Here is a 115,343-nt window from a genome sequence, read left to right as displayed (position 1 = left end):
TTATCGAACAAGGCCTCCACCGCGGCAGCAGTCTTCTTGGGTGAGCGGTTGTGGTTGTGCTCGGTAAGGGCTTCAACAAGCTTTACCTTGGCTCCGCTTGCCTTTGCGTACGGTGCAATGGTTGCCACGCAGCGGGTCCACGGGCTGGTAACAATCCGTTGTGGCTTCCACACTTCCAACAGGCGCTGGACGGCCGCGGCTTGGCGTTGCCCAGTAGCAGCCAGAGGACGGTCGCCTTCAGCCTTGGTCCACGAGGAGCGGGGCTTTGCCTTTGCATGGCGGATCAACACGAGCGGCCACGTATCGAGTTCCCCCCGGATGTGGGCCTTCTCCAGGTACTCAAGGGGCTCTACATCCGTGGGGTTGCTCAGGAAAGACGCAGCCCTGTCCGGGCTGCACCACATGACGCTGTCCACTTCCTTGCCATCGGGCCGAAGCTGTTCGCCGTTGACCCGGACCGCCCAATAGTGCACAACTTTCAAGCCGGCGCTGACGTGGTAATGAATGGGTGGCAACGGAACGCCGAGGGAACTGTGAAGTCCGATCTCTTCGCGCACCTCCCGTACGGCGCACTGCGGAACTGTCTCGCCGGCGTCGAGCTTTCCTTTGGGCCAGGACCAATCGTCGTAGCGTGGCCGGTGGATCAGGAGCACCTCAAGGGCGCCCTTCTGAAGTCGCCAAGGAATGGCGCCGGCCGCAACGACGGCCACCCGTTCACCGGGATGGTCCGTCTGATCCGCCACGGGGGTATCGCTTTTCAACTCGTTCCCTACCGCCGGGCCGCTGCACGCTGGCGGGACCGGGAAGCCAGTAGCCAGGACTGCATGTCCAGCAGGGGTGTGCCGTCCTCGTCAAGGTGGTGCCTGGTCCAATGGCCCTGGTTGTCCAAGTGCCAACTAGCGGTGCCGTCGTCCACATAACGGTTCATGAGGTCCACGACCGTAGCGGTGTCTTCCTTGCTGGCCAACTGGACGAGCGCTTCAACACGGCGGTCCAGGTTGCGGTGCATCATGTCTGCGGAGCCGATGTACACCACGGGATCTCCACCGTTGGCAAAAGCAAAGACGCGCGAGTGTTCCAGGAACCGGCCGAGGATGGAGCGGACCGTAATGTTTTCGCTCAGTCCCGGTACACCGGGGCGGAGGGAGCAGATGCCACGGACCACCACGTCCACCTTCACTCCTGCCTGTGAGGCACGGTAAAGGGCGTCGATGATGGCTTCGTCCACCATGGAATTGACTTTTATCTGGACCCGGGCAGGAACGCCAGCGCGGGCGTTGCGGATCTCCGCTTCGATCCTTTCGATCAGGCCGGCACGGACGGAACGCGGCGCCACGAGCAGCCGCTTGAACGTGGACTTCGGCGCGTATCCGGAGAGCTGGTTGAACAGCTTGGACAGGTCTTCGCCCACTTGCTCGTTCGCGGTGAGCAAGCCGAGGTCCTCGTAGTAGCGGGCCGTGCGCGGGTGATAGTTGCCCGTGCCGATGTGGCAATAGCGGCGCAGGCCGTCCACTTCCTGCCGAACCACCAGTGACAGCTTGCAGTGGGTCTTCAGGCCCACAATGCCGTACACGACGTGCACGCCTGCTTGTTCCAGCTTCCGGGCCCACGAGATGTTGGCCTGCTCATCGAATCGTGCCTTGATCTCGACGAGTGCCAGGACCTGCTTGCCGGCCTCGGCAGCATCGATCAAAGCGTCAACGATAGGGGAGTCGCCCGACGTCCTGTACAAGGTTTGTTTGATGGCCTGGACCTTGGGGTCCGCGGCAGCCTGTTCCAGGAACGCCTGAACCGACGTGGAGAACGAGTCGTACGGGTGGTGGAGCAGGATGTCCCGGCGCCGCATGGCGGCGAACACGTTGGCTGCCTTGGACGTTTCGGATTCGTTGAGGTACCGGGACGTGTGCGGAACATGCTTGGGGTAGTGGAGGTCCGGGCGGTCAATGGCGCTGATCGCAGAGAGTCCACGGAGGTCCAGGGGCGCCGGTACGGAGTAAACCTCCGATTCTTCAACGCCAAGCTCCCGGATAAGCAGTGCTTTGATGTTCGGGTTGATGTCCGTAGTGACTTCCAGGCGCACGGGAGGACCGAAGCGCCGACGCAGGAGTTCCTTCTCCAGGGCCTGCAGGAGGTTTTCGGCGTCGTCTTCTTCTACCTCGAGGTCCTCGTTGCGGGTGACGCGGAAGGTGTGGTGCTCAAGGACTTCCATGCCGGGGAAGAGCTTGTCCAAGTGGACGGCGATGACTTCTTCCAAAGCGATGAAGCGGGCAACACGGCCAGGGATGGCACCTGCGCGCGGGCCGTCCACGGAGATCAGGCGGGGCAGCTGGTCCGGAACCTTCACACGGGCAAAGAGTTCCTTGTCGCTGATGGGGTTGCTGACGATCACCGCAAGGTTCAGCGAGAGGCCGGAAATGTACGGGAAGGGGTGCGCGGGATCCACGGCAAGCGGCGTCAGGATTGGGAAGACCTTCTCCTGGAACATGATGCTGATCCGGTGGCGGGCATCTTCGTCCAATTCATTCCAGTGCATGATGTGGATGTGCTCGTAGGCCAGGGCGGGACGGATCTGTTCGGCGAAGACCCGTGCGTGGCGTTCCTGGAGCCTGTGCGCCTCCTCGCCGATCTGCTCAAGCACCTCGATGGGGCTCAAACCGGCAGGGGAGGGAACAGCGAGTCCGGTGGCGATTCGCCGCTTAAGGCCAGCCACGCGGACCATGAAGAATTCGTCGAGGTTGGAGGCAAAGATCGACAGGAAATTCACGCGTTCCAGGAGGAAGAGGTCAGGATCCTCTGCGAGCTCCAAAACGCGGGAGTTGAATGCCAGCCAGCTGAGCTCACGGTCCAGGAAACGGTCGGGCGAGATGTCGCCTTCAGGCTCCAGGCTCGGCGCAAATTCCGGGATGTCAATGCGGTCCTGGGTGGCTCGTGAAGCCGGCACTTCCGATGATCCGAAGCGTGGGGGCAGCGTGGCGCCCTTCGAGGTGGATCCGGCGGTGCCGACGGGGTCCGGCTGCATTGGGGTTCTCCTAAGCTCAGGACTGGGGTTTCCTCCCACATTACAAGCAATTTCAGTGCCCGAATCCAAGAAGTCCCCGGCTTTCCTTGCGGCGGGATGCTGACGTTAATTCTTGGTTAAAGGTGCATACATCACATCGGTGTCCCAGCGGACGAAGCCAAGCTTCTGATATAGGGACACAGCGGCCTGATTGTCTGCGTCGACATAGAGCATGACGGCGTGCAGGTCCTTGTCCTGCAGATACTTGATTCCGGCCACAGTGAGCGCTTTACCCAAGCCAAGGCCCTGCGCTTTGGGCGTCACACCCACAACGTAAACCTCGCCGATCGCGGGATGGGTTCCTTGCCGGGGGTGGACTTTGGTCCAATGGAATCCCAGCAGTTCGCCTTCATCGTTGACGGCCAGAAGGAAACCGGCCGGATCAAACCAATCTTCGGCCTTGCGGGCCTCAAGATCGGCACGCGTCATTGAACCCTGCTCAGGGTGATGCGAGAAAGCCGCGCGGTTGGCCGCCAGCCAGGCCTCCTCGTCCTGTCCAGGCACGAAGGCGCGCAGTGAGACTCCGTCCGGAAGGCCGGCGTCGGGCAGCGCGGAGGTGGAGGACATCAACCGCATCTTCCAGAGTTCGCGCGCGGGACCGTAGCCAAAACGCGTTGCCAGCTCCGCAGCGGCCTCGTGGTTGCCATGGGACCATGCACTCAAGCCGTCAAAACCGCGTTTGCCTTCCAATGCCTCCAGCAGGCGGACCGCCACGCCTTGGTTGCGATAGGTGGGGTGGACGGCGAGCTCCAGGACGCCCGTTGTTCCTGATGGGCCAGGCGCTTCAACGACGACGGCGATCCCCGCCAGATCTTCCGCAGTTGCTGGATCTGAATCCTCGTCCGGGGCGTAAAGGGCGAGCGACAGGACGGAATGGTCGCCAGCATCGGCGCCACGCAACATCACCATTGTCTGTTCGGACAGGGGAGGGTTTCCATCGGATTCCTCGGCAGCCGCAGCGAGGGTCCTGAAGTCCTTGAGGAGTTCGGGATCGAGGGCGCCGGTGACGAGCAGTACTGGCCAGGTCTCGGGGTGCGCGTGACTCATGATGTAAGGCTATACGTCCGGGGCAAGCCGTGTAATTTGAAGTCCCCCCGAAACGGCTGTAGGCTCGTTATCTCGTTCGGCTTTGCGGTTTGCCGCTTGGGTAACGTAGCGCGTTAGTCAACACTGCAAGAGTCAACGCAGGGGGGATCCACCAGTGGGGTGGCCTCGATACGTTCGACCCGTATGTCCTCCACCAGAAATCGGAAGAGGCCAGGATTCGTGTGAATCCTGGCCTCTTCTTTCGTCTGTACACCCGAGTGTTCAGTGGGTACGGAGTTTATGCCTCCGAGAGTTCGTCATCCGGGAGCCTGACCAGTGTCAGGCGGTAACCGACGTTGCGGACCGTGCTGATGAGATTCTCGTGGTCAACGCCGAGCTTGGCGCGAAGCCGCCGAATATGCACGTCTACTGTGCGGGTGCCGCCGTAGTAGTCGTAGCCCCAGACTTCGGTGAGCAGTTGCTGGCGGGTAAACACGCGGCCGGGGTGCTGGGCAAGGTATTTCAGGAGCTCGAATTCCTTGAACGTCAGGTTCAAGGGTTGGCCGCTGACGCGGGCCGTATAGCTCGCTTCGTCGATGACGACGCCGGCAGCGCGGATCTCCGTTTGCGTTTCCTCTTCGCCTGGAACAGCGCGGGCCATGGCCAGACGGATTCTGGCTTCGACCTCGGCAGGGCCTGCTGAATCCAGCACGATGTCATCCACTGACCACGCAGAGGACACGGCAGCCATGCCGCCCTCGGTAAGAATCAGCATGAGCGGGGCGCTGAGTCCGGTGGCCTTCAGGAGCTGCGTCAGCGAGCGTGCCCCCACCAGGTCCTTGCGGGCATCCAGGAAGACGATGTCCGTGGGATCGGTTTCAAGCAGCGCGGTTGGTTCTGCCGGGAGGATGTGAACGCGGTGGTTGAGCAGCTCAAGGGCAGGCAGAATGTCCACCGAAGAGCCGGTGCTGTTCGTCAGGAGCAGGATGTGCGACATAGTTCCTCCAATGGGCTGTACGCGCATCATCGGGCGTCGAAACCGGAGTTTCACCGGCCGGTCACGGCAGCTGGCAAGCCTCTGCCCGTTGTAACGGGATCAAGGCAAATACTGTGCGCCGTTGAAGTCCGAGTATACCCACCCAGACCCCGCCAGTCAGGGATTCGTGACGGGCCACCACCGGAATTACGACATATTCGTCCGCCATAAGGCAGGATTGTCGGGAGGTCGTAAGGCGCATCGAATTGAGGTCGGGCACACAGTGAAGTCTTGGAGCATCGGGGTATTCGGACTCGTGGCGCTCGCAGCCATCGTGGCCAGCACCTTCGTTTCCCGGGAAGCCATGGTGGGCGTAGGCATTGCCGCGTCGGCGGCTGTGGGGCTTGGGTGGCCCCATTTCCTTGCAGTCCCCGCCAAGAAAACGCTGGCCTCCGTTATCGCCTTGGCCGGTGCCGGGTCCGCCGTTACGGCCGCCTATATACCGGCCCCTGGATTCCTGGATGGTACCCCCGCCTTTATTGCCTTGGGCGTGATGGCGGTGTTCATCATCCAACTGGTTAGGGGCACGGGGCAGGCCCAGCGCCTGGAATCGACACTCGGCTGTTGTGCGGGTGTCCTGTTGAATTGCCTCGGTGCGGGATGGGTGGCCGGAGCCCGGTTCAACGGGGTCAAGGAAATGGTCCTGGTTGCCGGGTTGAGCGCTGCAGTGGCTCTCCTGGTGGGCATCATCCGATGGCCTGACCGGATTGTGGGTCCCCTCGGCATCGTCATGGCCGGTCTCATGGGCCCCTTGGCCGGACTTGTTTTTTCCGACATCGCAGTGCTGCCCGCTGCGCTGGTGGGCGTCGTGGTTGGCTCAGTCCTTGTGTGTTTCCGGCGTATGACAACTCTCAGGCGCGGGCGGCTTAACATTGCCGCCGCTGTGGGAATGGGCGTCGCGCCGGTGTGGGCTGTAGGAGCCTTGGCCTACTTCATAGACAAACTACTCATCTACTAACGGTTAGGATTGCATCATGTCTGTACTCGCATTTGAAATCTTCTTCCTCGTTCTCCTTGGCCTGGCAAGCATTGCCATGGCGTGGTTTGCGGGTTTCGTTGTTTACCGCCTTTTCAAGGGCCAGAAGTAAAGCCTTCTGATCCTGCAGTCCAAAAGAGGTAGTCGTTGTGCCTATTGAGATCCCAACAGACCTGACGCCTGAACTCGTCCCGCTTTCCTGGCTCATTGGTGAGTGGGAAGGCCGCGGCCGGCTTGGCACCGGTGATGAGGATTCGGAGCATTTCGTCCAGCACGTTTCCTTCACCCATAACGGTCTGCCGTACCTGCAATACAGGGCCGAGACCTGGATCAGCGACGACGCCGGCGCAAAGTTGCGCCCGCTGACCGTTGAAACCGGGTTCTGGGCCTTGGAGCGGAAGCTGCAGGAAGGCGACGGTGGTCCCGGGCTTATCCCGGCGGACATCGTTCCTGTGCTCAAGACCGCCGATGAGGTTGAGGAACGCCGCAACAAAGAAGGCGGCTTCGATATCTCGGTGTCAATTGCCCATCCTGGCGGAATCACGGAGCTCTACTACGGCCAGATCAAGGGTCCGCAAATCCAGCTCAGCACGGATATGGTGATGCGGGGCAGCCACTCCAAGGAGTACACCGCCGCAACCCGGATCTTCGGCCTGGTGGACGGCAACCTCCTGTGGCGCTGGGATGTTGCGGCCAACGGCAAGGCTTTGGAAGCTCACGCTTCGGCGTTCCTTCACAAGGTTTCCTGACGCCCGGCACGGGGTCTCACTGAACGTTCCACACGCAAACCAGCAAAGGAGCAGCTAGTGAATAACCACCTCAAACCGGGAGGCTACGAGGGACTCAAAGCCGTGTTCTTCAACGGCACCTTGAAACCTTCCCCGCAGGTCAGCAACACCGATGGGTTGATCCGGATCAGTCGCGGCATCATGGAAAAGCAGGGCGTCACTACCCGCCTCATCCGGACCGTCGACCACGATATCGCCAGCGGCGTCTATCCGGATATGCGGGAGCACGGCTGGAAGGCCGATGAATGGCCGGAGATCTATCCCTTGGTTGCTGAGGCCGACATCGTCGTGGTTGCCGGTCCCATCTGGCTGGGCGACAACTCTTCGCAGACCAAGAAGCTCATTGAGCGTCTGTACGCCCACTCCGGTGAACTGACTGACAAGGGCCAGTGGGCGTTCTACCCGAAGGTGGGCGGATGCCTCATCACGGGCAATGAAGACGGCATCAAGCACTGTTCCATGAACGTGCTTTACAGCCTCCAACATATCGGCTTCACTATCCCTCCCCAGGCAGATGCCGGATGGATCGGTCCCGTGGGCCCGGGACCCAGCTACCTGGATGAAGGGTCCGGCGGTCCGGAGAGTGATTTTACTAACAGGAACACCACTTTCATGTCCTGGAACCTTATGCACATGGCCCGCCTTCTCAAGGAGGCCGGGGGCATTCCCGCCTACGGCAACCTGCCGGAGGAATGGAAGGCCGGCACCCGATTCGACTTCGAAAACCCGGAATACCGCTGATTTCGGAATACCCCCGAGCCTCAAGGACTTCTACTACATATGACTTACAAGAGCCCTCTGTTGTCGCGCCCTGGCGCTGTCGAGGATACTGGCCTGGATGCCGGCGTCGCGGCCCACTACGGCGAGCCCCTGCGGGAGCAACGCGCCCTGGCAACCGGTACCGCCGTCGTCGATCTTTCGCATCGCGGCGTGGTGACAGTGTCCGGGCCGGATCGGCTCAGCTGGCTCAACACGCTTTCATCACAGCAGGTAACCAACCTCCAGCCGCGCGTTGCCAGCGAACTGCTGCTGCTTAGTGTCCAGGGCCGCATCGAGTTCGATGCACGGGTCATTGACGACGGTGAAACCACGTGGTTGATCGTCGAGGCCGAAGAAGCGGCACCGTTGGCAGAGTGGTTGAACAAGATGAAGTTTATGCTGCGCGTGGAGATCACCGATGTCTCCGGGGAATGGGCAGTCCTTGGCTCCACGAAGCCCGTGGAGAAGCTGGCCGGTTACTTGGTGTGGGAAGATCCGTGGCCGCACGTAGGACCTGGCGGTTATTCCTACAGCACCGTGCCGGAGGAATCGCATCCCGGGCTCGAACGCCCGTGGTTCGAATACCTCGTCCCGGCTCAAGAGCTGGAAACAGCCGTCGAAGGCTTGCCGCTGGCTGGCGCCAGTTCTGCCGATGCCCTGCGGATCGCCGCGTGGCGGCCGCGCCTCGGCGCCGAGACGGATGATAAGACCATTCCCCATGAGCTGGACCTTATTCGCACCTCCGTTCACTTGAACAAGGGCTGCTACAAAGGCCAGGAGACCATCGCACGCGTGCACAATCTGGGCCACCCGCCGCGGCGCCTTGTTTTCCTGCAGCTGGACGGCTCGCAGCATACGCTTCCGGCTGTTGGCAGTGTTGTATTTGCGGGGGAGCGCAAGGTGGGTACTCTGACATCTGTGGCGCAGCACTTCGAGATGGGCCCAGTGGCTTTGGCTGTCATCAAGCGCTCCGTTCCGGCGGATGAAACCTTGACGGTCATGGACGGCGAGGAGCCTTACATCGCAGCCCAGGAAGTGATCGTCGCCCCCGACGCCGGCCAGGTCGTCGGGCGCCAAACCGGATTCCTGAAGGGACCCCACCGATGAGCCAACCGAGTCACAGCACTGGATCCGAAGCCGACTCTGCCAACGGCGAATTGGGCGCCGACGACGAAACAGTTGCCTTGGCCCATGCGCTCTTCGACGCCGCCCGCGAAGGCAACACCGACATGCTTCGAAGCTACCTGAACGCCGGTGCCCCTGCCACGCTCACCAACGCTTCCGGGGATTCCCTCCTGATGCTCGCTGCCTACCACGGGCACGAGGAAACGGTGCAGCTGATTCTGCATCACGGCGCCGACGTGAATACCCCCAACGACCGGGGACAGACGCCTCTTGCCGGCGCGGTATTCAAGGGATACACCGGCGTCGCCCGGGCGCTGCTGGACGCAGGAGCAGACCCCGACGCCGGAACCCCCACCGCTCGCGAGGCGGCCAAGATGTTTGCCCGGGCCGAAATACTGGCCCTCCTGGACTAAGAGCCATGCCGTGGGCCGTTTGGAGGAAAACGGGCTGGTTGAAGCACACACCAGAAGGAATCCCTTGGAAAACGTAGCCAAGCCCTGGCCGGCGCTGTGGTCACTGGTCATAGGCTTTTTCATGATCCTCATCGACACCACCATTGTGTCGGTCGCGAATCCGCGGATCATGGAGGGCCTTAACACGGATATCAACTCCGTCATCTGGGTTACCAGCGCCTACCTTCTGGCCTACGCAGTGCCTCTCCTCATCACTGGCAGGCTGGGTGACCGTTTCGGGCCGAAGAACCTGTACCTGATCGGCCTGGTGGTCTTCACTTTGGCTTCGCTGTGGTGCGGCCTCTCCGGCGAGGTCACTTTGCTGATCGCCGCGCGTGCGGTTCAAGGATTCGGCGCGGCCATGATGACGCCCCAGACCATGGCAGTCATCACGCGTATCTTCCCTCCGGACCGCCGTGGCGCCGCCATGGGACTCTGGGGAGCCACAGCCGGCATGGCGGTCCTGGTGGGTCCTATTCTCGGCGGTGTCCTGGTGGACGGCCTGGGGTGGGAATGGATCTTCTTCGTCAACATCCCTATTGGCATTGTCGCCTTCGTCATGGTTACGCGTTTCGTTCCGAAGCTGACTACACACAGCCATACGTTCGATGTGATGGGCGTGGTGCTGTCCGCCGTCGGGATGTTTCTTTTGGTCTTTGGCATCCAGGAAGGCCAAACGTACAAGTGGGGAACGGTCACGGGTGCCGTTACCGTGTGGGGCTTGATCACCGCGGGTCTTTTCGTCCTGGTTCTCTTTGTCCTCTGGCAGTGGCTCCTTGGCCGTCGCGGCGGGGAACCGCTGCTGCCGCTCGGTTTGTTCAAGGACCGTAATTTCTCCCTGGGCAACACCACCATCATGGTTGTCGGCTTCACAGTGACAGCGTTCCCTCTGCCCACCATCTTCTACTACCAAGTGGTGCGCGGCCTGACCCCCACCCAATCAGCGCTGCTCATGATTCCCATGGCAGTGATCTCCGGCGGCTTGGCACCCCTGGTAGGCAAGCTGATCGACCGTGCCAACCCGCGCTGGTTCGCATCCTTCGGCCTGGTTTGCCTTTCAGGAGCTCTCTTCTGGACGGCTTCACTTCTTCGCCCGGATACTCCCATTTGGATGTTCCTGCTTCCCAGTGCCCTGCAGGGTGTTGCCAACGGCTTCATTTGGGGGCCGGTATCCAACGCAACCACGCGAAACCTCGAACCACGCCAGGCCGGGGCCGGTTCTGGCGTTTTCAACACCACCCGCCAGATCGGCGCAGTCCTTGGATCGGCGGCCATTGCCGCCCTGATTCAGGCCAGGCTTGCGGCCGGATTGCCCGCTGCGCCAGCCGGAACTCCGGCCAATGAAGCGTCCATGAACGGTGTCCTGCCAGAGGCCCTGCACGCAGGATTCTCGACGGCGATGAGCCAGTCGATCGTGCTGCCCGCCTGTGCGATCCTCCTCGGAGCTGTGGCGGCCTTGTTCTTCGCCAAGCCTAAGTCCGTTGAAGGCTGGGGCGACGCTGCTGCAAAGGGGGCTCCTCAGGAAACTGTCCGGAAGTAGCGTGGCAAACGGCGGGGACCAGCCCACTTTTGGCTGGTCCTGACCCGGACATATGGGCAGGACTAGTGCTAGCCAAGACCAAAGCTGGGCCGGTTCGGTTCTTGTCAGCCGAGCAGCACGCTCGCATGGAGTCCGCCAGTGGCGAATCCCAAGCTACGCGCCATTGCCAGCGCGCCGCTGTTGCTGACATCGGCCTTCCACTGGAGCGTCAGTCCCGCGGCCAGGGCTTCGTGGGCAGCGATCGATGCAGCCAGTGTTCCCAGGCCCCTCCGACGCCATGGGGGTGCTACCAGGACGCCCATATTGGCCAGGATTCCCTCCCACTCGGAGTAGGCGCCGCACGCCACGGGAGTGGGTTTCTCTTCTTCGGGATGCATGATGGTGAAGCGGTGCTCAAGGGCTTGCAGGCCCACTTCATTGACGTCATCCGGAGGGCACAGCCCTTCCAACGCGATCGCCTCCGGGTTTCCTCGCGAGACAGTGAGGTCTTCGGAGGGTTGATTGAGCGGGAGATCGTCGGCGAAAAACAGGGCTGAGGACCCAAGGCCATGTCCACCATGCGACCGCGTGAGGGTCAGCAGCGTGACGTGCTGGGCAAGTTCGGTGTCAGGAATTTCAGCGGCTGCATCGAGGACCCATTGGGGCCCAACCAGCGCTGAGGCACCAAAAAGGCGCAGGAAAACAACCGCCCGCGCCGACTCATCGGCGCGGGTGATGCGGTTTGAGGGGTCGCTGGGGTCCGCCGATGAAGTGGTGACCCGGGCGGCAGCGGTGGAGAAAGCATGGTCTTCGAACCCCAAATGGCGAGCCCACGCCAGCTGGACAATGGCAGCGGACGTGGGCTCAAGAGTCATGGATTCAGCCTAGCCGAACAGCACCGACGCTTCGTCGTAGCGGTGCTGTGGAACGGTCTTGAGCTTGCCAAGCGCTTCTTCAAAGCCAACGTGGGAGATATCTGTCCCCTTGAGGGCCACCATGGTGCCCCAACGGCCCTCCACCACTGAATCGATGGCCGCCATGCCCAGACGGGTGGCCAGGACGCGGTCATAGGCAGTCGGTACGCCACCGCGCTGGATGTGGCCAAGAATAGTGGCGCGGGTCTCGATGCCTGTGCGTGCTTCGATTTCCGGTGCGAGCTGGTCTGCGATTCCACCCAGGCGAGGCCGCCCAAACGTGTCCAGCCCGCGTTCGGAGTGGGGAGATTCCATGTGGTCCGGAACGAAGCCCTCAGCTACCACTACCAGCGGCGCGCGGCCACGGTCGTGGGCTTCCTGGACCCATTCAGTGATCTGCTCGATGCTGACGGTCTGTTCGGGGATAAGGATGGCGTGTGCGCCAGCGGCCATTCCGGCATGCAGGGCGATCCATCCGACGTGGCGGCCCATGACCTCGGCGATCATGCAGCGGTGGTGGGACTCACCCGTGGTGCGGAGGCGGTCGATTGCCTCGGTGGCGATTTCTACTGCCGTATCGAAGCCGAAGGTGTAGTCCGTTGCGTCGAGGTCGTTGTCCACGGTCTTGGGAACCCCGACAATTTTCAGACCGGCATCGGTGAGCCGTTTTGCCGCCGCCAGCGTGCCTTCGCCACCAATTGCGATGATGGCGTCAATGCCCAGGCGTTCCATGTGGGCCTTGATGACATCCGGGCCGCCACCGTTTTCAAACGGGTTGGTGCGTGAGGTGCCCAGGATGGTGCCGCCCTGCTTGGCGATACCGCGGACCAAGGTGCGGGGGATGTCGATGACATCACCTTCCACAACGCCGCGCCAGCCGTCCTTGAAACCCACGAACTCCTGGCCGTGGATTGCGATCCCCTTGAGGACGGCTCCCCGGATTACTGCGTTGAGTCCGGGGCAGTCGCCACCGCTGGTAAGAATGCCAATTTTCATGTTTGCTCACTCATGGCTTGGAGGAATACGTGTGGAGCGCCACGCTGAGCTCCCAACGATTGTAGACGTGGATGTGGGGTGGGACACAAATGGTTACCTTCGAACCTGGCGTGCGGTATTGGAAATATCTCCGAAAACAACGAAAGCGCCCCGCTGCGGCGGGGCGCTTTGTGTCGCTGGCGTCGAAGTCGCCAATCGGTATGGGACTACCGGGAACGCTGGTTGATGAACGATTCCAGCGCTATCTTGTTGTTCTGATCCGGCAGGATGAGCCAGGCGAGGATATAGAACACCAAGGCTGGCCCGGGCAACAGGCAGAAAAGCAGGAAAGCTACCCGGACATATGCCACGTCCACGTTGAGCTTCGCTGCGATACCACCGCAGACGCCACCCAACCAGCGCTGTGGTCCACGCTTCAGGCCGAAGCCCCTGACGATGCTGAAGAACTTGTCCATGGCTACAGACTTCCTTGTTGTGGTTGCTTTGTCACGTGGCGGCACCCTTGCGGGCGGCGAGCAGCCCTCCGATGACCAGGGCCGCGCCCGCACCGATCATGAGGCCGATCAGCACATACGTTCCGTCCAGGACCACCCAACCAAGGGTGGAGATGATCAACAAGGCGGACAGGGCAATCACAATCAAGCCCCAAACAACGGTGCCGATCCGCGCGTTCTGTGGTTCGTCGTCGCCGATGTTCCGTTCGCCTTGGTAGCTGGGTTCCAGCGGCGGCGTGAGGGGTATTGGCTGCAGCCTCGGTGTAGGAGCAGGCTCCTGCGGCCTAGCTTCCCGTGGCAGGGCTTCGGTTGGCTTGTTGTTGTTTTCCTTGGTGAGCGGACCGGTGTCCAGTGGATTCTTGGCGTCACTGCCGGTTGCCGCTGCTTCGCGTGCGTTGCTTGGCTCGTTCGTGCTCATGTCAGTTTCCTTCCCGGACGGTCACGTTGCTGAAAGTGCCATCGATCTTCACCACGAGGTTGGCCCCGGGCTTGTCGGCGTTATAGACCGTCCGCTCGTCCTGGAGCCGACCGCCGCGGTCCGTGCCGTGTTCGTTGAGGTTGCCGAATGTCATATCCGCCCTGACCTCGACAGGGACGTCGTCAGGGATGATGACCGTGACGTTGCTGAAGGTGGCGTCCACGGGGACCACGATCTCGGTGATCAGCGGAGGCGTCAGGTCCAGGTCGCCCAGATTCACTGTGCCCTGGCCGCCGGTGACGTCGACGCCTTGCCGCGCCTGGTCGATGCTTACGGGTGCCCAGTTCACGTCATGGAACGCGAAGCGATCGCCATTCCTTGGGACAACGTTGAAGATTCCACCGATGATCAAAGCCACTACTGCCAGGAAACCGAGGAAACCGGCGGTCCGTCCCCGCAATCCTGCGATGAGGATGCCCAAGCCCAGTACGGCTGCGCCCGTAGCCCACACCACGGCATTGGCTGCGTTGCCGAGATCGATGATGTTGCCGGTGTCCAACGCTTTCAGTGTGCCCCCGGCCAGCAGTGCCACACCCGCAGTGACCGCTACTATCGCTGGCCCGGGACCCTTGCGTCTGGCGCGGGGAGGCTTGGGTCCACCGTTGTGAGGCTGGCCGCCAAATGGCTGGCCGCCCTGGGGCGGAGTGGGGCCGTAGGGCGGCCGCGTGCCTGATGGCCCATAGGAACCAGCCACAGGCTTGGTGCCTGGCTGGCCTGGGCCGTACACCGGAACGCCGCTATTGGTCCCGGGAGCAGTGTTGGTCGCGGTAGCGGCGGGGGTTCCGCCAGCTGTGGGGGCTCCGTAAGCCGTGGCCGTTCCGTAGGAGGTGGAAGCAAAGTTCTGCTGGTTCATGGGTTGGGCGATCTTGGGGCCTTTGTTTCGTTGCACCAGGAAGTAGATGAGGTAGGCGACGGCGCCCATCCAGAAGAGCGTCCACAACAGGCCGGGAAGGCCGTTCCAGCCCCAACCCCAGAATCCGCGGCCCAGGCCGGGCAAGCCGATAATCGTGGTGATCAACGCACCGGTCATGCCACCCGACCAACGCCCTGCCGCTGCTTCCTGAACGTGGATGCGGCCGTCAGGTTCAGGCAGCAAGGCCCACGCCAGGCCGTAGAGGAGGACGCCAATGCCTGCGAAGAGTGCCAGGACGATGAAGATGCCCCGAACAATGAGGGGGTCGATGCCGAACCGGTGGGCCACTCCGCTGGAGACGCCACCAATCCAGCGGTCCGGCCCGCGGCGGATGCCCTGGCTGCGGATCCAGTCGAAGAAGTTCTGCTGGGGTGCAGTAGGGAGTACATCGGGACCGGCATCGGAAGAAGGATAAGAGCGAGGGGAAGGTTCCCCGGGGGCGCCGGCGGAGGCACCAGCGTTGGCGCTGGAATCAGGCGTGCCGGCGTTGCCAGGCGTTCCCGATCCCTCTGGGTTCATGCTGTTCGCGTTCATACTTCGATCCTGCCGTCCGGGATCCCTTGCCCTCTACTGGGGGATACCCTGAATGATCCCTGAGGGACCCCCCAAGAAGGCTGGTTTCAGGTCCGGGCAACCCTGATCCGTGTTTGGATTGGTACATGACAACCGCTGTACAACGCCCGCCGCTGGTCCGCAGCAGCGACCGCATGATCGCCGGCGTGTGCAGTGGACTGGCCGACCATTTGGGCTGGCCAGTGAAGTATGTGCGGCTGGGCATGGTCCTTGCCTGCTTCGCCGGGGGAGCAGGACTGGCCTTCTATGCCTGGCTGTGGACCATGGTTCCCACCGCTGATGAGAGCGCGCGGCGCAATGCACGCCGCCCGGCGTCGCCCATTGCTCCCGCGGTCAGCCTTGTGCCGCCCCCGAACGCTGTTCTTAAAGCGCCCGACGCCGGACCCATGGCTTTGGGGGGCGGCGCTCCTGCGGTGGGTGGAAACCCGCTGTCAGCCGATAGCACAGGGGCCGGCAGCATAGGGGCTGGCATGACAGCGGCCAGCACTCCAGGGGCCGGTATCCCACCGGCGGGTAACACGGGGGCCGGTAGCCCAGCTGCTGCTGCAGGCGAATGGCCCGCAGCAGGTAGCGCCGCGCTACCGACTTCCCGCTTCAGCTTCCGGCGTATCCAGTACGGCAAGGAGATCCTGCTCGGTGCCGGCCTGCTCCTGGTCGCTGTGATTTTGATCGCGCGCCAGTTCGGGGTCGATGTCCCCTTGGGAACGTTGATTCCGGCTGCGGCCATCCTGGGCGGGGCTGCGATCGCGTGGATGCAACTAGACGAGACCCGCAGGGCGGGGTTGGTGGACAAAACCAAGGCTGACCAGGCCGGTGGATGGGTGCGGCTGGCCGCTGGCCTTGCGTTGGTGGTGGCCGGTGTCCTGGTGATGGTGTCAGGATCGGGATCCTGGGAACAGACGTGGCTGGCGCTCCTGGCATCCGTTGCTGTCCTGGGCGGCGTTGCGTTGGTCCTTCTGCCCTGGGGGCTGAAATTCTGGAAGGACCTCGAAACCGAACGTGCAGGGCGTGTCAGGGAAACGGAGCGCGCAGAGATCGCAGCCCACCTGCACGATTCGGTGTTGCAGACCCTTGCACTGATCCAGCGCAGGGCAGGCTCGGAGCAGGACGTTGTTCGGCTGGCGAGGGCCCAGGAACGTGAATTGCGATCCTGGCTCTTCACTGACCCTGCCAAGGATGCCGGATTGCTGGCTGAGCGAATCAAGGCCGTAGCCGCCGAAGTCGAGGATGCCCTGGGCCATGCCGTAGAGGTGGTTACCGTAGGCGACGCCGACATGACGGACAGGCACGAGGCCCTGGTCCAGGCGGCCAGGGAAGCGATGCTCAACGCTGCCCGCCACGGCGGCGGAACCGTCTCCGTCTACATGGAGAGCGCCGGAGGCGGCACCGAGGTCTTCATCAAGGATCGCGGTCCCGGTTTCGACCCCGATACCGTCCCCCATGACAGGCTGGGCGTCAAGGAATCAATCATCGGCCGCATGAAACGGCATGGAGGCACGGCAACCATCAGCAGCAGCAGTGACGGGACCGAAGTCCGCCTGGCCCTGCCCGCGATAAGTGCTGATGGCGGCGACGTGCGCGCTAGTGACGTCCGCAGCGGCGACGTACGGAATGGAGAACCCGGGCCATGAACAACACCACCCATAGCAGCGAGCCACGCAGGGTGCGAGTGGTGATCGTCGATGACCATACGATCTTCCGTTCCGGACTAAAAGCTGATCTCGACCACCGCATGGACGTCGTGGGCGAGGCAGGCACCGTGGAGCAGGCTATCTCCGTCATCGCCGAGACCCGCCCCGAGGTTGTCCTCCTGGATGTCCACCTTCCCGGTGGCCTTGGCGGTGGGGGCCGCGAGGTCATCGCTGGGTCTTCCACGCTGTTGGGCACCACCAGCTTCCTGGCCCTGAGCGTTTCAGACGCAGCTGAGGACGTGGTGGCAGTGATCCGGGCGGGTGCGCGTGGCTATGTCACCAAGACGATTTCCGGTGCCGAGATTTCCGATGCCGTGATCCGCGTGGCCGATGGTGACGCCGTCTTCTCGCCGCGCCTCGCCGGCTTCGTGCTGGACGCCTTCGGGACGGCACCGGCTGACATCGCGGACGACGAACTGGACCGCCTCTCGGCCCGTGAACTGGAAGTGATGCGACTCATCGCGCGCGGGTACAGCTACAAGGAAGTGGCCAAGGAGTTGTTCATTTCCATCAAGACAGTGGAAACCCATGTGTCTGCCGTCCTCCGGAAACTGCAGCTGTCCAGCCGCCACGAACTCACCAAGTGGGCCGCCGAGCGCCGCCTCCTCTGATCCGCTATCACTTCCAGGGCCGTTTTCCTCAACGCTCTCTCACATATCGCGGCTTAAAGGGAAACGCTCCCTCACCTAACGAGGTGAGGGAGCGTTTTGCATTGCCGTTTATTTTGCCTTGCCCAGGAATTCCTGGATCCGGCGGACGCCTTCAGCCAGGTCTTCGTCACCGAGTGCGTAGGACAGGCGAACGTAGCCGGACGGGCCGAATGCCTCGCCGGGAACGACAGCTACCTCAACCTCGTCCAGGATCAACGTGGCGAGTTCTGCGGATGTCGTGGGGCGGACCGGACCGTTGGAGGTCTCGAATTCCTTACCCAGCAGTCCACGGACGTCCGCGTAGACGTAGAAGGCGCCTGTCGGCGTCGGGCATTCCACGCCTTCGATCGCGTTCAGGCCGGCAACGATCGCCTTCCGGCGGCGGTCGAAGGCAACCTTCATCTCGTCGACGGCGGTCAGCGGGCCTGTGAGGGCAGCCGCAGCGGCGACCTGCATGATGTTGGAGACGTTGGAGGTCGCGTGCGACTGCAGGTTGGTGGCGGCCTTGATGACGTCGGCCGGGCCGATCATCCAGCCGACGCGCCATCCGGTCATGGCATAGGTCTTGGCCACACCGTTGAGGATGACAACTTTGTCGCCCAGCTCCGGGGCGGCCGTGGCGATGGATGTGAACTCAACGCCGTCATAGGTCAGGTGCTCGTAGATTTCATCCGTGACCACCCACAGGCCCTTGGAAGCGGCCCACTTGCCGATCTCCGCAACCTGCTCCGGGCTGTATACGGCGCCGGTGGGGTTGGACGGGGAGACGAAAAGCAGGATCTTGGTCTTGTCCGTAACAGCGGCTTCAAGTTGCTCGATGGTCACCAGGTAGCCCTGTTCAGGTCCGGCGAAGACCTCCACGGGAACGCCACCGGCCAAGCGGATGGCTTCCGGATAAGTAGTCCAGAACGGAGTGGGGATGATGACTTCGTCGCCCGGATCCACCAGCGTAGCGAAGGTGTTATAGACGGCCTGCTTGCCGCCATTGGTTACCAGGACCTGGGACGGGTCTACCTTGTAGCCGGAGTCCCGGAAGGTCTTCTCGGCGATGGCCTTCTTCAGCTCGGGAAGGCCGGCAGCAGGGGAGTAGCGGTGGTATTTCGGCTGCCCAGCGGCTTCGATGGCAGCTTTGACGATGTAATCGGGGGTCGGGAAATCAGGTTCTCCGGCACCGAAACCAATCACGGGGCGCCCCGCGGCCTTCAGTGCCTTGGCCTTGGCGTCAACGGCAAGGGTGGCGGACTCGGCAATAGCGGAGATTCGTTGTGAAATGCGGGCGGCAGGTGTTCCGGCAGACATCTATGTACCGTTCTTCGCAGGCAGCTCGTGGGCTGGATGATGGGATTCGACGTAAACTACCTTATGCTGTTCTGCGGAGCTCCCGGGCGCCTGCTGGACAATGTGACTGATAATGCTGCTCACATTGATTCATCAGCGGCCTGAAGCCCCGGAATTAGTCCGGTTCGACTATCGCGAAGTTCTTGCGTAGACTGGTTCACCGGTGTTGAAAAGCACCACAGGCTGAAGTGCGGCCTGAAACATGGATTCGATCCATAGGGTAGTGGCGCAATTGGTAGCGCAGCGGTCTCCAAAACCGCAGGTTGCAGGTTCGAGTCCTGTCTGCCCTGCGCAAGCTGTTCCGGCGGAAACGCCGGGGCAAGCGCAGCAACCATGGCTCTGATCAGAGTCGGGTCAAACGACTTTGCAAGGTGAGTGAGGACCAGGTGACCGAAACGGCTGCTAGCAGCTCAAAGGGCCGTCCTGCCAAGAAAGCCGATGCTGGCTTCTTTGCCCGAATTGCACTCTTCGTCCGCCAGGTTATCGGCGAACTGAAGAAGGTCGTCGCGCCGACCCGCAAGGAACTGATCAATTACACGCTCGTGGTGCTGGTGTTCGTAGCCATCATGATGCTCATCGTCACCCTGCTGGACATTGCCTTCGGTACGGGAGTCAGCTGGGTCTTCGGTGGGTCAGGCGCTACGGACCGCTAAGCGGATCTGTCCGCAAACTGCGTGAAATTCCTTGGTACTTCAGGAATTTTGTGGGGTTTGCGGAATTGAGCCATTTAAATAGGCATGTTAGGCAATGAGGAAGCAGGAGACCAAGTGTCTGAGCAGGAGCTTGAGGTAAACGAGGCTGAGCTGGATGGGCCCGCTGAAAGCACGGACGACGCCGCGGCTGAGGCTGCGGAAGAGTCGGAGGCTGACTCTGCTGCGCCCGAATCTGCCGACGTCGACGATTCCGAAGAGGATTTCGAGTCCGACGTAGACGCTGAGTCCGACGACGCTGCGGACGTCTCGCTGGAAGCGGCTGCTGCTGCAGCGCCCGCCGATCCGGCTGAGGAATTCAAGGCCAAGTTGCGCCGCCAGGAGGGTGACTGGTACGTCATTCACTCCTACGCCGGTTACGAAAACCGCGTGAAGGCCAACCTTGAGACCCGCATCCAGACGCTGGACATGGAAGATTACATCTTCGAAATCCAGGTCCCGATGGAAGAAGTCGTCGAGATCAAGAACGCGCAGCGCAAGGTGATCAACCGCGTCCGCATCCCCGGCTACGTCCTGGTCCGCATGGACCTGACCGACGCCTCCTGGGGCGCCGTTCGCCACACCCCCGGCGTCACTGGCTTCGTGGGCAACGCCCACAACCCGGTCCCACTGCGCCTTGACGAAGTCTTCTCCATGCTCGCCCCCGTCTTCGAAGAAGAGCAGGCTGAGAAGGGCAAGCCGGTCAACAAGCAGAACCAGGCTCCCGTGGCCGTCGACTTCGAGGTCGGCGAGTCCGTCATCGTCAAGGAAGGTCCGTTCGAGACCCTTCCGGCAACGATCTCCGAGATCAAGCCCGAGTCCCAGACCCTCGTGGTCCTGGTCTCGATCTTCGAGCGCGAAACCCCGGTTACGCTCGCATTCAACCAGGTCACCAAGATCTAGCTGATTCCAAGATTTCGCTCCCGTTCCGCCTGCTTTGCGGTGTGGGAAGCGGCCGGTCGCCTTGCCATGGCGGCCACCAACCTGGGACGCGCTCCTGTGTCCCAGGAAGCTATTGAGAGAAGGACCCTACATTGGCTCCCAAGAAGAAGGTCACCGGCCTCATCAAGCTGCAGATCCAGGCAGGTGCCGCTAACCCGGCTCCGCCGATCGGTCCTGCGCTTGGCCAGCACGGTGTCAACATCATGGAATTCTGCAAGGCGTACAACGCTGCAACGGAATCCCAGCGCGGAAACGTTATCCCGGTTGAAATCACGGTCTACGAAGACCGTTCCTTCACCTTCATCACCAAGACCCCGCCGGCTGCAGAGCTCATCAAGAAGGCTGCAGGCGTTGCCAAGGGTTCGGCTACCCCGCACACCGTCAAGGTTGCCAAGCTGACCCAGGCCCAGGTCGAAGAGATCGCTTCCACCAAGATGGAAGACCTCAACGCCAACGACATCGCGGCAGCTGCCAAGATCATCGCAGGCACCGCCCGTTCCATGGGCATCACGGTCGAAGGCTAAATACAGCCTTCCACCCGCCGGGCAACCGGCATCTGAAACATTAAAATGTCGCAGGATCCTTGCCGGATCCGCGACTTGTGGCAGGGCCCAGCGCGGTCCGCAGACCACAACTGCACAAGGAGAAATAAGCAGCATGGCAAAGCGCAGCAAAGCATATGAGGCAGCCGTAGCCAAGATCGAGGCAGACAAGGTCTACGCCCCGTTCGAGGCCATCACCCTCGCGAAGGACACCAACCCTTCCAAGTTCGACGCAACCGTTGAGGTCGCTTTCCGTCTGGGCGTTGACCCGCGTAAGGCTGACCAGATGGTCCGTGGCACCGTCAACCTGCCTCACGGCACCGGTAAGACCGCCCGCGTCCTGGTTTTCGCAACGGGCGACAAGGCTGAAGCAGCAATCGCTGCCGGCGCCGACTTCGTTGGTTCCGATGACCTGATCGAAAAGATCGCAGCCGGCTGGACCGACTTCGATGCCGCCGTGGCAACCCCTGACCTCATGGGCAAGGTTGGCCGCCTCGGTAAGGTCCTGGGCCCGCGTAACCTCATGCCGAACCCGAAGACCGGTACGGTTACCCCGGATGTCACCAAGGCTGTCAACGACATCAAGGGCGGCAAGATCGACTTCCGCGTCGACAAGCACTCGAACCTGCACTTCATCATCGGCAAGGTGTCCTTCGACGCCCAGAAGCTGGCCGAGAACTACGCAGCTGCACTGGAAGAGGTGCTTCGCTTGAAGCCGTCCGCTTCCAAGGGCCGCTACATCCAGAAGGCAACTGTTGCCACCACGTTCGGTCCGGGCATCACTGTTGACCCGAACGTCACCAAGGTTCTCACCGAGGCGTAAGCTCCGGGAGTATTACCTCTGAAAGGGACCGTCCGGCATCGCCGGGCGGTCCCTTTTCGTGCATGCGTCCCGGCTGGTAGCGACTTGTCTGCCACCTGCGGCAGCCGTAGGCTGTGGGGCGTGGCGTCGTCGTCGAACTTTTCCGCCAACGGCGGGCTTACCATCGAGCGGTGTCCGGTTCCGCAGGGTGCGGAGGCCACGGCGTCGCCGGACTTCAAGGCCTTTCATGCGTTACGCATAGCCCACGAGCTTGTCTTGTGGGGGAACCTGGACCATTCGGCCACGCTGGCCGAATCGCTCATGTTCTGGCAGGGCAACGAATACGAGGAGCGGCAGGTCTTCCTGGCCCATTTGGATGGCGTTGTGGTGGGCACCGGTTCGCTGACCCTGCCGTTGAGCGAGAACACGACGACGGCGGGTGTGGACGTCGTCGTGGACGCAGCTTTCCGGCGGCGCGGCATCGGGACGAGGATCCTCGAAGTTCTCGAGAAAGCGGCAGTGGAGCGGAACCGCACTTCCCTTGACGGATACTGCGGCGAGCCAATCGGCCCGGTCCTTGCGGGCGAAGCGCTGCTGGCGGCAAAGTCGGGCACAGGTGGGGTGCCGCTGAATGCGGCGTCGACCCGCTTTGCGTTGCGCCATGGCTATTCCTTGGAACAGGTCGAAACCAGCAGTACATTGGGCCTGCCGGTAGACCATGGCCATCTGGTTGAACTCGAAGTCGAGGCAATGCGTCGGGCAACGGAGTACGACGTCATCGGGTGGAATGACGAATGCCCGGAGGAACTGGTGGACGGTTTTGCCAGGCTCAAGAGCCTCATGAGCACGGAAGTCCCCCTTGCCGGACTGGGGTGGGAGGGCGAAGAGTGGGATGCGGCCCGGGTTCGGCGGGAGGAATCGACGTGGCGGGCAAGCGGCGTTGATTCCGTGGTGGCTGCTGCGCAGCATCACTCGAGCCGGGAGTTGGCTGCCTATACGGTCTTGACCCACAGGGAGGCACTGCCGGCTGTGGTCAGCCAGGAGGACACGCTTGTGGCTCCCGGTCACCGGGGACACGGCCTTGGCATGCTGGTCAAAATCGCCAATCTACGGCGGGCAGCAACGCTCTGGCCGGACGCCACGTGCGTCATGACGTGGAACGCCAATGAAAACCGGCATATGCTGGCCATTAATATCGCCCTTGGATTCAAGCCTTCCGGTTTTGAAGGCGAATGGCAGAAACGGCTGGGATGACTGTAGACGAGGCGAAGACCGTTCAAGTCGAGCAGCTTTGGGTGCCGGACAATTTGGACAGCCCCAAAGCAAGGGATTTCCTGGACGCTGTGGAAGTAGCGCGGCGGGTCCGGATGCAGACGTGGGGGAGTGATGACCTGGCGTACACCCCCCTGGAGAAGATGCTTGAGTTCTCGGACCCCTATGAACGCCAGATCATCCTGGTTGCCAAGGTTGACGGGGTCATCGTAGGAACGGTGGATATTGCCCTGCCCCTCGCCGACAACATGGATCTCGCGGAGTTCACCCTGGATATCCTGCCGGAATACCAGCGACAAGGCGTCGGCCGCCAGCTCCTGGAAGCCGCGGAGCAGCTGGCACGGGCAGAGGGCCGGACCATGGTTTTGGTGGACACGAACCACCCGGCTACGTCGCTGACCGAGATACCCGAAGACCAGTTGATTCCCGGAAGTGGTCCCGGCTTCGTTCCTGTCAGCAGCAGGGAAGTGGATTTCGCCCAGCGGGCTGGCTACACCCTCCAGCACATCGAGCAATTCAGTTCCTGCGTATTGCCGCTGGACTCCAAACTGGTTGCGGACCTTCAGGCCGAGGCCGAGGAAGCGAACGCTGGCCGCTATAGGCTGCACCACTGGACTGATCGATGCCCCGAGGCGTGGTTGGAGGCTGTAGCGGAGCTGGAGAACGCTGCCGGTGAAGTTGTCCATGGTGAGGATGGCGAGGAAGAAGACTCCGCCGTCGAGGTGACCGGTATGGTCTTCGATGCCGCGGTGTTGCGCGAAACTGAAGACGCCGCGTTGGCGCAGGGACGGCGGACGGTGGTTACCGCCGTCGAGCATATTGAGAGTGGCCGGCTGGCTGGCTTGACCACCATCAGCGTCCTCGCCCACCGTCAGGACGTCGTTTTCCAGGACGATACTTTGGTCCTTCAGGAACACCGGGGCAACAAGCTGGGCTTGCTGATCAAAGTGGCCAATATGGAAAGGCTCAGCGAGCAATTTCCGGATGCCCGCGTAATTTACACGTGGAACGCACCGGAGAACCGATACCTTCTGACGGTGAACAGGCAATTGGGATTTACGACGGCGGGAGTCACCGGACTCTGGCAAAAGGAGCTTCCGGACCGGGGGTCGAAGGCCACGTCCTCGGAGTAGCCAGCCTGGCGGCCCACCCGGTGTGCAGCGGCGTCGATTTGGTTTGCAGATCACTCTCCCGTAACCTTGAAGTACCAAAGACCGTCGGTTGATGGGAATCCACTCTTTCGAGCGCAGCTCAATTCCGTAGCGACGCCCCTGAGAACAAAGTGCATTCCTTGACGAAGGACCCTGAACATAGGGCGGCCGGCGCAGGTGAACGAAGCAAGTCTCCACAGTGCAAACTGTGTTGAGCCAAGCCCCGTGCATCTGCGCGGGGCGTTTTTAGTTTTAGCTCTCGTGAGCGGGGACCCGGAAGACCGGCTTTATTCCCCGGAAGGAGGGTTATGACAACGCCTAGCAAGGTCTCCGCAGTTGCAGAGATCACCAACGATTTCAAGGAATCGAACGCGGCTGTCCTGACCGAATACCGCGGGCTCACTGTTGCACAGCTCAAGGAACTGCGTGTTGCACTCGGCCAGGACACCAAGTTCTCGGTCGTCAAGAACACCCTGAGTGCCATTGCGGCCAAGGAAGCCGGAGTTGAAGCATTCAACGACCAGCTTGCAGGCCCCACTGCAATCGCCTTTATCAAGGGTGACGCTGTTGCTGCTGCCAAGAGCCTGACGGACTTTGCCAAGGCCAACAAGCAGCTGGTTATCAAGACCGGTTACTTCGAAGGCAAGGCATTGGATGCACAGGGTGTTGCCGCACTGGCGGCCCTCGAGTCCCGCGAACTGCAGCTTGCACGTGTTGCTGGTGTCCTTAAGGCTCCTGCTTCCGCTGCTGCACGCATCATTGACGCTCTGCGCCTCAAGCTTGAAGAAGAGGGCGGCGCACCTGCACCGGCCGCTGAAGAAGCTCCGGCCGAAGAGGCTGCTGCTGAAGAGGTTGCGGCTCCGGCCGAAGCCGCTGAAGCTGCAACCGAAGAGAACTAAGTTCTCCCCCCAATCAAACTCAGGTGCATGGATCGGCTTTGCCCGGATCTGCACCAACTAATGGAAGGACGCCACCATGGCGAAGCTCAGCAACGAAGAGCTCATTGAAGCTTTCAAGGAACTGACCATCATCGAGCTCTCCGAGTTCGTCAAGCTCTTCGAAGAGACCTTCGAAGTTACGGCTGCTGCTGTTGCAGTTGCTGGCCCCGCCGCTGGCGGTGCTGCTGAAGCTGCTGAAGAGAAGACTGACTTCGACGTCATCCTCGAAGCTGCTGGCGACAAGAAGATCGCAGTGATCAAGGAAGTTCGCGCCATCACCTCCCTCGGCCTCAAGGAAGCCAAGGACCTGGTTGACAGCGCACCGAAGGCTGTTCTCGAAGGCGCCACCAAGGAAGCTGCAGAGAAGGCAAAGGCTCAGCTCGAAGAAGCTGGCGCAACGGTTACCCTCAAGTAACTCGTCTTGCTTGTGGAAGCCCCGTCCGGTTCGCCGGGCGGGGCTTCCTGCGTTAACCCAGGTAGGTAGCAGCTGAGCGCGTTTTGAGCCTTCAAAACGCGCTCAGCTGCGATTCAGTTGGGTTCGCTGATGTCCGCCACTACGGCCCCGAGCGCTGCCGTGAGCTGATCGGCGTCCACGAATGCACTCCGGCCATGTGCCCCGGCGCCCATGGAAATACGGCGGCCCGTGATCGTGGAGTCCGCGTACACCGGCCAAGGCGTGGTGCTTCCCAGAGGAGTGATGGTTCCGCGCTCGTAGCCCGTCGCGGCCAAAGCAACGTCGGCGTGGGGGAGCGAGAGCTTGTTGACGCCCACCAAAGCACGCAACTTCGGCCAGGAGATCTGGCGGTCCCCGGGAATGAGCGCGAACAGGAAGCTTCCGTCGCGGTGTTTGACCACCAGCGACTTCACGATGTCCGCCGGGCTGATGCCCAGGATGCCTGCTGCTTCTTCGAGGCTGCGGGCAGCAGGACGCTCGACGACGTCCACGGCCAGTCCGCGCGCGGCGGCGTCGGACAGGAACCGTTCGGCCCCGTTCATCTCCGGATCATCCATGCCAGGTCACACCCGTCAGTCGCGGTACAGCAGGAGGGCTTCACCCTGGCCGCCGCCGCCGCAAAGGGACACTGCGGCCTTGCCGGTTCCCCTGCGCCTGAGTTCGTGGGCCGCATGCAGGGCCAACCGGGCTCCGGAGGCGCCGATGGGGTGGCCGAGCGCGATCGCGCCGCCGTGGATGTTGCACTTCTCCAGCGGGTACCTCAGGTCCTTGAGTGATTGCACGGCAACGGAGCCGAAGGCCTCGTTGATCTCGATGAAGTCCAGGTCTTCGGCAGTCCATCCGGCCCGCTTCAATGCTTGCGAAATGGCGTTTGACGGCTGGGAGTGGAGCGAGTTGTCCGGGCCTGCGACTTGGCCGGCCTTGCCCACCACGGCCAGGTATTCCAAGCCGTTGTCTCTGGCAAAGCGGCGACTGGTCAGTACAAGTGCGGAGGCGCCGTCGGACAGGGGAGAGGAGTTGCCTGCGGTAATGGTGCCGTCGGTGGCGAAGGCGGCCTTCAAGGGGGCGAGGGTTTCCAAGGTCGTGTTCGGCCGGACGCCCTCGTCAGAGGTGAGGATGACCGGATCGCCCTTGCGCTGCTTCACGCTCACCGGAGCGATTTCGACGTCGAAAATTCCCTCGGCAATAGCGGCAGCGGCGCGCTGATGGGAAGCGGCAGCAACCTCGTCCTGCGCACGGCGGTCAATGCCAAGGGTCACGTTCTTGGTTTCCGTGGACAAGCCCATGGATTGGCCATCGAACGCATCCGTGAGTCCATCATGCGCAGCAACGTCCAACGCCTGGATTGCGCCGTACGTCCAACCCTGGCGCGAGCCGGGGAGGAGGTGTGGGGCACGGGTCATGGATTCCTGGCCGCCGGCCACAACCACGGTGGCGTCGCCGCTGCGGATCATCCGGGCGGCGTCGATTACGGCAGTCAGGCCGGAGAGGCAAACCTTGTTGATGGTGACGGCAGGGATGTTCCATCCAACACCTGCCGCGATGGCACTTTGCCGGGCAGGGTTCTGGCCAGCGCCTGCTTGCAGCACCTGTCCCATGATGACGGCGTCCACCTGTTCGGCTTTCACGCCGCTGGCAGCCAGGGCTGCTGCAATGGCATGGGCGCCAAGGTCGACGGCGGTGAACCCGGCAAGCTGCCCATTGAGCCGACCCTGTGGGGTACGGGAAGCAGCAAGGATGACAACGTCATTGTCGTCAGCGGAGTTGTTCATGGTCTCTCTTCCGATCCGTGGTGGTGTACCCAAGGCTACCGCGCGGCGTGCGCCAGCCTATTCTTTCCAACGCTCGTACGCATCGCTGGATTCCACGGCGGGGATTCCACATCGGATCTGGTCCCCTCGCCGGTCCATTGGCTCTGCATAGGTGCCTACAGCAACAGTGCTTGCATTCACGGACGATCTGGGGTAGACAGGAAGGCTACTTTGCCGTATCGTAGATATTTGCGTCTTCCCTGTTAACCTTCAGCCTTCATATAGCGGTGGGCTTTACCTCTCAGCTGCAACATTGACGTGCCGTTCACAACGTGCACTGCCTTTTGCAGACTGGGTCCGGGTCATATAGCGGAACCGGAATAAGTATGCTGCGGAGCACTCTGCATCATGCAAACGGGGGAGATCTGAAAACGCCTGAAGGTCTGTGGAAGGATCCCTCTTGGTCGCCTCGAGCACCTCTAATAACGAAACCGCTAACACGGCAAGCACCGATGGTGCCACTCGCCGCCTCTCATTCGCAAAGATTCACGAACCCCTTGATGTTCCGAATCTTCTCGCCCTGCAGACAGACAGCTTTGACTGGCTGGTCGGAAACGAACGCTGGCAGGCGCGGGTAGCGAAGGCTGTCGAGGAGGGCGACCTCAGCGTCGCCACCACCTCCGGACTTGCCGACATCTTCGAAGAGATCTCCCCCATCGAGGACTTCCAGGGCACTATGTCCCTGAGCTTCTCCGAGCCGGAGTTCGCTGATCCGAAGTACACCATGGCCGAATGCAAAGACCGTGACGCCACCTACTCGGCACCGCTGTATGTCAAGGCCGAGTTCATGAACAACAACACGGGCGAAATCAAGCAGCAGACCGTGTTCATGGGCGACTTCCCGCTGATGACTGAAAAGGGAACGTTCGTCGTCAACGGCACCGAGCGTGTCGTTGTCTCCCAGCTGGTCCGCTCTCCGGGCGCCTACTTCGAGCGCACCGCAGACAAGACCAGTGACAAGGACATCTTCACTGCGAAGATCATCCCGTCCCGCGGTGCATGGTTCGAACTCGAAATCGACAAGCGCGACCAGGTCGGCGTTCGCCTCGACCGCAAGCGCAAGCAGTCGGTCACCGTTCTGCTGAAGGCCCTCGGTTGGACCGAAGGCCAGATCCTGGAAGAGTTCGGCCAGTACGACTCCATGCGTGCAACGCTGGAGAAGGACGCCACCGAAACCCGCGAAGACGCGCTTCTGGACATCTACCGCAAGCTGCGTCCGGGCGAGCCGCCCACAGTCGAGGCTGCCCAGTCCCTGCTGGACAACCTGTACTTCAACGCCAAGCGCTATGACCTCGCCAAGGTTGGCCGTTACAAGATCAACCGCAAGCTCGGCATCGACCGCTCCCTTGGTGACAAGGAAGCTTCGGTCCTGCACGTTGAAGACATCGTGGCCATGATCAAGTTCCTCGTTGCGCTGCACGCCGGCGAGAAGACACTCATGGGCAAGCGCGATGGCGAAGACCACGAGCTCCGCGTCGAGATCGACGACATCGACCACTTCGGCAACCGTCGCATCCGCGCCGTTGGTGAACTGATCGAGAACCAGGTCCGCACCGGCCTTTCCCGCATGGAGCGTGTTGTTCGCGAACGCATGACCACGCAGGACGTCGAGGCCATCACGCCGCAGACACTGATCAACATCCGTCCCGTTGTGGCTGCGATCAAGGAGTTCTTCGGAACGTCCCAGCTCTCGCAGTTCATGGACCAGAACAACCCGCTTTCGGGCCTTACCCACAAGCGCCGCCTGTCGGCCCTTGGCCCGGGTGGTCTTTCCCGCGACCGCGCAGGCATGGAAGTTCGAGACGTCCACCCGTCCCACTACGGACGTATGTGCCCCATCGAAACGCCTGAAGGCCCGAACATTGGTCTGATCGGTTCGCTGGCTTCCTACGGCCGCATCAACCCGTTCGGTTTCATCGAGACGCCTTACCGCCTCGTTTCCAACGGTGTGGTCTCGGACGAGGTCCAGTACCTCACTGCCGACGACGAAGCTGAGGTCCTGATCGCCCAGGCCAACGCTCCGCTGGACGCTGACAAGAAGTTCTCGGAACAAACCGTCCTTGTCCGTGCCCGTGGTGGTGGAGGCGAGCCGGTCCTGGTTCCCGCTGCCGAAGTTCAGTTCATGGACGTTTCCCCGCGCCAGATGGTGTCCGTGGCAACTGCCCTGATCCCGTTCCTTGAGCATGACGATGCCAACCGTGCACTCATGGGTGCCAACATGCAGCGCCAGGCCGTGCCGCTGGTCCGTTCCGAGGCTCCTTTCGTGGGCACCGGCATGGAGCGCGCAGCAGCTGTCGACGCCGGTGACGTTGTCATCGCGAAGAAGGCAGGTGTGGTCACCGAGGTTTCAGCCGAACTGGTTGTCATGATCAACGACGACGGCACCGAGACCAACTACCGCATCAACAAGTTCGCCCGTTCCAACCAGGGCAACTGCTACAACCACCGCGTTCTGGTCAACGAAGGCCAGCGCCTGGAAGTCGGTGGCATCATTGCCGACGGTCCCGCAACGGACCAGGGTGAACTGGCCCTCGGTAAGAACCTCCTCGTGGCATTCATGTCCTGGGAAGGCCACAACTTTGAGGACGCCATCATCCTGTCCCAGCGCATTGTTGCTGAGGACGTTCTTTCCTCCATCCACATCGAGGAGCACGAGATCGATGCCCGCGACACCAAGCTTGGTGCCGAGGAAATCACCCGTGACATCCCCAACGTGTCCGAGGAAGTCCTGGCAGGCCTGGACGAGCGCGGCATCATCCACATCGGTGCCGAGGTTGAAGCCGGCGACATCCTGGTCGGAAAGGTCACCCCTAAGGGTGAAACCGAACTGACCCCGGAAGAGCGCCTTCTCCGCGCGATCTTCGGTGAGAAGTCCCGCGAAGTCCGCGACACCTCCCTGAAGGTGCCCCACGGCGAGTCCGGTACGGTCATCGGCGTCCGCGTCTTCGACCGCGACAACGACGACGAACTGCCCCCGGGCGTGAACCAGCTGGTCCGCGTCTACGTGGCTGCCAAGCGCAAGATCACCGACGGCGACAAGCTCGCCGGCCGTCACGGCAACAAGGGTGTTATCTCCAAGATCCTCCCGATCGAGGACATGCCCTTCCTTGCAGACGGTACCCCGGTTGATATCGTCCTGAACCCGCTTGGTGTTCCGGGTCGAATGAACGTTGGCCAGGTCCTGGAGACCCACCTCGGTTGGGTTGCCAAGACCGGTTGGAAGATCGAAGGCGAGCCGGAGTGGGTCAAGAACCTGCCGAACCTGCCCCGTGAAACCGGCCAGACCACCGTTGCCACACCGGTGTTCGATGGCGCCCGCGAAGAAGAAATCACGGGCCTGCTTGACTCCACCAACGTGACCCGCGACGGCGACCGCCTGATCGACTCCTCCGGCAAGACCCGTCTGTTCGATGGCCGCTCCGGCGAGCCGTTCCCGGACCCGATCTCCGTCGGTTACATGTACATCCTGAAGCTCCACCACCTGGTGGACGACAAGATCCACGCGCGTTCCACCGGCCCGTACTCCATGATCACGCAGCAGCCGCTGGGTGGTAAGGCACAGTTCGGTGGCCAGCGCTTCGGTGAAATGGAAGTGTGGGCGCTCGAAGCTTACGGTGCCGCTTACACGCTTCAGGAACTCCTCACGATCAAGTCGGATGACATCCATGGTCGCGTGAAGGTCTACGAAGCCATCGTCAAGGGCGAGAACATCCCTGAGCCTGGCGTTCCCGAGTCCTTCAAGGTCTTGATCAAGGAAATGCAGTCGTTGTGCCTGAACGTGGAAGTTCTTTCCACCGATGGAACCACGATCGAAATGCGTGACTCTGATGACGCAGTCTTCACGGCTGCGGAAGAACTGGGCATCGATCTGTCTCGTGCAGAGCCCAGTTCCGTAGAAGAGGTCTAGTAGCCGTTCCGGTGGGCAGCAGTACCTAACTGCCCACCGGGACAGCTCCCTCTTCCCGTAACCAAGACTTCAGAATTTAGAGAACAAGAGAGAACAGGGACCATATGTCCAGCGAATCCTCCTTCGGCCTCATGCAGATCGGCCTCGCCACCGCGGAAGACATCCGTGGCTGGTCTTACGGTGAGGTCAAGAAGCCGGAAACCATCAACTACCGCACCCTCAAGCCTGAGAAGGACGGTCTTTTCTGCGAGAAGATCTTCGGTCCTTCCCGCGACTGGGAATGCTACTGCGGCAAGTACAAGCGCGTCCGCTTCAAGGGCATCATCTGTGAGCGTTGTGGCGTTGAAGTCACCCGCGCCAAGGTGCGCCGTGAGCGCATGGGCCACATCGAACTGGCTGCGCCTGTAACCCACATCTGGTACTTCAAGGGCGTTCCCTCGCGCTTGGGCTACCTGTTGGACCTGGCTCCGAAGGACCTTGAGAAGGTCATCTACTTCGCTGCCTACATGATCACCAGCGTTGACACGGAAAACCGCCACGCTGAACTGCCGAACCTCCAGGTCGAGCACGACCTCGAGAAGAAGCAGCTCGTGGACAACCGCGACAGCGACATCGCCACGATCGCCCGCGACCTTGAAGACGAGCTTGCCCGCCTTGAAGGTGAAGGTGCCAAGGCTGCCGACAAGAAGAAGGCCCGCGACTCCGCAGACCGCCAGATGGCGAACGTCCGCAAGCGTGCCGACGCCGATATCGAGCGCCTTGAGCAGGTCTGGGACCGCTTCAAGAACCTCAAGGTCGCTGACCTCGAGGGTGATGAGGGCCTTTACCGCGAACTGCGTGACCGTTACGGCATGTACTTCGAAGGTTCCATGGGTGCCGAGGCCATCAAGAAGCGTCTTGAGACCTTTGACATGCAGGCTGAGGCCGAATCACTGCGCGACACCATCCAGAACGGCAAGGGCCAGCGCAAGACGCGTGCCCTGAAGCGCCTGAAGGTTGTCAACGCATTCCTGACCACCAACAACAGCCCGCTCGGCATGGTTCTGGACGCCGTCCCGGTGATCCCGCCGGAACTGCGCCCGATGGTCCAGCTGGATGGTGGCCGCTTCGCGACCTCCGACCTCAACGACCTCTACCGCCGTGTGATCAACCGCAACAACCGACTCAAGCGACTGCTTGACCTCGGTGCACCGGAGATCATCGTCAACAATGAGAAGCGCATGCTTCAGGAAGCTGTTGACAGCCTCTTCGACAACGGCCGTCGTGGCCGCCCCGTCACGGGTCCGGGCAACCGTCCGCTGAAGTCCCTGAGCGACATGCTCAAGGGCAAGCAGGGTCGTTTCCGCCAGAACCTGCTCGGCAAGCGCGTCGACTACTCCGGCCGTTCGGTCATCGTCGTTGGCCCGCAGCTGAAGCTGCACCAGTGTGGTCTGCCCAAGCAGATGGCCCTGGAGCTCTTCAAGCCGTTCGTGATGAAGCGCCTGGTTGACCTCAACCACGCCCAGAACATCAAGTCGGCAAAGCGCATGGTCGAGCGCTACCGTCCGCAGGTTTGGGACGTGCTGGAAGAGATCATCACCGAACACCCGGTGCTGCTCAACCGTGCACCTACCCTTCACCGCCTCGGCATCCAGGCCTTCGAACCGCAGCTTGTGGAAGGCAAGGCAATCCAGCTTCACCCGCTGGTTTGTGGCGCCTTCAACGCTGACTTCGACGGCGACCAGATGGCAGTGCACCTGCCGCTGAGCCCGGAAGCCCAGGCCGAAGCCCGCATCCTGATGCTGTCCTCGAACAACATCCTGAAGCCGTCCGATGGCCGCCCGGTCACCCTGCCTTCGCAGGATATGATCATCGGCCTGTACCACCTGACCACCAAGCGCGTCGGCTCTGCCGGCGAAGGCCGTATCTTCTCCTCGGTTTCGGAAGCCATCATGGCGTACGACGCCCGTGATCTGCACCTGAATTCCCAGGTCAAGATCCGTCTGGACAACTTCGTGCCTTATGCCGGTTGGGAAGCTCCGGAAGGTTGGGAGCCGGGCCAGCCGGCCCTCGTCCAGACCTCCCTGGGCCAGGTCATCTTCAACCAGACGCTGCCCGAGGATTACCCGTGGGTTGAGGCTGTTGCCGACAAGGGCGAGCTGTCCCGGATCGTCAACGACCTCGCCGAGCGCTACCCGAAGGTTGTCACGGCTGCCACGCTGGACAACCTGAAGGATGCCGGTTTCTACTGGGCAACCCGCTCGGGTGTCACGGTGGCTATCTCCGACATCGAGGTGCCTACGTCCAAGCCCGCCATCCTGGCTGGTTACGAGAATATGGCTGCCAAGATCCAGGGCCAGTACGACAAGGGCCTGATCGACGACGACGAGCGTCGCCAGGAACTGATCGAGATCTGGAACAAGGCCACCAACGAGATCGCCCAGGCGATGCGCGACAGCCTGTCCCCGATGAACACCATCAACCGCATGGTGTCCTCCGGTGCACGTGGTAACTGGATGCAGGTCCGCCAGATCGCGGGTATCCGTGGTCTTGTGGCCAACCCGAAGGGTGAGATCATCCCTCGCCCGATCAAGTCCTCCTACCGCGAGGGCCTGTCGGTGTTGGAATACTTCATCGCCACGCACGGTGCCCGTAAGGGTCTGGCCGATACCGCTCTTCGTACCGCCAACTCGGGTTACCTGACCCGTCGTCTGGTGGACGTTTCGCAGGACGTCATCGTCCGCGAAGAGGACTGTGGTACCGAGCGCGGCCTGGTCACCCCGATCGCCGTGCCGGATTCCAACGGTGAGCTCGTCCTGGACGAGAACGTCGAGAACAGCGCCTACGCACGTACGCTGGCTGTCGACGTCGTCGACGCCCAGGGCAACGTCCTGGCTGCCGGCGGAACCGACTGCGGCGACGTCGTCATCGACCAGTTGCTGGCTGCTGGTATCACTGAGGTCAAGGTCCGTTCCGTACTCACCTGTGAGTCCAAGGTCGGCACTTGTGCGCTCTGCTATGGCCGTTCGCTGGCCACCGGCAAGACCGTTGACATCGGCGAGGCCGTGGGCATCATCGCCGCACAGTCCATCGGTGAGCCCGGTACCCAGCTGACCATGCGTACGTTCCACACCGGTGGTGCTGTTTCTGCCGGTGGTGGCGACGACATCACCCAGGGTCTGCCCCGTATCCAGGAGCTCTTCGAAGCCCGTACTCCGAAGGGTGTTGCACCGATTGCTGAAGCAGCCGGCCGCATCACCATCGAAGAGTCCGAGCGCCAGATGCGCCTGGTCATCACTCCGGACGATGGTTCCGAAGAGATTGCCTACCCGGTGCTGCGCCGTTCACGTCTCCTCATCGAGGATGGCGAGCACGTCAGCGTCGGCCAGAAACTGATCAACGGTCCGGTGGACCCGAAGCAGGTTCTGCGCATCATGGGTCCCCGTGCCGCACAGAAGTTCCTTGTGGACGAGGTCCAGGGCGTTTACCGCAGCCAGGGTATTGGTATCCACGACAAGCACGTCGAGGTTATCGTCCGCCAGATGCTGCGCCGCGTGACCGTCATCGAATCCGGCGACTCCGACCTGCTCCCTGGTGAGCTTGCAGAGCGCTCCCGCTTCGAAGACGAGAACCGCCGCGTGGTGTCTGAGGGCAAGGCCCCGGCCTCGGGCCGCCCGGAACTCATGGGTATCACCAAGGCGTCCCTGGCAACCGAGTCCTGGCTGTCGGCCGCTTCCTTCCAGGAAACCACCCGCGTCCTCACGCAGGCGGCCATGGAAGGCAAGAGCGATCCCCTGCTCGGCCTCAAGGAGAACGTCATCATCGGTAAGCTCATCCCGGCCGGTACGGGTCTGCCCCGTTACACGGAGGTCACGGTTGAGCCGACTGAGGAAGCAAAGGCAAGCCTGTTCACGGGCCCCAGCGCTTTCACCGATTTCTCCTATGACGCCCTGGGCGGCGACGGTGCTCCCGAGTTCCACGCCATCCCGCTGGACGACTACGATCTCGGCAACGACTTCCGCTGAAACCAGCAGTAGTCAATAGTTGACGGACTGGCCCCGCACTCTTGAGTGCGGGGCCAGTCCCGTTAACCGCACCGCCATACACCCGATTAAGGCCTTAGATCAAGCCGTGCTAGAATTTTGGTAATTGTTCTGTGTGGCAGTGGATGAAGGCCGCCGCAGCATCATTTTGGTTTTGTTCTCATGGTGCTGGGTGGAGCCTGTTTCCGGGTTGCGGGCAACATGCGCAACGAATGCCGCACTTTTGCACGCCTACCGGATGTTTCGGCCGGCCGCATGAGCAACGCCAAAGTTTCCACGTTTACACTGGCTGGCGCCTGTGTGTGGGGGCAGAGATCAAACAACGGAGAACACGAAAGTGCCTACGATTAACCAGCTGGTCCGCAAGGGCCGCACGCCTAAGGTCTCCAAGACCAAGGCTCCCGCGCTGAAGGGTAGCCCGATGCGCCGCGGTGTTTGCACCCGCGTTTACACCACCACCCCCAAGAAGCCGAACTCGGCTCTGCGTAAGGTGGCACGTGTGCGCCTCAACGGTGGCGTTGAAGTTACCGCTTACATCCCCGGCGTTGGCCACAACCTCCAGGAGCACTCCATCGTGCTCGTCCGTGGTGGTCGTGTGAAGGACCTTCCGGGTGTCCGCTACAAGATCGTCCGCGGCGCACTCGACACCCAGGGTGTCAAGAACCGCAAGCAGGCCCGCAGCCGTTACGGCGCAAAGATGGAGAAGAAGTAATATGCCTCGCAAGGGTCCGGCCCCGAAGCGGCCGCTAGTTTCCGATCCCGTTTACGGCTCCCCGTTGGTCACGCAGCTGATCAACAAGGTCCTGGTTGACGGCAAGAAGTCCACCGCAGAGCGCATCGTTTACGGTGCCCTCGAAGGTGCACGCGCCAAGTCCGGCGGCGACCCCGTTGCCGCCCTCAAGAAGGCCATGGACAACGTCAAGCCTTCCCTCGAGGTGCGTTCCCGCCGTGTTGGTGGCGCCACCTACCAGGTTCCGGTTGAGGTCAAGCCGGGTCGTTCCACCGCCCTCGCCCTGCGTTGGCTGGTGGGCTACTCCAAGGCCCGCCGCGAGAAGACCATGACCGAGCGCCTCCAGAACGAAATCCTGGATGCCTCCAACGGTCTGGGTGCCGCTGTCAAGCGTCGCGAAGACACCCACAAGATGGCCGAGTCCAACAAGGCCTTCGCACACTACCGCTGGTAAAACCTCCCGGGCGCCGTCGGCTCAACCGAGCCGGCGGCGAACGTGTAGTCCATCCGAAAGGGAGACCCCGTGGCACAGGACGTGCTTACCGACCTTAACAAGGTCCGCAATATCGGCATCATGGCCCACATCGATGCCGGCAAGACCACCACTACCGAGCGCATCCTGTTCTACACGGGTGTGAACCACAAGATCGGCGAGACGCACGACGGCGCCTCGACGACCGACTGGATGGAACAGGAAAAGGAACGCGGCATCACCATCACGTCTGCCGCCGTGACTTGCTTCTGGAACCAGAACCAGATCAACATCATCGACACCCCGGGCCACGTGGACTTCACGGTTGAGGTTGAGCGTTCCCTGCGCGTCCTCGACGGTGCTGTCGCTGTGTTCGACGGCAAGGAAGGCGTGGAGCCGCAGTCCGAGACTGTTTGGCGCCAGGCTGACAAGTACAACGTTCCGCGTATCTGCTTCGTCAACAAGATGGACAAGCTGGGTGCGGACTTCTACTTCACCGTTGACACCATCATTTCCCGCCTTGGTGCCAAGCCGCTGGTCATGCAGCTGCCGATCGGCGCTGAGAACGACTTCATCGGCGTGGTTGACCTCCTCGAAATGCGTGCCCTGGTTTGGCCTGGCGACGCAAAGGGTGACGTCACCATGGGCGCTTCCTACGAAGTGCAGGCAATTCCGGCGGACCTCCAGGCCAAGGCTGAAGAGTACCGCGCACAGCTCGTAGAGACCGTTGCGGAAGCATCCGAAGAGCTCATGGAGAAGTACCTCGAAGGTGAAGAACTCACCCTGGAGGAACTGAAGGCCGGCATCCGCAAGATGACCATCAACTCCGAGCTCTACCCCGTGTTCTGTGGCTCTGCCTTCAAGAACCGCGGCGTACAGCCGATGCTTGACGCTGTTGTTGACTACCTGCCGAACCCGCTCGACGTCCCGGCGATGATCGGTCACGATCCCCGCGACGAAGAGAAGGAACTCACCCGCAAGCCGTCTGCAGACGAGCCGTTCTCGGCCCTCGCCTTCAAGATTGCTGCGCACCCGTTCTTCGGTCAGCTGACCTTCATCCGCGTGTACTCCGGTCACGTTGAGGCCGGCGCCCAGGTGGTCAATTCCACCAAGGGTAAGAAGGAACGCATCGGCAAGCTGTTCCAGATGCACGCCAACAAGGAAATGCCCGTCGAGGGCGCTACCGCCGGCCACATCTACGCAGCCATCGGTCTGAAGGACACCACCACGGGTGACACCCTGTGTGATGCCAACAACCAGATCGTCCTCGAGTCCATGAGCTTCCCGGAGCCCGTGATCTCGGTTGCCATCGAGCCCAACACCAAGGGTGACCAGGAGAAGCTCTCCACGGCCATCCAGAAGCTCTCGGCTGAGGACCCGACCTTCCAGGTCTCCCTCAACGAAGACACGGGCCAGACCATCATCGCCGGCATGGGCGAGCTCCACCTGGACATCCTGGTGGACCGCATGCGCCGCGAATTCAAGGTTGAGGCAAACGTTGGCAAGCCGCAGGTTGCTTACCGCGAAACCATCAAGCGCGCTGTAGAGCGTCATGACTACACGCACAAGAAGCAGACCGGTGGTTCCGGTCAGTTCGCAAAGATCCAGATCGCGATCGAGCCGATGGACACCTCTTCCGGCGAGCTGTACGAGTTCGAGAACAAGGTCACTGGTGGCCGCGTTCCGCGCGAATACATCCCGTCTGTTGATGCTGGTATCCAGGATGCGCTGAACGACGGCGTCCTGGCCGGCTACCCGGTTGTTGGCATCAAGGCCACGCTGATCGATGGCGCGTCCCACGATGTTGACTCCTCGGAAATGGCGTTCAAGATCGCCGGCCGTATGGCTTTCAAGGAAGCTGCACGCAAGGCGAACCCTGTTCTGCTCGAACCGCTGATGGATGTTGAGGTCCGCACACCTGAGGAATACATGGGTGATGTTATTGGTGACCTGAACGCCCGCCGTGGCCAGATGCAGTCCATGGAGGACGCAGCAGGTGTGAAGGTTATCCGTGCACACGTTCCGCTGTCCGGCATGTTCGGTTACATTGGCGACCTCCGTTCCAAGACGCAGGGTCGTGCCGTGTACTCCATGACGTTCAACAGCTACGCGGAGGTCCCCAAGGCTGTAGCCGACGAGATCATCCAGAAAACCCGCGGCGAGTAATCTCCCGGTAACGGATGCAATTCCGATTCCGGGAAGGCATCTCAGCGTGTGAGGCGGGGCTGCGGCGAAAGCCGCGGCCCGGCCCCCTGCGCGAACAGGCTCTAGGAACTAATATTGGTTCCTGAATCTGCAATTTCACCAAAACCAAGCCCCCAAGTAGACTTGCTAAAGTTTCTGCCGCGAAAAGCGCGGCCGAGGAGCACTTCACTTGAAATCGTTCTAGGAGGAACCTGTGGCAAAGGCAAAGTTCGAGCGGACTAAGCCGCACGTCAACATCGGCACCATTGGTCACGTTGACCACGGTAAGACGACGCTGACTGCCGCCATTTCCAAGGTGCTGTACGACCAGTACCCGGACATCAACGAGCAGCGCGACTTCGCGTCCATCGACTCTGCTCCGGAAGAGCGCCAGCGCGGTATTACCATCAACATCTCCCACGTGGAGTACCAGACCGAGAAGCGTCACTACGCACACGTTGACGCCCCCGGTCACGCTGACTACATCAAGAACATGATCACCGGTGCTGCCCAGATGGACGGCGCAATCCTCGTGGTTGCTGCAACCGATGGTCCGATGGCCCAGACCCGTGAGCACGTTCTGCTCGCCCGCCAGGTTGGTGTTCCCTACCTGCTGGTCGCACTGAACAAGTCGGACATGGTTGATGACGAAGAACTCCTCGACCTCGTCGAAATGGAAGTTCGTGAGCTCCTGAGCTCGCAGGGCTTCGATGGCGATGAAGCTCCGGTTGTTCGCGTTTCCGGTCTGAAGGCACTGGAAGGCGACCCGGTTTGGGTCAAGTCCGTCCAGGACCTGATGGCAGCTGTCGACGAGTCCGTTCCGGACCCCGTACGTGACCGCGACAAGCCGTTCCTGATGCCGATCGAAGACGTCTTCACCATCACCGGTCGTGGCACCGTTGTTACGGGCCGCGCCGAGCGTGGAACCCTCGCCATCAACTCCGAGGTCGAGATCGTCGGCATCCGCCCGATCCAGAAGACCACGGTTACCGGTATCGAGATGTTCCACAAGCAGCTCGACGAAGCATGGGCCGGCGAGAACTGTGGCCTCCTGCTCCGCGGTCTCAAGCGCGACGACGTCGAGCGTGGCCAGGTTGTCGTCAAGCCGGGTTCCATCACCCCGCACACCGACTTCGAGGCCAACGTCTACATCCTTTCCAAGGACGAAGGCGGACGTCACAACCCGTTCTACTCGAACTACCGCCCGCAGTTCTACTTCCGTACCACGGACGTAACCGGCGTTATCACCCTGCCGGAAGGCACGGAAATGGTTATGCCTGGCGACAACACTGAGATGACCGTTGAGCTCATCCAGCCGATCGCTATGGAAGAGGGCCTCGGCTTCGCTATCCGCGAAGGCGGCCGCACCGTTGGTTCGGGACGTGTTACCAAGATCATCAAGTAGTTCCTACTTGTAGATCGGCGAACTTCCGGCATCGCCGGCAGCGAGCCAGGAAGAACCCCATCGCTTCTGCGGTGGGGTTCTTCTTTGCTATCATTAATCTATCGATTGGATTAATGCCGTGCAGGTGCTGCGCCCGGCTTCACCCTAGGAGCTTCCATGCTGGGATTCTTGACGACCGGACTCGTGCTCTTGCTTGTCGGCATTATCGGTTTCACAGGCTACGCCATGGGCCTGGTGCGGGGCCGCAGGGAAGGTGCCCGTTCGAGGCCGGCCGCCGGAATGGACGACGCCGCCACTTACCGTTCCGGTTACCTCGCCGGCCATCTGGCTGGCTGGGGGGACGCACTAGGGCAGAGCAGGCCACCCCTAGCGCCGAAGCGCCCAGCGCCGCAGCGTTCACCTGCAGTAGAGCAGCCGATGCCGGTCCAGTTCGCGGCCATGCCTCCGGACTTTCGGCAGACCATGAGAATCGCACCACCTGGTGTGCCGCCGTCGTATGGTGGCGCGCCTGCTCCGCAGCGGGGTCTGGCTCCCACGCCGCATGGGCGGCAATTCCAGCCGACGCTTCGCCAGCCTGAGAGCCCGGAAGCCGCAGCCGCCCGAAAGGAGAAGCGTGACCGGCAAAACATCAACGTCACCCTCTACGTCGCGAGTCTGTTGCTTGTTGCCGCAGGCGCCCTGTTCGTTGGGACCAGCCTTCCGGAGCTCCTTCGCTTTGTGGCTATCTGGGCCATCACCTTATTGTTCTATGCCTCCGGACTGATCATCCAGCCAAGGGTGCCCCGGCTTCGCCCGGCAGCCATAGCTTTCACCGGAACGGGGCTGGCACTTGTCCCGGTTACAGGTCTGGCCATGTATAACTTTGCCCTTCATCACGGCCCCACGGCATGGCTGGTCACATCCTTGCTGGGAACCGTTGCCTACATCTACGCAGCACTGCGCCTGGACAACAAGGTGCTGGCGCTGCTCTCCCTCACCTTCGTGGTTTCCACGGCATGGTCCGGCGTAGCGGTGCTTGGCGGGGCCTTGGTCTGGTACTTTACGGCGTTGATTGGCGTTGCCATTCTCTTGACACTCGGGGCGCTGGTCCGCCCGCGTTGGCTGCCGCCGCTTTATGTCCGCCCACTGGTGATGCTTCATCCGTTTGTAGTGCCTTTGGTGGGGCTCGCGGTGAGCCTGACGCCGAACTTCCTGGCCAAGGGGGAGTACCCCGTGGTCATGCTGATGTGCGGGCTCTACTTTGCCGTGATGGTGCTGGTGCAGTCACGCCAGCACCTGCAGTCACGCCATCACCTGCAGTCACGCCAACACCGATTGCTCAATTTCTACGGCGCCCGCGTCGCCTTCACCCTGGCGGTGCTGGGGCTCGTGTGGGATACAACCACGGATTTAAGCCTTGTTGTGCTGGCTGGAATCATTTGCCTTGGTGTTCAATCACTTGGAGTCGCGTTCGGCGGGGAACGGCTGCTTCCAGGCACGTGGTGGTACGACGCCGTGTACTGCCTCGGTCTGCAACGTGTGGCCACAGTTGTGCTCACGGTTGTGCTTGGTGTGGGAACCTTCCACCTCCCTGAGTTTGTGCCACTCTTCATCGCGATGCCGACTGCCATGGTGCTGGGCTGGAAGCTGGGCCAGGGGGCGGAGTTTGCACCGGCCGCAGTACTGGTTGTGGCAGCACCGTTCGTTGGGTTGTTGGGCGCTTGGCCCGTGACCGCCCTGCTCGGTGTTGCGGCAATGTATTGGTTCCTTCGGGCTACAACCCAGCTGGGGGAACTTCGATACTTCTACGTTCTGGCTGGGCGGGTGGCTCTTACGCTAACCGTCACGGCGTTGGCCGCGGGCGTCCTCACCGATCATCCGGACAGGTCTTCCTACACGATGTTCGTCTTTGTGGCGGCGTGCACCGTGCAGCAGACGTTGAGTGCCGTGCTTGAGCGTACTGGCGTTCGCACCGTGGCGGGGCAGGCATCCCTGGCCGGGTTCGGCGGGGCGGCAATAGCAGGCCTCTTTGCTTTACCCATTTTCGACGCCGCGCCCGGCCGCCCCACAGTGGCAGTTGCTGTGGGCGTGGTGCTTGCCGCCGGATTGCTCTCCGGTTGGTTGGCGTTTCCACAGCGTGGGGACGGTAGTGATGCCCGTTCCACGGGCGATGGTGCCGCGTTGACGTGGCGGCCGACAATGGGGGAGTTCCTGGTTCCTGCGGCCGCGGCGGCCTCGGGCACGGTGGCTGTGGTTGCTGTGTCGTGGACACTGGGGAACCTGGTTCTCCTGGCCGCCGTCACCTACTTCTGCGCCACAGCCCTCCGGTTGCCTGCTTCCCGGCATAGGCAGTGCTACTGGTGGTTGTCGCGGGCCGTAGGAACGGTGTTGGCTGCCTCTGCGTACGCCGAGGCAACCAGGGACGAACCGGGTCTCTATCTGGCTGGCGAGGAGCTTAGCGTTGGCCTGCTTGTCGTCATCGTTCTTGCCCTGCAGCTGATCCTGCCTCTACGTGCGGGCTACGTTGGGAAGCACCTGCGGGCTGGCATTATCGATGCTGGAGTGGTGCTTGCTGGCATGGCCCTGTGCAGTACGTTCTTCACAATGGACGTGGCGCCCGGCGTTCGCGAGGGCTGGCAACCAGGCGCCGTGGCCACCATAACGGCGGCGGCGGCCGTGGCCGTCAGCGCGCGGCTTCGCGGCCACCGGCTGGCATGGTTGTTCGCTCCGGGGGCACTGGTGCTGTTGCTCGCCCTGCGGAGTGGAAATGCCAGGGATGTGGAGCTCCTGCTGGGCATCTTTGCGGCTTACGGCGGCTTCATGGTTGCTGTGACCAGCCAACGCCTTGCCCGGGGTGGATACCTGATTGCGGTGCGGATTCTGTCGGGGGCGTTCGTCACCCTGGTGGTGGCCGACTTCACGGAGTCGGCTGCGGCTGCGTCTCTTACCGTGGCACTGGTCCTCATCCTGCAGTTGCTACTGCAGTTCCTTGTGCAGTCCTCCCTTCAGCGACGAGGCAGCGACGACCCCTTCCAAAAGGCAATAGTATGGGCGATTCCAGGTGCCCAGCTTCTTCTGCCACTGATCTACTTGCTCGCAGCAGATTACGACGGCGGTGGCCGTTGGGTGGTTCTCGCCGAGTTGGCCCTCGTCCCGGTAGCCGCCGCCATTGCATGGCGCATTTTTGGTGCCCGGAGAGCGCAGTACTTCGGAATCGCCGGTGTCACGGCAGGAGTGATTGCGGCTGGCCCCTCTATGTCCTTCCCGGCACAGACGTGGCTGCAACAGCCGCTGCTGGACAGGTACCAAGTGCCATGCGTGTTTCTGGCACTGGCAGTGGCTGCCATCGTTGCCAGGGCACTTTGGCGGCCCGCGACTGCAGGGGCTGCCATGACTGGCAAGGGTTCAGTCTCGAATGTGGCGGAAAGGTGGCTGTGGTTTGTTTCGGCACTTACCTTCACTGCGACCGGCGGGTTGTTCGCTGCGGACACGTCACTGGCGGGTCCTGGTCTTGCTGTCCTGGGTCTTGCAGTTCTGGTGCTGGCATCGGTGCTGTTCGCTGCCTCGCACTTTGAGGGGATGCCGTCCCTCTATTCCGCCGGGGCGCCCGCCGCGCTGGTTGGTGCTGTGACCGCCGTCGACGGTTTATTTGATGGTCCGGGCCTGGGCGCGTGGAGCGCATTCGTGCCGTGGCTGGTTGGCGGCGTCGGAACGGGCGCGGCCATGTACGCAACCGGACGGATGGGCGGCCGGTCCATCACGTCGCAACCTTGGCGGCGGAACGCCCTGGCGATAACGTCGATCATCGGGTTTGGCATAGCAGCGGCCGTCGGCCTGGGGCGGGACCAGACCTCGTTGATGGGTGCAGCCCTCATCCTCGTTTCCGGAGTGCTGGTGGTCATCGAGGTCACGGGAGGCAAGAGGCTGGCCGGAGAAATCACTGCCCTGGCTACACTCGCAGGGTTCCAGCGGGCGCTGCTGTTTGTGGATGGCGGCGCGCCGGACTGGTTCTGGGCGGCGCAATGGTACGTCGTTGCCGGCGCGGTTATGGCAGGGCTGCGCTACATGGACCGGCAACGTTCCGAGGGACAGCTGCGGCTTGCAGTCACTGCAGGACTCCTCTCCTTGACGGCCGTGGGGACAACGTTCATGGGGACCTCGTCCCAACAGATATACGTCCTCGTGGCTTATGTGGTGCTCCTGGTGACCGGGCTCCTGCTGGCTGGGCGCATGTTCGTGTGGTGGGGCGCCATTGGCGTGGCAGCCAGCGTCATGTGGGCGCTGCGCAGTTACGCATTCGCGATGCTGGCGCTCGTCGCATTGGCCCTCATCGTGATCGCCGTATGGCGGTTGAACCGGAAACCCCCGGCAACCGACGACCACTACCCAGCAGGCGAACGCTCAGCGGCATCCAGCCAGGATGGAATCCGCTAACGTTGAACTCAATGAGAGGAGCAGCATGGAATTCCTGATTTTCCTTGTCATCATCGCGGGGATCGGCGGTGCGGTGCTATGGGGCCGTAAGTACTTCCGCAACGAGATCGACCGGGCAAAGCGCATCAACCGCGCCAACAAGAACAAGTAACCGGGGCGGGAGTTAACCCGCGTGGGCTAGGGATCCTGATGGCGGGCCCGCCCCAAGGCCCGGTACCAGTAAAACGAATCTTTGGGCGTGCGCTCCAACGTGTCGAAGTCCACGTGAACCAAGCCAAATCGTTGCGAGTACCCTGCCGCCCACTCGAAATTGTCCAGGAGCGTCCACACGTAGTAACCGCGGAGTTGGACATCCTCGGCGAGGCCGCCCGGCCCTGTAGCCGTCAGCGCGTGGCCAAGATGCTCCGCCAAGTAGCTGATCCGGTTGTGGTCCTGTATGGGCCCATCCACGTGCGAAGGCTCCGGGAAGCTGGCCCCGCCTTCGGTGATGTAGACCGGAGGAAGGGCATCGCCATACCGGTCCTTCATCTCGCGCAGCAGTAAAGCCAGGTGCTCCGGCGCCACCGGCCAGCCGAATCCCGTTGTTTCGTACTCTTGGTAGGCGGCCAGGTGGAACGGCACCTTCGTCATTTCGACCGCCGTGCCGGTGGGGATCTCGGCGGGCCCACGGCCTGCAGCAACCTTGACCGGGTAGTAATAGTTGAGCCCGTAGAAGTCCAATGGCTGGCTGATCAGTTCAAGGTCACCATCCTTGATGGTTCCCAACGACCGGAACCAGGGTTTCATGGGCAGCGGTGGCTTGGGGTACTGGCCCAGCAGGATGGCGTCAGCATATATGCGGTTGAGGAGCACGTCGAAGGACTGGGCCATCAACCGGTCCGAGAGGCTGTTGCTGGCCGGCCGGACGGGGGAGTGCATATTGGAGATGCCGATCTGCCCTTTCACGCCGGCTTCACGCAGGGCGCGTACGGCCATCCCATGGCCCAGCAGTTGGTGATGGGCCGCCGGCAGGGCATCGAACAACAACTGGCGGCCGGGAGCATGGACGCCCAGGGCATAGCCTTGGAGCGTCACGGAAACAGGTTCGTTCATGGTGACCCAATGCTCCACCCGGTCCCCAAAGCGCTCCGCGGCAGCACTGCAATAGATGGCAAAGCGTTCCGCTGTATCCCGATTCATCCAGCCGCCGGCGTGCTCAAGTTCCAGAGGAGTATCCCAATGGAACAGGGTTGCCATGGGTGAGATACCGGCAGCGAGGAGTTTATCGATCAGGCGATCGTAGAAGTCCAGGCCACGCTGGTTGATTCCGCCCTTGCCGCCGGGCTGGATCCTGGGCCAGGAAAGGGAGAACCGATACGAGTCGATGCCGAGTTCCTGCATCAGGGTGATATCTTCATCAGCGCGGTTGTAGTGATCGCACGCAATGGTGGGGGAGTCGCCGTCGACAATTACTCCCGGCTTCTGCGCGAAGGCATCCCAGCCCGACGGTCCACGCCCATCAGCGGTCACGGAACCTTCAATCTGGAAGGCTGCTGCAGCGACCCCCAGTGTGAATCCTGGACGTAGGCGGGCAGCCAAATCTTCCACGGAACCCGTATCCTGGGCGGTCATTCCACTATCATCCCCAGCAGACGGCAGCTGTGGCAATGGCCGCCCGTCCTCCGATTGGCCTTTGGGTTTTATTTCCGGCATACTGGATGAGTTGTTCAAGCGCTTCTTCGTGTCCCGATCCGGATAATGCCGGGTGTCAGGGTCCAGGCTGAAGCCCAAACATAACCCTGAACCCCATGGAATGCGGTCGAGTCTGCGTGGAAATCGCGACACGCCCGACCGCGGGGGTCGGTGCGCCGGCAGGTTGAGGAACCCGGAATATCCGGATTCAGCTTGTGCGGCGTGTGGTGGTAGAACCTCAAACGCTTCGGCGGCCACATCAACAGGTAAGTAAACAGAGCAGCCCTAACTAGAGCAGCACTAGCTGAAAGAGAGTCAGGCGACATGGCGGGACAAAAAATCCGCATCCGGCTGAAGTCATATGACCACGAGGTCATTGATGTTTCAGCGCGGAAGATCGTTGAGACGGTCACGCGCGCAGGCGCAACGGTAGTCGGCCCGGTGCCGCTGCCCACGGAGAAGAACGTTTACTGCGTTATTCGCTCTCCTCACAAGTACAAGGACAGCCGTGAGCACTTTGAAATGCGTACTCACAAGCGTCTGATCGACATCATCGACCCCACGCCGAAGGCCGTTGACTCGCTTATGCGTCTCGACCTGCCTGCAGACGTGAACATCGAAATCAAGCTCTAGGGAGGTGCTGAGAGACTATGACCGCAACCCGTAACGTAAAGGGCCTGCTGGGCACGAAGCTCGGCATGACCCAGGTCTGGGACGAGAACAACAAGCTCATCCCGGTAACTGTCGTCCAGGCTGACTCCAACGTCATCACGCAGCTGCGCAACGCAGAGGTAGATGGCTACGTCGCCGTCCAGATCGGCTACGGCCAGATCGACCCCCGCAAGGTAACCAAGCCGCTGGCTGGTCACTTTGAAAAGGCTGGCGTTACCCCTCGCCGCCACGTCGTCGAACTGCGTACCGCAGACGCCGCATCCTACGAGCTGGGCCAGGAGCTCTCTGTTGAGATCTTCGAAGCCGGCCAGAAGATCGACGTCGTCGGCACCTCAAAGGGTAAGGGCTTCGCCGGTGTTATGAAGCGTCACGGCTTCCACGGCGTTGGCGCTTCCCACGGTGCCCACAAGAACCACCGTAAGCCTGGCTCCATCGGTGGCGCATCCACCCCGAGCCGCGTCTTCAAGGGCCTGAAAATGGCCGGCCGCATGGGCGCCGAGCGTCACACGACGCTGAACCTCACGGTTCACGCTGTTGACGTTGAGAAGTCGCTGCTCCTTATCAAGGGCGCCGTCCCCGGTGCCCGCGGCCAGGTCGTACTCGTACGCACCGCCGTGAAGGGAGCCTAGTTAGATGACTAGCACTGTCAAGGTAGACCTGCCTGCAGAGATCTTCGACGTCCAGACCAACGTGCCCCTGTTGCACCAGGTCGTCGTCGCACAGCTCGCTGCTGCCCGCCAGGGTACCCACAAGACGAAGACCCGCGCCGAGGTTTCCGGTGCAGGTCGCAAGCCGTTCAAGCAGAAGGGCACCGGCCGCGCCCGTCAGGGTTCCATCCGTGCTCCTCACATGACCGGCGGTGGCGTTGTCCACGGTCCGACCCCTCGTGACTACAGCCAGCGCACCCCCAAGAAGATGAAGGCTGCTGCTCTCCGCGGCGCCCTGTCTGACCGCGCCCGCAACGGTCGCATCCACGTCATCGCTGAACTGGTAGCCGGCACCAAGCCGTCCGCCAAGGAAGCACTGGCTTCGCTGCGTGCAGTCTCCGAGCGCAAGAACCTGCTCGTTGTTATCGAGCGCGCCAACGACGTCGCTGCACTCTCCGTGCGCAACCTCGCAGATGTTCACGTTCTGTACGCAGACCAGCTGAACACCTACGACGTTCTCATCTCCGACGACGTGGTCTTCACCAAGGCTGCTTTCGAGGCGTTCGTCGCTGACAAGGCCAAGAACGAGGAGGCCTCCAAGTGAGCGTAACCACCATCAAGGACCCGCGCGACGTCGTGCTTGCACCCGTCGTATCGGAAAAGAGCTACGGTCTGATCGACGAAGGCAAGTACACCTTCCTGGTGGACCCTCGCTCGAACAAGACCGAGATCAAGTTGGCCGTAGAGAAGATCTTCTCGGTCAAAGTTGACTCGATCAACACCATCAACCGTGCCGGTAAGCGCAAGCGCACCAAATTCGGCTGGGGACAGCGCAAGAGCACCAAGCGTGCAATTGTCACCCTCAAAGAAGGCACAATCGACATCTTCGGCGGTCCGCTCGCGTAGCGGAGACCACTTTAACGAGGAAATAAATTATGGGAATCCGTAAATACAAGCCGACTACCCCGGGCCGTCGTGGCTCGAGCGTAGCCGACTTTGCTGAAATCACGCGATCGACTCCGGAAAAGTCGTTGCTGCGTCCGCTGCACAAGACTGGCGGCCGTAACAACTCCGGTAAGATCACCACCCGTCACAAGGGTGGTGGGCACAAGCGCCAGTACCGTCTGATCGACTTCCGTCGTCACGACAAGGACGGCATCAACGCCCGCGTTGCCGAAATCGAGTACGACCCGAACCGCACGGCTCGCATCGCACTCCTGCACTACGTTGATGGCACCAAGCGTTACATCATCGCTCCTAACAAGCTGGCTCAGGGTGACTTCGTCGAGGCTGGCCCCGACGCTGACATCAAGCCGGGCAACAACCTGCCGCTGCGCAACATCCCGGTTGGTACCGTTATCCACGCAGTTGAACTGCGTCCGGGTGGCGGCGCCAAGATGGCACGTTCCGCAGGTGCTTCGGTACAGCTCGTTGCAAAGGAAGGCCGCTTCGCCCAGCTGCGTCTGCCCTCCGGCGAAATCCGCAACGTTGACGTGCGCTGCCGCGCAACCGTCGGCGAGGTCGGCAACGCCGAGCAGTCGAACATCAACTGGGGCAAGGCCGGCCGTATGCGCTGGAAGGGCGTTCGCCCGACCGTCCGTGGTGTAGCCATGAACCCGGTTGACCACCCGCACGGTGGTGGTGAAGGTAAGACTTCCGGTGGACGTCACCCGGTTAACCCGAACGGCAAGCCCGAGGGCCGTACCCGCCGTCCGAACAAAGAGAGCGACAAGCTTATTGTTCGTCGCCGCCGTACTGGCAAGAACAAGCGATAGGAGCCTGGACACATGCCACGCAGCCTGAAAAAAGGTCCTTTCGTTGACCAGCACCTCTTTGTGAAGGTCGCACGGGAAAACGATAAGGGCACCAAGAACGTCATCAAGACCTGGTCCCGCCGTTCGATGATCATCCCCGACATGCTCGGGCACACGATCGCCGTACACGACGGACGCAAGCACATTCCGGTGTTTGTCACTGAGTCGATGGTCGGGCACAAGCTCGGCGAATTCGCTCCCACGCGGACATTCCGCGGCCATGTTAAGGACGACCGTAAGGGCAAGCGCCGCTAGGCGCCTGGCTTTACGTCTTAGACGAGAGAAGGAAAGCAATGGAAGCCAAGGCTATTGCGCGTCACATCCGCGTAACGCCTATGAAGGCCCGGCGCGTCGTCAACCTTGTTCGTGGTAAGCAAGCGAATGAGGCTCTGGCAATTCTGAAGTTTGCCCCCCAGGCAGCTTCGGAGCCGGTATTCAAGGTACTTCAGTCGGCAATGGCCAACGCACGTGTCCTCGCGGACCGTGATGGCGTTGCATTCGACGACAGCGACCTGTTCATCAGCGAAGCATTCGTTGATGAAGGCCCGACCATGAAGCGGTTCCAGCCGCGTGCCCAAGGCCGCGCCTACCGCATTAGGAAGCGGACCAGCCACATCACCGTGGTCGTCGCAACCCCGGAGAAAGAGGAGGCTCGCTAAGTGGGACAGAAAGTAAACCCGCACGGGTTCCGACTCGGCATCACCACCGACCACGTTTCGCACTGGTTTGCTGACAGCAACAAGGCCGGACAGCGCTACAAGGACTTCGTCCGCGAGGACATCAAGATCCGTCAGCTCATGTCCACTGGCATGGAGCGCGCCGGTATCGCCAAGGTTGAGATCGAGCGCACCCGTGACCGTGTCCGCGTGGATATCCACACGGCACGCCCGGGTATCGTCATCGGTCGCCGTGGCGCCGAGGCAGACCGCATCCGCGGCGAGCTCGAAAAGCTCACTGGCAAGCAGGTTCAGCTGAACATCCTCGAGGTCAAGAACCCCGAGATGGAAGCACAGCTTGTTGCCCAGGGCATCGCTGAGCAGCTGACTTCCCGCGTGGCTTTCCGCCGTGCGATGAAGAAGGCCATGCAGTCCGCACAGCGTGCGGGTGCCAAGGGTATCCGTGTTGCTTGCTCGGGTCGTCTGGGTGGCGCGGAAATGTCCCGCTCGGAGTTCTACCGCGAAGGCCGTGTGCCCCTGCACACCCTCCGTGCGAACATCGACTACGGCTTCTACGAAGCCAAGACCACCTTCGGCCGCATCGGTGTGAAGGTTTGGATCTACAAGGGTGACGTAACCGCCAAGGAACTGGCTCAGCAGGCAGCTGCTGCTCCGTCCCGTGGCCGCGCAGGAGACCGTCCGGGCCGCCCGGGTGGCGACCGCCGTCGTCGTAACGACCGCCCGGCCGCTGACGCAGCACCGGTTGCTGCAGAGGCTCCGGCCGCTGAAGCTGCTGCTCCGGCAGCAGAAGGAGGAGAGGCTTAAATGCTTATCCCACGTCGAGTCAAGCACCGTAAGCAGCACCACCCGGGTCGTTCCGGCGCTGCAACGGGTGGCACCAAGGTCAGTTTCGGTGAGTACGGTATCCAGGCCCTGAGCCCGGCATACGTGACGAACCGTCAGATCGAGTCCGCCCGTATCGCGATGACCCGCCACATCAAGCGTGGCGGTAAGGTCTGGATCAACATCTACCCGGACCGTCCGCTGACGAAGAAGCCTGCTGAAACCCGTATGGGTTCCGGTAAGGGTTCTCCGGAATGGTGGGTCGCAAACGTCAAGCCGGGCCGGGTTCTCTTCGAACTCTCCGGTGTCAATGAAGAGGTAGCTCGCGAGGCCCTGCGCCTGGCAATCCACAAGCTCCCGTTGAAGGCACGCATTGTGCGTCGCGAAGGTGGTGAATAGAAATGGCAGTAGGGTCGAAGGATCTCGCACCCGCACAGCTGGACGGTTTCGACAACGAGCGTCTCGTTGAAGAACTCCGCAAGTCCAAGGAAGAGCTGTTCAACCTGCGTTTCCAGTCCGCCACCGGACAGCTGGAGAACCACGGTCGCCTGCGTGCGGTAAAGAAGGACATCGCACGCATCTACACCGTTCTCCGTGAGCGCGAGCTGGGCATTCGTGCCGAGGTTGCCGCACCGGTTGTGGAAGCCAAGGAAGAAAAGAAGTCCAAGAAGGCTGCCAAGGCTGAAACGGCCGAAGCTGAAGCTGGAGAGGACGCCAAGTGAGCGAGAAGGAAACTGTGACGGAAGCAGCAGCCAGCGCTGAACAGCGCGGTTACCGTAAGACGCGTCGCGGCTACGTTGTCTCTGACAAGATGGAAAAGACCATCGTTGTTCAGGTTGAAGACCGCGTGAAGCACGCTCTGTACGGCAAGGTTATTCGCCGCACCTCGAAGATCAAGGCTCACGACGAAGAGAACACCGCCGGTATCGGCGACCTCGTTCTCATCTCTGAGACCCGCCCGCTGTCCGCTACCAAGCGGTGGCGCCTGGTGGAGATCCTCGAAAAGGCAAAGTAAATCCGACGCCGGGCCTGCCCGGTTTGGATTCATTGGAAGGGTCCGCGTTCTGCATGGAACGCGGGCCCTTCCGCGTTCCTGGCCCGTTTCGGAAAGGGCCGCGAAACATGCTAGGATATTGAGTTTGTATGGCGCCATTTGTGTGTCATCCACTACCTCGTAAACAATCGTGCCGCTGCATACTGCCCCGCGCAGAGTTTTCTGCAAGGGAAGCTGATGCTCGTGGCACGGGCGTTTAGGCCTGTTCTGGCAAAATCCAGCCAGGTCAAGAGACACCCCGATCAACCGTTCCGCAAGGCTCATTCCGTATGCATGATTTCGGTCTGAGAACCGGCGCGACGCAAGGAGTAAAAATTGATTCAGCAGGAGTCGCGACTCAAGGTCGCCGACAACACGGGTGCTAAGGAAATCCTTACCATTCGCGTTCTCGGTGGATCCGGTCGTCGCTACGCAGGCATTGGCGACGTCATCGTCGCTACCGTCAAGGACGCTATTCCCGGCGGAAACGTAAAGAAGGGCGACGTCGTCAAGGCGGTCATCGTCCGTACCAAGAAGGAACGCCGCCGTGCGGATGGTTCCTACATCAAGTTTGACGAAAACGCAGCTGTGATTCTGAAGAACGACGGTGACCCCCGCGGTACCCGTATCTTCGGCCCGGTTGGTCGTGAACTTCGCGACAAGAAGTTCATGAAGATCGTTTCGCTGGCCCCGGAGGTGCTTTAGTCCATGGCTAAGATCAAGAAGGGTGACCTCGTTCAGGTCATCACCGGCGCCAAGCAGGAACGCGGCGGCGACCGCGGCAAGCAGGGCAAGGTCCTGCGCGTATTCCCGGACACCAACCGCGTGCTGGTAGAGGGAATCAACCGCGTCACCAAGCACACCAAGGTCGGTCAGTCGCAGCGCGGCACCAAGACCGGTGGCATTGAGGTCGTTGAGGCCCCGATCCACGTTTCCAACGTTGCTCTGGTTGACCCGTCGACCAAGAAGCCGACCCGTGTTGGTTTCCGTCTCGACACCGTTGAGAAGGATGGCGCTACCAAGACCGTCCGTATCCGCGTGTCCAAGGCCACCGGGAAGGACATCTGATGAGTGAGACACTGTCTGAGACCACCGTCGAAACGAAGATCGTTCCGCGTCTGAAGACCAAGTATGCAGAGACCATCAAGAAGTCCCTGCAGGACGAATTCAGCTATGCGAACGTGAACCAGGTTCCCCGCCTGGTGAAGGTTGTTGTGAACATGGGTGTTGGAGATGCCGCCAAGGACTCCAAGCTGATCGACGGCGCTGTCCGCGACCTCACCCTGATCACCGGCCAGAAGCCGCAGGTAACCAAGGCCCGCAAGTCGATTGCACAGTTCAAGCTGCGCGAAGGCATGCCGATCGGTGCACACGCAACCCTGCGTGGAGACCGCATGTGGGAATTCGTGGACCGTCTGGTTTCGCTGGCTCTGCCGCGTATCCGTGACTTCCGCGGCCTCAACGGCAAGCAGTTCGATGGCAACGGCAACTACACCTTCGGTCTGACCGAGCAGGTTATGTTCCACGAAATCGACCAGGACTCCATCGACCGCGTTCGCGGTATGGACATCACGGTCGTCACCACCGCCAAGACCGACGACGAAGGCCGCGCGCTGCTCAAGGCGCTTGGTTTCCCGTTCAAGACCGAAAACTAACTACGTAACAGGTCCGGCAGCGCAGGCTCGTAAGAGCAGGCGCAGCGGAAACCGTTATGAGGAAGGGCTATAGCCCAAATGACTATGACAGATCCTGTCGCAGACATGCTCACGCGTCTGCGCAATGCAAACTCGGCATACCACGACACCGTGACCATGCCGTACAGCAAGCTGAAGGCACGCGTTGCTGACATCCTGAAGGCAGAAGGCTACATTGCCGGCTGGAAGGAAGAAGACGCCGAGGTTGGCAAGAAGCTGACCATCGACCTGAAGTTCGGTCCGAACCGCGAGCGTTCCATCGCTGGCGTCCGCCGCATCTCCAAGCCCGGCCTCCGCGTTTACGCGAAGTCCACCAACCTGCCTCACGTGCTGGGTGGCCTGGGTATCGCTATCCTGTCCACCTCTTCCGGCCTCCTGACTGACAAGCAGGCCGGCAAGAAGGGCGTGGGCGGCGAAGTCCTCGCGTACGTCTGGTAACGGGAAAGGAAGAGAATAATGTCACGTATTGGACGTCTCCCCATCACCGTTCCTGCCGGAGTTGAGGTCAAGCTTGATGGCTCCGTCATCAGCGTCAAGGGTTCCAAGGGAGAGCTGAGCCACACTGTAGCCAGCCCGATCGAGGTTTCCCTGGAAGAGAACACTCTCACGGTCACCCGCCCGAACGACGAGCGCAACTCGCGTTCGCTGCACGGCCTGACCCGCACCCTGATCGCCAACATGATCCAGGGCGTTACCGAGGGCTACGAGAAGAAGCTTGAAATCGTCGGTACCGGTTACCGCGTTCAGGCCAAGGGTTCTGACCTGGAGTTCGCTCTTGGCTTCAGCCACCCGGTTAACGTCTCGGCACCCGAAGGCATCACCTTCGTAGTAGAGGGTCCGACCAAGCTCTCTGTTGCGGGTATCAACAAGCAGCAGGTCGGCGAGGTTGCTGCCAACATTCGCAAGCTGCGCAAGCCTGACCCCTACAAGGGCAAGGGTGTCCGTTACGCCGGCGAAGTCATCCGCCGCAAGGTCGGAAAGGCTGGTAAGTAAACCATGGCCATCGCAATTAACAAGAAGCGTACGAACAAGAGCAAGTCTGCTGCACGCAGCCGCCGCCAGCTTCGTATCCGCAAGCGCATCACCGGTACGGCTGTACGTCCTCGTCTGGTCGTCAACCGTTCGGCACGCCACATCTTCGTCCAGGTTGTCGATGACAGCAAGGGTGTAACCGTGGCTTACGCTTCCACTCTGGAAGCTGACCTTCGCGCACTCGACGGAGACAAGACTGCCAAGGCCAAGCGCGTCGGCGAGCTCGTTGCCGAGCGTGCCAAGGCTGCAGGCGTCGAAGCTGTTGTCTTCGACCGTGGCGGTAACAAGTACCACGGCCGCATCGCCGCCGTCGCTGACGGTGCTCGCGAAGGTGGGCTGGCACTGTGACCGTTGAAAATAACGAAAAGGACATTCAGGTGACTGAAGCTGTAGCTGCTGAAGCAACTGAGACCGCACCCGCTACCGACGACCGCCGCGGCGGACGTCGTGGTGAGCGCGGCGAGCGTGGCCAGGGCCGCGGCGACCGTGGTGGCCGTGGTGGCCGCGACGGCGGTCGCGAAGCCGAGAAGAGCCAGTTCGTAGAGCGCGTTGTAACCATCAACCGCGTTGCCAAGGTCGTCAAGGGTGGTCGTCGCTTCAGCTTCACCGCCCTCGTCGTCGTCGGTGACGGCAACGGTATGGTTGGCGTCGGCTACGGCAAGGCCAAGGAAGTTCCTGCTGCTATCGCAAAGGGCGTTGAAGAGGCCAAGAAGTCCTTCTTCCGCGTTCCCCGCGTTGGCAACACCATCCCGCACCGTGTGCAGGGTGAGGCTGCTGCAGGCGTCGTCCTGCTGCGTCCGGCTTCCGCCGGTACCGGTGTTATCGCCGGTGGTCCGGTCCGCGCGGTACTGGAGTGCGTGGGTATCCACGACATCCTCTCCAAGTCGCTCGGTTCCTCCAACGCGATCAACATCGTTCACGCGACCGTTGACGCTCTGAAGCAGCTCGAAGAGCCCGCTTCCGTGGCTGCCCGCCGTGGCCTGCCGCTGGATGAGGTTGCTCCTGCTGCTCTGGTGCGCGCGCTCCAGAACCAGAAGGCAGGTGTTTAGTCATGGCTAAGAACCTGACTCCCTCCGACGCCAAGTTGGAGATCACCCAGATCAAGGGCGTCATCGGCGCCAAGCAGAACCAGAAGGCTACCCTTCGGTCCCTCGGCCTGAAGCGCATCGGACACACTGTTGTCCGCGACGCCGACGCCGTGACCGTTGGAATGCTCAACACGGTTCCGCACCTCGTGAATGTAGAGGAGGCGAAGTAATGGCAGAGAACAAGACCGCCGCAGAGGCTGCTGAGAAGCAGAACGCTCTGAAGGTCCACCACCTGCGTCCCGCCCCGGGTGCCAAGACCGCCAAGACCCGTGTTGGTCGTGGTGAAGGCTCCAAGGGTAAGACCGCTGGTCGCGGTACCAAGGGTACGAAGGCCCGCTACCAGGTAAAGGCTGGCTTTGCCGGCGGCCAGCTGCCGCTGCACATGCGCCTGCCGAAGCTGCGCGGCTTCAAGAACCCGTTCCGGGTTGAGTTCCAGGTTGTGAACCTGGACAAGCTCAACGAGCTGTTCCCGGAAGGTGGCGCTGTCACCGTTGAGTCCCTGGTTGAGAAGGGTGCCGTTCGCAAGAACCAGCCCGTCAAGGTCCTGGGCACCGGCGACATCACCGTCAAGGTTGACGTCACCGCCCACGCTTTCTCTTCCAGCGCTGCTGAAAAGATTGCTGCAGCAGGTGGAAGCACCACTGCTCTCTAAGAGCCAGTGGGGCTGATGCCCGTTGTAAAAATGATCCCGGTATGCGGGGCCTCGGCCCCGTATACCGGGATTTTTTGCGTGAAAGTGAACTCTCGATTATTACGACGGCGTCACAAGCAGCTAGACTCGGTTGTTGGGTTTCATTGAGCCCATCCACATCCTTGTACTTTCTACTCAGGAGGACGCTTGCTAAGCGCATTCGGCCGGGCGTTTCGGACGCCTGATTTGCGACGCAAGTTGTTGTTCACGCTGGGAATCATCACAATCTTCCGCTTGGGAGCTTTCATCCCCTCGCCTGGTGTGAACTACCAGAATGTCCAGCAATGCTTGAACAACGGTGACACCTCGCAGGGCATTTACCAGCTGGTTAACCTGTTCAGCGGCGGCGCGTTGCTGCAGGTCTCGATCTTTGCACTGGGCATCATGCCCTACATCACGTCGAGCATCATCGTTCAGCTGCTCCGGGTGGTCATTCCCCGGTTCCAGCAGCTCTATGAAGAGGGCTCCTCGGGCCAGTCGAAGTTGACCCAGTACACCCGTTACCTCACCATCGCGCTCGGGCTCTTGAACGCCACCACCCTGGTGTCCTTGGCGCGGTCCGGCCAGCTTCTTCCTGGTTGTAACCTCCCGATCATTCCTGATGACAGCATCATTACGACGCTGCTCATCATCATCACGCTGACGGCCGGTACGGGCCTCATCATGTGGATGGGCGAGCTCGTTACGGAGAAGGGTGTGGGCAACGGAATGTCGCTGCTCATCTTCACCTCCATCGCCGCAGGCTTCCCGCGTTCACTTGGTTCCATTTGGGAGACGAAGGGACCGGGCACGTTCTTCATCGTCCTGGCAATCGGCTTGCTCACGGTGGCCCTGGTGGTCTTCGTGGAGCAGTCCCAGCGGCGGGTTCCCGTTCAGTACGCCAAGCGCATGATCGGACGCCGCACCGTGGGTGGCACCAGTACCTACATCCCCATCAAGGTGAACATGGCCGGCGTCGTGCCCGTCATCTTCGCTTCCTCAATGCTGTACCTGCCAGGCCTGATTGCGCAGTTCAACCAGCCGAAAGCAGGGGAGCAGTTGGCGCCCTGGGTTGAGTGGATCAACAACAACCTCACCCGTGGCGACCACCCCATCTACATGGCGCTCTACTTCGCCATGATCGTGTTCTTCACCTACTTCTACGTGGCCATCACCTTCAACCCTGAAGAAGTGTCGGACAACATGAAGAAGTACGGAGGGTTCATTCCGGGCATCCGGGCGGGTAAACCGACCGCGGACTACCTGCAGTACGTGCTTTCCAGGATCACCCTGCCTGGAGCCTTCTACCTGGGCTTCGTGGCGTTGATTCCGCTGGTTGCACTCGTCTTGATCAACGCCAACCAGAACTTCCCGTTTGGTGGCACGTCAATCCTGATCATGGTGGGTGTCGGTCTGGAAACCGTCAAGCAGATTGATGCGCAGCTACAACAACGTCACTACGAAGGGCTTTTGCGATGACGAGAATGCTGATCATTGGACCTCCCGGTTCGGGTAAGGGTACGCAGGCCGAGCGGATTTCCGAGCGGCTCGGCGTAGTCGCCATCTCCACAGGCGACATCTTCCGTGCCAACGTAAAGGGCGAAACCCCTTTGGGCATCGAAGCCAAGAAGTACATGGACGCAGGCGACTTCGTTCCGGACAGCGTCACGAACAACATGGTTCGCGACCGCCTGAGCCAGAGCGACGTCGAGAACGGCTTCCTCCTGGATGGCTACCCGCGCACCACTGCGCAGGTTGACTACCTGGACCAGATCCTCGCTGAAGGTGAGCAGGAGCTCGACGTCGTGCTCCAGTTGACTGCCGACGACGAAGAACTGGTGTCCCGCCTCCTGGGCCGTGCGAAGGAAACCGGACGCTCTGACGACAATGAAGCCGTCATCCGTCACCGCCTGGACCTCTACCACGAGCAGACTGAGGCCGTTGTTGCCAAGTATGCCGAGCGTGGGATCCTGACTCAGGTTGACGGCATCGGCGGAATCGACGAGGTCACCAACCGCGTCCTCACTGCCATCGAGTCGGCCAAGGCCGTCTAGCAGGCTTTTCCACATAGCCGGATTGTCGGCGCTGGAGCAAAAGGGTGTGTCCCGTACCATTGGTGCGGGACACACCTTTTTCGTCTCGCGGCAGTTTTTTGGGGGAACCGCATGCAAACAGCTCTTTCCGGACACAGCAGGATTGCAGGTCTGGAGGTCTATCTCCCACCTGCGCGCCTGGACACAGCCGCCGTCGAACGTCGCATTGGCGAGTCGAGCCTTGGATTCCGCGTACCGAAGGGCTTGATCTCCCGGGTTACCGGCATCCGCTCCCGGAGTGTCATGGCGGACTCCGAGCAAGCGTCTGACCTTGCGGCCAATGCGGCGGCGAAGCTCCTTGCTGAATGCGGGCTGCAGGCCCCGGACATAGACCTCCTCATCTTCGCCTCCGCCAGCCAGGACATGGTGGAACCGGCCACGGGCCATATGGCAGCTGCCAAACTCGGTCTCGGCTGCCCTGTGATGGACGTGAAGAATGCGTGCAACAGTTTCCTGAACGGCCTTGAAGTGGCCGATGCCCTGATCGCTACGGGACGGTATGCCCGGGTCCTCGTGGTCACAGGGGAGTCGCCGTCGAGGGCGGTCCGTTGGACAGTTCCGGACTTCGAGACTTTTGCGTCCAGCTTTCCCGGGTACACGATGAGCGACGGCGGAGCGGCAGTGCTGCTGGAACCAGCGATTTCAGCGGCAATGGCGGAGACCCCACTGGATGCCGGTCCCGCAGGCATCCTTGCCATGGGCTTCAGTGCCCGCAGTAGCCATTGGGCCGTGGGCACTCTTGCCGCGGGCGGTTCCGCTTACCCGCGCGATCCGGAAGCCACCTATTTCACCATGGATGGGGAGAAGCTCAAGGATGCGTTCCTGGATCTGGGCTGTGGCATCCTCGATGACACACTGGATCGGCTTGAACTGGAGTGGACGGACTTCGCCGTGGTTTGCGTGCACCAGGTGAGCGCACCGTACCGGGAGATCTTCGCGGAGCGGGCCGGTGTTCCAACACGGCTCCTGGTGCCATCGGTAGAGGAGTTCGGAAATTTGGCCTCTGTTAGCCTGCCGCTGCAATTGAAGCTCGCCCTGGACAATGGCCGTTGCGGTCCGGGAGATCTCGTGGCGCTGGTGGGACTTGCCGGCGGCGTGAGCCTGGGTTTGGCGGTGGTGCGGCTGTGATGCCGAATAATGGCCTCGGAAGCACAGCGCCTACCAGGCCCCTGTCCATCGCTGTGCCCATGCTGAACGAAGAAAAGCTTGTCCGGCAGACGCTGGACTCCCTTGCGGGCCAGGAGTACCAGGACTTCACCATAGTGGTGGTCGACAATGGATCAACGGACTCCAGCTGCTTGATCGTGGCAGAGTTCGCCGCAGTCCATCCCACTATGGACATCAGGCTTGTGCATGAAGCCGAGAAGGGGACGGGCGCGGCCGCAGATACCGGCATGCGCTTTGGCGTGGATCACGGCGCCACGTGGCTGGCCCGCACGGATGCAGATTGCCTGGCCGCACCGGATTGGACCGCGAGGATTGTTCAGGCCTTCAACGACGGCCTGGAACTCATCGCCGGCCAACTTGTGCCACGTGAGGATGAAGGGATCAGTGCAAGGGATCGGAGGATGATGCTGCTGGCCGTGGAGATCGCATCGTTCTTCGGCCGTATCCGTCCCGGCAACAAAGGCGACGGGTACCTGGGCCCGTATCAGATGCTTCCCGGGTGCAACATGGCGATCACTGCAGATATGTACCACCGTTCCGGCGGATTCCCGCGGACCAGCATAGAAGACCTCCACGAAGACCGCGCGCTGTCCAACCGCGTACGAAAGCTCAGCCGCAATTACGCGTTACGCCGGGATGTGGTTGTGTACGGCTCTTCGCGGCGGGTGAAAGCCTGGGGCTTGAAGAACACTCTGGCTTGGTATGCAGACCACCGATACCGCCCGGAGCACGTGGACATCCGGTGACATGATGCCCAACAGAAGGATGCCCAACGGAGTGGTGACCAAGGCCGAGCGCTGGGAACAGCGTGTACAGCTGGGGGCACATCCATTGTTGTACCCGGCGATCCGGGGATTGGGCAGCATCCGGCCAGTCATCCGTTTACCTGGCCTTGGGGTCCTTGTCAGCGAAGCCACCTTGGTTCGTGACGTTCTCATGGATAGCGAACGATTCATCAAGAACGGACCGTCGGGTTCGGGTGCGCTCTGGACTCCTGTGGTGGGCCCCAAGGCGTTGGTAAACATGGACGGTGTGGCGCACAGGGAGCTGCGGCGCAAGCTCGCTGACCTCTTCACCCCACGTTCAGTGGCGGCGATTGTTGAGCCGGCAGGAGCTTCCCTTCATTCCCGCCTGCACCGCGGGCTGGACGCAGGTGGCCCCGTGGATCTGGTGGACGGCGTCAAGGAGCTCGCTGGCGGAGTGATCTCCAGGCTGCTTGGGGTGCCGGACGATGCACCTGGACGGCTGCCCAACAGGGAACTCTTCAACTTAGGGTCCTCCATCTCTTCGCTCGTCCGCTTGGGGCGCCCCACGCTGACGGTGAGGCAGGTCGCCAAGGGAAGATCCGCCGTCGGGGTCCTGGCTGGACCGGCGCGGGAAGCGTACCGGAAGAGCGACCCCCAAACGTTTCCCGGGCGGCTGCGCGGACTTGGCATGACCGAGGAAGAGGCCATGGGCATCATCAGTGCGTTCGTCATGGTTGGAACGGAGACTTTGGTGTCCTTTGTGCCGCGGCTGACTGCGCTGCTCGCGGACAGCGGACGCATCGAGGGCCTTGTTGATGACCGGCCCTCGGTTCCCTCGACCGTGAACGAGGCACTGCGGTTCACAGTGCCATCTCCCATGATGCTGAGGGATGTTGTTGCTCCTTCCAGCCTGGGCGGAGTCGCGGTCCGGGCAGGAGACCGCCTCCTGCTATCGACCGTTCACGCCTCCAAGAGCCTGGGCAGATTCGACCCCGAGATCCCTATCCCGGCGCATGCGCGTCAACTTTGGTTCGGGGCAGGTCCGCACTTTTGCATCGGCATGCCGTTGGCTATGGCCGAGATCAACGCGACGCTGAATTTGCTTCTGGACAGGTACGCCCAACATCCCTGGGCAATTTCGTCCCGTCAAGTGAGCAAGGGTGTTCTCATTCCGGGATACAGGAAGTTGGAGCTGGTCAATGCTTGACGACGCATTGTTGGAAGACACAGTGTCCGGCGCGGATCTCATCACGGCGGTTTATGCGGCGGCGGAGCGCGTGCCGGATAGCCCAGCGATCACGGCGCCCGGCAGATTTTCCCGCTGGAGCCAGGTTCCGGGCCGCCTACGGCCCGGCCGGACCATCACGTACGGCCAGTTGGTGAACGGTGTAGAAGCAACGGCCTTGCGCCTTCGCGAGGATGGCTTTGGTGCTGGTGAACGGATGTTGTTCTCGGTCCGCCCCAGCCCAACAGCGTTCATCCTGGCACTCGGAGCCGTCCGGGCCGGTGGTTCGGTGGTGTTCATTGATCCCGGAATAGGACCCACGCTCTTCCGTGACCGGGCCGAACTCGCGGCCCCACGGTGGGCTGCCGCTGAGTCGCTCCTGTACGCGGTGAGCACCCGGAGCCCGCTGCGGCCACTGGCCCGGCGCCGGGGTTTGCTGCTTCCGGACTACGGGGCCATGGACGTCAGGCACTACTACTCCGGACCGTGGCTCCCGGGAGTTCCCCGGGGCGCGACGCCCGTGAAGAGCCTGGCGAAACCGGCGCCGCCTGCGGATAGGGTTCCACCTTCTGCAGGGACGTCCTCTGCGCAGGAAGCCGTGATCATCTTTACATCCGGGACCACCGGTGCTCCCAAAGGGGTGGTGCACACCCGGGGTTCCCTTGCGGCGGGGTTTGAGCAACTCAGCCTGCGCTGTACTTTTGGCGAGGGTGATCGCATCCACTCCGAGCAGCTGATGATGGGACTGCCGGCCCTCATCGCTGGCGCCCACTGGACCATGCCGGGCTATGGCTTCTCCGCACACATCGATCCCCTTCGTTTGGCACGGGAGCTTGGTCCGGTGGCTGGCAAAGAAGACTCGTACGACGGCGCCACGCACCTTTTCCTCGTGCCCTCCCAGTTGGCGCCCATCCTGGATGCCATCGAGAACGGCACTGTCACGCTGCCAGAGACTCTGGGGACCGTGATGCTGGGTGCCGCACCGGTGTTGGCTCCGTTCTTGAAGCGGGCCATGGCGCTGCTTCCCGGCGTCGAGTTCAAGCTCATATATGGCATGACGGAGTTGCTGCCCATCGCCATCGCTGATGGTCGGGAGAAGCTGGCGTTCGCGTCCGGCGCCGAGGCCCAGTTCAGATCGCCTGACGGCAGCGGCGAAGGCGATTTCCTCGGCGAGCCACTGCCCGCTGTCCGGATCCGCGTGGGAGAGGACCACGAACTGTTCGCCCGGGGGCCGAACATGTGCCAGGGATATCTGGGCAGGGAAGCAATGATGGAGCACGCCACGGGAGACCTGGTACGGCTGGACCACGGTGCTGGAGGATCCGGAACGGGGGCCGCGCGCTTGGTGATGATTGGGCGTAAGAAGGACATGATCATCAGAGGCAAGACCAATATCTACCCTGCACTGTATGAACCGCTGATCGCCTCAGTACCCGGAGTTCAGCAGGCCGTCATGGTCGGGGTTCCGGATGGGATCGGTGATGAAGCTGTGTGGCTGGCCGTCGTGGCTGCGGAGGAGGAAGCAGGCACCAAGGGGGAGACCGGAGCGCATCTGAGGGCAAGGCTCGTCAAGGAGCTTCCGAAGATGATCGATGAATCAGCGCTGCCCGACCACATCGAAATCCTGGATGCCATCCCTGTCGGCGGACGCCACAAGAAGCCGGACCGCGAAGCACTTCGGCGGGAATTTGCCCTCAGGTCCACTGACAATGCTGGCGTTCGGTGAGGATCGCGGTCACCGGGGCCACGGGGTTCATTGGGGGAGCAGTGGCCGCTGCCGCAGAAGCCCGAGGCTGGGAAGTTGTGCGCTTCACACGGCGCCAAGGCCCCGGGCTGACATATTGGGACCTGACCGGCGTGCCGCCAGCCCGGGTGCCGGCGGTGGACGCGGTGATCCATGCGGCGGCCCACGTGGCGGACTGGGGGAACGCCCGCACGTTCTACCGCACCAACGTCCTGGGTACGCGTGCCGTAGCTGAGGCTTACCCGACTACACGCCTGGTGCACATTTCCAGTTCCAGCGTCTACCCCTGGTGGGAGTCGTGTACCAATCGCGGCGAGGAGGACGTGGCTGAGCGCCACGTGAACGCATATGCAAGAAGCAAGGCGCTCGCAGACGTCGAGGCCCGACGCCATGGCAACGCCGTGGCTCTTCGGCCGCATGGCGTTTACGGGCCGGGGGATAGGACGCTCCTGCCGCGCCTGGTCAGCAATATCCGCCACGGGCGGCTTCTCACTGTGGGGCACCGCGGTATACGTCACCAGCTCACACACGTGCAGAACCTTGCGCAAGCCGTGCTGGCAGCTTGCCAGACCGGCGTCAACGGAGCCGTCAACGTGGCCGATGCCGCGCCGGTGGAACTGGGTGCAGTGCTTAGGCAAGTGTTGGATGCAACCGGTCATGCCGGCGTGGGTATCAGTTACATTCCTGTGCCTGCTGCCATGGCCCTTGCCGGCATTTCCGAGGGCTTTGCCCTCGCTTCCGGGCGGGCACCACGCCTTACACGCTACGCTGTCACCCAGCTCGGACGGAACAGAACCTACCGTTTGGACCGATTGCGCGACGAGCTGGGAATTGAGCCAATTTCGACCATGCTCTCCGATGCGGGAAAATGGTTGGAGCATGGGGCCTGATCGGCTCCTACAGCAAACCATCCAGAGGAGAACATGGCGTTCGGTCAGCCCCGCATCGAGTACAAAACCAACGAGCAAATGCGCAAGATGCACGGGGCCGGTTTGGTCCTCAGCCGTGCTCTTGATGCTGCCGTTGCGGCGGCCAAGGCGGGCGTCACCACCAAGGATCTCGATGACGTTTTCGCGGCAGTCCTGAATGACGCCGGCGCCAAGTCCAACTTCCTTGGTTACCATGGCTTCCCTGCGACCATCTGCACGTCAGTCAACGAGGAAGTGGTCCACGGTATCCCCGGGAAGCGCGTCCTCAACGACGGCGACATCATTTCCATCGACGGCGGGTGCATCGTTGACGGCTGGCACTCTGACTCTGCCCGCACCGTCATCGTTGGCACGGCGGACCCTGAGGACCAGCGGCTCTCGGATGTCACCGAGGCTGCCATGTGGCGGGGGATAGCTGCCCTGGCCAAGGGCAAGTTTGTGGGAGATATTGGCAACGCTATTGATGACTACGTTTCTTCCGTCCCCGGTAAGCCCCTTGGCATCCTTGAGGACTACGTGGGCCATGGCATCGGTTCGGAAATGCACATGGCACCGGACGTCCTGAATTACCGCACCAGCCACCGGGGTCCGAAGATCCGGCAGGGTCTTTGCCTCGCCATCGAACCCATGTTGGTACGCGGCAGCATCGAGACCGCCACCTTGGATGACGACTGGACCGTCGTCACCACTGACGGGAAGCGCTCCTGCCAGTGGGAGCACTCGGTTGCCGTGCACGAAAAGGGCATCTGGGTCCTGTCCGCCCCGGACGGAGGCGCAGAGCGGTTGGCGCCGCTCGGCGTCGTGCCTGTCCCGATCCCGTAACGCCACGCCTCGGCCCGGCGGCGGGGTGCACCGGTTCAGCGCAGAGGAAAACTCGGCGGCAGCAGTTCCTGCGTTGGCCGCTTGGCATGGTCCGAGACGCTGAAGGATGCGATGTAGTGGTCCAGGAAGTCCTGGGCACGTTCACGGTAGTCGCTCGTGTCGACGGTGACGATCCCGCCCTGGTCAACAATGGTTCGGCCAGCCACCACAACGCGCGAGATGTCACGGCCGTCGGCGTTCATCACCATGGTGCGGATCGGGTCGCCATAGGGTCCAATGTGCTGGTTGGCCAGGTCAAGAACGAAGTAGTCTGCTTGGGCTCCCGGTGCCAGGCGTCCGAGGTCTGGGCGCCCCAGCGCTTCTGCAGGGTCCAGCGTGGCTGAGCGGAAGAGATCGGCAGCCTGGGCGCTGGAACGGTCGCCTGTGACTGACTTGGTCATACCCATGGCCAAGTCCATGGCGCGGATCATGTTCGGCGGGGCGGAGTCTGTCCCCAGCACGATCCGGATGCCGCGCTCGCGGTAGGAATCATAGTTGTCCAGCATGCCGCCGTAGTGGGCCATGGGGATAGGACAGAGCAGGACATTCGCACCGGATTCCGCGAGCAGTCCAAGGTCATCCCCGGCGCCGAAGGCCTCTGGCATGAGTGGATGCCCCGGCACCGTCCAGGCGTGGGGAATGAATGTCCGATCCGCGAGGAAGCCCAGATCCGCGAGGTACGGCAGGGAACGCTTGCCGGTGCGGGCGATCATGGTTTCTATTTCGAAGAGTCCCTGTGCGGCGTGCAGGCGGACCGGAATACCTAGTTCGTCCGCGGCCTTGCGTGTCAGGCGCAGCGTCTGCTCGGTCTGGGTCTCGATGCGCGAAGGCAGCAGGGCGGTGCGGATCAGCCCGCTGGCACGTCCTTCGAAATCCTGGGCGAATCGTATGGCGTCCTCAAGTCCAGCCAGGCCGCGCCGTTCGTCTTCGTGGAGCAGTACGTTGGTGCCGTCCGTGTATGGGACGGCTGTGCGGTAGCTGGGACCGAGATAGGCGCGGAGGCCGATCGCCTCCACGGCATCTGCGGTGTCGGCCATGTCCTGGTAGTCCTCACACCACTCGTGATAGCTCTCTGAGGCGATGGGCATGAGGGTGGTGATGCCGTTGCGGACCAGCTGGGACAAAGCGAATTCGCGTCGGAAGCGGGCCTGTTCCCGGGTAAAGACGGCTCCATGGTCCTTGAGATACGCTTCGGACCACACCAGGCCCAGGCGGCGGGAGGCATCCGGCCAGGAATCGAAAATGGCATGGTCGATGTCCGCCAGAGCGTTGAGGTCGATGAAACCAGGGGACACAATCGCTTGCCCGGCATTGATCTCAACGTCCACGTGGCCGGAGTACTCCCGGCCCACGAACAGGATGTCTGCGTCATCGTGCACAAGTTCGGCGTCACGCAGGATGCAGTGGTCGTTGTCCGCGTAGCCGATCACGAAGGCCGCCTTGAGGCGTGTAATCACTTGTTCTCCAAGTCGGACGCCTGGTTGTCCAGGATGGTTCCGGCCACAAGCATCGCGTCTTGAACGGAGCCATCGCGGATGGCCTCGAAGAGGTCGTCGTGATGGTCATGTCCTGTGTTTGCCGCACGGTCGAGTCCGGCGCGGGAGGTCCAGGAACCGTCAATGCTGGCGGCCAGGGAACCGTAGATGCCCGCCAGGAGTTGGTTGTGTGCGGCGTCAACCACAGCGCGGTGGAAGTCGATGTCGGCCTCCCGGAAGCCATCGTCGTCCCGTTTTTCGGCCGCAGCACGACGGCGGTCCAGGGCGTTCTGGAGCTTGTCCAGGTCTGTTTGGTCCCGGCGTTGCGCGGCCAAAGCGGCTGCGGGTACGTCCAGGCTGCGTCGGACCTCGACCGCCTCGAAAGGGTCCGCGTCCTGGAAGCCTCGCCGGAGCGCGATCTCCTGCTCATCCACGGCGGCGACGAATGTCCCGTCCCCTTGCCGGGTCACCAGGAGTCCCGCGTGCACCAACGCACGGAGAGCCTCGCGCAAGGGAGCGCGGCTCAGTCCCAAAGCCCTGCCGAGTTCAGGTTCTGGGGGAATCCGGTCGCCCAGACCCCACTCGCCCTCTCGAATCCGTTGGCGGATGTCATCGATCGCCTCGTCGACCACACTGCGTTTGCCGTTCACCACCATGGTGCCCCCTCGTTTTCCTGCGTCCTCGAAGCGTCTCACAGGACAGCTTCAAAATCCACTCTTTCGTAAGACGTCTTACGAGTGTACCTTGTTGAACATGACCCAGATCACAAAACAAATTCCTGGCTCGAGGTCTCCACAAGACGGCAATTTCCCCGGCGTCCGCCTCGGGGTCCAGTTCACCCGCTACCCGGGAATGGAGGACCTCCCGCTGCTTGCCTCCTTGCGACAGGCGGTCGAGGACGGATTCACCCTTGTCGTCCTCAACAACATCGCTGCGGAACTTTCGGGGGAGTTGCCCGACGGCTTGGACGAGGTGGCAGCGGAAGCTGGACGGGCCGGCGTCGAACTTCAACTGGGACTGGGCTGCGCCGGCCCCGTGGGCGAACCTGCGGCGGTCCGGCGCGAACTGCGAAAGTCTCTGGCACGTGGCCTGGAACTCGGCATCAAGGAGTTCTTCGTGTACACACGGTCGGTGCGGGAGGGAATGGTGGAGCAGGGACGCTTCCTTGACCACCCCGCACAGCTCCGGGTTATCCAGGCAAACCTCCAGGCCCTGGCCGAACAGGCCCGGAACAATAACGCGCGGATCAACGTGAAGACCCACGAGGACCTCGCCTCAACGGAGGTCCGGTCCTTGGTGGAGACCTTGGACCCCGCCGTCTTCAGCATCGGACTTGATGTGGCGAACCTGGTGGTGCGCGCAGAAGACCCCCACGAGGTCGCCGGAACACTGGGACCCTCCATCCGGATGACCCATCTGGAGGACGTTGTCCTTTTCCCAGTGCAGCACGGGTACCGCCGCCGGCTGTGCGCGGTGGGTGAAGGCGTCCTGGACTGGAACGTGCTGCTCGGAAGCCTGCTTGGCTCGGGAGTACGCGATTTCACGGTGGAGCAGCATCGCGGAAAGTTCGACACACCCGTTTTCGACCGGTCGTGGTTCCGCTATGAACCCCACCTTGACGCCGCAGGCGTTGGCCAGTTGGCCCGGCTCGGCGTCCTTACGCACGACGCTGTGTCAGGCGGGCACAGTCCTGCGCTTGCCGATTGGGACGACGACCCAACCCCGGCCGAGCGCCGTCGTCAATTGCTCTACAGCGCCGCAACGTTGCGGCGAATCCTCACATCGATCGGCGCCGGTATTGCCGCTCCGGCCACGATCCTTTCCGGAGAGGAAGGACTCTCATGACAGCTTTAGCCGCCCCACAGGTTCTTACGCCGTCCAGGCGCAGGCCTTTCAGAAGCTTCCTTAAGCGTGACCGAAAGCTAACCCTCACCCTGTCCCTGCTGGCTGCCCTGGTTTTGCTAACGCTGCTTGGCCCGCTGTTCTGGCGGCTCCAGGCCGAAGCCATCAGCCTGGGTGCAGTCCTCCAAGCTCCAAGTTTCGCCCACCCCATGGGTACCGATGACACTGGTCGCGACGTGTTGGCCCGTTTCCTTGCCGGCGGGCAGACCTCCATCCTCGCCGGTCTGGCAATTGCCGTGATCGGGGCAATTGTGGGTTGCGTGACTGCGCTTCTTGCCGGTTCCATGCGCGGTTGGGTGGACACGCTCTTTACCTGGCTGACCAATTCCATCCTTTGCTTCCCGGCGCTGCTGCTGGCCATGGCTATTGCGATGGCCCTCAAACCGGGTGTGACAGCGGCCGTCATCGGGCTCTCCCTGCATTCTTTTCCCTGGTACATGCGAACCCTCCGGGGCGAAGTGATGCGCCTGTACGGGCAAGACTTCATCCGCTCCACCATGGCGATCGGCGCCCACCCGGCCAGGGTGTTGTTCCGGCATGTCCTGCCGCACCTGATACCCATCATGATCCTGCAAATGGCCGCGGTGTTCGGTGCCGCCGTGCTGTCCCTGGCAGCTCTGGGCTACCTCGGGCTTGGGGCCCAGCCGCCCACCGCGGAATGGGGCGAAATGATCACCGAAGGCCAGCAGTTCTTCCTGACCGGGCAGTGGTGGATCGCAGGTTTTCCGGGCTTGGGCCTTCTCATAGCAGTAACCCTCACCACCGTCATTGCAGACAGGGCCCGCGAAGTCCTGGATCCGCGCGGCGAATTCATCCAGGCGAAGTGAGGCTGCCATGACCAACGCGCTCCTCAAACGCCTCGGCGTGGCACTGGCCACCGTCTTCGGCGCTTCGATCTTCACCTTCATACTGCTCCGGAAGGTCCCGGGCGACCCAGCACGTGCCATCGCCGGTGATACCGCAACCGAAGAGACGGTTGCCGCCTTGCGCAAGTCCATGGGCCTGGATGACAACCTTGTGGTCCAATACGGAAACTACATGGGCTCGCTGCTTCGCGGCGACTTCGGCTTCTCATACAGCACCGGCAACAGCGTGGGCACACTCTTGGGCCAGCGACTCCCCGCGACCCTGGAGCTTGGCCTGCTATCAGTGATTATTGCGATAGTCGCCGCGGTGCTCGCGGCAAGCTTTGCGGTGTATTCACGGCGCCGGTGGCCAGACCAGCTCGTCCGGTTCGCATCCTCGCTGGCCATGGGTTCGCCGCCCTTCTGGATTGCGCTGCTGGCCCTCATGATCTTCTCGATCCAGCTGGGCATCTTCCCCGGACCTGAAGGACGGCTGTCACCGGGAATGCTCAAACCTCCAAATGTCACAGGAATGTTCACGGTGGACGCCCTGCTGGCTGGACAGTGGGGAACCTTCGCCAACGCAGCCTGGCATCTGATCCTGCCTGCAACGATCGTGGCACTCGGTCCTTTCGCCTTCCTTAGCAGGCTCTACCGAAACCAGTTGCGGGGCACCCTCCGGGAAACCTTCGTGGCCGTATCCCAGAGCCACGGACTCCGCCGCTTCCCGGTCTACAACCGGCACGTTGCACCCCACGGCCTCCTGTCCCTCCTGCCAGCGGCGTCGCTCCTCTTCGCAGACCTCCTCGCAGGAAGCCTGCTGGTGGAGAAAGTATTCGGCTGGCCCGGCATCGGTTCCATGACCGCCGACGCCATCATTCAAAAGGACTTCGGAGTGGTGCAGGCCGTACTACTGCTTGCCGCCGTCCTCTACGTAGTTGTGAGCCTCCTGGCCGATGTCCTGATGACCGCAGCTGATCCCCGCACCCGAGTAGGAGCACGCTGATGCAAAGCAATGCACTCTCCCTTCCCGCACCTGAACTGTCGTCCAATGGTCGCCCGGACCCCGTGCTCAGCGTCCGTGGACTTCGCACGGATTTCGTGACGGCCTTGGGGACCGTACACGCCGTCCGCGATGTTTCCTTCGATCTACGCCGAGGCCAACGACTCGCGATCGTGGGGGAATCGGGATCCGGAAAGTCCGCCATGGCCATGTCACTGATGGGGCTTGTGCCCCCACCCGGCAGGGTTGTCGGCGGCAGCGTAAAGCTCAATGGCAAGGAAATTGTGGGCCTCGATGACGCCGCGATCTCCAGGGTCCGCGGCAAGGACATCAGCTTGATATTCCAGGACCCCATGGCGGCATTGGATCCGTTGAAGACCATCGGAAGCCAATTCGTCGAGACAATCCGCGTTCACCAGGATGTCTCTGCCAAAACCGCCCGGAAGATGGCCTGCGAACTGCTAGGCGAAGTGGGCGTCAACGATCCCGCCCGCCGAATCTCCGACTACCCGCACCAATATTCAGGCGGCATGCGGCAACGCGTCCTGATCGCCATGGCCATCGCCAACGACCCCTCCGTGGTGGTCGCGGACGAACCCACGACCGCCCTGGACGTCACCACGCAGGCGCAGGTGCTGGACCTGTTGGCCAAGATCTGCGACGAACGCGGAAACGCCTTGGTCATGATCACCCACAATCTGGGAATCGTCGAGGAACTTTGCGACACCGTCAACGTCATGTACGCCGGCCGATTCGTCGAATCCACCACTACCGAAGCATTGTTCGCCTCCCCGGGACACCCGTATTCCAAAGCCCTCCTGGACTGCGTCATCGATCCCGCCACCGCACGGCGCGGTGCCTTGCCTGCCATCCCCGGATCGCCGCCGGACCTTTCAGTGGACGAGCCGGGCTGTCCCTTCGCGCCACGGTGCCCGATCGGCAGGGAACAAAAGCGCTGCGCCATCGAAAGGCCGGAGCCCCGCAGCCTGTCCACTGGCGCAGTCGTCCGCTGCCACTTCGCAAACGATCCCCAGGGAGTTCCAGCATGAGCATCGCAAACGCCGCCCCGCTCCTTCGGGTGGAGAAGCTCAACAAGTCCTACACCAAAGGCATTGGAAAGCGGCATAAGACACAAATCCTGCACGATGTCTCCTTTGAACTGCTCCGCGGCCAGACGCTCGGCCTTGTGGGGGAGTCGGGCAGCGGCAAATCGACTACGGCGGCCTGCGTCATGGGCCTCACCAGCGCTGACAGCGGCCTGATCGAATTCGACGGCGTGGACCTCACCACGCTTTCCAAACCCGGGATGCGAAAGATGCGCCGCAGGATCCAGATGGTCTTCCAAGACCCCAACGGCTCCCTCGACCCGCGATTCACGGTGGGGGACCTGGTGGAAGAGCCCCTCATTGTGCACGGTATCTCCGATCCGGCGGAACGTTCGCGCAGGGTGGCCAAAGTCCTGGACCTGGTGGGAATCAGCGTCAAGCAGACGCAGCGCTTTCCTTTCGCGTTCTCCGGAGGCCAACGCCAGCGCATCGCAATCGCCCGGGCCCTTGTCCTCAACCCGGACCTTGTGGTGCTGGACGAGCCCGTGAGTGCCTTGGATGTCTCCATACAAGCCCAGGTCCTGAACCTCCTGAGCGACCTGCAGGACGAGCTCGGACTTACCTACCTCTTCATCGTCCACGACCTCGCTGTGGCCCGGCTCATGAGCCACAACATCGCCGTCATGAACGCCGGCGAGATCGTGGAAGCCGGTACCGCCGCAGATGTCTTCGACAAGACCACCCATCCTTACACCCGTGCGCTGCTGGATGCAGTGCCGGGTGCCCGCCGGCGGGCGAAGGCGCTCGCATCGGCGGGAACAGCTAGCGCCATGGAAGGAAGATGATATGAAAAAGCTCCTGAAATGGACGATCGCCGCAAGGCGCACGACGGCGGCACTCGCCACCGTGGGCCTGCTCGCGCTCGCCGGCTGCGCGCAGCCCGGCGCGCCTTCCAATGCGGCAGACAGGCCGTTCACTGTGAACTGGGCCGCGTCCTTGACCAACATCGACCCTGCGTTTGTGTGCGCGGGCAATGAGAACAGCTTTGCCACCAATTTCTACGCACGTCTGGTCAAGCTCGATCAGGAAGCCCAGCCCGACGGCACCCGGGTGGCCATCAACGATCCCGAGCGGGTCAGCGGCGATCTCGCTACCTCGTGGACGGTCTCACCCGACGGGAAGTCGTATACCTTCTCCCTGCACCCCGGGGCCAGGTTTGCCAACGGCAACCCGCTGGACGCCGAAGCCGTGCGGTACTCGATCATGCGGAACCTCACTATCGGCGGCTGCGGCGCTTTGGGTTTGCAGATCGGCCTGACGGACCCGCCGCTGATCAAAGACGTCGTAGTGGTTGATCCCCAGACTGTGCGTCTGGAATTATCACGGCCGTACGCAGCAATCCTGGTGACACTGGCCCAGAGCCGCGGTTCGATCTATGACCCGAAGGTCATCAAGGAACATGGCGAGGACAAGAAAGGTGTGCCCAACCAGTGGCTGGCCTCGCATACAGCCAGCAGCAGCGGGCCCTACGTGCTCGACGAATACGTGGCAAACAACTACGCGGTCCTCACGCGGAACCCGAACTACTACGGCGAACCGGCCAAGGAAGCCGAGATCCGGGTCAACTTCATCACTTCAATCCCCACCCTGATGCTGCAGGCCCGCCGTGGCGAGGCCGACGTAACGCTCGGCCTACCGCCTTACGTGGTGCACCAGTTGAGCCAGGAGGAGTGCTGCCGTGTCACCACGGCCCCTGCCTTCGCCCCGGTGACTGTCTCCCTGGACAACTCATCGGGCACCACAGCCAATCCGAAGCTGCGGGAGGCGCTCACTTACGCGGTGCCGTATGAGCAGATCAAGGCCAGCGTTGCCTACGGCTACGCAGACAGCTTCTACGGGCCTTTCGTTCCCGGCATTCCGGGCTTCGATGCTGAGCGCTCGGCTCCGCGCCCCTTGGACAAAGACAAGGCCAAGGCATTGGTTGCGGAATCAGGGCTCAAGGATCCGCAGATAGACCTCATGATCAACCCTTCGTCGCCCGGAGTGTCCACGCTCGCGACCATCCTCAAGTCCTCATGGGAGGAAATCGGGGTGCGGGTGAACATCGATTCGCAGACTCCAACGGCTTTCGCCACAAGGTTCAACACCGGTAAATACCAGTCGGCGCTCTTGTTCGAAACCGGTGGCGCCGTGGCCGCTTACGAACTGCGCAAGAAAATGACCTGCGGCAGCTCGTTCAACAACCAGCACATCTGCATTTCCGGAACCCCGGAGCTCATGGAAAAGCTGAACGCAGCACCGGACCTGGAATCGCAGCTGCCATATATCAATGCGCTGGTGGATTCCTGGCGGGCCAACTCGCCCACCATCATCCTCTACCGGGCACAGTTCACGGCGGTGCTCGCGGATTCGGTCAAGCACTTCGACTACTCGCCGACCTTCGCTTTCTACAACTGGGGACGTTAGCGGCGTCCCGCCTCCAGGTGCCCATGCCGGTACCTGGACGAAGAGAAGACATCCAGAACTTATTAAGGACAAGAAAAATGCGAATTGGTGTTGATGGAAGCAAGATTCCCCACGAGGCCGAAGACTCTGCCGTCCAGATCCTTGAGCGTGCCCATGCGATGGGCATGGAAGGCGTCTATTTCCGTACTGTGATGGACGTTTCACCCACGCTTGACCGGGCCGTACTCCAGGAAGTGCGGGCCTGCGCCGACGAATTGGGCCTCTACCTGCAAATGGGCCTGGCCAAGGTCAATCCCTACGCCTCTGCTGAGGCGCCGCAGGTCCGCAGGCTCGGCGACGGTGACTACACACGCGGTATGGTCCGGATGATCGAGGCTGCACACGAGGCCGCCGGTGTAACCGAGCTGTGGGTGGCATGCGCCAATTATCAGCGGGGAATGCCCGGGTACTACGTGTTCGATCGCTTCCGTACGGATGCCCCGTGGCCGGACCAGCTCGTGGCGATCGAGAAATTCCTTCGCCTGCTCGCGCCGGTGGCCCGGGACCATGGGGTTCATCTGAATATTGAAACCCATGAAGAGATCACCAGCTACGAAGTGGTCCGCTTGGTGGAGGCCGTGGGCCCGGACGTCCTGGGCGTCACTTTCGACACTGCCAATGTGGTGGTCCGCGGCGAGGACCCGGTGGCCGCGGCCCGGCGCGTGGCGCCCTATACAAGGGCGACCCACCTCAGGGACTTCGTTCTCGGGGACCAGGACGGGGTATTCGGGCGCGTGTTTGCCCCGATCGGACAGGGCAGCATTGATTGGGATGCCGTTCTGGGCATTCTGCACGAGGCAAATCCGGACCTGCCGCTGTCCATCGAGAACGCCGGCCCGGCCCTGCACCTGCCAATTGGCCTGGACGATCCCGACTGGCTGGCCGTGCATCCGGATCTGGACCAGCGGGAGGTTGCCCGGATCCGTGAAATGGCTGCCGAATACCAGGCCAAGGTGGACGGGGGCGGGGCGCTCCCGCTGAGCCGGTTGCGGGCCATCCCGTACGACGCCGAACGCTTCATCCACGATTCCGCCCAGGCCCTGCGCGCCACGCTTGGCCGCCTCGGCATCGCGGAGGGTGCCATCGCGCGCTGACGTGACCGCCCGGAAGCCAATTGCAGTGCTTAGGCTTCCGGGCGCACGTGGAGCACAATGGGCTTCATGGCGTCCCAAATCACCGATGTACCGGGCATCCGTATTGGCCATGTTCAGAAGAACGACGGCGGGTGGCTCAGCGGCGTGACAGTCGTCCTTCCGCCTGTGAAAACCGTGGGGTCGGTGGACGTACGTGGGGGAGGCCCTGGTACCCACGAAACTGACGCTCTTGATCCGACCACGCTTGTTTCCACGGTCGACGCCATCGTGCTGACGGGTGGCAGTGCGTTTGGCCTGGCCTCAGCTACTGGTGCCCAGCTCTGGTGTGAGGAGCAGGGCCGGGGCTTCGCGGTTCCTGGGACAGTGGTGCCGATCGTCCCGGCAGCGGCCATCTTCGACCTCGGGCGCGGTGGCGACGTCAAAGCACGACCCGATGCCGACATGGGCTACCAGGCAGCTACTGCTGCGTTCGCCTCAGGTGACCATGCCGCCGTCGAGCGCGGAAACGTGGGCGCAGGCACTGGCGCGGTGATTGCGCGCGGACAGTACAAGGGCGGGGTCGGGACGTCCTCGATCACGCTGGATGGCATCTCCAACGACGGCAGCCAAGTAATCGTGGGCGCGATCGCGGTGGTGAACGCGCTCGGTGCTCCGGTGGGGCTGGGGCCCGGCGACGCGCGCCACCGGGCTCCAGGACCAGAGGGGCCGGTCGCAGAACCACTGGCCCCTCCGCAAGGTCTCAATACGACGCTCGTCGTGATCGCTACGAATGCTGTTCTTGATGTGGCCGAGTGCAAGCGGACCGCATCGTCCGGGCATGCGGGGCTGGCGCGGGCTTTGGATCCGTCCCATACTTTGGCGGACGGTGACACCGTGTTTGCGTTGGCGACTGGCGCCGTCGAGCTTGATCGCAGTACCGAGCAGGCGCGGCAAGTATCGCTGATAACGCTCCAAAGTGCCGCAGCCGAAGCCGTGCGTTTGGCGATCCTGGACGGTGTTGCAGCGGCCGAAAGTGTCACGACGGCGGCAGGAGACTTCCCGGCTTACCGGACCGTAGGGGAGTGACGGGCAGCGGTACGTGCGCTACCATGGACGGATTTAACTTTCCGGCCCCATTGGCGTAGAGTTATTTGTTGGTTGTCTGTGCAGCCACGCCCTTTTTAGTGTCGTGGTTCCAAGAGGGCCAAGCAAACAAAAAACGTCCGTTGGATTTTCGGTGCCTAACCGGAGGACAGCGGCAAACAACAGTTAGCGGAGGATATGGCCAAGAAGGACGGGGTCATTGAGATCGAGGGCGTTGTGACTGAGGCGCTGCCCAATGCGATGTTTCGTGTTGAGCTCACCAACAAGCACGTCGTTCTCGCACACATCTCTGGGAAGATGCGTCAGCACTACATTCGAATCCTCCCCGAGGACCGGGTAGTGGTGGAGCTGAGCCCATACGACCTCACACGTGGTCGTATCGTCTACCGCTACAAGTAAATTGCTGGGCGGCAGGCAATAGTGCCAAGCCGCTCCAGCAGATCAACTGCAAAACACGCAAAGGAACGCCATGAAGGTCAAGCCGAGCGTCAAGCAGATCTGCGACAAGTGCAAAGTGATCCGCCGTAACGGCCGGGTCATGGTGATCTGCGAGAACCCGCGCCACAAGCAGCGCCAGGGCTAATTCCCCTTCCGGGAATCAGCGCCCGCAAGGGCAAACCTGGGTTGCTAGCCCACGCAAGTAAATAAAGGCAGCACAAGTTGTGCCAGGACTGCATTACAGAGCCTGGTCAGCGTACCCCCGGTCGGAGGCTGGGGCCACACGGATCGTGTGGGTGTACTGCCTACGACCTCCGGTTTATTCAAGGAGTACCGCCACTATGGCTCGTCTCGCTGGCGTAGACATTCCCCGCGAAAAGCGGTTGGAAATTGCGCTTACTTACATCTACGGCGTGGGCAAGACCCGTGCACACGAAACCCTGGCTGCCACCGGCATCAGCGCTGACGTTCGCGTCAAGGACCTGACTGACGCCGAGCTGGTCCAGCTGCGTGACTACATTGAAGGCAACTACAAGGTTGAGGGTGACCTTCGCCGCGAGGTAGCCGCTGACATCCGCCGCAAGGTTGAGATCGGCAGCTACGAAGGCCTGCGCCACCGCAAGGGCCTGCCCGTACGCGGACAGCGTACGAAGACCAACGCTCGTACCCGCAAGGGCCCGAAGCGCACCGTCGCCGGCAAGAAGAAGGCCGGACGTTAATCCCTCGGGATTGACCTGGTTTTCCCCCGATAACTTTCTGTAGGAGAAACAATGCCCCCGAAGACTCGTGGAGCGGTTCGTAAGCCGCGTCGCAAGGATAAGAAGAATATTGCGCTTGGCCAGGCGCACATCAAGAGCACCTTTAACAACACCATCGTGTCCATCACGGACCCGAACGGTGCTGTAATCTCCTGGGCTTCCGCCGGTGAGGTTGGCTTCAAGGGCTCCCGTAAGTCCACCCCGTTCGCTGCCCAGATGGCTGCCGAAGCTGCTGCAAAGCGCGCTCAGGAGCACGGTCTGCGCAAGGTTGACGTATTCGTCAAGGGCCCGGGATCCGGACGCGAAACCGCAATCCGTTCGCTTCAGGCTGCTGGCCTCGAGGTTGGCTCCATCCAGGACGTCACCCCCAGCGCCCACAACGGTTGCCGCCCGCCGAAGCGCCGCCGCGTCTAATTAGGTATTCCCTGCCTGACCGGCCGGGCCTGCTGTACATGGTTTCGACCATCTACAAGCATGGCCCGGCTGGTCAGGCTGGAAACCGAAGCCGATTTCCACCACCTGTGTTGCGTCATATAGCGGATGCTCGCCGAAAGGAAACCTAAGTGCTCATTGCACAGCGCCCCACCCTGTCTGAAGAAGTTGTATCCGAGAACCGCTCCCGTTTCATCATTGAACCGCTGGAGCCGGGCTTCGGCTACACCCTCGGAAACTCCCTCCGCCGTACCCTGCTCTCCTCCATCCCCGGTGCTGCTGTAACCAGCATCCGGATCGATGGTGTGCTGCACGAGTTCACCACGGTTCCGGGTGTCAAGGAAGATGTCACCGAGATCATCCTGAACATCAAGAACCTTTCGGTTTCCTCCGAGCACGACGAGCCGGTTGTTGCTTACCTGCGCAAGCAGGGCCCCGGAATCGTCACCGCCGCGGACATCGCTCCGCCGGCCGGCGTCGAATTCCACAACCCGGATCTGCACATTGCCACTCTGAACTCGAAGGGCAAGTTCGAACTCGAACTGACCATCGAGCGCGGCCGTGGCTACGTTTCGGCAGCTCAGAACAAGTCCGGCGACTCCGAGATCGGCCGTATTCCGGTTGACTCGATCTACTCGCCGGTCATGAAGGTAACCTTCCGCGTGGAAGCTACCCGTGTTGAGCAGCGCACCGACTTCGACAAGCTCATTGTCGACGTCGAGACCAAGCAGGCAATCGCTCCGCGCGACGCCGTTGCTTCTGCAGGCACCACCCTGGTGGAACTGTTCGGTCTGGCTCGTGAGCTGAACACCGCAGCTGAAGGTATCGAGATTGGCCCGTCGCCGACGGACGCTGCCCTGGCAGCGGACATGGCTCTGCCGATCGAGGATCTGGACCTTACCGTCCGTTCCTACAACTGCCTCAAGCGTGAGGGCATCCACACCGTGGGTGAACTCGTTGCCCGCTCCGAGGCTGACCTGATGGACATCCGTAACTTCGGTGCGAAGTCCATTGACGAGGTCAAGGCAAAGCTCGTCGAACTGGGTCTGTCCCTCAAGGACTCCCCTCCCGGTTTCGATCTCGCAGCCCGCGCCGCAGCCATCGAAGAGGACGACGCCGCGTTCAGCGACGACGAGCTCTAAAAAGCAGATCTTGGCCGTATGGTCCAGCGATGGACCTTACCGGCTTACACAACAGGAGAAATAATTATGCCTACCCCCACTAAGGGTCCGCGCCTCGGAGGCGGCCCGGCTCACGAGCGCCTGATGCTCGCGAACCTGGCAGCTGCTCTGTTTGAGCACAAGCGCATCACCACCACGGTCACCAAGGCCAAGCGCCTGAAGCCGTACGCAGAGCGTTTGGTCACCTTCGCCAAGCGTGGCGACCTCTCTTCCCGCCGCCGCGTTCTCGGCCTGATCAGCGACAAGGGCATTGTCCACGAGCTGTTCACCGACATCGCCGGCGCCGTTGCCAACCGCGATGGTGGCTACACCCGTATCACCAAGATCGGCAACCGCAAGGGCGACAACGCTCCCATGGCTGTCATCGAGCTCGTCCTCGAGCCGGTTTCCCCGAAGCAGGCCGTAGTTGCTGAAGCAACCGCTGCTGCTGCCAAGGCTGCCCCGGCTGCTGAGGAAGAGGTTGTTGAGACCGAGGCTGTAGAGACCGAAGCTGCTGAAACCGAAGAGGCTCCGGCCGCTGAGGCTGAGGCTGCTGACGCTGAAACTGCTGAAACCGAAGAGGCTCCGGCCGCTGAGGACAAGAAGTAATTCACTGAATTCTTCTTAGTAGACTTAAGTCTATGAACGAACGAAAACCCGCTGCCCCCGCTTTGGAGGGCGGCGGGTTTTTGCGTGTCCGGATGGATCTTTCCTACGACGGTGGACCTTTCAACGGCTGGGCCCTTCAGCCTGGTCTGCTCACCGTGCAGGGCTCACTTGAGGAAGCTTTAGCGCTCCTCGTACGCCGTCCGGTCCGGGTTACGGTTGCTGGCCGCACCGACGCCGGTGTCCACGCACGCGGCCAGGTGGTCCATTTGGACCTTACTGAAGCCGAGTGGCTTGGACTTCCGCGTGGGCACGAACTCGACCCCGCCGTCGCGCTTTTGCGTCGCCTTCGCGGCGCCCTTAGCCGCGTACTTGGCGATCTTACCGGCGCCATTGAAGTGCACGACGCCGGCCTGGCACCGGAAGGCTTTGACGCCCGGTTCTCCGCCTTGTGGCGTCGTTACAGTTACCGCATTGCCGATGGCGCGGAGCGCTGGGATCCGGTGTTGCGTGGGATCACACTGTGGCACAAAGCGCCGTTGAACATTTCCCTGTTGAACGAGGGCGCTTCCCAGTTGCTGGGGCTCCAGGACTTCCGCTCCTACTGCAAGCCCCGGGAAGGCGCCACCACCATCCGCGAACTGCAGAGGTTTGAATTCGAACGGGCAAGCGACGGGGTCATTGTTGCCACCGTTCAAGCCGATGCGTTCTGCCACAACATGGTCAGGTCCTTGGTGGGCTCGGCACTGCGTGTGGGGGAAGGCCTGGAGCAACCAGGCTGGCTGCATGAACGTCTGCTGGAGCGGAAGCGTGATGCGAAGTCCGTACTGGCGGCACCGCATCCGTTGGTGTTGGAGGAAGTTGCATACCCGTCGGACAGCGAGCTGCTGGCGCGGGCTGAGTTGACCAGGGCCCGGCGCGAGTAAGTCCGGACGTTGGAGGACCCCCTCCCGGCTCTGGGTACCGGAAGGGGGCCGTTGTGGCCGTCCGCGGTCTGGGATGCGTGAACGGCCGGTCTAATTCCCACCGCACACGATCAGCTGAATGCCTGGATGATCTTGATGACTGCGGGACCCAGAAGGACTATGAACAGCACCGGGAAGATGGAGAACAGCAACGGGAACAGCACCTTGACGGGTAGCTTCATTGCCTTCTCTTCGGCGATTTGACGCCGCTTCACGCGTGCCTGCTTTGCTTGCGCACGGAGGACGTTGGCGATACCGATGCCGTACTTGTCGGCTTGAATTACTGCCAGGACAAAGCTTCGGACATCCGCAACGGTGGAACGTTCGGCCAGAGCCCCATAGGCTTCCGTCCGAGGCCGCCCTACTTGGATATCTTGAAGCGTCCGCATGAGTTCCTGTGCCAATGGCCCGGTTCCATATGCTGATGCGCGCTCCATGGCTGCTTCAAAACCGAGTCCCGCTTCAACGGAAATCAGCATCTGGTCCAAGGTGTTGGGGAACTCCAGTTGTATTGCTTCTTGACGCTTCAATCCGGTGTTGTAAACCAGCAGGTCCGGTATGAAGTACAGAAGGGCAGTGAGGAAGATGCCGAATCCGATACTCAAAGGGCTTGGCCCTGCCGCTATCAGCAGCAGACCTATAGTTGCGCCGGACGCGGCCAGGACGGGCTTGATGGAAATGAGCTTTGTCAGCGGCATCGACTGCGGACGTCCGGCCAACGCGAGCCATTGATCAAGCTTTGCTTCGTAGCTCCCCGGAGTCAGTCTCCGCGCTACGCCCAGCATGATCGGGGGGCGTTGAACGTTGACACCTGCACCCTGGGCGAACCCGGACCCTAGGTTGGTCTGTATGGCAACGATTCCCTTGCGGTCGATCGTTGCGATGGACCATGCGAAATAGGCCAGCGGAAGTATGATGGCTGCGATGATCAGCCACGAAATGACGGTCATGACAACCCTCCTAGAACTTGATCTTCACAGTGCGGCTCATCCAGAAGCCACCCACGATGAACAGGACCACACTGGTAACCAGCATCGCTATTCCCAAGGGGTGTTGGACGAATACGGACATGTAACGCGGATTCATGATGGTCAGGAGCAAAGCTACGCCGATGGGAAGAGCCATCAGGATGTAAGCAGACATCTTCCCCTCTGCACTCAGGGCTTTGACATGGGCCTTGATCTCGCCACGTTCCCGGATGGTTCCAGCAACCTGCTCAAGGACTTCTGCCAAGTCGCCGCCAACCTCCCGGTTGATCTGAATGGCCTGCCCAATCCACCTGAAGTCATCGCTTTCCATTCGGTCAGCGCAGTCTTCGAGGGCCTGGCTCGGGTCCTTGCCGATCCTTACCTCGTTGACGATGCGAGATAGCTCTTCAGATGTGGGTGCTTGCGCCTCTTGAGCCGCTGCTTCGAGTGAGCGCATGATGCTGTGTCCCACACGAAGTCCACCGATGAGCATCTGAATGGTGTCGATGAGCTGGGAATCAAACTTGGCCCGGCGCTTTTCTGTCTTGAAAACCAAGACGAGTTTGGCAGCGAACGGAGTTGCAACCGCCAACAGGATCCCTATGATCACATTGACCAGGAACGAACCTGCGACCCCAAGAAGGACAGTGCCGACGGCCACCATTACCGTGAAGTCGGCGGGTGCCTGCTTGACCCCGGCCCGGTAGAGCACTTCCCGATTAAACGGGCCGCCGGAGCGGCCAATGGCCGTGTCCACGAATTGCACGGCCGATTGCGAAACGCGGCCGACGGCAGAGTCGTCGGGTTTGGCGTCAAGACGCCGCCGCTCGAGAGGTATGTTACCGTTCCGGGGCTTGAGGACGAAGACGACGACCAGTATGAGGGCAGCAAAACACAGTCCGATGGCTACAGGAAACAGAACGGGCGAGTCCATGGCTACCGCCTTCCCACGGGGACGGGTGCTACGCCAAAGACTGATGGCGACACCGAGATACCCAGTTCGGAAAAACGGTCCAGGAACCTTGGCCGGATACCTGTCGGAAGGGCCCTGCCTAAAAACCGTCCCTGGGCATCGATACCCGCTGAATAGTCGAACAGGAATGCATCCTGGAGCGTGACGACATCTCCCTCCATGCCTTGGACTTCCGTCACATGAGTAACGCGCCGGGTGCCGTCACGCAAGCGGGTGACTTGGACAATAAGGTCGACAGCGGAGGACACCTGTTCCCGGATTGCCCGGAGAGGCAGGTCCATGCCAGCCATGAGAACGAGCGTCTCCAACCTCGCGATCGCGTCACGCGGTGAGTTTGCGTGCACGGTGGAGAGTGAACCGTCGTGACCTGTATTCATCGCCTGAAGCATGTCCAGTGATTCACCGCCACGCACTTCGCCAACGATGATCCGGTCGGGACGCATACGCAGCGAGTTTCGGACGAGGTCGCGGATGGTGACCGCACCCTTGCCTTCGATGTTGGGTGGCCGGCTTTCCAATCGAACAACGTGCCGTTGCTGCAGCTGGAGTTCCACGGCATCCTCGATGGTGACAATGCGGTCAGACTCGGGAATGAATGTGGAGAGCACATTGAGCAGCGTTGTCTTACCGGTGCCAGTACCGCCTGAGACGATGACGTTCAACCGGGCCAGGACGCACGCGCTCAGCAGCTCCGCCATCTCGTGGCTCATAGAGCCCCACTCGATGAGGTTTCGGACCGTGAGCGGAATCTGGCTGAACTTCCTGATGGTGAGCGAAGGTCCGTTTACCGCCAGAGGTGGAATTATCGCATTGACACGGGAACCGTCTTCAAGTCGTGCATCCACCAACGGTGAGGACTCGTCAATCCGGCGTCCTACCTTGGACACAATCCTCTCGATGACCTTTCTCAGGTGGTCGTCGCTGCTGAATTGCAGGTCGGTCAGCGCAAGGTGCCCGTGGCGTTCAACGTAGATCTGGTCGAATCGGTTGACCATGACTTCCGTGACCGAGGGGTCCTCCAGCAAGCGCTGGAGGGGTCCGTATCCCATGACCTCATCCGAGATTTCCCGAATCAGTCGCCGACGTTCCTCCGGGGAAAGAGGCACTTGCTCGTCGTCGATAAACGAAGAGAGCTCGTCAACGGCAAATGACCGGAGTTCTTCCTCCGAAGTGGAGGTGTCGCTGCTCCTTGTGCCCATGCTTTCGAAAAGGGCTTCGGCGGCCCGCTTCTTCAGACCCGACAGCGCGTCAACAGCAGGGGCTGAGGGTGCTCCTCCCAGCATTGGTCCAGCCGCGGACGGTGCCGGACTTGCTGGCACGTCAATGCTTGCGACTGGTTCACTGTTGCTGACAGGCGACGCCGCGGCCGCGAGCGGGCTGTTTTTTGAGAGCCGTTCTGACAGTTTCATGACACCACCACCCTTCTGTGCAATTTATTCTGGGGCGAAGTGGCCAAGCGGGGATCGAACCGCTCCACGAGTTTTTTCAAACCCTTGGTTGCAGAATCCCGCGTGGTCCCCTGGAGAACCGGCACTCCGCGGTTGGTGGAGAACGGCAGATTCCGTGAACGGGGGATCACCGTGTCGATGGGAACCCCGATAGTCGACTCGACGTCCTGTACGGAAATACCGCTTTTCCTGTCCGCGAAATTCAGCACGGTGTGCCGTCCTTGGGGCAGGAGTTGCAGCTCCTTCAGCACGCTGAAGGATTTCCGCAGCCCGCGGATGCTTGGCACGTCCATGCCACACACCCAGACACCGTCGGTGGCCAGCTCCAACGTGGCAAGGCAGTGTTCGCCCAGTCCCGGAGCCGTGTCAACCACCACGAATTTGAACTCGCTGGCCAGCTGGTTGAGCAGCCTGGTCACGTGGTCTGCCGTGATGTAATCCGACTCCGATGGCTTCAGAGGTGCGCACAGGGCATAAATGCCGGCTGGATGAACCGTGAGGAAAGCCTTGAGCACCATCGAATCCTGGGCTGCCGGACCGTGGACCGCCTCCGTGATGGAATGCTCGGGTTCCAGCAACAGGCCGGAGGCTACGTCGCCGAATTGGAGATCCAGGTCCACGATCACAACGCCCATGGGAGCCATGGCACCGAGTCCAACGGCCAGGTTGGTTGCCACTGTCGTTTTGCCCACGCCGCCCTTCGGCGACATGACGGCTATGACTCGTCCGCGGTCCTGGCCGGATTCGGCTGCTGGCTGCATTCCGCGTCGACGACTGGCGGAGGCAAGACAGGCTCTCTCCAGCAGTACCCGAAGTTCATTGATGTCGATCTCGGGAGAAACAACATCACGAATCCCGGAGTGCATGGCCCGCAGCACGATGTCGGGTTCGGGCTGGGAGACGAGTAGCAGGCTGATTTCCGGGTATTGGAGGTCAAAGACTGTTGCCAATTTCAAGGCATCGTCGGGATTCACGCCAGGACCCAGGATCATGACCTCTGGTGGTGCGCCGGTCAGTTGCTTGAAGACGTCATCGGAACCACCGTGAAGCACATCGGGAGAAAGCGTCTGCAGGTCACCGTGAAGTGCTCCCGTAATTGCCTGACGCACGCGGCCTTCGAAATCGCGGACCGCAGTGATGGCTACGAAGCGGCTCATTTCAGCTCGCCTCCCAGAGTGGTTACCGGTGGCTGGCTCTTGGTCGTCTTGTCGGTTTGCTTGGACAAGTACAGGGTGCCGAACTCCGCGCCAAAGACCATTTTGGCGGCGTTCGCGTCGCTGAGGGCAACGGTCACATAAGCCGATCCGTTGGGCAGCTGAACAGCGCTGTCCGTGTTTGCCGACTTCTTCTCCGCGTCCGGTGCTGCCTGCTGGACTGCAGTCACCAGGACGTCGTGGTAGAGGAGCTTGGTGTATTGCTTCCAGCCCTTCACCTCGGCGGGGATGTCCGCGTCCGGGGGGAGATCGCCATCTGCTTTGAAGGAGGCAAACACAGTCACCGTGTCGCCGGCCTCGATGCGGCCACCCATGATCCTTTCGGGGGCCAGGATGAAGGTCTGCTCCTGCAGGCCCTCCGGTACCGGAACTGTTCCAGGAACCAGCTCATTGGGGTTCACCAGTTTCATGCCCAGCAACTGTTCGCCAGGTTGGAGGTCGACTGAGGTGACCTTTCCCTGCTGGTCGTTGAGTGCGCTGATGGTGCCTGGTGCTACCGCCGACTGCGGCAGCGTCTCGGTCTTCACCTTGTTGCCGAGATCCTCGGTCTTGGTGCCGGCCGGAATGCGTTCCTTGACGACAAGAACGGTCACGGGATCGAGCCCTTGCTGCGCACGCTTGTCGGCTCCCTGAATGTAGGTAACCAGCAAGACTGTGCCGATGACTGCCAAAAGCAGTGCTGCAATGCCTCCCAGTAGGCGTGCTTTCACTTTCTATCTCCCTTCGGATTTGATATTGCCAGTGCTCTGTGAGCGACTACTTGGTAAGCGTCACGATGGACGCTCCGTAATTGGGGGTGCCGCCGCCAAGCGTCATTCCCTCTTCAAGCGAAACGAACCGCTTGAAGTAGCCCTGCAGGCCCCTGCAATTCCCGCTGCAGTTCGGCGCCGCGGGGTCCAGCATTGCGCCTGACCCGCTGAATTTGTATCCAGTCACTTTGAACGCCGCGAAGCCGACCAGGGTGTATGTGGCATTAGAGCCATTACCCGTCGCCTTGTTGAAGAGTGGGATAAGGGCCGGTTCGTCCATGATGTGTGCCAGCACGGCATTGCAGGCAGCAGCATTCGGGAAGTGGTTACCGGGTTGGCCATTGACCGTTGCATTGACGGAGACGTCGGTAGAGCACCCTGAATTGGTGACGAGCCAGCCAAATCCGCCCGGCTGGTACCCATTTTGTGCTGCACAACCGGAAACCGTGGGGGCGTTCGTGTCGTAACGCAAGAGAATGTGCGTAGGTACGGGATCACCTGTGAAGTTGCCCGTGGAATTAAGCGAGGCTAATTGTGTAGGCGAGAGGTACTTCTTAAAGACACACTCACTGACGGTCCAAGGCAACGTTGTGGCCGTTGAGGGGGCGCCCCACGAAGCCTCTGCGGTTGCGTGTACTGGTGTGGTATCGAACCCAAACACACGGGCAAAGAACAATGAGAAGCTATTTTGGCCAGACGTGTCCTTGGCGTTGGTGACCACGCGGACAGTCGTGGCAGCGGGAAAGCTGACAGCAGCTCCGCTGGTGTTGTCGTTTGCGTTGTTGTTCGCGAATTGGTTTCCGGTGGAGGCGCTGCTCCCGCAACTTCCGTGGGCGCAATCCGTGGCGATGGCCAAGGCTGCGGCGTCGGCACCATTTTGCAACTGCGCTTTTTCGGCGTAGAGCGCGCCGACGTCAACTGCGAGGGCGGCGAAGCCCAGTAGCACGACCATCATTCCGGCAACAATGACTGCGGCCGCACCTTTTTCGTTGGATTCGGCGACGTCCAGGCCGGACTGTCGCGCTTTCCGGAGAGTACTCAACCACCGCATCTCATCACTCCTACTCCGGTCATGTTGAGGGGGAAGATGCCCTGGGTGCCAAAGAAACCGCCGTCCAGAAAACCCGACATCGAGGGGAGGGAAACGCTCGTGGTGACTGTGACGTTGGAGCCTGGCGCACAGCTGGACGCGTTATTGGTTACCGTTACCCCAAGGCCGGCCAAGGAAGGCGCGGAGGCCAAAGCAGTGCTGGTAACGTCAAGGGCGCCGTCCTTGTAGTGGACAGCGGCGTACCTCGCACCCTCGCGGGCGGCTTGTGTCAGCGAGACCTGGACGTTGAGGGCCCGCCCGAACTCGATTACCCCAATCAAGATCAGCAGTAGGACTGGCAACAGAATCGCCATTTCCACGGCTACTGCCCCGCGTTCGTTCCTTTTTTTAGTCTTCACGACCGTCTCCCAGACCCAGAATCGTGGCAGCTTAAGTGCCCTTAAAGAAGGAGGTTGGCTGCGGCGGGACGGAAGTCGCCGCCACAACCAACCACTTGTGTCCTGCTAGAGGCTAGCCGCGACGCCGGTAAAGAGGTTGGCGATGGCCGGGCCGAGAATCAGAAGAGCAGCAATGACGACCACGGCGATCAAGGAGACCATGAGGCCGTACTCCACCATCGTGGCGCCCTTCTCTTCTTTGGTGAGGCGGGTCTTGAAGCCGGCGATGAACGAGGTGACGGAGAGAATAAGAGCAGACATTGGAAAAATCCTTCCCAGATAATGATTTTGAATTAATTTGGATATAGGTCCAGCAAATTATCGGAATTTGCCTTTATGCGATTCCCGAACTACCCCCCATATTGCCTTTTGGCGGTTCGTTCCTCGATGAATCAAGAATTCACCCTGGGCGCGCAGTTGGACAATGCGTAGTCGTACTCGAATTTGCATAAGCGCGATTACCTGGCCACCCGGACGTGGGCAGGGGAGTACTCGGTTTTGGCTGCGCAAGTTAAGAGGAACTACTTGGTATTGACAGGAGCCTTATCTGTTTGCGGGCAAAATCGTGGCCTGGGATGAGCAGTTGAGGGCGCACTACTGCAAGAGCAAAACGACGCCAAGAGCAGCAGAGACCATCGCAGGTCCGTGAGCCGATTCAGCCGGTTTTTCCGCGGTTCTCAGCCGTAACATCAGCACCGTGAGCACCCCGCCCACCACGAATCCCAGTAGTCCGCCGTAGAGTACTTGCTTCCAACCCAAGTACCCCAAGTACAGTCCAAGTGGTGCTGCGAGCTTCACATCGCCCATTCCCAGGCTCCTCGGCGAAATAAGTCCCAGAATCAGGTAGCCAACGAAGAGTATGAGACCTCCGGCGAGGGCCCGGAGCAGCTCGGGCCAGGCTGGATCGAGTGCAGCGGATGCGGCAAGAAGAACAAAACCGCCACCAAGCAGGAGCAAAACCAAGGGGTTGGGCAGTAAATGGAGAGTGAAATCAATTCTCGAAAGCTGGACTCCAAGAAGTGCCAATAAAAGGAATGCAGGCAACTCCGCGGTAAATCCAAACCGCCACCCAAGCAAGGCAAACAGCAAGGCGGTGGCTGCCGCCGTCGTGATCCGGACCGTAGTGGAGGGGAGTCCGCCAAATCGCGGATAGCGGCGGGCGATCACAAACTCGACGGCCGGGCTCAACAGCAGGCCGGCGACGGCGAGCAGGAGCAGGAAAACGGGGCCGTTGGTCATGTACTCTCCCTCAAAGCGCATGCGACCCCGAGGGGCGGATACCCCATTTTGACCCGGACGGCCCGTTGAAGGTATTGTTTAGAGTCGTTGTGCGTGTCCTATCTCGATGACACATGCCTTCTCGGGGATCCAGTTGCAGGGTCGTTAACTCAAGAGGCATATCGAGATTCTGGGATGACTGGTCTATAGAGCCCTCACCTCTGCTCCGGTAACGCATACATAGTAGGTACACGCCTCACTGCGTGTCGCCTAAAACATGAACGCCAGAACAAGAACGAGGCAAAACCGTGCGTACGTACACCCCGAAGCCCGGCGATATCAACCGCCAGTGGCACGTCATTGACGCCACCGACGTTGTCCTTGGTCGTCTTGCCAGCCAGACCGCAACACTGCTGCGCGGAAAGCACAAGCCGACCTTTGCGTCCCACATGGACATGGGCGACTTCGTCATCATCATCAACGCTGAAAAGGTTGCCCTCACCGGCGCCAAGCTGGAGCAGAAGCGCGCATACCGCCACTCCGGCTACCCGGGCGGCCTGACCTCCGTCAACTACGCCGAGCTGCTGGAATCCAACCCGGTTCGCGCTGTTGAGAAGGCCATCAAGGGCATGCTCCCCAAGAACTCCCTCGCCGCTCAGCAGCTGGGCAAGCTCAAGGTCTACGCAGGCCCCGAGCACCCGCACGCTGCACAGCAGCCGAAGACTTTCGAAATCACCCAGGTCGCCCAGTAGTCCTGGCCACCAAACAACTTTTCATTACAAGGAGAACCGTGGCTCAGAACGAAGAACTGACCGCCGAAGCCGTCGAGGCTGAGGAAACCCTCACCAGCTACACCTCTGAAAGCACATCTGTTGAAGATGCGCCCAAGAAGGAGCGCCCGGCACTGACCGTTGCCGGTGCAGCTGTTGGCCGCCGCAAGGAAGCCGTTGCACGCGTTCGCGTCATCCCGGGTTCCGGCAAGTGGATCATCAACGGCCGCACGCTGGAGAACTACTTCCCGAACAAGCTGCACCAGCAGGATGTCAACGAGCCCTTCAAGATCCTTGATCTTGAAGGCGCCTACGACGTCATCGCCCGCATCCACGGTGGTGGCATCTCCGGCCAGGCCGGTGCACTGCGCCTCGGTGTTGCCCGCTCGCTGAACGAGATCGACGTCGACAACAACCGCGCCACCCTCAAGAAGGCCGGTTACCTGCGCCGTGACGCCCGCGTCATCGAGCGTAAGAAGGCTGGTCTCAAGAAGGCACGCAAGGCTCAGCAGTACTCCAAGCGTTAATCTGCGCTTACTCGAAGGCCCGTCCCGCCGTTTCCGGCGGGGCGGGCTTTCGTCGTTTTAGGCACCCCACAGGGCATGCTGAGAGCCGGATTTGAACCGCACACATGACGTCCCGACACGCGGGCTGGACGGGTGCCGTCCCGTCGTCGTCTAAACTTGAGCCGATGTCTAGATTATTTGGAACAGATGGCGTGCGCGGTCTCGCGAACGGATTGCTCACCGCCGAGCTGGCTATGCAGCTGGCCCAGGCCGCCGCCGTCGTACTCGGCCATGACCGCACAACCGATGGCAAGCGGCCACGCGCCGTCGTCGCCAGGGACCCTAGAGCGAGTGGCGAGTTCCTTGCCGCCGCCGTCGAAGCGGGGCTCTCCAGCTCCGGCGTCGATGTCTATGACGCCGGGGTGCTGCCCACCCCGGCTGCGGCCTACCTGGTGGCAGACCTCGACGCCGATTTCGGCGTTATGCTCTCGGCCTCCCACAATCCGGCCCCGGACAACGGGATCAAGTTCTTCGCTCGCGGCGGCCAGAAGCTGCCCGACGACGTCGAGGACGCCATTGAAGCACAGCTGGGCAAAGAGCCCCAGCGCCCCGTGGGCGGCGACGTCGGACGCATCCAGCGCTTCTCCGACGCTGAGGACCGCTACATTGTCCACCTGCTCGGCACCCTCCCGAAGCGCCTTGAGGGCCTGAAGGTTGTCCTGGACTGCGCTCACGGCGCGGCGAGTGGTTGTTCGCCGCAGGTGTTCAAGGACGCCGGCGCGGATGTCGTCGTCATTGGGGCTGAGCCGGACGGTCTGAACATCAACGACGGCGTGGGCTCCACCCACCTGGGTCCGTTGAAGGAAGCAGTCGTCAAGCATGGCGCGAACCTCGGCATTGCCCACGACGGCGACGCCGACCGCTGCCTCGCTGTAGACCACGAAGGCAACGAAGTAGATGGCGACCAGATCATGGCGATCCTGGCGCTGGCACTCAATGAAGCAGGCAAGCTCAAGGACAGCATCCTGGTTGCCACGGTCATGAGCAACCTCGGACTCAAGATTGCCCTCCGCAATGCCGGCATCACCATCCGCGAAACCGCTGTTGGCGACCGTTACGTGCTGGAGGAAATGCGCGACGGCGGATACAACCTGGGCGGCGAACAGTCCGGCCACGTGATCTTCTCCGACTACGCAACCACTGGCGATGGCGTGCTCACCGGTCTGCAGCTTGCTGCGCAGGTTGCCCTCACGGGCCGTAGCTTGAAGGAGCTCGCTACGGCGATGACCAAGCTCCCTCAGCTCATGATCAACGTCAAGGGCGTGGACAAGGCCCGGGCGGGTACTGACGAAGGCGTTGCCGCCGCGGTAGCCGCTGCTGAACTGGAACTGGGCGAAACCGGCCGCGTGCTGCTCCGCCCGTCCGGCACTGAAGCCCTGGTCCGCGTCATGGTGGAAGCTGCGGACATGGAAACGGCCGAGCGGATTTGCAACAGCCTGGCTGCCGTGGTCAAAGAACGCCTGGGCGCTCCCAGCGAACTGGCTGTCTAGGAAACACTTCCCAAGCAACGTCGGCCCGCCTTCCTGGATGACCGGTTTTCTGGTTCCAGGAGAGCGGGCCGAACTGGTTTTAAGGGACCGGCGTTTAATAGGACGGGCCCTACAGGTAGTCCGGTGCTGCTTCCAAGCCGAAGTACTCCTCAAGCGTTGCGATGCCTCGGGTGTTCATTTCTGTCGCCGCTTCGACGCCGATGTAGCGCAGGTGCCAGGACTCGTAGAAGTATCCGGTGGTTTCGTGGAACATCCATGGATAGCGGACGATGAAACCGAATTTGTGCGCGTTGGCTTTCGCCCAAATAGCCGCGGGCTGCTCGGCGAAGCAGGGTTGGAAACTGCAGGCACCGCCGCCGTCGGCAATATCAAAGGACCAACCCGTTTGGTGTTCCGAATGACCGGGGCGTGCCGAAGCCCGATCGGCTGCCACTTGGCCGCTGCTGGCGACGTAGCCGTTGTACGTGACCACCTGCGTGGAATAGGAACGGTACCCGGATGCCAATGTCATGATGACGCCCTCGGCCGCCGCTGCGGCGAACATCTTCTCTGCGGCAGCCGCCGTCGTACTGTTCATAAGTGTGGCTTCGCCGCTGACGGCGAGCCAGATGTTCGGCTGGACCAAATCCGCCGGGACGTAGTTCTGCGGGTTCAACGGCCGGTGTTTGTTGACCACCACCCAAGGGCTGGCTGGGTCGGTCAGCGAGAACTGCTTGGTGGCGGCTTGTGAAGGCGCTGCGCTGGGAGGAGTGCTGGAAGGCTCGCTGACCGCAGCGGGCGTAACGGCAGTGACTTGGGTTGGCGTGGCGTCCGGTCCAGTGGCGGAAGGTGTCGCGGAAATCTCGTTCGGGGAGGGTGCCGGGCCGTTCGGGGTGCAGGCAGCCAGTGCGGCCATTCCTGCGCCAGCAGTGAGGAGACCTGCGAATGCCCTGCGGCTGGGCATCGGCTGGGGTTGGGTGTCCACGCTAGACCTTCCGCAAAAGCATGCGTCGGATGGAGTGGTCTGCGTCCTTGGTAAGCACCAGCTGCGCACGGCCACGGGTGGGGAGGACGTTCTCCTCGAGGTTTGGTTCGTTGATGCGCTTCCAGATGCCGCGGGCTGTCGACTCGGCATCTTCATCGGACAGCGTGGCGTAGCGGTGGAAGTAGGACTCTGGCTGCGCGAAGGCCGTGGTGCGGAGCTTTCGGAACCGGTCCACGTACCACTCCTCGATGTAGGAGGTCTTGGCGTCAACGTAAATGGAGAAGTCAAAGAAGTCGCTCAGCGCAAGTCCCTGTTTGCCATCCATGCGGGGCCTGGCAGGGGCCAAAACATTGAGGCCTTCCACGATCAGTACGTCCGGGCGGCGCACTACAACTTCCTTCCCCGGGACGATGTCGTACGTGACGTGGGAGTACCAGGGTGCCCGGACTTCCTCGGCGCCGCCCTTGATTTCCGACACAAAACGCAATAGCGCCCGGCGATCGTAGGACTCCGGGAAACCTTTGCGCTCCAGCAGATGGCGGCGCTTCAATTCGGCCAACGGGTAGAGGAAGCCGTCCGTAGTGATGAGTTCCACGTTGGGTGTGCCCGGCCAGCGCCGGAGCATTTCACGGAGCACGCGGGCGATGGTGGATTTACCAACAGCAACGGAACCGGCCACACCGATGACGAACGGGGTGCGCTGGGTTTGCTCACCCAAGAACGTTGTTGTGGCCGCGTGGAGCTGATGTGATGCCTCGACGTAGAGGTGCAGAAGCCGTGAAAGGGGGAGGTAAACCTCCCGGACTTCCTTCATATCGAGGGGATCGCCGAGGCCTCGCAGACGGAATATGTCCTCTTCGTTGAGGGGCTGCTCCATCTGCGCTGCAAGCCGGGACCAGGTTTGGCGGTCCAGCTCAACAAAGGGAGAAGCGCCGTCGCCGTTTGCTTCGGTGCGTTGCAAAGTCACGTTCTGATTCTGCCCTTAGCCCGGCGGAACAGGAAATGCGCGACGACTGGAGGGTGAATTGTGAGCGATTAAAGCTTGGGTGGCAAGAGGGGGAGGAAGGATGTCCCACATCAGTTGTTTGCCCTTGCCGTTAGGCTTATACCCATGTGTGGAATCGTAGGCTATGTTGGCAATTCGTCTCGCAAGGCAGCTGGTCACAGCGCCCTTGACGTCGTCGTGGAGGGGCTGCGTCGTCTTGAGTACCGCGGCTATGACTCCGCTGGCGTCGCAGTGGTGGCTGATGGGACCATCTCGTCCCGTAAAAAGTCCGGCAAGTTGAGCAACCTGATCAGTGAACTGGAAGCAAACCCAGTCCCCGAATCCCTGACCGGCATTGGCCACACCCGTTGGGCCACGCATGGTGGACCCACCGACCGTAACGCACACCCCCACCTTTCCGACGGCGGGCGTCTGGCGTTGATTCACAACGGCATCATCGAAAACTTCGCCGAGCTCAAGCAGGAGCTGCTGGGCAAGGGCGTCACGTTCGAGTCGGAAACAGATACCGAAGTTGCTGCCGCGCTGGTTGGCAACATCTTCCGCAACGATCTCAATGGCAACGCCGGCGACCTCACCAAGGCCATGCGCCTGGCCTGCCAGCGTCTCGAGGGTGCCTTCACCCTCCTCGCCGTCCACGCGGACCAGCCCGACGTCGTCGTGGCAGCCCGTCGTAATTCCCCGCTGGTGGTTGGCCTTGGCGACGGCGAGAACTTCCTCGGCTCGGACGTCTCCGGTTTTATCGACTACACGCGTCGCGCCGTGGAGCTCGGCCAGGACCAGATCGTCACCATCACCGCGGACTCTGTGGAGATCACGGACTTCTTCGGCGCTCCCGCTGAAGGCAAGGAATACCACGTCGACTGGGACCCGGCTTCTGCCGAAAAGGGTGGCTTCAGCTCCTTCATGGAGAAGGAAATCCACGACCAGCCCGACGCCGTGGCCCAGACTCTCCTGGGTCGTTCGGACCTCAACGGCAAGCTGACGCTGGACGAAGTCCGCATCGATCCGGAGCTGCTCAAGCAGGTAGACAAGATCATCGTTCTCGCTTGCGGCACCGCGGCTTACGCTGGCCTGGTTGCCAAGTACGCGATCGAAAACTGGTGCCGTATCCCCACGGAAGTAGAGCTCGCACACGAGTTCCGTTACCGCGATCCGATCGTCGACGCCAACACCCTGGTAGTGTCCATCAGCCAGTCCGGCGAGACCATGGATACGCTCATGGCAGTCCGCTACGCCCGCGAACAGGGCGCCAAGACGATCTCCATCTGCAACACCAACGGTTCCACCATCCCGCGCGAATCCGATGCCGTGCTCTACACGCACGCTGGTCCGGAAATTGCTGTTGCATCCACCAAGGCGTTCCTCGCGCAGATCACCGCCGCCTACCTGCTTGGCCTTTACCTGGCCCAGCTGCGTGGCAATATCTTCTCGGGCCAGATCAAGGACGTCCTCGCGGACCTGAACAAGATCCCGGCCAAGATTCAGAAGATCCTGGACAACGCAGGTCCCTTGCGCGAACTCGCCCGCAGCATGAAGGACGAAAAGTCCGTCTTGTTCCTGGGCCGCCACGTTGGCTTCCCTGTGGCCCTGGAAGGCGCCTTGAAGCTCAAGGAAATTGCCTACATCCACGCTGAAGGCTTCGCCGCCGGGGAACTCAAGCATGGTCCGATCGCCCTGATCGACGACGGCCAGCCGGTTTTCGTGGTTGTCCCGTCCCCGCGTGGCCGCGACTCCCTGCACTCCAAGGTTGTCAGCAACATCCAGGAAGTCCGCGCACGTGGTGCACGTACCCTGGTCATTGCGGAGGAAGGCGACGAGTCGGTCAAGGATTACGCAGAGCACGTGTTCTACGTCCCGGAGACGCCCACGTTGCTCATGCCGCTGCTCACCACCGTGCCTCTGCAGATCTTTGCTGCTGAACTGGCCGGGGCGAAGGGTTACGACGTCGATCAGCCGCGTAACCTCGCCAAGAGCGTGACCGTAGAATAACCGCATGATTGTTGGCATCGGCGTAGACGTCGTAGACATCGAACGGTTCGCCCGGCAGCTGGAGCGTACCCCCGGGCTCAAGGACAGGCTGTTTGTACCTGCGGAACGGGAACTCAACACCAGGTCACTCGCTGCGCGCTTCGCTGCCAAGGAAGCGGTGGCCAAGGTCCTGGGTGCCCCGGCGGGCATGAACTGGCAGGACTGCTGGATAGGTCTTGACGAGAATGGTCCTACCGTCCAGGTCAAAGGAACGGTTCTGGCCGTTTCTGACGCCAAGGGCGTTAAACGCTGGCACCTGTCAATGAGCCACGACGGCGGCATCGCCACGGCATATGTCCTCGCCGAGGGCTAAACGGACCTTGATATAACGATGATCAGCGCCTTCACCGGACAACAGATCAGGGACGCGGAACAACCGCTCCTGGACTCCGGTGAGGGCGCTGTTCTTATGCAACGGGCCGCTTACGGCCTGGCGCAGGAAGTGGCCCGTGTGGTCAAGGGCAGGCGCAAGCTGACCGGTGCCAGCGTCACGGTCCTGGCAGGAAAAGGCAATAACGGCGGTGACGGCCTCTTCGCTGCTTCCCTGCTCGCCCGCCGCGGCATGCGTACCACCGCGGTACTCGCCTCCGCAGAAGTCCACACCGGGGCACTAACGGATTTCCTGGCGGCAGGCGGCCGTGTGCTGCGACTGGATCCTGGAAACGCCGAGGAACTTGCCGTCCTGTGCGCTGGCGACGACGTCATTATCGATGCACTTCTGGGCACCGGCGCGCGCGGGGGATTGCGTGATGCTTCTGCGGAGCTGGTTGCTTCCCTTCAGGAACTGAAGCCCCGTTGCGTCGTGGCGTGCGACCTCCCCAGTGGACTGGATGCCACCACCGGGGAAGTCCACTGGCCGGTGCTGGATGCCGACGTCACAGTGACTTTCGGTGGCATCAAGGCCGGATTGATGACAGACCCCGGCGAAGGCTGTGCGGGACGCGTGGTGCTGGTGCAGATTGGGATCGAAGACTCCTTGGATACCCCTGAGTTGCGCCGGCTTGCTGCCACAGACCTGCACTCCTTGCTTCCCAAGCCCGGACGCCGCTCCCATAAATACTCCCGCGGCGTGCTCGGCGTGGTTGCGGGCTCGCCGCGTTTTGCTGGGGCAGCCGTGCTGAGTGTCCATGCGGCGGCGGTGGCCGGCGCAGGAATGGTGCGTTACTTGGGGCCGGAATCCGCGGCTCGCCTTGTGTTGGCCCATACCCCGGAGGCCTTGTGGGAAACGGATGATCCGGGCCGTGTTCAAGCTTGGTTGGTGGGGCCTGGGGTGGACGGAGAAGACCAGCTGGGACGTGCCGGGGATGCCGCGGAGTCGGCGCTTGCCGCTGAGTTGCCAGTGGTCGTCGACGCCGGAGCCCTGAGTATCCTGCCGGAGCGTTGTCCCGCTCATTGGATCCTCACTCCCCACGCCGGGGAGCTGGCGACGCTGCTGGCATCCCTTCCGTCCACCGGGGAGGTCGCCGTGACTCGGGAGGACGTCGAGTCCCGGCCGTTGCACTTCGTACGGCAAGCAGCCGAACAAACCGGCGCCACAGTCCTACTGAAGGGCGCTACAACACTGGTGGCCTCGCCGTCGGGCGTTGTTTTCAGTCAGTCCGAGGGCACCGCCTGGATGGCGACTGCCGGGAGCGGCGATGTCCTTGCCGGCATCCTGGGCGCGTTGCTGGCGCAATGTGCGGAGGCCGTCAGGGACGACGACGGCGCGTACGCAGCCCTGGGTTTGAAACCGGACGACCGCTGGGCTGCTGTGGCCGCGGTTGCGGCGAGCGTGCATGGCCGAGCTGGATCGATCGCGTCGAAGGATTTTGATGGTGGCCCCCTTACTGCTTCGGCGATCATGGCAGCGGTACCGCGCGTCATAGGTTCGCTGACTGCTGAATACGACCGTACAAGACCGTAAGGTTACTTTCCGTGTCAGGGGTCATGAGTAGGCTTGCAGCAAGTTATCCGCATCACCAGAGGAGAACGCATGGAAGTCTGGCCTGGATCGGCCTATCCGCTTGGAGCCACCTTTGACGGGACCGGCACCAACTTCGCGCTGTTCAGCGAGAAGGCCGAGAAAGTGGAGCTGTGCCTCTTCGACGACGACGGCGGGGAAGTCCGTGTTGATGTCACCGAGGTAGACGGCTACGTGTGGCACTGCTACCTGCCGCAAGTCCAACCCGGACAGAAATATGGCTATCGGGTGCACGGACCCTACGATCCCGATGCCGGCCAACGGTTCAACCCCAACAAGCTGTTGCTGGACCCGTATGCCAAGGCCATCCATCGTCAGATCGATTGGGACCCGGCCCTGTTCTCCTACAACATGGGGGACCCGGATTCCCGGAATGACGCTGACTCCGCACCGCACATGATGTTGGGCGTGGTCATCAACCCGTTCTTCGACTGGGACGGCGACAAACTCTTGAGGATTCCCTACCACAAGTCGGTCATCTACGAGGCCCACGTCAAGGGACTTACCCAACTGCACCCGGAGGTTCCCGAGGAACAGCGCGGAACCTACGCAGGCGTGGCCCACCCTGCAGTCATCTCCCACCTTCAAAAGCTCGGCGTCACGGCAATCGAGCTCATGCCGGTGCACCAGTTCGTCAATGACGGCATCCTGCAGGACAAGGGATTGAACAACTACTGGGGCTACAACACCATCGGATTCTTTGCGCCCCACAACAGTTACAGTTCCAAGGGTGATACGGGCCAGCAGGTCCAGGACTTCAAAGCCATGGTGCGGTCCCTGCACAACGCCGGGATCGAAGTCATCCTGGATGTCGTTTACAACCACACGGCCGAGGGCAACCACCTGGGGCCCACGCTGTCTTTCAAGGGCATCGACAATTCGGCGTATTACCGCTTGGTGGAGAACGACCAGAAGTACTACATGGACTACACCGGCACCGGCAACTCCCTGAATGTCCGCAGCCCGCATTCGCTGCAGCTGCTGATGGACTCACTCCGCTATTGGGTGACGGAGATGCATGTCGACGGGTTCCGCTTTGACCTCGCGTCCACCCTGGCCCGCGAATTCTATGACGTGGACAAGCTCTCCACCTTTTTCGAACTCATCCAGCAGGACCCTGTGGTGTCCCAGGTGAAGCTCATCGCCGAACCATGGGATGTTGGTCCGGGTGGATATCAGGTGGGCAACTTCCCGCCGCAATGGACAGAATGGAACGGCCAGTACCGGGACACTGTCCGTGACTTCTGGCGCGGAGAGCCCTCCACCCTTGGTGAATTCGCCTCGCGCTTGACCGGCTCTGCCGATCTCTACGAACATTCGGGCCGCCGGCCAGTGGCATCCATCAACTTCGTCACTGCCCACGACGGCTTCACGCTGGCCGACCTCGTGTCGTACAACGAGAAACACAACGAGGCCAACGGCGAGGGCAACAACGACGGCGAATCGCACAACCGCTCCTGGAACTGTGGCGTTGAAGGCCCCACCGACGACCCCAAGGTTCTGGGCCTCAGGGCCCGCCAGCAGCGAAACTTCATCGCCTCGCTCTTCCTCTCGCAAGGCGTTCCCATGCTCCTGCATGGCGATGAACTTGGAAGGACCCAGCAGGGCAACAACAACGGATACTGCCAGGACTCCGAGCTGACCTGGATCAACTGGGACAACGTTGACCAACCCCTGGTGGAGTTCACGGCTGCCGTGAGCGCCCTCCGGGCCAAACATCCCAGTTTGCGCCGGAGCCGCTTCTTCGACGGCCGGCCTGTGCTGCGAGGCGAGGGCGAGCGGCTCCCCGACATCGTTTGGTTGGATGCCGACGCCAGCACCATGACGCCCTCCGACTGGGACACAGCGCTGGGCCGTTCTGTCGGCGTGTTCTTGAACGGTGACGGTATCCACGGGCGGGACACCCAAGGCCGACGGATCACGGACGTCAATTTCCTGCTGTACTTCAATGCTGACGAGGACGAGGTCGGGTTCCGCGTGCCATCTGACGAATACGCCGCCGCGTGGGACGTCATGATCGACACCGGCGGTGAAGGGGCTGATTCGAACATCGTGAAGGCGGACCAGGTCCTCATGATCGCCGCCAAGTCGCTGGTGGTGCTTCGTGCCCACACCACACCCGAGACCGAGCCGGACCACTCTGTGGCCGCATCCCTTGCTGCCCTGAGCCAGACCAGCACGCCCGAAACGGCCTCGCTCACGGCTCCTGCGGTTAACTCGCAGCCGACGGATTCGTCGGCTGGTACCCGCTCTGTGGATGCGTCAGAGGCAGTCAGCGCTTCGGACGGGGGAGATCCGCCCGCTGGGGAATCAAAACCCGCACGGAAGCGCCGCGCTTCGAAGAAGGCGGACTCATGAGGACACCCGTTTCAACGTACAGGTTGCAAATCCGGCAAAGCTTCACACTTCAGGATGCCGCCGAACTCACCGGCTACCTGCGCAACCTCGGGGTCGATTGGATCTACGTATCGCCGATCCTCACGGCGGAGGAAGGCTCGGACCACGGTTATGACGTCACGGATCCTTCTTCCGTGGATCCCGCCCGGGGCGGAGCGGAGGGCCTCGCCGCCCTGTCCAAGGCTGCCCGGTCCCAGGGGCTAGGTATCCTGGCGGACATCGTTCCCAATCACATGGGAGTCGCCTCGCCAGGACAGAATGCCTGGTGGTGGCAGCTGCTAAAGGAGGGGCGCTCGTCCAGGTACGCGGAAGCGTTCGACGTCGACTGGGACTTTGGCGGCGGAAAGATCCGTATCCCCGTGCTTGGCAGCGATGACGACCTTGGGCAGTTGACTGTGGTGGACGGCGAACTGCACTACTACGATCACCGTTTCCCCTTGGCCGATGGCAGCTTCAGTGCTGGAGACAGCCCGCAGGACGTTCATGCGCGGCAGCACTATGAACTGGTGGGCTGGCGCCGGGCGGACGCTGAACTGAACTACCGCCGCTTTTTCGCAGTGAACACACTGGCAGGCGTCCGCGTGGAGGTTCCATGGGTCTTCGATGAGGCGCATGAGGAAATCGTGCGATGGTTCCGCGAAGAGCTGGTGGATGGTCTTAGGATCGATCACCCCGATGGGCTGGCGGATCCTGAAGGGTACCTGGCAAGGCTTCGCAAGGAGACAGGCGGGGCGTACCTTCTGGTGGAGAAGATCCTGGAACCGGGAGAGAAACTGCCGGATACCTTTGATTGCGAAGGCACCACCGGGTATGACGCGCTGGCGGACGTAGACCGTTTGTTCGTCGACCCCGCAGCCGAGGAATACCTGGACTCACTTGACGCCCGGCTCAGGGGCGCAGCCCAGCCAGCCGATTATTCAGACATGATCCACGGCACCAAACGGCGCATCGCTGACGGCATCCTGAGGTCTGAAATCCTACGGTTGTCCCGGCTTGTTCCCGAGTCAGCGGCATTGCCGCGCGCCGACGTAGCCGACGCCCTGGCCGAGATCATTTGCTGGTTCCCCGTCTACAGGACCTACCTTCCACACGGGCAGGAGATCCTCGAGGAAGCCATAGAGCGCGCAGGACAGCACCGGCCCGAGCTTCGGTCCGTGCTTAACGGGCTGAGCCCGCTCCTGATTGATACCACCGGGGAACTCGCCCGCCGTTTCCAGCAGACCTCCGGCATGGTTATGGCCAAGGGCGTGGAGGACACAGCGTTCTTCCGATACACCCGCTTGGGGACGCTCACCGAAGTGGGAGCCGATCCCACTGAATTTGCGCTTTCCCCCGAGGGGTTCCACGAGCGCATGGCACGGCGTCAGGCAGAGATCCCGCTCTCCATGACCACGCTCAGCACCCACGACACCAAGCGCAGTGAGGACGCGCGGGCCAGGATTTCGGTCATTTCCGAATCCGTTCCCGAATGGGAGCTGTTCCTCGGCACGGTCCAGGAGCTGGCACACATCCCGGACGGTCCGCTGGCAGCGCTCGTTTGGCAGGCAATTGCAGGTGCCTGGCCCGCCGACCGGGGGCGCCTCCAATCGTATGCGCTCAAGGCCGCCCGTGAAGCCGGAAATTCGACCAATTGGACGGACCCCAACCTGGACTTCGAGCGTCACTTGGCTGCCGCCGTCGACGCCGTTTTTGACGTCCCCGAGGTTGCTGCCGCCTTGGAGAATTTCGTGGCGGAACTGGAACCTCATGGAACCTCCAACTCACTCTCAGCCAAGCTCATCCAACTGACCATGCCCGGGGTTCCGGATGTCTATCAGGGCACGGAGTTCCGGGACGGTTCACTGACTGACCCAGATAATCGGCGGCCAGTGGACTTTCAAGCCCGGATCGCGGCGCTCGCGGAACTCGACACCGGTGTGCGGCCTGCCTTCACGCAGGACGCTGCCAAACTGCTGGTGGTTTCCAGGGCGCTCAGGTTGCGTCGGGACCGGCCGGAACTGTTTGGTGGTTACCAGCCTGTCCACGCGAGTGGCGCCGCCGCTGATCACGTAGTCGCGTTCAGCCGTGGAGCGGACGCACCCGGCGTGGTCACCGTTGGCACGCGGCTGCCCAAGCGCCTCGCCCGGGAAGGCGGCTGGCGGGATACGGCCATCGACTTGGCGGTGAACTGCTATGACGAACTGACCGGGACCACGTATGACGCCGGTTCAGTGGCAGTTGCCACGCTGCTGGAGCACTATCCGGTGGCCCTGCTGGTGCCAGCTGACTGATCCACTGAAAACACGAACACCGCCGACACCGCCACTGCAACGCAAGCTGACAACAAGCACAGGGGACACGATGCTGGAGCACGCTGCTGGAAAAAACCGCTACGACGTCTGGGCGCCGAACGCCGGATCAGTGAGGTTGCTCGCTGGAGATAGCGAGTACCCGATGGAGCAAATTCACGACGGCGGCGCCACAGGTTGGTGGCGCGCGCCCGCCGACGTCCCGGCACAGGAAGGCGACACCGTTCCGTACGGCTACATCGTGGACGGAGAAGGGCCTTTTCCTGATCCGCGCTCAAGGCGGCAGCCGGAGGGCGTGCATGGATTGTCCGCCACGTTCGATCCCGGTGCCTACCAGTGGCGGGATGGTGAATGGAAGGGTCGCAGCCTCAAGGGATCCGTTATTTATGAACTCCATCTGGGCACTTTCACGCCGGAAGGCACACTGGACGCGGCCGCCCGGAAACTGGACTACTTGGTTGAGCTGGGCGTCGACTTCATCGAGCTGCTTCCGGTCAATGCGTTCAACGGGGTTCACAACTGGGGTTACGACGGCGTCCTCTGGTACGCCGTTCATGAGCCTTACGGTGGCCCGGAGGCCTACCAGCGGTTCGTCGATGCTGCCCACGCCGCAGGTTTGGGCGTTATCCAGGACGTGGTCTACAACCACCTTGGACCCAGCGGCAATTATCTTCCGAAGTTTGGCCCCTACCTGAAATCGGGCGAGGGGAACACCTGGGGCGATTCGGTAAACCTGGACGGACCCGGCTCAGACGAGGTACGCCGTTACATTCTGGAGAATGCGGCGATGTGGCTCCGTGACTATCACGTGGATGGGCTCAGGTTGGACGCCGTGCATGCCCTGCGGGATGAACGGGCAATGCACATCCTGGAGGACTTTGGTGCGCTGGGAGACCAGATCGAAGCGGAGACCGGGATTACTAAAACCCTGATTGCGGAATCGGACTTGAACAACCCGCGGCTCATCTATCCCCGTAAGGACAACGGTTATGGCTTGGAGGGCCAATGGAGCGACGACTTCCACCACGCCCTGCACGTGAACCTTAGCGGTGAAACCACCGGGTACTACGCCGACTTCGAGTCCCTCGCTGTCCTCGCAAAGGTCCTTGAGCACGGCTTCCTCCACGATGGCAGCTACTCAAGTTTCCGGGGACGCCACCACGGCCGGCCCATCCGGCACGACCTCGCGCATCCATCCGCGTTGGTAGTTTGCCTGCAAAACCACGACCAAATCGGCAACCGAGCCACCGGCGACCGTCTTACCGCATCACTGTCATTTGGTCGGTTGGCTATTGGCGCAGTGCTGACCATGACATCCCCCTTCACGCCCATGCTCTTCATGGGCGAGGAATTTGGGGCCTCCACGCCGTGGCAGTTCTTCACCTCCCACCCCGAACCGGAATTGGGGGAGGCCACAGCCAAGGGCCGGATCAAGGAATTTGAACGCATGGGCTGGGATCCTTCTGTTGTGCCCGACCCCCAGGACCCCGAAACTTTCAAGCGCTCAAAGCTGGACTGGAGCGAGCCCGGCACCGGAGACCACGCCCGCCTGCTGCAGCTGTATCGGGATTTAGCACAGCTGCGCCGTAACACCCCAGAGTTGGTGGATGGAAGTTTTGGCGAGACCACAGTGGAGTTCGACGACGACGAGCACTGGCTGGAGATGACCCGCGGCGCCATCCGCGTGGTGTGCAACTTTGGGGACGAGCCGCTGGATTCGCCTATGAACGGGTCCCTGCTGCTGTCAACCGAGACCGAAGTAGTCCTCGACGACGGTTCGCTGACCCTGCCGGGCGGGAGCGCCGCCGTCGTACGTGTCCAGTAAGGCAATCAGTGACGAGAGGTGACGGCGCCCACATTGCGGACAGCCCGAACACGGTCATCTGTGCAGTGGCAGGATGGTACGTATGACTTATTCGGCTGCGGAAAACCGCTACGAAACCATGCCCTACCGCCGCGTCGGACGCAGTGGACTCAAGCTCCCTGCTATCTCGCTGGGCCTTTGGCACAACTTCGGCGACGACAAGCGATTCGACGAACAGCGCGCCATCCTGCGCCGTGCCTTCGATTTGGGCGTCAATCACTTCGACCTCGCCAACAACTATGGCCCGCCCGATGGATCGGCGGAAACGAACTTCGGGCGCCACTTGAAGGAAGACTTCAAGCCCTACCGTGACGAGCTCATTATCTCCACGAAGGCCGGCTACTACATGTGGCCCGGCCCCTATGGTGAATGGGGCTCCCGTAAGTACCTGATCTCCAGTCTTGACCAGTCCCTCCAGCGCATGGGCCTGGATTACGTGGACATCTTCTACAGCCACCGGCCGGACCCTGAGACGCCGATGGAGGAAACCATGGGGGCGCTGGACTATGCGGTCCGGTCCGGCAAGGCCTTGTACGCGGGTATCTCTTCCTACACCCCCGAGCAAACACTCGAGGCAGCCCGGATCCTGAAAGAACTCGGCACACCGCTGCTCATCCACCAGCCCAGCTATTCCATGCTGAACCGATGGACGGAGAACGGTTCGCCGAACCTTTACGAGGCCCTGGACCAGGTAGGCGCTGGCTCCATCGCCTTCTCGCCTCTTGCCCAAGGGATGCTCACCAACCGCTACCTCAAGGGTGTTCCGGCTGACTCCCGGGCCGCCAAGGAACGGTTCCTGTCCGAATCCGCATTGACGGAGGACAAGCTGGACCGTGTTCGGGGCCTCAACGCAATCGCCGAACACCGAGGACAGACCCTCGCGCAGATGGCCATCGCATGGATCCTCCGCGACCAGCCGAAGGGCTCGCCCGTAACATCCGCGCTTGTTGGGGCGTCCAGCGTGTCGCAGCTCGAAGATACTCTCAGTGCCATTAACAACCTGAAGTTCACTTCCGATGAGCTGACTGCTATCGACGAGTTCGCAGTCGAATCGGACATCAACCTGTGGGCCCAGAAGTAGACTCCGGGGTCTGACACAAAAGAGCGGGGGCCGGCAGGGAACAAAGCCGGCCCTCGCTGTGTTGGTTACAATGCAAGTGTGCGCCAACTGGCGCCGTGCCAATCAGTCGTGCTCTGAGCTCAGTCAGAGTTTGCGCCTGGCACCTGAGGTTTAGTTCTCAAAAGGAGTTCCGTGTCTTCACATCCGATTCGTGTTGCCATTGTCGGCGTAGGAAACTGCGCCGCATCGCTGGTCCAAGGTGTTCAGTACTACCGCGACGCTGACCCCAAGGCCACGATCCCGGGTCTGATGCACGTCGAGTTCGGCCAGTACCACGTCAACGACGTTCAGTTCGTTGCTGCTTTCGATGTTGATAGCAAGAAGGTTGGACTGGACCTGGCCGACGCCATCGGGGCCAGTGAAAACAACACCATCAAGATTGCCGACGTCCCTGCCACGGGCGTCACCGTGCAGCGTGGTCATACCTTGGACGGCTTGGGCAAGTACTACCGCGAGACCATCGTCGAGGCACCCGAAGAAGCCGTCGACATCGTTGCCGCCCTCCGCGCAGCCAAGGCCGACGTCATGGTCTGCTACCTGCCCGTTGGTTCGGAACAGGCTGCCAAGTTCTACGCCCAGTGCGCCATCGACGCTGGCGTGGCGTTCGTCAATGCTCTCCCCGTCTTCATCGCCGGAACCAAGGAGTGGGCTGACAAGTTTACCGAAGCCGGTGTTCCGATCGTGGGCGACGACATCAAGAGCCAGATCGGTGCCACCATCACCCACCGTGTGATGGCCAAGCTGTTCGAAGACCGCGGCGTCACCTTGGACCGCACGTACCAGCTGAACGTTGGCGGCAACATGGACTTCAAGAACATGCTTGAGCGTGACCGCCTCGAGTCCAAGAAGATCTCCAAGACCCAGGCCGTCACCTCCAATGTTGAGGCGGAGCTGCACGCTGACGACGTCCACATTGGACCGTCCGACTACGTTGCATGGCTCGACGACCGCAAGTGGGCCTTCGTCCGCCTTGAGGGCCGCAACTTCGGTGACGCTCCCGTTTCCCTTGAATACAAGCTCGAAGTCTGGGACTCACCGAACTCCGCCGGTGTGATCATCGACGCCATCCGCGCAGCCAAGATCGGATTGGACCGCGGCATTGGCGGCCCGCTGCTCTCCGCTTCCAGCTACTTCATGAAGTCCCCGCCGGAGCAGTTCAACGACGACCTCGCCCGCGACAACGTGGAAGCCTTCATCCGCGGCGACATCGAGCGCTAAACAACATCGAGCGCTAAACAACATCAAGCGCTCACCAAAAGACGCCCTCCTGCACGCTTGGGAGGGCGTCTTTTGTGCTCCCGATGTTCTCTCACTTCCTAACGCTTTTCGCTGGTTGTTCTCTCACTTCCTAACGCTTTTCGCTGGTTGTTCTCTCACGTCGCGCGTGCCCTTATGGTCCGCTACCTGCAACATCGTGGTTGGGGCAGGATTGGGCTGGTCGGCGACGGCTGCGAACCTTAGCCGGACACTTCCCGGCCTGCGGTCGGGATGTGAGAGAGCGATCGGCAGAAAGTGCCCGGATGTGAGAGAGCGATCGGCAGAAAGTGCCCGGATGTGAGAGAGCGATCGGGAAAATGCGACGGGATGTGAGAGAAGGTCAGAAGAGGCCTGTGGGTTTGCCGTCGGCATCGACGTCCATGCGCATGGCGGCCGGTTCCTTAGGCAATCCGGGCATGGTCATGACGGCTCCGGTCAACGCGACAATGAAGCCCGCACCCGTTTTGGGAATGAGCTCGCGGACGTGTACTTGGAATCCCTTTGGCGCCCCAAGCTTGGACGCGTCGTCGGTGAATGAGTACTGTGTCTTGGCCATGCAGACTGGCAGCCCGGCCCACCCATTCTTCTGGATATCGAGGAGCCTCTTCTGTGCTGGCACGGAAAACTCCACGCCGTCAGCGCCATAGATCTCCTGCACTATGGTCCGGATCTTGTCCTCCACAGACATTTCAAGCGCGTAGAGGTGGTGGAAATTCGACGGCCCTTCCATGGCCGCTGCGACTTTGGCCGCGAGCTCATCTCCGCCGTCACCTCCGCCGCCACGGCCCCAGACATCGGCGACGGCGGCCTCCACACCTTCCGCTGCGCACCACGTCAAAAGCCACTGAAGTTCTTCGGGAGTGTCGGTGGCGAACTTATTAATGGCAACGACCGGCGAAATGCCGAATTTGGCAACGTTCCCGACATGGCGTTTAAGGTTTTCCACCCCGGCGGCCACGGCATCCACATTGGGTTCGCTGAGTTTGTCCTTTGGAACCCCGCCTTGCATCTTAAGCGCGCGGATCGTTGCCACGACGACGACGGCGGACGGTGCTACGTCAGCGATGCGCGACTTGATGTCCATGTACTTTTCGGCCCCGAGGTCCGCACCGAATCCGGCCTCGGTGACCACGACGTCGGCAAGCTGCTGTGCGGTCCGTGTTGCGATGAGCGAATTGCACCCGTGGGCAATGTTGGCGAAGGGGCCACCGTGCACCAGCGCCGGTGTCCCGGCGATGGTCTGGACAAGGTTTGGTTTGATTGCGTCCTTCAGGAGCAGAGTCAGGGCACCTTCCACACCGAGGTCCGCGACGGTGACGGGTTGGCGTTCGAAGGTGTAGCCGAAAGTGATCCGGCCCAAGCGCGCTCGGAGGTCGTCAAGGTCCGCTGCCAGGCAGAAAACGGCCATGATTTCGGAGGCCACTGTGATGTCGAAGCCATCTTGCCGGGGTACGCCCTGGGCAGGGCCGCCGAGTCCAATAACTATTTCCCGCAAGGAACGGTCGTTCATATCGATGACGCGCTTGAACGTCATGCGTCGGGGGTCGATTCCCAACTGGTTGCCTTGGAAGATGTGGTTGTCGACGAGTGCCATGAGTGCGTTGTTGGCCGACGTGACTGCATGGAAGTCGCCAGTGAAGTGGAGATTGATGTCATCCATGGGCAGCACTTGGGAGTAGCCGCCTCCGGTTGCTCCTCCCTTCATGCCGAGGATGGGTCCGAGTGACGGTTCACGAAGTGCGATCATCACTTTATGGCCTGCCCTTGCGAGGGAATCGGCCAGCCCAACTGTGGTTGTCGATTTGCCTTCGCCCGCCGGGGTGGGGGACATGGCTGAAACAAGGACCACCTTGCCGGGTGCCTTGCCTTCTGGGAGTACAAGCTTGGCCGGATTGATCTTGGCCTTGTAGGGCCCATAGTGTTCCAGCGCGTCCACGCTGATGCCGGCCCGCTGCGCGATCTCCTCGATGGGCAGGATGGTGGCGTTATGGGCGATCTCGAGATCGCTCAGGCCCTTGTTTTCAGACATCGTTGTCCTTCGGCTTGGTGCTTACGCTGTGTGGGCTGACGCTAAGCGCTGCCTACGCTGTGCGCGACAATCTATCAGCCGGCAGGCGGTAACGGCGTGAGGTTCACCGCCGCGGGACGAGCAGGCCACCAACTGCCTCCCTGTAGCTCTCCAAAGTGATGGCGGCAGTGCGCTGCCAGCCAAAGGATTCGGCATGGGTCGCGGCTAAACGGCCCATGTCCTCGCGGGTTTGTGCGTCGTCGTATAAATCCTCAAGTGCATCAGCCCAGTCGGACGGATCGTGGCCGTCCACGAGAATGCCCGTCCGGCCATCGGAGATGGCGCGCGAGAGTCCGCCCACGTTGGTGGCCACCACAGGGGTCCCGCACGCTTGTGCTTCCAAGGCCACAAGACCGAAGGATTCGCTGAACGAGGGCATCACCACGACGTCGGCAGAGCGGAACCAACTGGCGAGCTCCAGCGCTACAACCGGCGGGCGATGGGTAACGACGTCGGCCAGTCCGGCTTCCTCGATGAAGTGTTGCAGGTTGAAGTCCTTGGCTCCGCTGAGAGAGCCCAGGATGGTCATTTCCAGATCGATGTCCGGCCTGCGTTTCCGCAGCAGACCGGCGGCCTTGACGAAGACCTGGGGGCCTTTGAGCCGTTGTATCCGGCCCGCGAACAGAATGTGGAAGCTATCCGGCCTGACGTCCCGTTCGGCGCGCGACTTGCGACGGAACGATGGTGTGAAGACCTTAAGGTCCACGCCCGGAGGTGCGATGTCGATTTTGTCGATATCGGCGCCATAGTGGGAGACGAGTTCTTCAGCCTCGGCGGGTGTGTTGGCGATGAGGCGGGCGGCCCCATCAACGATCCGCTGCTCGCCGTCCTCCCGACGCCGCGGCTCGGGGCGCTCGCCGGACTGGAGGACGAGGTTCTTGACCTTGGCCATGGTGTGCATGGTGTGCACCAGCGGAACACCCCAGAGTTCAGACAATTCCAGACCCGCAACCCCGGACACCCAGTAATGCGAGTGGATGGCGTCGTAACGGCCGTGCGGCTGCTGCTGGCGGATCCGATCGATTTCCTCCACCATCTGGTGGAGGAGGGCAGGTAATTCTTCCTTGGCGATTTTCCTGCGGGGTCCCGCCATGACGTTGTGGACGCATACGCCGGGTCCGGGATGCTCGACGGCGGCTTGGCCGGCTTTGGTGGAACGGGTAAAGATCTCTACCTCCACACCGGACTCGGCCAGCGCCATGGCCAATGCCCGGACATAGACGTTCATCCCACCCGCATCACCGGCCCCTGGCTGCTCCATGGGTGAGGTGTGCAGCGAAAGGAATGCCACCCGACGGATCAACGGCACGCTCTCCTCCTGCATATGAAGCCAAACCACTTTTGCCCTGCAGAAAACACTACTCCTGAAGCCCAGCGCTACAGGGCGCCAATCCCGGCTATGTGGATAAGGCTGCTAGCGTGTGCGCTGTGAGCCAAGAAACCACCTTCGACATTCGCCCGGCAACGCCCGATGACTGGCCCGGCATCTGGTCCGTCATGGAGCCAATCGTCCGTGAGGGGGAAACCTACACCTGGGACCGCGACACCACCGAAGAAGCCGCCCGTGCCAAGTGGATGAAGGAAGCCCCCGGCCAAACCTTCGTGGCAGTGCGTATTGGGGGCGACCAGCGCCCGGGAGGAGAAATCCTCGGCACCGGTGAGTTCCATCCCAACCAAGCCGGTGGCGGCAGTCACGTGGCGAACGCCGGATACATGGTGGGTTCCAGGCATGCGGGCCAGGGAATTGCACGGGCACTGTGTGCCTACTCGCTAAAGGAAGCCAAGGCGGCAGGATTCCGCGCGATGCAATTCAATGCCGTGGTGGAGAGCAACGTCCGGGCGGTGTGGTTGTGGCAATCCATGGGTTTCCGCATCCTGGCCACCGTTCCGGAGGCCTTCAACCACCCTGAAATCGGCTACGTCGGACTTCACGTGATGTACCAGAAGCTCCAGTAGCCAAGGAAGTCATTTCCAGAGTCCGCGGAGTTCCGGGAACGCCGCCTCGTAGGCTTCAAGGAGCCCAGCGCCCAGCAAAGCCGAACCTACCAGCGGGTGCGCGGCAAAAGCCTGGAGGGCGGCGTCGCGGTCACCGTCACGCACTGCCCGGACCGTCAGCCGCTCCACTTCCTTGATGTGTTGCATTAATGTGAGGAACTGGCCTCCCGGCCGTTCCTGCGCAAGCGGCAGGGCGCCGTCGGGTGTTACTTCGCAGGGAACTTCGACGACGGCGTCTCCCGGCAGCCCGGGCACGGCTACTTCTGCCTCACTTGGTACAGAGCCGGCGACGGGTGAATTGGGGACATTGAGAATCAGCTGGGCCGTCCCACCCCCTGACAGGGCCCGCATCACCGACAACGCCACGCGCTCGTAGCCGCCCCCGGCGAGGTCTTCCTCGTCCCGCTGCTCCCCGTGCGTGCGGGCCTCGGCCAGGTAGCTTTCCTCCCGGGAACGCCGGGCTGCATCCCACATGGCGTAGGCGTTCGGGGACTCCGCAAGGGAAGGATAAAGCGAGCTCTGGTGCTGGTGGATGGACGCCCCACGGGTTTGGCGTTGCTTCAGGATGGCTTCCGTAGCCTGTTCGGTTTGGTAGTAGTAGTAAAGGTATTCATTAGGCAGGCAACCGAGTTTCTCCAGAGTGTGTTGGCCGAACAAGCGCCCTTCTTCCAGCTTTTCGAGCGCCGAACGATCCGACAACAGGCCGGGCAGCAGGTCCCGGCCGCCGGGTGCCAGGCGGTAAAGCCAGCCGAGGTGGTTCAACCCGAAGTAGCCCACGCCGTCGAGCGTTCCTTCTGGAAGGGGTGAACCGGCGGCCCGGGCCGCGCGCTGGACCAGGCCGCTGGCGGAATCGCAGATGCCGATCACCTTTCGCCCCAGCACCGGCACAAGTGCCTCGGTCACCATCCCGGCAGGGTTGGTGAAGTTGACCAGCCACGCGCCGGGGCAATAATGCTGCATCGCGTCGGCGAGCTCCAGCATGCGCGGAATGGAGCGAAGGGCGTAGGAGATACCGCCCGCACCCGTGGTTTCCTGGCCCAGCAAGCCGAGGTCCAGGGCCACGCGTTCATCCGCGATCCGACCTGCCGTCCCGCCGGGGCGGATCGCGGCGAAGACCATGTCGGTACCCCTAAGAGCCTGCTTCAGATCAGTGGAAATCACGACGACGGGCCGGGAGCCTTCGGGGGCGGGCATATCGCGAAGGACCGCCGCAATGGCTGTGAGGCGTGCGGGATCGACGTCGTATAGCACCACCTCGTTCACCAGCCCCGCAAAGGGGCCGGTGCACAAGGCACGGTACACAAGGGGTACCCGGAATCCGCCGCCGCCGGCGATCATGAGCCGCATGGGTCGAGTCTATGCAGCCCGGGAGGCGCAGCGTAGTGTGCCGTGCATGGACGCAATGCCCCAGCGACGTTTTGATCCCCTTGCCGCCGTGCGCACGGAGGGCGAGGGCCAATGCGACCTTCTCCTGGCGGGAACGGTCTTCCAGGACATCATCTTCACCGGACTCCCGCACTCACCCGAGCCCGGCACTGAAGTGTGGAGCGAAGGCATGGGCAGCTGCCCGGGCGGGGTTGCCAACCAAGCGATCGCCGCAGCCCGGCTTGGACTAAGGACGAACCTTGCGGCAGCTTTTGGTGACGACGGCTATGGGGATTACAACTGGCAGATCCTGGAAAGCCAGGAGCATGTGGACTTGTCCTTGTCGCGTCGTGTCCGGGGCTGGCACTCTCCGGTGACGGTGTCCATGTGCGTTAACCAGGATCGGTCCATGGTCACCCACGGGCACCCGGCGCCGATCAAGGCCTCGGACCTGATTGGGCAGCCACCCAGGGCGCTCGCCGCTGTCGCAGACCTGGGCGAGGAGTTGGAACCGTGGATGCTGGCGGCGAAATCAGCGGGAACCAAACTTTTCGGCGTGGTGGGCTGGGACCCCAGCGGAGAGTGGTCACAGCGCAGGCTGGAGCAACTGGAACACTTTTACGCTTTCCTGCCCAACGCACCGGAGGCTATGGCATTCACGGGCAAGAGCGATCCCTGGGCAGCGCTCTATTCCTTGGCCGATCGCGTTCCGGTAGCTGTGGTGACGCTCGGAGCACAGGGCGCCATGGCCGTGGATTCAGAGACGGGCGAAGAGGAATGGGTGCCGTCGTTGCCCGTGAATGCGTACGATCCGACCGGCGCCGGTGATTGTTTCGGGGCGGCCTTCATTGTGGGGTGCTTGGCAGGGTGGAGATTGGGGGACCGTCTGCGGTTCGCGAACCTCTGCGCCTCACTGGCCGTACAACAAGTGGGCGGGTCCCTGGCCGCACCCGGCTGGGGCGACATCGCGGACTGGTGGCAGCGCGCCAACGCACGGAAGGAACGCCAATCGAGCCAGTGGCTGCGGCGGTTCGCCTTCCTTGAGCCGATCGTGAAGGACATCCCCGCCGAAGCCCAGCGGCGCGCCCGCGCCACGATCGCCCACTTGTCAGATGCCCAGTAGCAGAGGCTGCAGTTAACCCCACTTCACCCACACCACTAGAATCTCTAGGGTGACTTACGAAGCAGCTGCAGATATCGGGATCGGGTCGAAGGCCTCCATAGCAAAGTCAGCGGTGCTTGAGCGTTCCGCCGTGATCGACCTTGAAGCCGTGCGGCACAACGTTCGTCAGTTTGTCGCGATTGCGTCCCCGGCTTCCGTCATGGCTGTGGTGAAGGCCGACGCCTATGGCCATGGCGCAGTACAGGTGGCACGTGCTGCACTCGACGCCGGAGCGTCCTGGCTTGGTGTCGCCCATATTTCAGAGGCGCTGGCCTTGCGTGCTGCCGGCATTGACGCACCGTTGCTGGCATGGCTGCACACCCACGAAAGCAACTTCCAGGCCGCAGTCGCCGCCGGCATCGACGTCGGAATTTCCGGTTGGGAGCTGGACGCCGTGGTGGCGGCTGCCCGCGAACAGGAGCGCCCGGCGCGGGTCCATTTGAAGGTGGATACAGGGCTGGGCCGCAATGGCTGCCCTATCGCCGACTGGGACCAGTTGGTGGGTCAGGCCATGGAATACCAGGACGAGGGCCTGCTCCGCGTCGTTGGTATTTTCTCCCACCTCGCTGTGGCCGACGAACCGCACCGGCCCGAAACGGACCAGCAATTGGCGGTTTTCCGTGACGCGCTCGCCATGGCTGAGGATGCCGGCGTCGATACTGAGGTCAGGCACATCGCCAACACTCCCGCTGCGCTGTCCCGGCCGGACTCACACTTCGACCTCATCCGCGTCGGCCTCGGTATCTACGGGTTGTCGCCCTTCGAGGGGGTCACGTCCTCGGAACTTGGCCTGCACGCCGCAATGACCGTCCGGACACTCCTCTCCAACTGCAAAAAGGTGCCTCAGGGGCAAGGCGTTTCCTATGGCCTGAAATACCACACCAGCCAGGAGAGCACGCTTGGCCTGGTTCCTTTGGGCTATGCCGATGGCGTCCCCCGCATCGCTACTGGCGGTCCAGTTCGCGTCAACGGCGTCAACTATCCGGTGGTTGGCCAGATCGCGATGGACCAAATGGTGATTGATCTTGGACCGCTCACCCCTGAAGAAGCAGCCGGGCTCAAGGGCAGCGAGGCCGTCATGTTCGGCGACGGTGCCGATGGCGGCCCCACCGCGGATGACTGGGCGGCCGCAGCAGGAACCATCAACTATGAGATCGTTACTCGCATTAGCCCGCGCGTGCCCCGCAGCTACGTCAATGAAGCTCCGGCGCTACCGGAGGTACAAGATGGGGCGCGCGCAGCATCGGAAACGGCGACTCTGTGAGCGAGCCGCTGGTCGAGGTTAGTGAACCACTGTGGGAACGCAGCCTGAAGGTCACGACGGCGGAAGAGACCCATGCGATTGGCGCAGCACTCGGCGGGGTGCTTGAGGCGGGGGACCTCCTTGTCCTGACGGGAGAGTTGGGTGCGGGGAAGACGACCTTCACGCAGGGGCTGGGGGAGGGCTTGGGAGTCCGTACCGGCATCATCTCCCCTACGTTCGTGTTGGTGCGGATCCATCCCAACCTGCCGGATGGCCCGCGGCCCGGGGGGCCGGACCTGGTCCACGTTGACGCCTACAGGCTGGAGTCAGCTGCTGAGATCGATGACATCGACCTCGAGAACACCATGGACACGTCCGTAACGGTGGTGGAGTGGGGAAGGGACCGGGTGGAGCACCTCTCGGACAGCCGCTTGGAAGTTGAGCTTCATAGGTCTGTGGGTGGCGTAGGCGTTGTGCCCGCCACCAATGACGCAGACAGCGGCACGGTGCTGGACTTTGACACCGATGACGATGACGAACCCCGCACGATCGTTTTCCGTGGCTTCGGTCCCCGCTGGGCCGAGGCGCCGAAGCTTCTTGAAACTACGATCTCCGAAGGAGGCAACTGATGCTGATCCTGGCCATCGATACCTCGGCAGTGGCCAGCGCCGCGCTGATTTCGGACGTTGCCATGGAAGGCGTGGTGGATTCCTTCTCCACCGAGGACACCCGCAGCCATGCCGAAGTCCTGGCACCCGGCATCGAGAAGCTCCTGGCCGGGGCCGGGGTTACCGGCGCCGACATTGACGTGATCGTCACAGGTGTTGGCCCGGGACCATTTACCGGGCTGCGCTCGGGTATTGCAACCGCACGCACCTTGGCTTTCGTCTGGAACAAGCCGCTGTACGGGTTGATGAGCCTTGACGCGATCGCCCTTGAAGTCGCGGAGTCCACTGCCGCCGTTCCCGAATTCCTGGTGGCTACTGACGCCCGCCGCAAAGAGGTCTATTGGGCGCGGTACGTCCTGGAGGAGGGCCAGCTTCCCCGGCTCATCGACGGACCACACGTGGGCTTCGCCTCCGAACTGCCGGACCTGCCTGTGTTTGGGGCCGGCGCTGGCCTGTACCCGGATGTTCTCCGTGCGGACGAAGACTTTGCGGACACCCAACCCGACGCGGCCTCCCTTGGCCAGGTCGCACTTGCCAGGTTGACGGCAGGGCAGGAACTCCTTGACTCCACGCCGTTGTACTTGCGTGAATCGGACGCCCAAGTGCCGGGTCCCCGGAAGCGTGCCCTATGAAACTGCGTCCTGTCATGAAGGCTGA

General features: G+C 61.8%; 112 protein-coding genes and 1 tRNA gene (1 of these 113 cut by a window edge). 84 read left to right on the top strand and 29 right to left on the bottom strand.

Annotation, left to right across the window (positions count from 1 at the left end; genetic code table 11):
• The 4 genes from ACZ5G6_RS17560 to ACZ5G6_RS17545 all read right to left on the bottom strand — a co-directional run.
• Positions 1–761, bottom strand: the 5' portion of a protein-coding gene (locus ACZ5G6_RS17560; RefSeq protein WP_223934038.1) for an NUDIX hydrolase. It extends 208 nt beyond the left edge of the window; 761 of the gene's 969 nt are visible here — the first part of the coding sequence; it begins with the start codon at positions 759–761; its stop codon lies off the left edge, out of view.
• A gap of 8 nt (positions 762–769) precedes the next feature.
• Positions 770–3,019 (bottom strand): RNA degradosome polyphosphate kinase, encoded by a 2,250-nt coding sequence (locus tag ACZ5G6_RS17555; protein ID WP_223934036.1) that lies wholly within the window; start codon positions 3,017–3,019, stop codon positions 770–772.
• 105 nt (positions 3,020–3,124) lie between these two features.
• Complete coding sequence (gene mshD / locus ACZ5G6_RS17550) at positions 3,125–4,105, bottom strand: mycothiol synthase (protein WP_498686877.1); 981 nt, start codon at positions 4,103–4,105, stop codon at positions 3,125–3,127.
• 277 nt (positions 4,106–4,382) lie between these two features.
• Positions 4,383–5,081 carry a winged helix-turn-helix transcriptional regulator gene (locus ACZ5G6_RS17545; protein ID WP_216925061.1) on the bottom strand — a complete coding sequence of 233 codons (699 nt, stop codon included), beginning with the start codon at positions 5,079–5,081 and terminating at the stop codon, positions 4,383–4,385.
• A 262-nt stretch (positions 5,082–5,343) separates the two neighbouring features.
• Between ACZ5G6_RS17545 and ACZ5G6_RS17540 the strand changes: the two genes are divergently transcribed.
• From ACZ5G6_RS17540 to ACZ5G6_RS17515, 6 genes are all read left to right on the top strand, one after another.
• On the top strand, positions 5,344–6,078 hold the full coding sequence (locus tag ACZ5G6_RS17540; protein ID WP_223934032.1) for a permease: 735 nt from the start codon (positions 5,344–5,346) through the stop codon (positions 6,076–6,078).
• A gap of 167 nt (positions 6,079–6,245) precedes the next feature.
• Positions 6,246–6,845: a nitrobindin family protein gene (locus ACZ5G6_RS17535; protein WP_223934030.1), complete on the top strand. Its 600-nt coding sequence runs from the start codon at positions 6,246–6,248 to the stop codon at positions 6,843–6,845.
• 57 nt (positions 6,846–6,902) lie between these two features.
• Positions 6,903–7,625, top strand: coding sequence for a flavodoxin family protein (locus ACZ5G6_RS17530; protein ID WP_498686874.1), 723 nt, complete (start codon positions 6,903–6,905; stop codon positions 7,623–7,625).
• 39 nt (positions 7,626–7,664) lie between these two features.
• Positions 7,665–8,750, top strand: coding sequence for a CAF17-like 4Fe-4S cluster assembly/insertion protein YgfZ (gene ygfZ, locus ACZ5G6_RS17525; protein WP_498686871.1), 1,086 nt, complete (start codon positions 7,665–7,667; stop codon positions 8,748–8,750).
• Entirely contained in the window at positions 8,747–9,181 is a 435-nt protein-coding gene (locus tag ACZ5G6_RS17520) for an ankyrin repeat domain-containing protein (RefSeq protein ID WP_223934024.1), read from the top strand. The genes ygfZ and ACZ5G6_RS17520 overlap by 4 nt, the downstream gene beginning before the upstream one ends.
• A gap of 64 nt (positions 9,182–9,245) precedes the next feature.
• Positions 9,246–10,760, top strand: coding sequence for a DHA2 family efflux MFS transporter permease subunit (locus ACZ5G6_RS17515; protein WP_498686867.1), 1,515 nt, complete (start codon positions 9,246–9,248; stop codon positions 10,758–10,760).
• 104 nt (positions 10,761–10,864) lie between these two features.
• Here ACZ5G6_RS17515 and ACZ5G6_RS17510 read toward each other — a convergent pair whose 3' ends face one another.
• The 5 genes from ACZ5G6_RS17510 to ACZ5G6_RS17490 form a co-directional block, all read right to left on the bottom strand.
• Entirely contained in the window at positions 10,865–11,614 is a 750-nt protein-coding gene (locus tag ACZ5G6_RS17510) for a GNAT family N-acetyltransferase (RefSeq protein WP_498686865.1), read from the bottom strand.
• 9 nt (positions 11,615–11,623) lie between these two features.
• On the bottom strand, positions 11,624–12,649 hold the full coding sequence (locus ACZ5G6_RS17505) for an ATP-dependent 6-phosphofructokinase (protein ID WP_223934019.1): 1,026 nt from the start codon (positions 12,647–12,649) through the stop codon (positions 11,624–11,626).
• Positions 12,650–12,855: 206 nt separating this feature from the next.
• Positions 12,856–13,104: a PspC domain-containing protein gene (locus tag ACZ5G6_RS17500; protein ID WP_498686861.1), complete on the bottom strand. Its 249-nt coding sequence runs from the start codon at positions 13,102–13,104 to the stop codon at positions 12,856–12,858.
• A 31-nt stretch (positions 13,105–13,135) separates the two neighbouring features.
• Positions 13,136–13,561, bottom strand: coding sequence for a hypothetical protein (locus ACZ5G6_RS17495; RefSeq protein ID WP_498686859.1), 426 nt, complete (start codon positions 13,559–13,561; stop codon positions 13,136–13,138).
• A 1-nt stretch (position 13,562) separates the two neighbouring features.
• Complete coding sequence (locus tag ACZ5G6_RS17490) at positions 13,563–15,068, bottom strand: PspC domain-containing protein (protein ID WP_498686857.1); 1,506 nt, start codon at positions 15,066–15,068, stop codon at positions 13,563–13,565.
• A gap of 125 nt (positions 15,069–15,193) precedes the next feature.
• Between ACZ5G6_RS17490 and ACZ5G6_RS17485 the strand changes: the two genes are divergently transcribed.
• Positions 15,194–16,738, top strand: coding sequence for an ATP-binding protein (locus ACZ5G6_RS17485; protein WP_223934011.1), 1,545 nt, complete (start codon positions 15,194–15,196; stop codon positions 16,736–16,738).
• A complete protein-coding gene (locus ACZ5G6_RS17480) occupies positions 16,735–17,409 on the top strand; it encodes a LuxR C-terminal-related transcriptional regulator (RefSeq protein WP_498686855.1) in 675 nt (224 codons plus the stop codon). Before ACZ5G6_RS17485 ends, ACZ5G6_RS17480 begins: the two co-directional genes overlap by 4 nt.
• Positions 17,410–17,517: 108 nt before the next feature.
• Here ACZ5G6_RS17480 and ACZ5G6_RS17475 read toward each other — a convergent pair whose 3' ends face one another.
• Entirely contained in the window at positions 17,518–18,747 is a 1,230-nt protein-coding gene (locus tag ACZ5G6_RS17475) for a pyridoxal phosphate-dependent aminotransferase (protein ID WP_223934007.1), read from the bottom strand.
• 256 nt (positions 18,748–19,003) lie between these two features.
• Here ACZ5G6_RS17475 and ACZ5G6_RS17470 point away from each other — a divergent pair.
• From ACZ5G6_RS17470 to rplL, 9 genes are all read left to right on the top strand, one after another.
• Positions 19,004–19,076, top strand: a tRNA-Trp gene (locus ACZ5G6_RS17470).
• Positions 19,077–19,157: 81 nt separating this feature from the next.
• Positions 19,158–19,439, top strand: a complete 282-nt coding sequence (secE, locus tag ACZ5G6_RS17465) for a preprotein translocase subunit SecE (protein WP_223934005.1) — start codon at positions 19,158–19,160, stop codon at positions 19,437–19,439.
• Positions 19,440–19,553: 114 nt separating this feature from the next.
• On the top strand, positions 19,554–20,378 hold the full coding sequence (nusG, locus tag ACZ5G6_RS17460; protein WP_498686851.1) for a transcription termination/antitermination protein NusG: 825 nt from the start codon (positions 19,554–19,556) through the stop codon (positions 20,376–20,378).
• A gap of 131 nt (positions 20,379–20,509) precedes the next feature.
• Positions 20,510–20,941, top strand: a complete 432-nt coding sequence (gene rplK / locus ACZ5G6_RS17455; RefSeq protein WP_166183617.1) for a 50S ribosomal protein L11 — start codon at positions 20,510–20,512, stop codon at positions 20,939–20,941.
• A 133-nt stretch (positions 20,942–21,074) separates the two neighbouring features.
• Positions 21,075–21,782, top strand: a complete 708-nt coding sequence (gene rplA, locus ACZ5G6_RS17450) for a 50S ribosomal protein L1 (protein WP_216925076.1) — start codon at positions 21,075–21,077, stop codon at positions 21,780–21,782.
• An 84-nt stretch (positions 21,783–21,866) separates the two neighbouring features.
• Positions 21,867–23,015, top strand: a complete 1,149-nt coding sequence (locus ACZ5G6_RS17445; RefSeq protein ID WP_498686849.1) for a GNAT family N-acetyltransferase — start codon at positions 21,867–21,869, stop codon at positions 23,013–23,015.
• Positions 22,994–24,166 (top strand): GNAT family N-acetyltransferase, encoded by a 1,173-nt coding sequence (locus ACZ5G6_RS17440; RefSeq protein ID WP_498686846.1) that lies wholly within the window; start codon positions 22,994–22,996, stop codon positions 24,164–24,166. Before ACZ5G6_RS17445 ends, ACZ5G6_RS17440 begins: the two co-directional genes overlap by 22 nt.
• 326 nt (positions 24,167–24,492) lie before the next feature.
• Positions 24,493–25,083, top strand: a complete 591-nt coding sequence (rplJ, locus tag ACZ5G6_RS17435) for a 50S ribosomal protein L10 (protein WP_223933997.1) — start codon at positions 24,493–24,495, stop codon at positions 25,081–25,083.
• Between the two features lie 76 nt (positions 25,084–25,159).
• On the top strand, positions 25,160–25,537 hold the full coding sequence (gene rplL, locus ACZ5G6_RS17430) for a 50S ribosomal protein L7/L12 (RefSeq protein WP_223933995.1): 378 nt from the start codon (positions 25,160–25,162) through the stop codon (positions 25,535–25,537).
• A gap of 113 nt (positions 25,538–25,650) precedes the next feature.
• Here rplL and ACZ5G6_RS17425 read toward each other — a convergent pair whose 3' ends face one another.
• Together ACZ5G6_RS17425 and ACZ5G6_RS17420 are read right to left on the bottom strand one after the other, a co-directional pair.
• Entirely contained in the window at positions 25,651–26,118 is a 468-nt protein-coding gene (locus tag ACZ5G6_RS17425) for an aminoacyl-tRNA deacylase (protein WP_498686844.1), read from the bottom strand.
• Positions 26,119–26,148: 30 nt separating this feature from the next.
• Complete coding sequence (locus tag ACZ5G6_RS17420) at positions 26,149–27,348, bottom strand: acetyl-CoA C-acetyltransferase (RefSeq protein ID WP_498686842.1); 1,200 nt, start codon at positions 27,346–27,348, stop codon at positions 26,149–26,151.
• Positions 27,349–27,787: 439 nt separating this feature from the next.
• On the opposite strand from ACZ5G6_RS17420, the gene rpoB reads away from it, so the two are divergent.
• From rpoB to ACZ5G6_RS17380, 8 genes are all read left to right on the top strand, one after another.
• Positions 27,788–31,294, top strand: a complete 3,507-nt coding sequence (gene rpoB / locus ACZ5G6_RS17415; RefSeq protein WP_498686840.1) for a DNA-directed RNA polymerase subunit beta — start codon at positions 27,788–27,790, stop codon at positions 31,292–31,294.
• Positions 31,295–31,398: 104 nt separating this feature from the next.
• Positions 31,399–35,298, top strand: coding sequence for a DNA-directed RNA polymerase subunit beta' (locus ACZ5G6_RS17410; RefSeq protein WP_223933987.1), 3,900 nt, complete (start codon positions 31,399–31,401; stop codon positions 35,296–35,298).
• Positions 35,299–35,653: 355 nt separating this feature from the next.
• The gene (rpsL, locus tag ACZ5G6_RS17405; protein WP_009358312.1) at positions 35,654–36,028 is read left to right on the top strand and encodes a 30S ribosomal protein S12; all 375 of its coding nucleotides are present in this window, start codon (positions 35,654–35,656) and stop codon (positions 36,026–36,028) included.
• Position 36,029: 1 nt separating this feature from the next.
• Positions 36,030–36,500 carry a 30S ribosomal protein S7 gene (gene rpsG, locus ACZ5G6_RS17400; RefSeq protein ID WP_003803829.1) on the top strand — a complete coding sequence of 157 codons (471 nt, stop codon included), beginning with the start codon at positions 36,030–36,032 and terminating at the stop codon, positions 36,498–36,500.
• A gap of 69 nt (positions 36,501–36,569) precedes the next feature.
• On the top strand, positions 36,570–38,684 hold the full coding sequence (fusA, locus tag ACZ5G6_RS17395) for an elongation factor G (RefSeq protein ID WP_223933985.1): 2,115 nt from the start codon (positions 36,570–36,572) through the stop codon (positions 38,682–38,684).
• 232 nt (positions 38,685–38,916) lie between these two features.
• A complete protein-coding gene (gene tuf / locus ACZ5G6_RS17390) occupies positions 38,917–40,107 on the top strand; it encodes an elongation factor Tu (protein WP_223933983.1) in 1,191 nt (396 codons plus the stop codon).
• Positions 40,108–40,263: 156 nt separating this feature from the next.
• Positions 40,264–44,520, top strand: coding sequence for a hypothetical protein (locus ACZ5G6_RS17385; RefSeq protein WP_498686837.1), 4,257 nt, complete (start codon positions 40,264–40,266; stop codon positions 44,518–44,520).
• A 25-nt stretch (positions 44,521–44,545) separates the two neighbouring features.
• A complete protein-coding gene (locus tag ACZ5G6_RS17380) occupies positions 44,546–44,671 on the top strand; it encodes a hypothetical protein (protein ID WP_263422332.1) in 126 nt (41 codons plus the stop codon).
• 26 nt (positions 44,672–44,697) lie between these two features.
• On the opposite strand, the gene ACZ5G6_RS17375 is transcribed toward ACZ5G6_RS17380, so the two are convergent.
• A complete protein-coding gene (locus tag ACZ5G6_RS17375; RefSeq protein ID WP_498686833.1) occupies positions 44,698–46,131 on the bottom strand; it encodes a GH1 family beta-glucosidase in 1,434 nt (477 codons plus the stop codon).
• Between the two features lie 384 nt (positions 46,132–46,515).
• On the opposite strand from ACZ5G6_RS17375, the gene rpsJ reads away from it, so the two are divergent.
• The 28 genes from rpsJ (at position 46,516) to map (ending at position 65,066) form a co-directional block, all read left to right on the top strand.
• A complete protein-coding gene (gene rpsJ, locus ACZ5G6_RS17370; RefSeq protein ID WP_003803825.1) occupies positions 46,516–46,824 on the top strand; it encodes a 30S ribosomal protein S10 in 309 nt (102 codons plus the stop codon).
• Positions 46,825–46,841: 17 nt separating this feature from the next.
• On the top strand, positions 46,842–47,492 hold the full coding sequence (rplC, locus tag ACZ5G6_RS17365; RefSeq protein ID WP_026539807.1) for a 50S ribosomal protein L3: 651 nt from the start codon (positions 46,842–46,844) through the stop codon (positions 47,490–47,492).
• Positions 47,493–47,496: 4 nt separating this feature from the next.
• Positions 47,497–48,114 (top strand): 50S ribosomal protein L4, encoded by a 618-nt coding sequence (gene rplD, locus ACZ5G6_RS17360; protein WP_223933977.1) that lies wholly within the window; start codon positions 47,497–47,499, stop codon positions 48,112–48,114.
• Positions 48,111–48,416, top strand: a complete 306-nt coding sequence (gene rplW / locus ACZ5G6_RS17355) for a 50S ribosomal protein L23 (RefSeq protein ID WP_011775593.1) — start codon at positions 48,111–48,113, stop codon at positions 48,414–48,416. The genes rplD and rplW overlap by 4 nt, the downstream gene beginning before the upstream one ends.
• Positions 48,417–48,445: 29 nt before the next feature.
• On the top strand, positions 48,446–49,285 hold the full coding sequence (gene rplB, locus ACZ5G6_RS17350) for a 50S ribosomal protein L2 (RefSeq protein WP_133202376.1): 840 nt from the start codon (positions 48,446–48,448) through the stop codon (positions 49,283–49,285).
• A gap of 12 nt (positions 49,286–49,297) precedes the next feature.
• On the top strand, positions 49,298–49,579 hold the full coding sequence (rpsS, locus tag ACZ5G6_RS17345) for a 30S ribosomal protein S19 (protein WP_011775591.1): 282 nt from the start codon (positions 49,298–49,300) through the stop codon (positions 49,577–49,579).
• 38 nt (positions 49,580–49,617) lie between these two features.
• Positions 49,618–49,983: a 50S ribosomal protein L22 gene (gene rplV, locus ACZ5G6_RS17340; protein WP_090817766.1), complete on the top strand. Its 366-nt coding sequence runs from the start codon at positions 49,618–49,620 to the stop codon at positions 49,981–49,983.
• Positions 49,984–50,805, top strand: a complete 822-nt coding sequence (gene rpsC, locus ACZ5G6_RS17335; protein ID WP_216925088.1) for a 30S ribosomal protein S3 — start codon at positions 49,984–49,986, stop codon at positions 50,803–50,805.
• Positions 50,806–51,222: a 50S ribosomal protein L16 gene (gene rplP / locus ACZ5G6_RS17330; RefSeq protein WP_003803795.1), complete on the top strand. Its 417-nt coding sequence runs from the start codon at positions 50,806–50,808 to the stop codon at positions 51,220–51,222.
• A gap of 2 nt (positions 51,223–51,224) precedes the next feature.
• Positions 51,225–51,545, top strand: a complete 321-nt coding sequence (gene rpmC / locus ACZ5G6_RS17325) for a 50S ribosomal protein L29 (protein ID WP_275959788.1) — start codon at positions 51,225–51,227, stop codon at positions 51,543–51,545.
• A complete protein-coding gene (gene rpsQ / locus ACZ5G6_RS17320) occupies positions 51,542–51,838 on the top strand; it encodes a 30S ribosomal protein S17 (protein WP_011775587.1) in 297 nt (98 codons plus the stop codon). The genes rpmC and rpsQ overlap by 4 nt, the downstream gene beginning before the upstream one ends.
• 354 nt (positions 51,839–52,192) lie before the next feature.
• On the top strand, positions 52,193–52,561 hold the full coding sequence (gene rplN, locus ACZ5G6_RS17315; protein WP_003803789.1) for a 50S ribosomal protein L14: 369 nt from the start codon (positions 52,193–52,195) through the stop codon (positions 52,559–52,561).
• A 3-nt stretch (positions 52,562–52,564) separates the two neighbouring features.
• Entirely contained in the window at positions 52,565–52,924 is a 360-nt protein-coding gene (gene rplX, locus ACZ5G6_RS17310) for a 50S ribosomal protein L24 (protein WP_062073171.1), read from the top strand.
• Positions 52,924–53,511, top strand: coding sequence for a 50S ribosomal protein L5 (gene rplE, locus ACZ5G6_RS17305; RefSeq protein ID WP_223933975.1), 588 nt, complete (start codon positions 52,924–52,926; stop codon positions 53,509–53,511). The genes rplX and rplE overlap by 1 nt, the downstream gene beginning before the upstream one ends.
• Positions 53,512–53,589: 78 nt before the next feature.
• On the top strand, positions 53,590–53,988 hold the full coding sequence (gene rpsH, locus ACZ5G6_RS17300) for a 30S ribosomal protein S8 (RefSeq protein WP_216925090.1): 399 nt from the start codon (positions 53,590–53,592) through the stop codon (positions 53,986–53,988).
• A gap of 18 nt (positions 53,989–54,006) precedes the next feature.
• Positions 54,007–54,543, top strand: coding sequence for a 50S ribosomal protein L6 (gene rplF / locus ACZ5G6_RS17295; RefSeq protein WP_144659422.1), 537 nt, complete (start codon positions 54,007–54,009; stop codon positions 54,541–54,543).
• A 3-nt stretch (positions 54,544–54,546) separates the two neighbouring features.
• Complete coding sequence (gene rplR / locus ACZ5G6_RS17290) at positions 54,547–54,930, top strand: 50S ribosomal protein L18 (protein ID WP_223933973.1); 384 nt, start codon at positions 54,547–54,549, stop codon at positions 54,928–54,930.
• A 29-nt stretch (positions 54,931–54,959) separates the two neighbouring features.
• Positions 54,960–55,631, top strand: coding sequence for a 30S ribosomal protein S5 (rpsE, locus tag ACZ5G6_RS17285; RefSeq protein ID WP_216925200.1), 672 nt, complete (start codon positions 54,960–54,962; stop codon positions 55,629–55,631).
• 2 nt (positions 55,632–55,633) lie between these two features.
• The gene (gene rpmD, locus ACZ5G6_RS17280) at positions 55,634–55,840 is read left to right on the top strand and encodes a 50S ribosomal protein L30 (protein ID WP_216925092.1); all 207 of its coding nucleotides are present in this window, start codon (positions 55,634–55,636) and stop codon (positions 55,838–55,840) included.
• The gene (rplO, locus tag ACZ5G6_RS17275) at positions 55,840–56,322 is read left to right on the top strand and encodes a 50S ribosomal protein L15 (protein ID WP_216925093.1); all 483 of its coding nucleotides are present in this window, start codon (positions 55,840–55,842) and stop codon (positions 56,320–56,322) included. Before rpmD ends, rplO begins: the two co-directional genes overlap by 1 nt.
• A gap of 186 nt (positions 56,323–56,508) precedes the next feature.
• Complete coding sequence (secY, locus tag ACZ5G6_RS17270; RefSeq protein ID WP_216925094.1) at positions 56,509–57,819, top strand: preprotein translocase subunit SecY; 1,311 nt, start codon at positions 56,509–56,511, stop codon at positions 57,817–57,819.
• Positions 57,820–57,824: 5 nt separating this feature from the next.
• On the top strand, positions 57,825–58,394 hold the full coding sequence (locus ACZ5G6_RS17265) for an adenylate kinase (RefSeq protein WP_223937624.1): 570 nt from the start codon (positions 57,825–57,827) through the stop codon (positions 58,392–58,394).
• A gap of 111 nt (positions 58,395–58,505) precedes the next feature.
• A complete protein-coding gene (locus ACZ5G6_RS17260) occupies positions 58,506–59,561 on the top strand; it encodes a 3-oxoacyl-ACP synthase III family protein (RefSeq protein WP_498686823.1) in 1,056 nt (351 codons plus the stop codon).
• A complete protein-coding gene (locus ACZ5G6_RS17255) occupies positions 59,561–60,346 on the top strand; it encodes a glycosyltransferase family 2 protein (protein ID WP_498691932.1) in 786 nt (261 codons plus the stop codon). Before ACZ5G6_RS17260 ends, ACZ5G6_RS17255 begins: the two co-directional genes overlap by 1 nt.
• Positions 60,303–61,553: a cytochrome P450 gene (locus tag ACZ5G6_RS17250; RefSeq protein WP_223933967.1), complete on the top strand. Its 1,251-nt coding sequence runs from the start codon at positions 60,303–60,305 to the stop codon at positions 61,551–61,553. The genes ACZ5G6_RS17255 and ACZ5G6_RS17250 overlap by 44 nt, the downstream gene beginning before the upstream one ends.
• Positions 61,546–63,297 (top strand): class I adenylate-forming enzyme family protein, encoded by a 1,752-nt coding sequence (locus ACZ5G6_RS17245; protein ID WP_498686821.1) that lies wholly within the window; start codon positions 61,546–61,548, stop codon positions 63,295–63,297. Before ACZ5G6_RS17250 ends, ACZ5G6_RS17245 begins: the two co-directional genes overlap by 8 nt.
• Positions 63,294–64,205 (top strand): NAD-dependent epimerase/dehydratase family protein, encoded by a 912-nt coding sequence (locus ACZ5G6_RS17240; RefSeq protein WP_498686819.1) that lies wholly within the window; start codon positions 63,294–63,296, stop codon positions 64,203–64,205. The genes ACZ5G6_RS17245 and ACZ5G6_RS17240 overlap by 4 nt, the downstream gene beginning before the upstream one ends.
• 33 nt (positions 64,206–64,238) lie before the next feature.
• Positions 64,239–65,066, top strand: a complete 828-nt coding sequence (gene map / locus ACZ5G6_RS17235; RefSeq protein ID WP_498686817.1) for a type I methionyl aminopeptidase — start codon at positions 64,239–64,241, stop codon at positions 65,064–65,066.
• 35 nt (positions 65,067–65,101) lie between these two features.
• On the opposite strand, the gene ACZ5G6_RS17230 is transcribed toward map, so the two are convergent.
• A complete protein-coding gene (locus ACZ5G6_RS17230; RefSeq protein ID WP_498686815.1) occupies positions 65,102–66,562 on the bottom strand; it encodes a chlorohydrolase family protein in 1,461 nt (486 codons plus the stop codon).
• On the bottom strand, positions 66,559–67,236 hold the full coding sequence (locus ACZ5G6_RS17225) for a FadR/GntR family transcriptional regulator (RefSeq protein WP_498686813.1): 678 nt from the start codon (positions 67,234–67,236) through the stop codon (positions 66,559–66,561). Before ACZ5G6_RS17225 ends, ACZ5G6_RS17230 begins: the two co-directional genes overlap by 4 nt.
• 97 nt (positions 67,237–67,333) lie before the next feature.
• Between ACZ5G6_RS17225 and ACZ5G6_RS17220 the strand changes: the two genes are divergently transcribed.
• The 15 genes from ACZ5G6_RS17220 (at position 67,334) to truA (ending at position 80,378) form a co-directional block, all read left to right on the top strand.
• Positions 67,334–68,425, top strand: coding sequence for a sugar phosphate isomerase/epimerase family protein (locus ACZ5G6_RS17220; RefSeq protein WP_498686811.1), 1,092 nt, complete (start codon positions 67,334–67,336; stop codon positions 68,423–68,425).
• On the top strand, positions 68,422–69,309 hold the full coding sequence (locus ACZ5G6_RS17215; RefSeq protein ID WP_223933953.1) for an ABC transporter permease: 888 nt from the start codon (positions 68,422–68,424) through the stop codon (positions 69,307–69,309). The genes ACZ5G6_RS17220 and ACZ5G6_RS17215 overlap by 4 nt, the downstream gene beginning before the upstream one ends.
• A 7-nt stretch (positions 69,310–69,316) precedes the next feature.
• Entirely contained in the window at positions 69,317–70,333 is a 1,017-nt protein-coding gene (locus ACZ5G6_RS17210; protein WP_223933951.1) for an ABC transporter permease, read from the top strand.
• Positions 70,333–71,379 carry an ABC transporter ATP-binding protein gene (locus ACZ5G6_RS17205; RefSeq protein WP_498686809.1) on the top strand — a complete coding sequence of 349 codons (1,047 nt, stop codon included), beginning with the start codon at positions 70,333–70,335 and terminating at the stop codon, positions 71,377–71,379. The genes ACZ5G6_RS17210 and ACZ5G6_RS17205 overlap by 1 nt, the downstream gene beginning before the upstream one ends.
• Complete coding sequence (locus tag ACZ5G6_RS17200; protein WP_223933947.1) at positions 71,376–72,221, top strand: ATP-binding cassette domain-containing protein; 846 nt, start codon at positions 71,376–71,378, stop codon at positions 72,219–72,221. The genes ACZ5G6_RS17205 and ACZ5G6_RS17200 overlap by 4 nt, the downstream gene beginning before the upstream one ends.
• Before the next feature lies 1 nt (position 72,222).
• Positions 72,223–73,842: an ABC transporter substrate-binding protein gene (locus tag ACZ5G6_RS17195; protein WP_223933945.1), complete on the top strand. Its 1,620-nt coding sequence runs from the start codon at positions 72,223–72,225 to the stop codon at positions 73,840–73,842.
• Between the two features lie 77 nt (positions 73,843–73,919).
• Positions 73,920–74,975, top strand: coding sequence for a sugar phosphate isomerase/epimerase family protein (locus tag ACZ5G6_RS17190; RefSeq protein ID WP_498686806.1), 1,056 nt, complete (start codon positions 73,920–73,922; stop codon positions 74,973–74,975).
• Between the two features lie 57 nt (positions 74,976–75,032).
• Positions 75,033–76,040 carry a P1 family peptidase gene (locus ACZ5G6_RS17185; protein ID WP_498686804.1) on the top strand — a complete coding sequence of 336 codons (1,008 nt, stop codon included), beginning with the start codon at positions 75,033–75,035 and terminating at the stop codon, positions 76,038–76,040.
• Positions 76,041–76,235: 195 nt separating this feature from the next.
• A complete protein-coding gene (gene infA, locus ACZ5G6_RS17180) occupies positions 76,236–76,457 on the top strand; it encodes a translation initiation factor IF-1 (RefSeq protein ID WP_011775571.1) in 222 nt (73 codons plus the stop codon).
• A gap of 70 nt (positions 76,458–76,527) precedes the next feature.
• On the top strand, positions 76,528–76,641 hold the full coding sequence (rpmJ, locus tag ACZ5G6_RS17175; protein ID WP_011775570.1) for a 50S ribosomal protein L36: 114 nt from the start codon (positions 76,528–76,530) through the stop codon (positions 76,639–76,641).
• Between the two features lie 196 nt (positions 76,642–76,837).
• Positions 76,838–77,215 carry a 30S ribosomal protein S13 gene (gene rpsM, locus ACZ5G6_RS17170; RefSeq protein ID WP_011775569.1) on the top strand — a complete coding sequence of 126 codons (378 nt, stop codon included), beginning with the start codon at positions 76,838–76,840 and terminating at the stop codon, positions 77,213–77,215.
• Positions 77,216–77,266: 51 nt separating this feature from the next.
• The gene (gene rpsK, locus ACZ5G6_RS17165) at positions 77,267–77,668 is read left to right on the top strand and encodes a 30S ribosomal protein S11 (RefSeq protein WP_014922380.1); all 402 of its coding nucleotides are present in this window, start codon (positions 77,267–77,269) and stop codon (positions 77,666–77,668) included.
• A 149-nt stretch (positions 77,669–77,817) separates the two neighbouring features.
• Complete coding sequence (locus ACZ5G6_RS17160; protein ID WP_498686802.1) at positions 77,818–78,828, top strand: DNA-directed RNA polymerase subunit alpha; 1,011 nt, start codon at positions 77,818–77,820, stop codon at positions 78,826–78,828.
• Between the two features lie 66 nt (positions 78,829–78,894).
• Entirely contained in the window at positions 78,895–79,455 is a 561-nt protein-coding gene (gene rplQ / locus ACZ5G6_RS17155) for a 50S ribosomal protein L17 (RefSeq protein ID WP_498686800.1), read from the top strand.
• Positions 79,456–79,487: 32 nt separating this feature from the next.
• Positions 79,488–80,378, top strand: coding sequence for a tRNA pseudouridine(38-40) synthase TruA (truA, locus tag ACZ5G6_RS17150; protein ID WP_223933937.1), 891 nt, complete (start codon positions 79,488–79,490; stop codon positions 80,376–80,378).
• A 110-nt stretch (positions 80,379–80,488) separates the two neighbouring features.
• Here the strand turns inward: truA and ACZ5G6_RS17145 are convergent, their stop codons facing one another.
• The 9 genes from ACZ5G6_RS17145 to ACZ5G6_RS17105 all read right to left on the bottom strand — a co-directional run bounded on the left by ACZ5G6_RS17145 (position 80,489) and on the right by ACZ5G6_RS17105 (position 88,496).
• Complete coding sequence (locus tag ACZ5G6_RS17145; protein ID WP_498686799.1) at positions 80,489–81,367, bottom strand: type II secretion system F family protein; 879 nt, start codon at positions 81,365–81,367, stop codon at positions 80,489–80,491.
• 10 nt (positions 81,368–81,377) lie between these two features.
• On the bottom strand, positions 81,378–82,319 hold the full coding sequence (locus tag ACZ5G6_RS17140; RefSeq protein WP_498686797.1) for a type II secretion system F family protein: 942 nt from the start codon (positions 82,317–82,319) through the stop codon (positions 81,378–81,380).
• 2 nt (positions 82,320–82,321) lie between these two features.
• Positions 82,322–83,767: a TadA family conjugal transfer-associated ATPase gene (locus ACZ5G6_RS17135; protein ID WP_498686794.1), complete on the bottom strand. Its 1,446-nt coding sequence runs from the start codon at positions 83,765–83,767 to the stop codon at positions 82,322–82,324.
• A complete protein-coding gene (locus tag ACZ5G6_RS17130; RefSeq protein WP_498686792.1) occupies positions 83,764–84,963 on the bottom strand; it encodes a CpaE/TadZ family protein in 1,200 nt (399 codons plus the stop codon). The genes ACZ5G6_RS17135 and ACZ5G6_RS17130 overlap by 4 nt, the downstream gene beginning before the upstream one ends.
• Positions 84,960–85,730 carry a Flp pilus assembly protein CpaB gene (gene cpaB / locus ACZ5G6_RS17125; protein WP_498686789.1) on the bottom strand — a complete coding sequence of 257 codons (771 nt, stop codon included), beginning with the start codon at positions 85,728–85,730 and terminating at the stop codon, positions 84,960–84,962. Before cpaB ends, ACZ5G6_RS17130 begins: the two co-directional genes overlap by 4 nt.
• A 46-nt stretch (positions 85,731–85,776) precedes the next feature.
• Complete coding sequence (locus ACZ5G6_RS17120) at positions 85,777–86,820, bottom strand: pilus assembly protein TadG-related protein (RefSeq protein ID WP_498686787.1); 1,044 nt, start codon at positions 86,818–86,820, stop codon at positions 85,777–85,779.
• Positions 86,808–87,218 (bottom strand): TadE/TadG family type IV pilus assembly protein, encoded by a 411-nt coding sequence (locus ACZ5G6_RS17115; RefSeq protein ID WP_498686785.1) that lies wholly within the window; start codon positions 87,216–87,218, stop codon positions 86,808–86,810. The genes ACZ5G6_RS17120 and ACZ5G6_RS17115 overlap by 13 nt, the downstream gene beginning before the upstream one ends.
• A gap of 105 nt (positions 87,219–87,323) precedes the next feature.
• Entirely contained in the window at positions 87,324–87,518 is a 195-nt protein-coding gene (locus tag ACZ5G6_RS17110) for a Flp family type IVb pilin (protein ID WP_498686783.1), read from the bottom strand.
• A 333-nt stretch (positions 87,519–87,851) separates the two neighbouring features.
• Entirely contained in the window at positions 87,852–88,496 is a 645-nt protein-coding gene (locus tag ACZ5G6_RS17105) for a prepilin peptidase (RefSeq protein ID WP_498686781.1), read from the bottom strand.
• 287 nt (positions 88,497–88,783) lie between these two features.
• Between ACZ5G6_RS17105 and rplM the strand changes: the two genes are divergently transcribed.
• The 3 genes from rplM to glmM all read left to right on the top strand — a co-directional run bounded on the left by rplM (position 88,784) and on the right by glmM (position 91,301).
• Positions 88,784–89,227 (top strand): 50S ribosomal protein L13, encoded by a 444-nt coding sequence (rplM, locus tag ACZ5G6_RS17100; protein ID WP_011775554.1) that lies wholly within the window; start codon positions 88,784–88,786, stop codon positions 89,225–89,227.
• 38 nt (positions 89,228–89,265) lie between these two features.
• Positions 89,266–89,772, top strand: a complete 507-nt coding sequence (rpsI, locus tag ACZ5G6_RS17095) for a 30S ribosomal protein S9 (protein ID WP_216925110.1) — start codon at positions 89,266–89,268, stop codon at positions 89,770–89,772.
• A gap of 164 nt (positions 89,773–89,936) precedes the next feature.
• On the top strand, positions 89,937–91,301 hold the full coding sequence (gene glmM, locus ACZ5G6_RS17090; protein WP_498686778.1) for a phosphoglucosamine mutase: 1,365 nt from the start codon (positions 89,937–89,939) through the stop codon (positions 91,299–91,301).
• 109 nt (positions 91,302–91,410) lie between these two features.
• On the opposite strand, the gene ACZ5G6_RS17085 is transcribed toward glmM, so the two are convergent.
• Positions 91,411–92,265, bottom strand: coding sequence for a M15 family metallopeptidase (locus ACZ5G6_RS17085; protein ID WP_498686775.1), 855 nt, complete (start codon positions 92,263–92,265; stop codon positions 91,411–91,413).
• Position 92,266: 1 nt separating this feature from the next.
• Positions 92,267–93,232 carry a type I pantothenate kinase gene (coaA, locus tag ACZ5G6_RS17080; protein WP_223946540.1) on the bottom strand — a complete coding sequence of 322 codons (966 nt, stop codon included), beginning with the start codon at positions 93,230–93,232 and terminating at the stop codon, positions 92,267–92,269.
• 144 nt (positions 93,233–93,376) lie between these two features.
• On the opposite strand from coaA, the gene glmS reads away from it, so the two are divergent.
• From glmS to ACZ5G6_RS17040, 8 genes are all read left to right on the top strand, one after another.
• Entirely contained in the window at positions 93,377–95,260 is a 1,884-nt protein-coding gene (gene glmS / locus ACZ5G6_RS17075) for a glutamine--fructose-6-phosphate transaminase (isomerizing) (protein WP_498686772.1), read from the top strand.
• 4 nt (positions 95,261–95,264) lie between these two features.
• Complete coding sequence (locus ACZ5G6_RS17070; protein WP_223933912.1) at positions 95,265–95,612, top strand: holo-ACP synthase; 348 nt, start codon at positions 95,265–95,267, stop codon at positions 95,610–95,612.
• Positions 95,613–95,630: 18 nt separating this feature from the next.
• The gene (locus ACZ5G6_RS17065) at positions 95,631–97,202 is read left to right on the top strand and encodes an NAD(P)H-hydrate dehydratase (RefSeq protein WP_498686770.1); all 1,572 of its coding nucleotides are present in this window, start codon (positions 95,631–95,633) and stop codon (positions 97,200–97,202) included.
• A gap of 69 nt (positions 97,203–97,271) precedes the next feature.
• Positions 97,272–99,617, top strand: a complete 2,346-nt coding sequence (gene glgX / locus ACZ5G6_RS17060) for a glycogen debranching protein GlgX (RefSeq protein WP_223933908.1) — start codon at positions 97,272–97,274, stop codon at positions 99,615–99,617.
• Positions 99,614–101,926 carry a malto-oligosyltrehalose synthase gene (gene treY / locus ACZ5G6_RS17055; RefSeq protein WP_498686768.1) on the top strand — a complete coding sequence of 771 codons (2,313 nt, stop codon included), beginning with the start codon at positions 99,614–99,616 and terminating at the stop codon, positions 101,924–101,926. Before glgX ends, treY begins: the two co-directional genes overlap by 4 nt.
• Positions 101,927–101,996: 70 nt before the next feature.
• A complete protein-coding gene (gene treZ, locus ACZ5G6_RS17050; protein WP_498686766.1) occupies positions 101,997–103,769 on the top strand; it encodes a malto-oligosyltrehalose trehalohydrolase in 1,773 nt (590 codons plus the stop codon).
• Positions 103,770–103,851: 82 nt separating this feature from the next.
• Positions 103,852–104,889, top strand: a complete 1,038-nt coding sequence (mgrA, locus tag ACZ5G6_RS17045) for an L-glyceraldehyde 3-phosphate reductase (protein WP_498686763.1) — start codon at positions 103,852–103,854, stop codon at positions 104,887–104,889.
• Positions 104,890–105,060: 171 nt separating this feature from the next.
• Positions 105,061–106,146, top strand: a complete 1,086-nt coding sequence (locus ACZ5G6_RS17040) for an inositol-3-phosphate synthase (protein ID WP_223933901.1) — start codon at positions 105,061–105,063, stop codon at positions 106,144–106,146.
• 379 nt (positions 106,147–106,525) lie between these two features.
• On the opposite strand, the gene ACZ5G6_RS17035 is transcribed toward ACZ5G6_RS17040, so the two are convergent.
• Both ACZ5G6_RS17035 and mshA read right to left on the bottom strand, forming a co-directional pair.
• Positions 106,526–108,214 (bottom strand): formate--tetrahydrofolate ligase, encoded by a 1,689-nt coding sequence (locus tag ACZ5G6_RS17035; protein ID WP_498686761.1) that lies wholly within the window; start codon positions 108,212–108,214, stop codon positions 106,526–106,528.
• Positions 108,215–108,317: 103 nt separating this feature from the next.
• The gene (gene mshA / locus ACZ5G6_RS17030; RefSeq protein WP_223933897.1) at positions 108,318–109,562 is read right to left on the bottom strand and encodes a D-inositol-3-phosphate glycosyltransferase; all 1,245 of its coding nucleotides are present in this window, start codon (positions 109,560–109,562) and stop codon (positions 108,318–108,320) included.
• Between the two features lie 110 nt (positions 109,563–109,672).
• Between mshA and ACZ5G6_RS17025 the strand changes: the two genes are divergently transcribed.
• Positions 109,673–110,209, top strand: a complete 537-nt coding sequence (locus tag ACZ5G6_RS17025) for a GNAT family N-acetyltransferase (protein ID WP_223933895.1) — start codon at positions 109,673–109,675, stop codon at positions 110,207–110,209.
• A gap of 9 nt (positions 110,210–110,218) precedes the next feature.
• Here the strand turns inward: ACZ5G6_RS17025 and ACZ5G6_RS17020 are convergent, their stop codons facing one another.
• Positions 110,219–111,595 (bottom strand): family 4 glycosyl hydrolase, encoded by a 1,377-nt coding sequence (locus tag ACZ5G6_RS17020; protein WP_498686757.1) that lies wholly within the window; start codon positions 111,593–111,595, stop codon positions 110,219–110,221.
• A gap of 46 nt (positions 111,596–111,641) precedes the next feature.
• Here ACZ5G6_RS17020 and ACZ5G6_RS17015 point away from each other — a divergent pair, with 46 nt between their 5' ends.
• Genes ACZ5G6_RS17015 through tsaB form a run of 4 tightly spaced genes read left to right on the top strand, consistent with a single transcriptional unit; the run spans position 111,642 to position 115,318 of the window.
• Entirely contained in the window at positions 111,642–112,736 is a 1,095-nt protein-coding gene (locus tag ACZ5G6_RS17015; RefSeq protein ID WP_223933891.1) for a carbohydrate kinase family protein, read from the top strand.
• A 49-nt stretch (positions 112,737–112,785) separates the two neighbouring features.
• Positions 112,786–114,039 (top strand): alanine racemase, encoded by a 1,254-nt coding sequence (alr, locus tag ACZ5G6_RS17010; RefSeq protein WP_498686754.1) that lies wholly within the window; start codon positions 112,786–112,788, stop codon positions 114,037–114,039.
• Positions 114,036–114,647 (top strand): tRNA (adenosine(37)-N6)-threonylcarbamoyltransferase complex ATPase subunit type 1 TsaE, encoded by a 612-nt coding sequence (gene tsaE, locus ACZ5G6_RS17005; protein ID WP_498686752.1) that lies wholly within the window; start codon positions 114,036–114,038, stop codon positions 114,645–114,647. The genes alr and tsaE overlap by 4 nt, the downstream gene beginning before the upstream one ends.
• Complete coding sequence (gene tsaB, locus ACZ5G6_RS17000) at positions 114,647–115,318, top strand: tRNA (adenosine(37)-N6)-threonylcarbamoyltransferase complex dimerization subunit type 1 TsaB (protein ID WP_498686749.1); 672 nt, start codon at positions 114,647–114,649, stop codon at positions 115,316–115,318. The genes tsaE and tsaB overlap by 1 nt, the downstream gene beginning before the upstream one ends.
• The last annotated feature ends 25 nt before the right edge of the window (positions 115,319–115,343 follow it).

It is taken from the genome of Arthrobacter sp. TmtSoilC51, assembly GCF_055388015.1.
This window is presented reverse-complemented; position numbering and strand designations above follow the sequence as displayed.

Coding starts and splice junctions, on each gene's coding strand:
- ACZ5G6_RS17555 (WP_223934036.1), bottom strand. CDS start 3,019: ATGCAGCCGGACCCCGTCGGCACCGCCGGATCCACCTCGAAGGGCGCC.
- mshD (WP_498686877.1), bottom strand. CDS start 4,105: ATGAGTCACGCGCACCCCGAGACCTGGCCAGTACTGCTCGTCACCGGC.
- ACZ5G6_RS17545 (WP_216925061.1), bottom strand. CDS start 5,081: ATGTCGCACATCCTGCTCCTGACGAACAGCACCGGCTCTTCGGTGGAC.
- ygfZ (WP_498686871.1), top strand. CDS start 7,665: ATGACTTACAAGAGCCCTCTGTTGTCGCGCCCTGGCGCTGTCGAGGAT.
- ACZ5G6_RS17520 (WP_223934024.1), top strand. CDS start 8,747: ATGAGCCAACCGAGTCACAGCACTGGATCCGAAGCCGACTCTGCCAAC.
- ACZ5G6_RS17510 (WP_498686865.1), bottom strand. CDS start 11,614: ATGACTCTTGAGCCCACGTCCGCTGCCATTGTCCAGCTGGCGTGGGCT.
- ACZ5G6_RS17505 (WP_223934019.1), bottom strand. CDS start 12,649: ATGAAAATTGGCATTCTTACCAGCGGTGGCGACTGCCCCGGACTCAAC.
- ACZ5G6_RS17500 (WP_498686861.1), bottom strand. CDS start 13,104: ATGGACAAGTTCTTCAGCATCGTCAGGGGCTTCGGCCTGAAGCGTGGA.
- ACZ5G6_RS17495 (WP_498686859.1), bottom strand. CDS start 13,561: ATGAGCACGAACGAGCCAAGCAACGCACGCGAAGCAGCGGCAACCGGC.
- ACZ5G6_RS17490 (WP_498686857.1), bottom strand. CDS start 15,068: ATGAACGCGAACAGCATGAACCCAGAGGGATCGGGAACGCCTGGCAAC.
- ACZ5G6_RS17485 (WP_223934011.1), top strand. CDS start 15,194: ATGACAACCGCTGTACAACGCCCGCCGCTGGTCCGCAGCAGCGACCGC.
- ACZ5G6_RS17480 (WP_498686855.1), top strand. CDS start 16,735: ATGAACAACACCACCCATAGCAGCGAGCCACGCAGGGTGCGAGTGGTG.
- ACZ5G6_RS17475 (WP_223934007.1), bottom strand. CDS start 18,747: ATGTCTGCCGGAACACCTGCCGCCCGCATTTCACAACGAATCTCCGCT.
- rplA (WP_216925076.1), top strand. CDS start 21,075: ATGGCAAAGCGCAGCAAAGCATATGAGGCAGCCGTAGCCAAGATCGAG.
- ACZ5G6_RS17440 (WP_498686846.1), top strand. CDS start 22,994: ATGGCAGAAACGGCTGGGATGACTGTAGACGAGGCGAAGACCGTTCAA.
- rplJ (WP_223933997.1), top strand. CDS start 24,493: ATGACAACGCCTAGCAAGGTCTCCGCAGTTGCAGAGATCACCAACGAT.
- rplL (WP_223933995.1), top strand. CDS start 25,160: ATGGCGAAGCTCAGCAACGAAGAGCTCATTGAAGCTTTCAAGGAACTG.
- ACZ5G6_RS17425 (WP_498686844.1), bottom strand. CDS start 26,118: ATGAACGGGGCCGAACGGTTCCTGTCCGACGCCGCCGCGCGCGGACTG.
- ACZ5G6_RS17420 (WP_498686842.1), bottom strand. CDS start 27,348: ATGAACAACTCCGCTGACGACAATGACGTTGTCATCCTTGCTGCTTCC.
- ACZ5G6_RS17410 (WP_223933987.1), top strand. CDS start 31,399: ATGTCCAGCGAATCCTCCTTCGGCCTCATGCAGATCGGCCTCGCCACC.
- rpsG (WP_003803829.1), top strand. CDS start 36,030: ATGCCTCGCAAGGGTCCGGCCCCGAAGCGGCCGCTAGTTTCCGATCCC.
- ACZ5G6_RS17385 (WP_498686837.1), top strand. CDS start 40,264: ATGCTGGGATTCTTGACGACCGGACTCGTGCTCTTGCTTGTCGGCATT.
- ACZ5G6_RS17380 (WP_263422332.1), top strand. CDS start 44,546: ATGGAATTCCTGATTTTCCTTGTCATCATCGCGGGGATCGGCGGTGCG.
- ACZ5G6_RS17375 (WP_498686833.1), bottom strand. CDS start 46,131: ATGACCGCCCAGGATACGGGTTCCGTGGAAGATTTGGCTGCCCGCCTA.
- rpsJ (WP_003803825.1), top strand. CDS start 46,516: ATGGCGGGACAAAAAATCCGCATCCGGCTGAAGTCATATGACCACGAG.
- rplC (WP_026539807.1), top strand. CDS start 46,842: ATGACCGCAACCCGTAACGTAAAGGGCCTGCTGGGCACGAAGCTCGGC.
- rplD (WP_223933977.1), top strand. CDS start 47,497: ATGACTAGCACTGTCAAGGTAGACCTGCCTGCAGAGATCTTCGACGTC.
- rplB (WP_133202376.1), top strand. CDS start 48,446: ATGGGAATCCGTAAATACAAGCCGACTACCCCGGGCCGTCGTGGCTCG.
- rpsS (WP_011775591.1), top strand. CDS start 49,298: ATGCCACGCAGCCTGAAAAAAGGTCCTTTCGTTGACCAGCACCTCTTT.
- rplV (WP_090817766.1), top strand. CDS start 49,618: ATGGAAGCCAAGGCTATTGCGCGTCACATCCGCGTAACGCCTATGAAG.
- rplP (WP_003803795.1), top strand. CDS start 50,806: ATGCTTATCCCACGTCGAGTCAAGCACCGTAAGCAGCACCACCCGGGT.
- rpmC (WP_275959788.1), top strand. CDS start 51,225: ATGGCAGTAGGGTCGAAGGATCTCGCACCCGCACAGCTGGACGGTTTC.
- rplX (WP_062073171.1), top strand. CDS start 52,565: ATGGCTAAGATCAAGAAGGGTGACCTCGTTCAGGTCATCACCGGCGCC.
- rplE (WP_223933975.1), top strand. CDS start 52,924: ATGAGTGAGACACTGTCTGAGACCACCGTCGAAACGAAGATCGTTCCG.
- rpsH (WP_216925090.1), top strand. CDS start 53,590: ATGACTATGACAGATCCTGTCGCAGACATGCTCACGCGTCTGCGCAAT.
- rplF (WP_144659422.1), top strand. CDS start 54,007: ATGTCACGTATTGGACGTCTCCCCATCACCGTTCCTGCCGGAGTTGAG.
- rplR (WP_223933973.1), top strand. CDS start 54,547: ATGGCCATCGCAATTAACAAGAAGCGTACGAACAAGAGCAAGTCTGCT.
- rpmD (WP_216925092.1), top strand. CDS start 55,634: ATGGCTAAGAACCTGACTCCCTCCGACGCCAAGTTGGAGATCACCCAG.
- rplO (WP_216925093.1), top strand. CDS start 55,840: ATGGCAGAGAACAAGACCGCCGCAGAGGCTGCTGAGAAGCAGAACGCT.
- ACZ5G6_RS17265 (WP_223937624.1), top strand. CDS start 57,825: ATGCTGATCATTGGACCTCCCGGTTCGGGTAAGGGTACGCAGGCCGAG.
- ACZ5G6_RS17260 (WP_498686823.1), top strand. CDS start 58,506: ATGCAAACAGCTCTTTCCGGACACAGCAGGATTGCAGGTCTGGAGGTC.
- ACZ5G6_RS17255 (WP_498691932.1), top strand. CDS start 59,561: ATGCCGAATAATGGCCTCGGAAGCACAGCGCCTACCAGGCCCCTGTCC.
- ACZ5G6_RS17250 (WP_223933967.1), top strand. CDS start 60,303: ATGCAGACCACCGATACCGCCCGGAGCACGTGGACATCCGGTGACATG.
- ACZ5G6_RS17245 (WP_498686821.1), top strand. CDS start 61,546: ATGCTTGACGACGCATTGTTGGAAGACACAGTGTCCGGCGCGGATCTC.
- map (WP_498686817.1), top strand. CDS start 64,239: ATGGCGTTCGGTCAGCCCCGCATCGAGTACAAAACCAACGAGCAAATG.
- ACZ5G6_RS17225 (WP_498686813.1), bottom strand. CDS start 67,236: ATGGTGGTGAACGGCAAACGCAGTGTGGTCGACGAGGCGATCGATGAC.
- ACZ5G6_RS17220 (WP_498686811.1), top strand. CDS start 67,334: ATGACCCAGATCACAAAACAAATTCCTGGCTCGAGGTCTCCACAAGAC.
- ACZ5G6_RS17215 (WP_223933953.1), top strand. CDS start 68,422: ATGACAGCTTTAGCCGCCCCACAGGTTCTTACGCCGTCCAGGCGCAGG.
- ACZ5G6_RS17210 (WP_223933951.1), top strand. CDS start 69,317: ATGACCAACGCGCTCCTCAAACGCCTCGGCGTGGCACTGGCCACCGTC.
- ACZ5G6_RS17205 (WP_498686809.1), top strand. CDS start 70,333: ATGCAAAGCAATGCACTCTCCCTTCCCGCACCTGAACTGTCGTCCAAT.
- ACZ5G6_RS17200 (WP_223933947.1), top strand. CDS start 71,376: ATGAGCATCGCAAACGCCGCCCCGCTCCTTCGGGTGGAGAAGCTCAAC.
- ACZ5G6_RS17195 (WP_223933945.1), top strand. CDS start 72,223: ATGAAAAAGCTCCTGAAATGGACGATCGCCGCAAGGCGCACGACGGCG.
- ACZ5G6_RS17190 (WP_498686806.1), top strand. CDS start 73,920: ATGCGAATTGGTGTTGATGGAAGCAAGATTCCCCACGAGGCCGAAGAC.
- ACZ5G6_RS17185 (WP_498686804.1), top strand. CDS start 75,033: ATGGGCTTCATGGCGTCCCAAATCACCGATGTACCGGGCATCCGTATT.
- infA (WP_011775571.1), top strand. CDS start 76,236: ATGGCCAAGAAGGACGGGGTCATTGAGATCGAGGGCGTTGTGACTGAG.
- rpmJ (WP_011775570.1), top strand. CDS start 76,528: ATGAAGGTCAAGCCGAGCGTCAAGCAGATCTGCGACAAGTGCAAAGTG.
- rpsM (WP_011775569.1), top strand. CDS start 76,838: ATGGCTCGTCTCGCTGGCGTAGACATTCCCCGCGAAAAGCGGTTGGAA.
- rpsK (WP_014922380.1), top strand. CDS start 77,267: ATGCCCCCGAAGACTCGTGGAGCGGTTCGTAAGCCGCGTCGCAAGGAT.
- rplQ (WP_498686800.1), top strand. CDS start 78,895: ATGCCTACCCCCACTAAGGGTCCGCGCCTCGGAGGCGGCCCGGCTCAC.
- truA (WP_223933937.1), top strand. CDS start 79,488: ATGAACGAACGAAAACCCGCTGCCCCCGCTTTGGAGGGCGGCGGGTTT.
- ACZ5G6_RS17145 (WP_498686799.1), bottom strand. CDS start 81,367: ATGACCGTCATTTCGTGGCTGATCATCGCAGCCATCATACTTCCGCTG.
- ACZ5G6_RS17140 (WP_498686797.1), bottom strand. CDS start 82,319: ATGGACTCGCCCGTTCTGTTTCCTGTAGCCATCGGACTGTGTTTTGCT.
- ACZ5G6_RS17135 (WP_498686794.1), bottom strand. CDS start 83,767: ATGAAACTGTCAGAACGGCTCTCAAAAAACAGCCCGCTCGCGGCCGCG.
- ACZ5G6_RS17130 (WP_498686792.1), bottom strand. CDS start 84,963: ATGAGCCGCTTCGTAGCCATCACTGCGGTCCGCGATTTCGAAGGCCGC.
- ACZ5G6_RS17120 (WP_498686787.1), bottom strand. CDS start 86,820: ATGCGGTGGTTGAGTACTCTCCGGAAAGCGCGACAGTCCGGCCTGGAC.
- ACZ5G6_RS17110 (WP_498686783.1), bottom strand. CDS start 87,518: ATGTCTGCTCTTATTCTCTCCGTCACCTCGTTCATCGCCGGCTTCAAG.
- ACZ5G6_RS17105 (WP_498686781.1), bottom strand. CDS start 88,496: ATGACCAACGGCCCCGTTTTCCTGCTCCTGCTCGCCGTCGCCGGCCTG.
- glmM (WP_498686778.1), top strand. CDS start 89,937: ATGTCTAGATTATTTGGAACAGATGGCGTGCGCGGTCTCGCGAACGGA.
- glmS (WP_498686772.1), top strand. CDS start 93,377: ATGTGTGGAATCGTAGGCTATGTTGGCAATTCGTCTCGCAAGGCAGCT.
- ACZ5G6_RS17070 (WP_223933912.1), top strand. CDS start 95,265: ATGATTGTTGGCATCGGCGTAGACGTCGTAGACATCGAACGGTTCGCC.
- ACZ5G6_RS17065 (WP_498686770.1), top strand. CDS start 95,631: ATGATCAGCGCCTTCACCGGACAACAGATCAGGGACGCGGAACAACCG.
- glgX (WP_223933908.1), top strand. CDS start 97,272: ATGGAAGTCTGGCCTGGATCGGCCTATCCGCTTGGAGCCACCTTTGAC.
- treY (WP_498686768.1), top strand. CDS start 99,614: ATGAGGACACCCGTTTCAACGTACAGGTTGCAAATCCGGCAAAGCTTC.
- treZ (WP_498686766.1), top strand. CDS start 101,997: ATGCTGGAGCACGCTGCTGGAAAAAACCGCTACGACGTCTGGGCGCCG.
- mgrA (WP_498686763.1), top strand. CDS start 103,852: ATGACTTATTCGGCTGCGGAAAACCGCTACGAAACCATGCCCTACCGC.
- ACZ5G6_RS17035 (WP_498686761.1), bottom strand. CDS start 108,214: ATGTCTGAAAACAAGGGCCTGAGCGATCTCGAGATCGCCCATAACGCC.
- ACZ5G6_RS17020 (WP_498686757.1), bottom strand. CDS start 111,595: ATGCGGCTCATGATCGCCGGCGGCGGCGGATTCCGGGTACCCCTTGTG.
- ACZ5G6_RS17015 (WP_223933891.1), top strand. CDS start 111,642: ATGGACGCAATGCCCCAGCGACGTTTTGATCCCCTTGCCGCCGTGCGC.
- tsaB (WP_498686749.1), top strand. CDS start 114,647: ATGCTGATCCTGGCCATCGATACCTCGGCAGTGGCCAGCGCCGCGCTG.